The 87,098-nt window shown below is 40.9% G+C and carries 70 protein-coding genes (1 of these 70 cut by a window edge); 32 read left to right on the top strand and 38 right to left on the bottom strand.

The genetic code is table 11. The features are described from left to right. From HPE56_RS16410 to hemA, 6 genes are all read right to left on the bottom strand, one after another. Positions 1 to 966: transposase (locus tag HPE56_RS16410; RefSeq protein ID WP_188244828.1), on the bottom strand; the 966-nt coding region annotated here is incomplete at its 3' end. An 83-nt stretch (positions 967 to 1,049) separates the two neighbouring features. Then, the gene (locus HPE56_RS16405; protein ID WP_188244827.1) at positions 1,050 to 1,619 is read right to left on the bottom strand and encodes a GNAT family N-acetyltransferase; all 570 of its coding nucleotides are present in this window, start codon (positions 1,617 to 1,619) and stop codon (positions 1,050 to 1,052) included. An 18-nt stretch (positions 1,620 to 1,637) separates the two neighbouring features. Continuing rightward, positions 1,638 to 2,669, bottom strand: coding sequence for a uroporphyrinogen decarboxylase (gene hemE / locus HPE56_RS16400; RefSeq protein WP_188244826.1), 1,032 nt, complete (start codon positions 2,667 to 2,669; stop codon positions 1,638 to 1,640). Positions 2,670 to 2,699: 30 nt separating this feature from the next. Beyond that, positions 2,700 to 3,062 carry a four helix bundle protein gene (locus HPE56_RS16395; protein ID WP_188244825.1) on the bottom strand — a complete coding sequence of 121 codons (363 nt, stop codon included), beginning with the start codon at positions 3,060 to 3,062 and terminating at the stop codon, positions 2,700 to 2,702. A 41-nt stretch (positions 3,063 to 3,103) separates the two neighbouring features. Continuing rightward, positions 3,104 to 4,684 (bottom strand): hydroxymethylbilane synthase, encoded by a 1,581-nt coding sequence (hemC, locus tag HPE56_RS16390; protein ID WP_188244824.1) that lies wholly within the window; start codon positions 4,682 to 4,684, stop codon positions 3,104 to 3,106. Further along, positions 4,681 to 5,937 carry a glutamyl-tRNA reductase gene (gene hemA, locus HPE56_RS16385; RefSeq protein WP_188244823.1) on the bottom strand — a complete coding sequence of 419 codons (1,257 nt, stop codon included), beginning with the start codon at positions 5,935 to 5,937 and terminating at the stop codon, positions 4,681 to 4,683. The genes hemC and hemA overlap by 4 nt, the downstream gene beginning before the upstream one ends. A 199-nt stretch (positions 5,938 to 6,136) precedes the next feature. Between hemA and HPE56_RS16380 the strand changes: the two genes are divergently transcribed. Further along, entirely contained in the window at positions 6,137 to 7,027 is an 891-nt protein-coding gene (locus tag HPE56_RS16380) for an AraC family transcriptional regulator (RefSeq protein ID WP_188244822.1), read from the top strand. Positions 7,028 to 7,237: 210 nt separating this feature from the next. Here the strand turns inward: HPE56_RS16380 and HPE56_RS16375 are convergent, their stop codons facing one another. Together HPE56_RS16375 and HPE56_RS16370 are read right to left on the bottom strand one after the other, a co-directional pair. After that, positions 7,238 to 8,083 carry an N-acetylmuramoyl-L-alanine amidase-like domain-containing protein gene (locus HPE56_RS16375; protein WP_188244821.1) on the bottom strand — a complete coding sequence of 282 codons (846 nt, stop codon included), beginning with the start codon at positions 8,081 to 8,083 and terminating at the stop codon, positions 7,238 to 7,240. 41 nt (positions 8,084 to 8,124) lie between these two features. Next, the gene (locus HPE56_RS16370; protein ID WP_188244820.1) at positions 8,125 to 9,198 is read right to left on the bottom strand and encodes a mechanosensitive ion channel family protein; all 1,074 of its coding nucleotides are present in this window, start codon (positions 9,196 to 9,198) and stop codon (positions 8,125 to 8,127) included. Between the two features lie 276 nt (positions 9,199 to 9,474). On the opposite strand from HPE56_RS16370, the gene hemH reads away from it, so the two are divergent. The 11 genes from hemH (at position 9,475) to HPE56_RS16315 (ending at position 27,867) form a co-directional block, all read left to right on the top strand. Then, the gene (gene hemH / locus HPE56_RS16365; RefSeq protein ID WP_188244819.1) at positions 9,475 to 10,506 is read left to right on the top strand and encodes a ferrochelatase; all 1,032 of its coding nucleotides are present in this window, start codon (positions 9,475 to 9,477) and stop codon (positions 10,504 to 10,506) included. A 162-nt stretch (positions 10,507 to 10,668) separates the two neighbouring features. Continuing rightward, on the top strand, positions 10,669 to 12,048 hold the full coding sequence (locus HPE56_RS16360) for an MATE family efflux transporter (RefSeq protein ID WP_188244818.1): 1,380 nt from the start codon (positions 10,669 to 10,671) through the stop codon (positions 12,046 to 12,048). A 52-nt stretch (positions 12,049 to 12,100) separates the two neighbouring features. Continuing rightward, positions 12,101 to 13,204 (top strand): lactonase family protein, encoded by a 1,104-nt coding sequence (locus HPE56_RS16355; protein WP_188244817.1) that lies wholly within the window; start codon positions 12,101 to 12,103, stop codon positions 13,202 to 13,204. A 104-nt stretch (positions 13,205 to 13,308) separates the two neighbouring features. After that, positions 13,309 to 16,446, top strand: coding sequence for a VPS10 domain-containing protein (locus HPE56_RS16350; protein ID WP_188244816.1), 3,138 nt, complete (start codon positions 13,309 to 13,311; stop codon positions 16,444 to 16,446). Between the two features lie 102 nt (positions 16,447 to 16,548). Continuing rightward, on the top strand, positions 16,549 to 18,327 hold the full coding sequence (locus HPE56_RS16345) for an arylsulfatase (RefSeq protein ID WP_188244815.1): 1,779 nt from the start codon (positions 16,549 to 16,551) through the stop codon (positions 18,325 to 18,327). An 11-nt stretch (positions 18,328 to 18,338) separates the two neighbouring features. Then, positions 18,339 to 21,464: a WD40/YVTN/BNR-like repeat-containing protein gene (locus tag HPE56_RS16340; RefSeq protein WP_188244814.1), complete on the top strand. Its 3,126-nt coding sequence runs from the start codon at positions 18,339 to 18,341 to the stop codon at positions 21,462 to 21,464. Between the two features lie 3 nt (positions 21,465 to 21,467). Beyond that, complete coding sequence (locus tag HPE56_RS16335) at positions 21,468 to 22,016, top strand: CopD family protein (protein WP_188244813.1); 549 nt, start codon at positions 21,468 to 21,470, stop codon at positions 22,014 to 22,016. Positions 22,017 to 22,198: 182 nt separating this feature from the next. Further along, positions 22,199 to 23,623, top strand: coding sequence for a sensor histidine kinase (locus HPE56_RS16330; RefSeq protein ID WP_188244841.1), 1,425 nt, complete (start codon positions 22,199 to 22,201; stop codon positions 23,621 to 23,623). Between the two features lie 13 nt (positions 23,624 to 23,636). Then, complete coding sequence (locus tag HPE56_RS16325) at positions 23,637 to 24,419, top strand: enoyl-CoA hydratase/isomerase family protein (protein ID WP_188244812.1); 783 nt, start codon at positions 23,637 to 23,639, stop codon at positions 24,417 to 24,419. 20 nt (positions 24,420 to 24,439) lie between these two features. Next, entirely contained in the window at positions 24,440 to 25,996 is a 1,557-nt protein-coding gene (locus HPE56_RS16320) for a hypothetical protein (RefSeq protein ID WP_188244811.1), read from the top strand. A gap of 797 nt (positions 25,997 to 26,793) precedes the next feature. Beyond that, positions 26,794 to 27,867 carry a PA0069 family radical SAM protein gene (locus HPE56_RS16315; RefSeq protein ID WP_188244810.1) on the top strand — a complete coding sequence of 358 codons (1,074 nt, stop codon included), beginning with the start codon at positions 26,794 to 26,796 and terminating at the stop codon, positions 27,865 to 27,867. 43 nt (positions 27,868 to 27,910) lie between these two features. On the opposite strand, the gene HPE56_RS16310 is transcribed toward HPE56_RS16315, so the two are convergent. The 3 genes from HPE56_RS16310 to HPE56_RS16300 form a co-directional block, all read right to left on the bottom strand. Further along, positions 27,911 to 28,573, bottom strand: a complete 663-nt coding sequence (locus tag HPE56_RS16310; RefSeq protein WP_188244809.1) for an HD domain-containing protein — start codon at positions 28,571 to 28,573, stop codon at positions 27,911 to 27,913. Further along, positions 28,570 to 29,307, bottom strand: coding sequence for a lysophospholipid acyltransferase family protein (locus HPE56_RS16305; RefSeq protein WP_188244808.1), 738 nt, complete (start codon positions 29,305 to 29,307; stop codon positions 28,570 to 28,572). The genes HPE56_RS16310 and HPE56_RS16305 overlap by 4 nt, the downstream gene beginning before the upstream one ends. 105 nt (positions 29,308 to 29,412) lie before the next feature. Then, positions 29,413 to 29,823, bottom strand: coding sequence for a BrxA/BrxB family bacilliredoxin (locus HPE56_RS16300; RefSeq protein ID WP_109648305.1), 411 nt, complete (start codon positions 29,821 to 29,823; stop codon positions 29,413 to 29,415). Between the two features lie 133 nt (positions 29,824 to 29,956). Between HPE56_RS16300 and HPE56_RS16295 the strand changes: the two genes are divergently transcribed. From HPE56_RS16295 to HPE56_RS16280, 4 genes are all read left to right on the top strand, one after another. After that, positions 29,957 to 30,691: a TerB family tellurite resistance protein gene (locus HPE56_RS16295; RefSeq protein ID WP_188244807.1), complete on the top strand. Its 735-nt coding sequence runs from the start codon at positions 29,957 to 29,959 to the stop codon at positions 30,689 to 30,691. Positions 30,692 to 30,707: 16 nt separating this feature from the next. Then, positions 30,708 to 31,292, top strand: a complete 585-nt coding sequence (locus HPE56_RS16290; protein WP_188244806.1) for a HupE/UreJ family protein — start codon at positions 30,708 to 30,710, stop codon at positions 31,290 to 31,292. A gap of 90 nt (positions 31,293 to 31,382) precedes the next feature. Continuing rightward, positions 31,383 to 31,823: a deoxycytidylate deaminase gene (locus tag HPE56_RS16285; protein ID WP_188244805.1), complete on the top strand. Its 441-nt coding sequence runs from the start codon at positions 31,383 to 31,385 to the stop codon at positions 31,821 to 31,823. Between the two features lie 18 nt (positions 31,824 to 31,841). Continuing rightward, positions 31,842 to 33,467, top strand: a complete 1,626-nt coding sequence (locus tag HPE56_RS16280) for a S41 family peptidase (protein WP_188244804.1) — start codon at positions 31,842 to 31,844, stop codon at positions 33,465 to 33,467. On the opposite strand, the gene HPE56_RS16275 is transcribed toward HPE56_RS16280, so the two are convergent. Both HPE56_RS16275 and HPE56_RS16270 read right to left on the bottom strand, forming a co-directional pair. Continuing rightward, complete coding sequence (locus HPE56_RS16275) at positions 33,464 to 33,667, bottom strand: hypothetical protein (RefSeq protein WP_188244803.1); 204 nt, start codon at positions 33,665 to 33,667, stop codon at positions 33,464 to 33,466. The two genes, HPE56_RS16280 and HPE56_RS16275, sit on opposite strands and share 4 nt — an antisense overlap. A gap of 3 nt (positions 33,668 to 33,670) precedes the next feature. Then, a complete protein-coding gene (locus HPE56_RS16270; RefSeq protein ID WP_188244802.1) occupies positions 33,671 to 34,249 on the bottom strand; it encodes a MarC family protein in 579 nt (192 codons plus the stop codon). 123 nt (positions 34,250 to 34,372) lie between these two features. Between HPE56_RS16270 and HPE56_RS16265 the strand changes: the two genes are divergently transcribed. After that, on the top strand, positions 34,373 to 34,945 hold the full coding sequence (locus tag HPE56_RS16265; protein ID WP_188244801.1) for a DUF3109 family protein: 573 nt from the start codon (positions 34,373 to 34,375) through the stop codon (positions 34,943 to 34,945). Here HPE56_RS16265 and HPE56_RS16260 read toward each other — a convergent pair. Next, positions 34,935 to 36,860 (bottom strand): tetratricopeptide repeat-containing sensor histidine kinase, encoded by a 1,926-nt coding sequence (locus HPE56_RS16260; protein WP_188244800.1) that lies wholly within the window; start codon positions 36,858 to 36,860, stop codon positions 34,935 to 34,937. The genes HPE56_RS16265 and HPE56_RS16260 overlap by 11 nt on opposite strands. Positions 36,861 to 36,902: 42 nt before the next feature. Further along, complete coding sequence (locus HPE56_RS16255) at positions 36,903 to 37,637, bottom strand: LytR/AlgR family response regulator transcription factor (RefSeq protein ID WP_188244799.1); 735 nt, start codon at positions 37,635 to 37,637, stop codon at positions 36,903 to 36,905. 338 nt (positions 37,638 to 37,975) lie between these two features. On the opposite strand from HPE56_RS16255, the gene HPE56_RS16250 reads away from it, so the two are divergent. The 5 genes from HPE56_RS16250 (at position 37,976) to HPE56_RS16230 (ending at position 45,002) form a co-directional block, all read left to right on the top strand. After that, positions 37,976 to 38,116 (top strand): hypothetical protein, encoded by a 141-nt coding sequence (locus HPE56_RS16250; RefSeq protein WP_188244798.1) that lies wholly within the window; start codon positions 37,976 to 37,978, stop codon positions 38,114 to 38,116. A gap of 52 nt (positions 38,117 to 38,168) precedes the next feature. Further along, positions 38,169 to 38,726 (top strand): hypothetical protein, encoded by a 558-nt coding sequence (locus tag HPE56_RS16245; protein WP_188244797.1) that lies wholly within the window; start codon positions 38,169 to 38,171, stop codon positions 38,724 to 38,726. A 731-nt stretch (positions 38,727 to 39,457) separates the two neighbouring features. Continuing rightward, a complete protein-coding gene (locus HPE56_RS16240) occupies positions 39,458 to 40,444 on the top strand; it encodes a ribonucleotide-diphosphate reductase subunit beta (RefSeq protein ID WP_188244796.1) in 987 nt (328 codons plus the stop codon). Positions 40,445 to 40,579: 135 nt separating this feature from the next. Beyond that, positions 40,580 to 43,063: a ribonucleoside-diphosphate reductase subunit alpha gene (locus HPE56_RS16235; protein ID WP_188244795.1), complete on the top strand. Its 2,484-nt coding sequence runs from the start codon at positions 40,580 to 40,582 to the stop codon at positions 43,061 to 43,063. Between the two features lie 613 nt (positions 43,064 to 43,676). Beyond that, positions 43,677 to 45,002: an alpha-L-fucosidase gene (locus HPE56_RS16230; protein ID WP_188244794.1), complete on the top strand. Its 1,326-nt coding sequence runs from the start codon at positions 43,677 to 43,679 to the stop codon at positions 45,000 to 45,002. Positions 45,003 to 45,004: 2 nt separating this feature from the next. On the opposite strand, the gene HPE56_RS16225 is transcribed toward HPE56_RS16230, so the two are convergent. Then, a complete protein-coding gene (locus HPE56_RS16225) occupies positions 45,005 to 45,916 on the bottom strand; it encodes a hydroxypyruvate isomerase family protein (RefSeq protein WP_188244793.1) in 912 nt (303 codons plus the stop codon). A 238-nt stretch (positions 45,917 to 46,154) separates the two neighbouring features. Here HPE56_RS16225 and HPE56_RS16220 point away from each other — a divergent pair, with 238 nt between their 5' ends. After that, the gene (locus tag HPE56_RS16220) at positions 46,155 to 46,598 is read left to right on the top strand and encodes a DinB family protein (protein WP_188244792.1); all 444 of its coding nucleotides are present in this window, start codon (positions 46,155 to 46,157) and stop codon (positions 46,596 to 46,598) included. Positions 46,599 to 46,738: 140 nt separating this feature from the next. Then, positions 46,739 to 47,881, top strand: a complete 1,143-nt coding sequence (locus tag HPE56_RS16215) for a Gfo/Idh/MocA family protein (RefSeq protein ID WP_188244791.1) — start codon at positions 46,739 to 46,741, stop codon at positions 47,879 to 47,881. Between the two features lie 109 nt (positions 47,882 to 47,990). Here HPE56_RS16215 and HPE56_RS16210 read toward each other — a convergent pair whose 3' ends face one another. Further along, on the bottom strand, positions 47,991 to 48,458 hold the full coding sequence (locus tag HPE56_RS16210) for an ASCH domain-containing protein (RefSeq protein ID WP_188244790.1): 468 nt from the start codon (positions 48,456 to 48,458) through the stop codon (positions 47,991 to 47,993). A 361-nt stretch (positions 48,459 to 48,819) separates the two neighbouring features. On the opposite strand from HPE56_RS16210, the gene HPE56_RS16205 reads away from it, so the two are divergent. The 4 genes from HPE56_RS16205 to nadD all read left to right on the top strand — a co-directional run bounded on the left by HPE56_RS16205 (position 48,820) and on the right by nadD (position 52,045). Beyond that, positions 48,820 to 49,872 carry a sugar phosphate isomerase/epimerase family protein gene (locus HPE56_RS16205; protein WP_188244789.1) on the top strand — a complete coding sequence of 351 codons (1,053 nt, stop codon included), beginning with the start codon at positions 48,820 to 48,822 and terminating at the stop codon, positions 49,870 to 49,872. A 135-nt stretch (positions 49,873 to 50,007) separates the two neighbouring features. Further along, positions 50,008 to 50,865: a YicC/YloC family endoribonuclease gene (locus tag HPE56_RS16200; protein WP_188244788.1), complete on the top strand. Its 858-nt coding sequence runs from the start codon at positions 50,008 to 50,010 to the stop codon at positions 50,863 to 50,865. Next, entirely contained in the window at positions 50,865 to 51,458 is a 594-nt protein-coding gene (gmk, locus tag HPE56_RS16195; RefSeq protein WP_188244787.1) for a guanylate kinase, read from the top strand. The genes HPE56_RS16200 and gmk overlap by 1 nt, the downstream gene beginning before the upstream one ends. 2 nt (positions 51,459 to 51,460) lie before the next feature. Continuing rightward, positions 51,461 to 52,045 (top strand): nicotinate (nicotinamide) nucleotide adenylyltransferase, encoded by a 585-nt coding sequence (gene nadD / locus HPE56_RS16190; RefSeq protein ID WP_188244840.1) that lies wholly within the window; start codon positions 51,461 to 51,463, stop codon positions 52,043 to 52,045. A 152-nt stretch (positions 52,046 to 52,197) separates the two neighbouring features. Here nadD and HPE56_RS16185 read toward each other — a convergent pair whose 3' ends face one another. Both HPE56_RS16185 and HPE56_RS16180 read right to left on the bottom strand, forming a co-directional pair. Beyond that, entirely contained in the window at positions 52,198 to 52,923 is a 726-nt protein-coding gene (locus tag HPE56_RS16185; RefSeq protein ID WP_188244786.1) for a DUF6503 family protein, read from the bottom strand. A 195-nt stretch (positions 52,924 to 53,118) separates the two neighbouring features. Further along, positions 53,119 to 55,407, bottom strand: a complete 2,289-nt coding sequence (locus HPE56_RS16180) for an inorganic phosphate transporter (RefSeq protein WP_188244785.1) — start codon at positions 55,405 to 55,407, stop codon at positions 53,119 to 53,121. 382 nt (positions 55,408 to 55,789) lie between these two features. On the opposite strand from HPE56_RS16180, the gene HPE56_RS16175 reads away from it, so the two are divergent. Further along, a complete protein-coding gene (locus tag HPE56_RS16175; RefSeq protein ID WP_223170351.1) occupies positions 55,790 to 57,556 on the top strand; it encodes a Na/Pi cotransporter family protein in 1,767 nt (588 codons plus the stop codon). 32 nt (positions 57,557 to 57,588) lie between these two features. On the opposite strand, the gene HPE56_RS16170 is transcribed toward HPE56_RS16175, so the two are convergent. Together HPE56_RS16170 and HPE56_RS16165 are read right to left on the bottom strand one after the other, a co-directional pair. Beyond that, on the bottom strand, positions 57,589 to 59,856 hold the full coding sequence (locus HPE56_RS16170; protein ID WP_188244784.1) for an inorganic phosphate transporter: 2,268 nt from the start codon (positions 59,854 to 59,856) through the stop codon (positions 57,589 to 57,591). Positions 59,857 to 60,063: 207 nt separating this feature from the next. Beyond that, positions 60,064 to 61,269, bottom strand: a complete 1,206-nt coding sequence (locus HPE56_RS16165; RefSeq protein WP_188244783.1) for a porin — start codon at positions 61,267 to 61,269, stop codon at positions 60,064 to 60,066. A 269-nt stretch (positions 61,270 to 61,538) separates the two neighbouring features. Here HPE56_RS16165 and HPE56_RS16160 point away from each other — a divergent pair, with 269 nt between their 5' ends. Then, positions 61,539 to 61,892: a toxin-antitoxin system YwqK family antitoxin gene (locus HPE56_RS16160; protein ID WP_188244782.1), complete on the top strand. Its 354-nt coding sequence runs from the start codon at positions 61,539 to 61,541 to the stop codon at positions 61,890 to 61,892. 71 nt (positions 61,893 to 61,963) lie between these two features. On the opposite strand, the gene HPE56_RS16155 is transcribed toward HPE56_RS16160, so the two are convergent. The 3 genes from HPE56_RS16155 to HPE56_RS16145 all read right to left on the bottom strand — a co-directional run bounded on the left by HPE56_RS16155 (position 61,964) and on the right by HPE56_RS16145 (position 68,400). After that, entirely contained in the window at positions 61,964 to 62,347 is a 384-nt protein-coding gene (locus HPE56_RS16155) for a carboxypeptidase-like regulatory domain-containing protein (protein WP_188244781.1), read from the bottom strand. 182 nt (positions 62,348 to 62,529) lie between these two features. Further along, positions 62,530 to 65,481, bottom strand: coding sequence for a beta strand repeat-containing protein (locus HPE56_RS16150; RefSeq protein WP_188244780.1), 2,952 nt, complete (start codon positions 65,479 to 65,481; stop codon positions 62,530 to 62,532). A gap of 48 nt (positions 65,482 to 65,529) precedes the next feature. After that, positions 65,530 to 68,400: a TonB-dependent receptor gene (locus HPE56_RS16145; RefSeq protein ID WP_188244779.1), complete on the bottom strand. Its 2,871-nt coding sequence runs from the start codon at positions 68,398 to 68,400 to the stop codon at positions 65,530 to 65,532. Positions 68,401 to 68,600: 200 nt separating this feature from the next. Between HPE56_RS16145 and dgt the strand changes: the two genes are divergently transcribed. Next, entirely contained in the window at positions 68,601 to 69,944 is a 1,344-nt protein-coding gene (gene dgt, locus HPE56_RS16140; RefSeq protein WP_188244838.1) for a dGTP triphosphohydrolase, read from the top strand. Here dgt and HPE56_RS16135 read toward each other — a convergent pair. Together HPE56_RS16135 and HPE56_RS16130 are read right to left on the bottom strand one after the other, a co-directional pair. Next, on the bottom strand, positions 69,941 to 71,062 hold the full coding sequence (locus HPE56_RS16135; RefSeq protein WP_223170350.1) for a DUF3078 domain-containing protein: 1,122 nt from the start codon (positions 71,060 to 71,062) through the stop codon (positions 69,941 to 69,943). The two genes, dgt and HPE56_RS16135, sit on opposite strands and share 4 nt — an antisense overlap. Then, positions 71,040 to 72,812: a 1-deoxy-D-xylulose-5-phosphate synthase gene (locus HPE56_RS16130; RefSeq protein ID WP_188244836.1), complete on the bottom strand. Its 1,773-nt coding sequence runs from the start codon at positions 72,810 to 72,812 to the stop codon at positions 71,040 to 71,042. The genes HPE56_RS16135 and HPE56_RS16130 overlap by 23 nt, the downstream gene beginning before the upstream one ends. Positions 72,813 to 72,887: 75 nt before the next feature. Here HPE56_RS16130 and HPE56_RS16125 point away from each other — a divergent pair, with 75 nt between their 5' ends. Beyond that, positions 72,888 to 73,337: a nucleoside deaminase gene (locus tag HPE56_RS16125; protein WP_188244778.1), complete on the top strand. Its 450-nt coding sequence runs from the start codon at positions 72,888 to 72,890 to the stop codon at positions 73,335 to 73,337. A 72-nt stretch (positions 73,338 to 73,409) separates the two neighbouring features. Here HPE56_RS16125 and HPE56_RS16120 read toward each other — a convergent pair whose 3' ends face one another. The 12 genes from HPE56_RS16120 to HPE56_RS20355 all read right to left on the bottom strand — a co-directional run. Then, entirely contained in the window at positions 73,410 to 73,604 is a 195-nt protein-coding gene (locus HPE56_RS16120; protein WP_188244777.1) for a cold-shock protein, read from the bottom strand. Between the two features lie 89 nt (positions 73,605 to 73,693). After that, positions 73,694 to 73,945 (bottom strand): hypothetical protein, encoded by a 252-nt coding sequence (locus HPE56_RS16115; protein WP_188244776.1) that lies wholly within the window; start codon positions 73,943 to 73,945, stop codon positions 73,694 to 73,696. Then, positions 73,942 to 75,729 carry a chloride channel protein gene (locus HPE56_RS16110; protein ID WP_188244775.1) on the bottom strand — a complete coding sequence of 596 codons (1,788 nt, stop codon included), beginning with the start codon at positions 75,727 to 75,729 and terminating at the stop codon, positions 73,942 to 73,944. Before HPE56_RS16110 ends, HPE56_RS16115 begins: the two co-directional genes overlap by 4 nt. A gap of 5 nt (positions 75,730 to 75,734) precedes the next feature. Further along, entirely contained in the window at positions 75,735 to 77,507 is a 1,773-nt protein-coding gene (locus HPE56_RS16105; RefSeq protein ID WP_188244774.1) for an APC family permease, read from the bottom strand. Then, positions 77,491 to 79,248 (bottom strand): aspartate--tRNA ligase, encoded by a 1,758-nt coding sequence (aspS, locus tag HPE56_RS16100; RefSeq protein WP_188244773.1) that lies wholly within the window; start codon positions 79,246 to 79,248, stop codon positions 77,491 to 77,493. Before aspS ends, HPE56_RS16105 begins: the two co-directional genes overlap by 17 nt. A 353-nt stretch (positions 79,249 to 79,601) precedes the next feature. Next, positions 79,602 to 83,108: an efflux RND transporter permease subunit gene (locus tag HPE56_RS16095; RefSeq protein WP_188244772.1), complete on the bottom strand. Its 3,507-nt coding sequence runs from the start codon at positions 83,106 to 83,108 to the stop codon at positions 79,602 to 79,604. 13 nt (positions 83,109 to 83,121) lie between these two features. Next, the gene (locus HPE56_RS16090) at positions 83,122 to 84,291 is read right to left on the bottom strand and encodes an efflux RND transporter periplasmic adaptor subunit (RefSeq protein WP_188244771.1); all 1,170 of its coding nucleotides are present in this window, start codon (positions 84,289 to 84,291) and stop codon (positions 83,122 to 83,124) included. A gap of 19 nt (positions 84,292 to 84,310) precedes the next feature. Then, complete coding sequence (locus HPE56_RS16085; RefSeq protein ID WP_188244770.1) at positions 84,311 to 85,651, bottom strand: TolC family protein; 1,341 nt, start codon at positions 85,649 to 85,651, stop codon at positions 84,311 to 84,313. Beyond that, positions 85,652 to 86,257 carry a TetR/AcrR family transcriptional regulator gene (locus HPE56_RS16080; protein ID WP_188244769.1) on the bottom strand — a complete coding sequence of 202 codons (606 nt, stop codon included), beginning with the start codon at positions 86,255 to 86,257 and terminating at the stop codon, positions 85,652 to 85,654. A gap of 139 nt (positions 86,258 to 86,396) precedes the next feature. Beyond that, positions 86,397 to 86,735: a hypothetical protein gene (locus HPE56_RS16075; RefSeq protein ID WP_317173222.1), complete on the bottom strand. Its 339-nt coding sequence runs from the start codon at positions 86,733 to 86,735 to the stop codon at positions 86,397 to 86,399. Positions 86,736 to 86,808: 73 nt separating this feature from the next. Beyond that, positions 86,809 to 87,012 (bottom strand): RNA polymerase sigma factor, encoded by a 204-nt coding sequence (locus HPE56_RS20360; protein ID WP_223170348.1) that lies wholly within the window; start codon positions 87,010 to 87,012, stop codon positions 86,809 to 86,811. A 69-nt stretch (positions 87,013 to 87,081) separates the two neighbouring features. Beyond that, positions 87,082 to 87,098 carry the 3' portion of a sigma factor gene (locus HPE56_RS20355; RefSeq protein ID WP_223170347.1) on the bottom strand. It continues 250 nt past the right edge of the window, so the window shows 17 of its 267 coding nt (coding positions 251–267); its start codon lies off the right edge, out of view; it ends in the stop codon at positions 87,082 to 87,084.

Genomic DNA, 87,098 nt, shown 5'->3' with positions numbered 1-87,098 from the left:
ACCTTGTACTTCAAATTTCGTATGGTTTTCTTTTTCGTTACCGTTACCCCCTTGGGTACCAAGTTTTTTTTCTTCGTCGGTATTCAGACCTACAAGGAGGTCTCCTTCGTCGACAACACCTTGCAGGTCTTGTTTCTTCTCGTTTGCGATTACATGTCGGTTAGGGTTCTTATCCTTCGGGAGACCTGCAAGGTTTCCAGAACCTTGTAGATCCGATTTCGTATGGTTCTCTTTTTTTATACCGTTATCCCTTTGGGTGCCAGGTCTTTTTTCTTCGTCGGTATTCAGACCTACAAGGAGGTCTCCTTCGTCGACAACACCTTGCAGGTCTTGTTTTTTCCCGTTTGCGATTTCATGTCGGTTAGGGTTCTTATCCTCTGGGTGACCCGCAAGGTTTCCAGAACCTTGTAGGTCTGGTATTCCAACGGACTTGCCAAGTTTTTCGCGATGCACATATTCCATATTTTCTACATCTTCAAACAGCGCTAAGGTTTCTTCATGGTTTACCTTCAATATTTCTTTGCCTTCTTTCGTTATAAATAAATGATAGGAAGAAAATCCAAAAGTGCTAAAATCTTTAGAAACACCATGATTTTGGGGATTTAGATGGATATATACGATTAAGTTTCTTAGATAATTTTCATCATTGATTAAAATTCGTTTAAAATGTTTTTCAAACAGACTTCCTGTTCTTCCTTCCCGCTTATTAAAGGCTTTGGCATAGGCATTGAAAAGATTGGAAAATGCTTGTGTTACCGACTTTTCATCAGATAATGTCCGAATCGCCAAATGATAATGATTTCCCAAAAGACAATACGCCAATACCGCTACTTTTTCGGATAAATACTTATTGGCTAATTCTAGAAAATACCGTTTGTTTTCTTCATTATTAAAAATAGCTTCTCCATTTATACCTCTATTATAAATATGGTAATACCTATCTTTTTCAAGCTTTTCCAGATTCATCCTTGACTTTTTCTATTTGTGTGGAATATATAACCAAATATGATAGTACAACTTATCTAATTTATTTCAGACCTACAAGGTTTTCAAAACCTTGAAGTTCTAGGGAGGTGTTCAGGACTATTGTTCCTTAATTCATAAAGTTCCATATCCAAAGGGGCTTCACCAGGTGGGGTATGCTCTTGTAGTAGCGTTTTCTGCCAAGTAAAACCGTTGTTTCTTGCAACTTTTACGCTTCCCATATTGGTTTTATGGACAATAATCTGTAGGGTGGTTAAGCCTAAATGGTCAAAGGCATATGTCGATAACCCCTTTACGGATTTCGTAATATAACCCTTTCCTTCATGTTGATAACCAATGCAATAGGCTAATTCAGCCTGTTTTTTATTCCAATCGGTATTTTTGATATAAACGAGTCCGATAATTGTGCGATGCTCCTTTTCCGTGAGTTTAAAAAGGAACTCTTGGTTAGCGGAATACTGTTTTACTTTTTTGGATACGAAAATAGCAGCGATGTCTGGGGTTGAATTTTGCTCCAAGGTTTTTGGGAAATAGCGTTTAAGACGCTCAGCATTTGATATGACGAAATCACAGAGTTTCCAAGCGTCTTTTTCTTGAATGGGTTCTATATTATACGTACCGAAATTAAGAAGCATTAAACCTACTGGGATTTATTATTGGACTGGACTCTTATATTCCTTTACGGCATCAATAAATGCTTTTGCGTTTTCTAACGGAATATTAGGTAAGATACCATGCCCAAGGTTGGCAATGTATTTGTCCTTACCAAATTCATTGATCATTTGGGTAACCATCTTTTTGATTTCAGAAGGAGGGGATAATAATCTAGCCGGATCGAAATTACCTTGGAGGGTAATATTACCTCCCGTTAAATAACGGGCATTTTTTGGGGAGCAGGTCCAGTCAACACCTAATGCTGCAGCACCTGATTGAGCCATATCGTTAAGAGCGAACCAGCAGCCTTTACCAAAGACAATGACCGGAGCCTCATCTTTTAATGCATCGATAATCTGTTGGATGTATTTCCAAGAAAATTCTTGGTAGTCGGTAGGGGAAAGCATGCCTCCCCACGAATCGAAAACCTGCACCGCATTTACACCGGCTTTAACCTTTGCCTTTAAATAGGCGATGGTAGTATCGGTTATTTTTTGCAGAAGCTGATGGGCGGCAAGAGGTTGTGTAAAACAAAATTCCTTGGCCTTATCAAAAGTCTTACTGCCTTGTCCTTGTACACAATAGCAAAGTATGGTCCATGGGGAACCGGCAAAACCTATCAAGGGAACCTCGTTGTTCAACTTTTCCTTTGTCATGGTAATGGCCTCCATTACATAATTAAGCGTCTCATGAACGTCTGGGACAATTACGTTGTCCACCGCTTTTTGGGTTTGTACAGGATTTGGTAAATAAGGTCCAAAATTGGGTTTCATCTGCACTTCGATGTTCATCGCTTGTGGGATGACCAAAATATCGCTGAACAAGATCGCGGCATCCATACCGAACCTTCGAATAGGTTGTACGGTTATCTCAGATGCCAATTCGGGTGTTTGGCATCGGGTAAAGAAATCGTATTTTTTCCGAATTTCAATAAATTCAGGTAGGTAACGTCCTGCTTGGCGCATCATCCAAACGGGAGGTCTATCAACAGTTTCACCTTTTAAAGCTCTTAGGAATAAGTCGTTTTTCATAAGTATCTTTTTGCTTTAAGCTATAGGTTATTAGCTTTTGGGCGTTTTTATTTTCGTAATTAGACTATTGGTCATTTTTTCTTCCTTAGTAATTGAGACTAGGATAGGTTCTAAATTCTCAGGTGCTATTAAACACAGTTCTTTGAAAATTAGCAGGTGGGTTTCAATTTCAAAAAGGGAGCCTATTGCTATTTCTAGAAAGCGTTTAAATTCAATTTCACTATTTCTACTACAACCTTCAGCAATATTTGAAGGAACAGAAACCGCAGCTCTGGTAATTTGAGCCCTTAGACCGAATTTCTCTTCATTGGGCAAGTTTTCATATAGAATATAAATTTGTTTTACCAATTCAATTCCGTTTTTCCAGATGTCAAGTTTCCTAAAATCCCTCATATAGTATTTTGTACTATTGGCTTACAGCCAAAGGCTAAATTCTACTTATTATAACCCTCATTTACCAAATCAATAACACTTTCAACGCTGGGTATTTTGGCAACATAAACCTCAGAAAAATGTTCCCTGGCTTTTTTTGCAGTGCTTTCACCAATGCAATAGGCTTTTTTATCAGCCTTGTTCAGCTCTAAAAAGCTTTCAACGGTTGAGGGACTGAAAAAGAGTATGCCCTTTACGTTTTTGGGTACTTCAACAGGGGTGTGTTTGGTTTTGTAGGCTTCAATTTCATTGACGGTAATACCATTGTCGGCCAAAATTGTGGGAAGATCATCCAAGCGTAGGTTGCTACAGAAATAGGTAACTTCGATCCCCTCCAAATGGTCCACCAGGTAGTCTGCCAATTTCTTGGCATTTTTCTCAAAATGTTTCACTTTTCCTATGCGGCTCTCAATCAATCGTCTAGTACGGCGTCCAACACAATAAATGTTTTCGAATTGAAAATCGTTGGCACTCACATTGGTCAATAAGGCTTCAACGGCATTTTGACTTGTAATGATCACATTTTGCATTTTGGCCTTCAAAATTTTGGCCGGAATACGGTTCGGACTCGTTTTAATAAAATCTTCCGAATCTACCTCAAGGTCATTTTTAAATAAAAATCGCTGATCTTGCGTTAATTTTTTCGTGGAGAATATTTCAATACTATCTGTATCTCGCTGTATTTCGCCCATCAGGTTCTTGCCGCCCCGACTTAAGATACTATTGGCACAATCGCGTCCTAGGTTTTCATGTTTCCCAAGGGGAGCCGTGAATTCCCCCTCCAATTTTTTCGTACCATCTACAGATAACAATACGCCTTTAAAGGTAACCTCATCCTCATTGTTGATATAGGCCAAGGCTCCTATTGGGGCGCTACATCCACCTTCAAGGAGTCTAAGGAACTCACGTTCCAGTTGGGTACAAATGGCGGTAGGTTCATGATTCAGTTCGGCACAGGCTTCACGGACAAACTCGTCATTTTCTAATGCCACCACCATAATAGCACCTTGTGCGGGCGCAGGTAGCATCCAAGTGAGTCCAATAGTGTGTTCATGTTCCAATCCAATCCGATCTAAACCGGCTGCTGCGAAAATAGCTCCGTTCCAATCATTGTCCATTAATTTTTGCATACGGCTATTCACGTTACCGCGTATGTCCACGACTGTATGGGTCGGGTATCTGTTCAGCCATTGTGCTTTCCTTCTTAGACTCCCGGTAGCTATAACGGCATCCCTACTCCCAAGAAATTCCTCATTGTCTTTAAAGGCAAGAATATCCAGATAATTGGCTCTTTTCAATACCGCTGCCTGTACAATACCTTTTGGTAAGGCTGTGGGTACATCTTTCATGGAGTGTACCGCAATGTCGATATCACCATTAAGCATGGCTATATCCAGGGTCTTGGTAAAAATACCTGTGATCCCCATTTCATAAAGGGGCTTGTTCAGCACCAAATCCCCTGTGGATTTTACAGGGACAAGTTTGGTTTGGTGACCTAGAGCTTCTAGATTTTTTTTAACGGTATTCGCCTGCCATAGTGCCAATTCACTATCGCGGGTGCCTATTCTAATAATTTTACTCATTGGGAATTTATTTCTAACTGAAAGACTTTTTGGATCAGCTCAAGACTATCGTCGGCATCCCCATTGGCATCCTTTAAATGATTTGCAAACTGTTTTGTTATTTTTTGAATGATACGGTCAGAAATAACATCGGCCTGTTCGGTGTTGAAATTGGAAAGCTTTTTCGATTGGTAATCGAGCTCTTCCTCTTTCATGGTATTCAATCTATTTTTTAACGCCTTGATTACAGGAGCGAATTTTCGGGTTTCCAACCATTGTATGAACTCACGCTTAATTTCTTCAATGATGGTTTCCGCCTGCGGGATAAACTGTTTTCTACGTGCCAAGGTCTTATCCGTCATTTGGGATAAATGATCTAAATGGATCACCGTTACATGTTCCAATTCAGCGACATCATCTGAAACATTTTTGGGTATAGACAGATCAAGAATCAACAAGGGTTTCTTTGTATAGATCAAATCCTTTGAAATTGTGGGCGATTGCGCGCCTGTGGCGACTACCAAAACATCGGTATTTCGTATTTCGGTCTGTAAATCACCATGGTCTTTAACCACCAAATTGAATTTACCCGCAATTTTCTCGGCTTTGGTCTTTGTTCGGTTGATCAAGGTTATTTTCGAGTTCTGGGTATGTTTGATGAGGTTTTCACAAGTGTTCCTTCCAATTTTCCCAGTACCAAAAAGTAGTACACTCTTGTTGGAGATGTCCTCAACATTCTGAAGGATGTATTGTACTGACGCAAACGCTACAGAGGTGGCTCCCGAGGAGAGCTCAGTTTCATTTTTGATACGTTTACTTGCCTGGATCACGGAATTGGTAAGTCTTTCAATAAACGGATTGGCAATATCATGCCTCTTGGAACGGTTGAAACTTTGCCGTAATTGGCTTATGATTTCAAAATCACCCAAAATTTGACTGTCCAAACCAGTACCTACACGAAACAAATGGGAAATGGCATCGTTGTTCTTATACACATAGGCCACTTCTTGAAACTCTTCAATAGTACCCTGGGTATTGTCGCAAAGTAATTTGATCAACTGAAAAGGATGTTGGGCAAACCCATGTAATTCCGTACGGTTACAGGTAGAAGTAACCAATAACCCATCTAGTCCCTGTTCTTTGGCTTGTGTCAATAGGTTTTCCATAGCAGCTTCATCGAGGCTGAATTTACCACGAATATGCGCATCGGCCTTTTTATAGTTTAGGCCTATCGTATAGAATGAATTGTGTTTTGATATGTGGTACTCCTTCATAAATCTGTTCGAACGGGCACAAAATTAAAGGCATCATTCAAATAAATATAACGCTAGAGGAACAATTAGTATCGAAATTCGGGATTTTAATCCTAATTCGTTGTAAATTGCCGTTAAACCATGATTTTATAGGGAATACGGTGATTGACCCTATTATTATTTAGATTTATTCTAAATAAAAAAGAAAAATATTTATAGTATGGAAAAAGAAAATGTCGCTCAAGGATCCTACACCGAAGTGTTGATCGAAGATGGTTTTTATGTATTGAAGGTTCAGAATGATTCTCTTGTAAAACAGCGGGTTATTCGTGAGATCGATAGTACTTTTATCCAATTTCATTTTTGTTTGAAAGGACATGCAAAATTCATTTTTAATGAAGGCATGTATGCGCTTGAGGTGTCCGAGGAAAATTCCTTATTGTTGTACAACACCCAGGTCGACCTACCGATGAATATGGAAATGGCACCCAATTCCTGGATTGTATCCGTAGTAATGACCATTCGTAAGTTCCATTCCCTATTTTCAAATGAGGCGGATTATATCCCTTTTTTAAGTAATGAGAACAAAGAGAAAAAGTATTACGCCCAAGAGGAAGTTTCCCCGGCCATTGCCGTGGTGTTGAGTCAGATCATGAATTATAACCTGCATCCGTCGATAAAGGAATTGTATATCATGGGGAAGGTCTATGAATTGATTTCGCTCTATTTTAATAAAAGTACCGATGCCGATTTGGAACAATGTCCGTTTTTGGTCGATGAGGACAATGTGAAACGAATTCGTCAGGCCAAGGAAATCATGATCGCCCAAATGGCCGAACCGCCTTCTTTACCCGAACTGGCCCAACAAATAGGGTTAAGTCTAAAAAAATTGAAGGAAGGTTTTAAACAGATTTATGGGGATTCTGTATATAGTTTCCTGTTTGATTATAAAATGGAACACGCCCGTAGGTTATTGGAATTGGGTCAAAATAATGTCAATGAGGTCGGAATGAAGGTAGGCTATAGTACATCGAGTCATTTTATTGCGGCTTTCAAGAAAAAATATGGGACCACACCCAAGAAATATGTGATGTCATTATCGAAATCGTAATGAAAACCCCAAGAGGTTTCACGCTGCTGCAGATTTGAACGTTTTAGACCGGTCAGTCGGTTATAGGGTAAGGGACATAAGCATTGATGGGATATAGACAAGTGATATATGACCTATAATATCGGGGAAAAACACAACTTGTGACTTTAAGGCTTTATAAAAGTCCATGAAGAGACCAATGGGTATGTTTCCCTGGCCGTATATGTGTGGTCATTCGATCCTGGCCACCATAATCCCTGTATTCTTCCCTATTTTTTTGAGGTAATCGACCAAGGGCAGTTCGGAAATTTTCACCTCACCTGATGAGGAGGCATGCAAAAGGTGGATCCGACCATCCTTTTCCCTGGATGCAATTCCGGTATGGGTAATATCAAGGCCTTTGATCGATGTGGTCAAGGCAATTATATCACCCGATTGGATCATAAGTTCATTGGCCTCAATTTCTTCCTGGGGTAAAATACATAGGGCTTGGTTGTTCAAGAAGTTTTCGGATTCCTTGATTTTTTGAAAATTCACGTCATCTTTTAAAAAGGGATATAGATTCCTATGGGTACTCATGAAATTGATATCCTTAGTAATTTCCATTCCTCCGATTTCAGTGGTAATATCCCTGATCAGTCCTTTTTGCCCATTATTGGCGATCCATTCCGAAAAATAGTGAAGGCGTGATGCATACCCATCGAGCTTTCCATCCTTATACCGAATAGTTTCAAGGTTCTTGGTAAAGGATTCAAAATCGGTCTTTCCTTCTTTTAGCATCAAGGTAAAAGCCAATACATTTTCAACGAAGGTCGTACAATCGAGTCCATGAAAATTGACCACAAGGGTTTCCGTATCCCCAACCTCCAAGGTTTTGGCCACATATTCCGTGCCTAGGAAGGTTTTACCCACCGCGACCATAGTTTGTCCTAGATCTTTTTCAAGCAGGCCATCAATCTCGATGATCTTATCCTCAAAAGCCGCTTTGTCTTGAAGGGAACAGGTGATTTGTTGGGCAATCCCATTGGTAATCGTTACCAAGGTTAGGAGTAAAAAACAATATATGGCTTTTTGCATGTTCTTGAGGTTAGATAACAAAAATAGCAAAAAGGATGCCATTAACCTTCGTTTTCCAAGGCTTCCGTTTGGTTCAGGTAAACTCGGGTGTGCGCAAGGCTCTCCGGGTAATTTTGTTGAAGGAAACCAATCAGTTTTTCGCGGACGAGTACACGAAGATCCCAAGCCATTGAAGAATCCTTGGCACTCATCATGGCCCGCAACTCAACGTAATTGGCCTTTGAATCTGTAATCTGTACGTTGTTGGCCGCTCCGTCCCATAGCTCGGACGATTCCAGGATTCGTGTCAATTCCTTTCGAAGGGCATCAACGGGCACATTGTAATTAGTATAAAGAAAAACCGTTCCAAGGATGTCCGATGAGGTCTTTGTCCAGTTTTGAAAGGAATTTTCAATAAAAAAGGTCGAAGGTACCACCAATCTTCGTTTGTCCCATATTGCGATAACGACATAGGTCAGCGTAATCTCCTCGATTCGGCCCCATTCGCCATCGACGATAACCACATCATCGATTTTAATGGGTTGTGTAATGGCAATCTGTATGCCGGCTAAAATGGTACCGATCATTTTTTGGGCCGAAAAACCGATGATGATTCCCGCGACCCCGGCCGAAGCAAAAATACTCACCCCGATTTCACGGATACCTTCAAAGCTCATTAGAGCGATGCCTATGGCAAGAATGATAATGACAAAAACCACAATCCGTTCCAAGATGTTGAACTGTGTCCTTATTTTACGGGCCTTTAGGTTGTCCGATGTATGGATGTCATATTTTTCAACGACCCTATTCTTAATGATTTTGATAATATTCAAGATCAACCAAGTCGCACCGAAAATGAACATAAGGGTACTGGTTTTCCTAAATCCGTAGGCGTAATCATGAAGCCCTAGTACATCACGAAGGGATTCCATACGTACAAGGAATGAAAATAGAATAACGAATAAAGGAAAGGTTACTTTTTTAAAAGCGTGCCTTGGAATAATATAATCCGGGTTTTTACCAAACCTTCGCAGAAGTTGAACAAGAGTGAAATATACCGCGAGAATTAGGAAAAACGCAATAATCACATAAAGCAGTGATGGGTTGGCGGAATTTTTCAAAATAGAATCTAACATTATCCTGTATTTAAGGGTTGCTCATCAAAACTTAATGAAATTGACCCCAAAAGATGTTAAATCCATGTGAAAAATAGATTTTCCCCATAGTCACATAAGAAACTTATGGCAAGAGAATGGGTTTAGTTTTTTTACAAGGCCTATTTTTGTTCCGTTCTTATTGATTGTCTTCAATATTTTTCTTCCTAAGACGAGTTTAAACCGTTCGGTTTTTTGGAAGTTTGGGAAAGGGACATAGAAGCAAATCGGGGGTTTCTCCCGCTAAAAAAGCAATGTATGAAAGGAGTTTTATTGGTGAACCTAGGGTCTCCGGATAGCCCTACAGCAAAGGATGTGAAACCTTATTTGGATGAATTCTTGATGGACGAACGTGTGATTGACGTTCCCAATTGGTTACGCAACATCATCGTTCGCGGGATAATCTTGCAAACACGGCCTAAAAAATCAGCGGAAGCCTATAAAAAGATATGGTGGGAAGAAGGTTCCCCCTTAATCGTTATTTCTGAGCGCTTTTCGGAAAAAGTGAAGCAGCACGTTGAAATTCCTGTGGCCTTGGGTATGCGGTATGGTAGCATCACGATAAAAAATGCACTTCAGGAATTGAACGATAAGGGGGTCGATGAGGTATTGCTCGTGCCTTTGTACCCACAATATGCCATGTCTTCCTTTGAGACCGTTGTGGTAAAAACCATGGAGGAACAAGAAAAATATTTTCCGAAAATGCATTTGACAACGTTACCTGCATTTTATAAGAATGACGATTATATTAAGGTTTTGTCCGAAAGTATAGCTGAAGGGTTAAAGGATTTTGAATATGACCACGTGTTGTTTTCTTATCATGGTATTCCTGAACGGCATATTCGAAAATCGGACCCTACAAAATTCCACTGTAAGATCGATGGAAAATGCTGTACCACCAATTCCGTGGCCCATAACACCTGTTATCGGCATCAATGTTACGATACCACGAGAAGGGTTACCGAATATTTAGGGTTGCATCGGGATAAATTCAGTGTCTCATTCCAATCACGATTGCCCAATGATCCATGGTTAAAGCCTTTTACCGATTTTGAGTTTGAACGTTTGGCCAAAGAGGGTAAAAAACGATTGGTAGTCGTAACCCCGGCTTTTGTAGCGGATTGTCTCGAAACTTTGGAAGAAATCGCAATGGAAGGAAAACACCAGTTTGAAGAAGCGGGAGGAGAGGACTATAAGCACATAGGATGTTTGAATGATAGTGATGACTGGGTAAAGGTTATGGCCGGTTGGATTAATAATTGGCAGAACACGGGGGCTTTGCCTGTATAATAAATGACCTGTAGGAAGGGGTCGCATAACAGATGGACTTTATGTAATTCTGATGACGGCCCTGTTTCCAATCGTCAATAAATAATTGTATGGTGTAGACCTACAAGGAATGCCCAAGCCTCTCTAACACCTTATGGGTCTTAAAAAATATTTGAGTAAACGATGGCAAAAGTAACATCAGACCAACTTGGTACAGAATCCATAGGAAAACTGCTTGTAAGACAAGCGGTACCAGCTTCCATAGGTATTTTGGTCATGTCCCTGAACGTTTTGGTTGATTCCATCTTTGTGGGTAATTGGATCGGTTCCATCGCCATTGCCGCAATCAATGTGGTCTTACCCGTATCTTTCTTTATCGGTGCCTTGGGAATGGCCATCGGTATCGGGGGATCTAGTATTATTTCCCGGGCCTTGGGTGGCGATGATAAGGAAAAAGCCCTACAGACTTTCGGGAACCAGATTACCCTGACCCTTTTGGTCACTACCATTATGGTCACGCTTGGTTTGGTGTTTGTTGATGGACTAATTCCCGCGTTTGGCGGTAAGGGCGCCATTTTTGACCCTGCCAAAGTGTACTATATCATCGTGGTTTGCGGAGTGCCTTTTCTAGCCTTATGTATGATGGGCAATACGGTTATTCGGGCCGAAGGGAAACCTAAATTCGCCATGATCGCCATGATTATCCCATCAGTGGGTAATTTAATAATGGATTATTTTTTCATCAATGTTTTTGATTGGGGAATGGCAGGTGCCGCTTGGGCGACTTCCATAGGGTATGTGCTTTGTTTTGCCTATGTGTTGTACTTTTTTGTTTCCAAAAATTCGGAACTCAAGGTCAATTGGAGCCATTTAAGATTGAAATCCCATATCCTAAAGGAAATTGGTTCCTTGGGTTTTGTTACCCTATCGAGACAAGCCGTAGTGAGTGTTATCTACTTGTTGATGAACAATATTCTATTCGATTTGGGTGGTGAGGCCATGGTAGCGGTCTATGCCATCGTGGGTCGCATGCTCATGTTTGCCCTTTTTCCCGTATTTGGGGTTACCCAAGGCTTTTTACCCATTGCAGGCTATAATTATGGCGCCCATAGATATGAACGGGTCAAGGAATCGATATTTACGGCCATTAAATATGCGGCCCTTATGGCAACGCTGGTTTTTGTCGGACTCATGGTTTTCCCTGCCGAAATTGCTTCCTTGTTTTTGAGTAGTAAACCCGACATGTCCGCTTTTGAATTGGCTACCAATGCCTTTGTTTTGGAGCATGCCCCTTCCGCCATGCGATTGGTTTTTGCAGCGACCCCGATTATTGCCCTGCAATTGATCGGTGCGGCATATTTTCAGGCCATTGGCAAGGCGGTACCTGCCTTATTGCTGACATTGACCCGACAAGGGTTCTTTTTTATACCGTTAATATTGATATTACCTAATTATTTAGGTGAATTTGGGGTGTGGGTTGCCTTTCCGATATCCGATGTCCTTGCTACATTGGTCACAGGTTTTTATTTAAGGCGCGAAGTGAAAAGGGATCTGGATAGGTAACCAACATTCTCGATTTAAGTTGTTATTTTTAAAGTCTAAATTATTCCAACCCATGAAGAAGTACCACGTTCCACTTTTAAGCATTTTTCTATTCGTTATCGGATGTAAAGAAGAACAAACCCAGAAAACCCAAACCCTTTTTGTGGGCACTTATACCGAAAATGGTAGCGAAGGTATCTATAGTTATCATTTCGATGCCAATACAGGGGAACTTAGTCATAAGAAATTGGCTGCAGAGGTAGGAAACCCATCCTTTGTGAAGGTTTCACCAAATAAGAAGTATCTATATGCCGTTGAAGAAACCGATAGGTATGAAAATTCCAGTGGAGGGGTTGCCGCTTTTCGTATTGATGGGGATAGCTTGGTAAAAATCAATTCCAATGCCACGGTTGGGGCACATCCCTGTCATATCGGATTATCTAAAGATGGTCGTTTTTTAGCGGCCTCAAGTTATACGGGCGGTAGTCTTACGATTTTTGGATTGGATGATGATGGCGCACTACGTCCCAGTCCCCAATTCATCGACCATAAGGTGTTGGACACCCTTAAAACCTCGCATGTGCATTCAGCCCAATTTACTGAAGACGGACTCTTTGTTGCCGATTTAGGACTCGATGCCATTAAGCGCTACCAATGGGTAGGGAATGAATTTGTTCCTGCAGATCAGCCTTCATTGGATATGGTACCTAAGGCCGGGCCCAGACATTTTTCCTTTGGGCAAGACGGTCAATACCTTTACGTAATCAGTGAGTTGAATTCGACGATTACGGTCCTCCATAGAAATGAAAAAGGGAACTATGGAGAAGTTGAATCCCTTTCAACCTTGGCCAAGGATTTTTCAGGGGAAAGTTTTTGTGCGGATATCCATCTATCAAGTGATGGACAATTTCTTTATGGTTCCAATCGCGGGGAGAATACCATCGTGATTTTTAAAGTGGACCAAACCACCGGCAAACTTAGTTTGGTAGGCAGGGAAAGTGTAAAGGGCGATTGGCCCCGTAATTTTAGGTTGGATCCAAGTGGCAATTATCTTTTGGTCGCCAACCAACGCAGTAACAATATAACTGTTTTTAAGAGGGATATAACTGCTGGAACCTTAAGTTTTCTTCATGAATACGAATTGCCGAGTCCCGTTTGTTTGGAGTTTTTGGAGTAGAATAGGATTTAATGCGTTCAAAAGATTAATTTGATTGAGGAATCCTCAATGGAATTTTATTTATTCCTTACTTTTAGTCTTCACGAACCAGAACCTTCTAAAAAATGAAAAACCACTACACCTGGGCGAGCATTCTTATGCTGGCCTTTTTCCTATTTCCAACAGTAAATTCAGCCCAAAGAAAAAAGAAGTCAGCTACCACAACCCCTGAATATCCTGAAGAACTATACTCAAGTCTGGACTACCGTTTGATCGGGCCATTCCGTGGAGGGCGTTCTGCTGCGGTGACCGGCGTTCCTGGAGAGCCCAACCTTTTCTACTTTGGGGCCACTGGGGGTGGTGTTTGGAAAACCACGGATGGTGGCCGAAGCTGGGACAATATCTCCGATGGTTATTTTGGGGGTAGTATCGGTGCCGTGGAAGTGGCCAAAAGCGACCCCAATGTCATTTATGTAGGGGGTGGTGAAAAAACATTGCGAGGGAATGTGTCTTCCGGTTACGGTGTTTGGAAAACCGAGGATGCCGGCAAAACATGGACCTCGGCCGGATTGAAAAATAGTCGGCATGTGCCCAGAATACGCATACATCCTACAGATTACAATACAGTGTATGCTGCCGTTCTTGGGAATATTTACAAGCCTACCCAAGATAGGGGTATCTATAAAAGTACCGATGGGGGTAAAACCTGGGTAAAAAAATTATTTGTCAATGATCAAGCAGGTGCTGTTGACTTGACTTTCGACCCCAATAATCCGCGTATATTGTATGCATCCACTTGGCGGGCAAAAAGAACCCCATATAGTTTAAGCAGTGGTGGTGATGGTTCCGCCCTTTGGAAAAGTAACGATAGTGGCGAAACCTGGAAAGAAATCTCTAAAAATGAAGGTTTCCCAAAAGATACCTTGGGCATTATAGGAGTAACGGTCTCTCCCAAAAATTCCGATCGGGTTTGGGCCATCGTGGAGAATAAGGAAAAAGGTGGGTTATACCGCTCTGATGATGGAGGTGAAAAATGGACGCAGGTAAATAGTGAACGTAAATTAAGGCAAAGGGCTTGGTACTATACCCGTGTTTATGCCGATACTGAGGATGCGGATGTGGTGTATGTACTCAATGTAAATTACCATAAATCGACTGATGGGGGTAAAACCTTCAAAACTTTTAACGCTCCCCATGGCGATCACCATGATCTTTGGATAGCGCCCGAAAATGGCCAACGTATGATCATTGGCGATGATGGAGGGGCACAGATTTCCTATGATGGGGGCGAAACATGGAGTACGTATTACAACCAGCCCACTGCCCAATTTTATAGGGTTACGACGGATAATTCTTTTCCGTATCGCATTTATGCGGCCCAACAGGATAATTCTACCATACGGATCAAACATCGCAGTGATGGGCGAAGTATCACCGATGACGATTGGGAAGAAACTGCTGGAGGGGAGTCTGCCACGATAGCCGTAGACCCATTGAACAACGATATTGTGTATGGTGGAAGTTATGATGGTTTCCTAACCCGCGTAAACCATGCGAGGAAGACTGCACGGGGTATCAATGTTTGGCCAGATAACCCTATGGGTCATGGTGCAGAGGGAATGAAATACCGTTTTCAATGGAATTTCCCAATCATGTTCAGTAAACACAATCCTAAAAAGTTATATGCATTTTCGAACCATGTTCATGTCACTGAAAATGAAGGCCAAAGTTGGAAATTGTTAAGCGGTGACCTTACGAGAAATGATCCTACCAAATTGGTTTCCAGTGGAGGACCTATTACACAGGACAATACCAGTGTTGAATATTACTGTACCATCTTTGCGGCGAATGAAAGTCCGTTAAAAGAAGGTTTGTTATGGGTAGGTAGTGATGACGGACTGGTCCATATTTCCAAGGACGGTGGCGTCAGTTGGGAGAATGTAACCCCATCAAATATGCCTGAATGGAACATGATCAATAGTATTGAGCCATCTGCTTTTGATGAGGGTACGTGTTATGTGGCGGCAACGAGATACAAATTGGGCGATTTTCAACCCTACCTATACAAAACCACGGATTATGGTAAAACTTGGATAAAAATAACGAATGGTATAAATAATGAGCATTTTACACGTGTTGTTCGTGAAGACCCTAAACGCAAGGGGTTGTTATATGCAGGTACGGAAACCGGTATGTACATTTCCTTCGATGATGGGGCCAGATGGACACCCTTCCAAATGAATTTACCCATAGTACCGATTACCGATTTAACCATTAAGGATGATAATCTAATCGTAGCTACCCAAGGCCGTAGTTTGTGGATCATTGATGATCTTACGGTTTTACACCAACTGGATGCCGGTAAGAAAAGTTCGAACTCAATTTTATATAAACCCAAAGATTCCTATAGAACCAAGGGTAAAACATTAAAAACGCCATCAAAGACCGAGGGGGCCAATCACCCGAATGGGGTTATTACCCATTTTTATTTGAAGGATCTTACTGAGAAAGATAGCATCAGTCTAACATTTACTTCAATGGACGGGGATACCTTGGCAACCTATAGTAATTCGGCAAAGGAGAAAGACAAAAAACTGGAGGTTGAAAAGGGAGGTAATACCTTTGTTTGGGACACCCGGGGCAAAGGGGCCAAGAAACTGGAAGGAATGATTCTTTGGTGGGCCAGTTTAGAGGGGGCCAAGGCCGTGCCCGGTGAGTATAAAGTACATTTGAACGTGAATGGGGTATCCTCCTCGGAAACCTTTAAGATACTTCCTGATCCTAGGGCTGAGGTTTCGGTAGACGCTATGCAAAAGCAGTTCGATTTTATAACCGATATCAATACGACGATTGAAAAAGCACATCAATCCATTGAAAAAATAAGGAAGATCACCAAACAATTGGATGCGTTTACAAAGCAGTATAAAGACAATGAACAAACCAAGGATTTGGTGGTGAAAGCCAAAAAAATGAAAGAAAGTCTAGCAACCGTAGAAAAAGCTTTATATCAGACAAAAAACAGGAGTGGACAAGACCCCCTCAATTTCCCTATTCGCTTGAATAATAAATTGGGCCATTTGAACAGTCTGGTATCGATTGATGATTTTCCACCAACCGACCAGGATGTTGCTGTGAAGAATGAATTGACCGCCCAGATCAATAAAGAGCTTAAAACATATAATGCCGTTGTAGACAAAGAGCTTAAGGAATTCAATGCAGCATTCAATGCGTTAAAATTGAATTATCTTTTTGTTGAGGATTGATATGGTTGTTTTTTGATTTTCGGTCAATCAACAAATGTTGAATTAACATTAAAACTGTCAGGTCGAGCGTAGTCGAGACCTCTTTAAAATAAAGTAACTGAAATGAAGCGTGTCCATTTTATTTTCAACACCCTGTGCATTCTTACAAGTGTGTGCTTTGGTACAAGGGTAATGCATGCCCAAAAATCCGAGCGGCCAAATGTCATTATAATCGTAACCGATGATCAAGGGTATGGTGATTTGGGTTATACCGGAAATCCACATGTAAAATCACCCAATATCGATGCTTTCGCCGAGGAAAGTATCCGTTTCAATGATTTTTATGTTTCACCGGTCTGTGCCCCGACCAGGGCCAGTCTAATGACGGGGAGATATTCCTTGAGAACAGGGGTACGTGATACCTATAATGGCGGTGCGATTATGGCTTCCAATGAAGTGACCATTGCAGAACTATTGAAACAAGTAGATTACAAAACGGGAATCTTCGGTAAGTGGCATTTAGGGGATAATTATCCGTCCCGACCTATGGATCAAGGTTTTGATGAGTCGTTGATCCATCTTTCTGGAGGTATGGGCCAAGTGGGTGATTTCACGACGTTTTTTCAAGGAAACCGCAGTTATTTTGACCCTGTACTCTGGCATAATGGCAAACAAGAAGCTTATGAGGGTTATTGCAGTGATATTTTTGCTAGTGAGGCGATAGATTTTATTGAAAAGAACCATCAACAGCCCTTTTTCTGCTATTTAGCCTTTAATGCTCCCCATACACCTTTACAGGTCCCTGACAAGTATTATCAACAGTATCGGGATATTGACCCGTCCTCTGGATTTGAAGACGACCCAAGGCCCTTTGTTGAAATGAGCGAACGCGATAAGGAAGATGCCCGTAAGGTTTATGCTATGGTTTCCAATATTGACGATAATATTGGAAAGCTCCTACGAAAGCTTGAAGAGTTGAATATTGCGGATAATACCCTCGTAATTTTTATGACGGATAATGGCCCCCAACAAATTAGATATGTTGCAGGTATGCGGGGAAGAAAAGGAAGTGTGTATAGAGGGGGCGTACGGGTTCCTTTCTACCTGAGATATCCGGATAAATGGAAAGGAGATAAAAATATTGAGGCTACAACGGCCCATATCGATGTGCTTCCAACGATTTCAGAACTCTGTAAGGTAAAAATTCCTGAAGACCGAAAAATCGATGGAAAGAGCTTGATACCACTTATAGAACAAAAGAAAGTCCAAAGTAAAGATCGGTCCTTGTTTTTTTATTGGACGAGGCGATACCCTGTACTATATCAAAATATGGCGCTGCAACGAGGGCCATATAAATTGGTGGGACATACGGACTATAATGCCCAAATCGAGGATTTTGAACTCTTCAATATCAAGGATGACCCTTATGAACAGCATAATTTAATTCAGGATAAAAAGGAATTGGCAGAATCACTTAAAACCGATTTGGACGGTATGTTCAATGAATTGATGGCATCTGAAAATATCTTGAATCAACCCAAGATCCTTATCGGTAGTGAACATGAAAACCCTGTTTTTTTGAATAGAAATGATGCAGGCGGGGAAAGGGGTATTTGGGACCAAGAGGAAATTTATGGAAAATGGGATGTATCCATAGCGGAAGGAAGTTACAATATCAAATTTAGGTTTGTAAAACCAGTCCCTAAAGGAGGAACTATGTTCCTAGAAACGAAAGGTAGGATCGATCAGCTGAAAAATGAGATCGATAACACTGAATATATAGAAATGACCAATGTGCAATTGCCTAAGATGGATTGCGATTTAATTCCATTTTATGCGGTAGGAAATAAAAAAATATTCCCATTTTGGGTCGAAATTCAAAAGGTTGACCAAGACCAATAACACTTCAATACATGAAAAAGTTACTTTTAATAGTACTAACACTTAGCACGACACTTGGAATTGCCCAAAAGGCGGAAGAGTATTTTAAACCTTTGAAATATCGAAATATCGGGCCCTTTCGTGGCGGTAGGTCGGTTACGGCAACAGGTGTTGTAGGTGACCCCTTAACCTATTATATGGGTACGACTGGTGGTGGTCTATGGAAAACCACCGATGCAGGGCAACAATGGGACAATATTTCCGATGGATTTTTCGAAATGGGTTCCGTAGGTGCGGTAGCCGTGTCGGCTTCCAACCCCAATATTGTTTATTGTGGTATGGGGGAACATGCCCCAAGGGGGGTTATGACCTCCTATGGTGATGGGGTATTTAAATCGACCGATGCAGGGAAGACATGGACAGAATTGGGATTGCAGGCAACCCAACATATTGCCCGGATTGTAATTCACCCTACAAATCCAGACATTGTTTATGTGGCGGCCCAAGGAGCACTCTATGGTCCTAATAAGGAGCGAGGGATATATAAGTCCGTTGACGGGGGAAAGACTTGGAAAAACACCTTGTTCGTCAATGAATTAACAGGGTGTTCAGAACTGTCTATGGATGCCAACTATCCTGAAATTATGTACGCCACCATGTGGCACCATCAGCGTAAACCCAATATCGTGATCAGCGGAGGTGAAGGCAGTGGTGTGTATAAATCCATGAATGGTGGGGAAAGTTGGTCGAAAATCGAAAAAGGCTTACCCGAGGAAAAAGGTAAAATGGCAATTTCTGTTAGTCCAGCCAATTCTAATAAAGTGTATGCGCTTATCGAAAGTGATTCCAATGAGGATAAAGGCGGGTTGTTCGTTTCCAATAATGCCGGTGAAAGCTGGGGTAGGGTTAGTGGTGATAATCGATTGACCCAACGGGCTTGGTATTATACCGAAGTGTTTACGGATCCCAACGATGAGAATACCGTTTATGTTTTGAGTGCTCCGGCCTTGCGATCAATAGACGGTGGTAAGTCTTGGGAGACCTTATCGGGTACACATGGCGATTATCATGACCTATGGATCAATCCGAATAACTCAAAAAACATGGTCATTGCCAATGATGGTGGGGCTGCAATCAGTTTTAATTATGGCAAAACATGGTCCACACAAGATAATATGCCAACAGCCCAATTTTATAGAATAAGCGTTGATAATCTGTTCCCCTATAATATTTATGCCGGACAGCAAGACAACACCTCTGTGAAAATCGCTAGTCTTTCTTTGGGAAGAAGGGGCATTACAGAGCAGGATTGGACCTATGCTGCGGGTGGGGAGAGTGCATTTTTAGCCTTTGACCCCAATAATCCACGCTATGTTCTAGGCGGAAGTTATTTGGGAACCATTGAGGCATTGGATATGGAATCCAAAGCTTCTACCCAGATTATGGCAGCGCCTATCCAGTATTTGGGAAGGGAAGCAAGAAATATGAAATACCTGTATAATTGGAATGCACCGATTATAAGATCACAACATGAACCCAATACCTTTTACCATTGTGCCCAATTGGTACTTCGTACACGTGATATGGGTGTTACTTGGGAGGAAATGTCCCCAGATCTTACGCGCAATATAGATGACAAACAAGGCAATGGTGGAGGCCCTTATACCAATGAGGCCGTAGGTGCCGAGAATTATGGGACCATAGCTTATATGATAGAATCTCCCCATGAAAAAGGGGTGTTTTGGACCGGCAGTGATGATGGTTTTGTACAGGTAACAAGGAATAATGGGGTTTCTTGGCAGAATGTTACCCCAAAGGGCTTAAAAGAGTGCTTGGTGAATGCTATTGAAGTTTCGCCCCACGATCCAGCTACGGCCTATATTGCTACCACTCGGTATAAATTCAATGATTATAATCCAGCTATCTATAAAACAACGGATTACGGTAAAAGTTGGACGGATATCAGTACAGGGATACCTTATGGTGCCTTTACTAGGGTAGTAAGGGAAGATGCTGTTCGTAAAGGGTTGCTTTATGCAGGGACAGAGAAAGGAATGTACGTATCTTGGAATGATGGTAAATCATGGGAGGCCTTGCAATTGAATTTACCAAAAACGCCCATCACCGATTTAAAAGTGCATCAAGGGAATCTAATTGTGGCTACTTCTGGGCGGGCCTTTTGGATCTTGGATGATTTGAATGTCTTACAACAACATCAATCTTCAAAAAACGGATTGAAATTGCTTCAACCCAGTGATGCCTTGAACGGGTATTGGGGAAGTCCAATGAGTCGTAATACCACAAAATTTAAAGGTACCGATGCTTTTAATGGGGTAAATCCCGCCAATGGCATGGTCATCTATTATGAGCTTCCAAAATTGGCAGATAGCACCCATATTTCTATGGATATTTTTGATGCCCAGAATCGATTGGTACGTAGCTTTAGTTCCAAAAAGGACGAAAATGCAATTACCTATAATGGGGGCGGACCTTCTGCGGATCCTATAATGGATAAAAAGGAGGGATTGAACCGTTTTGTTTGGAATATGCAATACCCTTCCCTTCCAGGAATACCGGACGTATATATTGAGGCCGGATTTAGGGGGCATAAGGCATCACCAGGTAAGTACACTTTAAAATTGAATATGGGTGATGAGGTCGTCTCAACCGTGGGGAATATCATAGAAATGCCTACTTATGAAACAAAAGAGGGTCAGTATAAGGAGTATGATGAAATCATGACCGAAATGGAGCAGAAATTGACCGTCATGCACAATACATTGAATGGTCTTTATAAAACCCAACAACAATTGAAGTCCGTCTTAAAAAGCTTGAAGAATGAAACCTTAAAAAATGAAGGACAAGGACTACTTGATGCATTGGATGCTTGGGATAAAAAAATGATTCAAAGAAAGTCCAAAGCTTATGATGATGTTGAAAATTTTCCCAATAAATTTACAGCGGAGTACTTATTTTTGATCGATGCCACCAATAGTGGTATTCCAAGGGTGAATCAATCTTCAATAACGCGTAAAGCTGAACTTGATGCACAATGGAAGGTATTGGACAAAGAAGCGGAACAACTTATAAAAACGCGTATTCCGGAATTCAATAAAAAGCTTTGGGATTCTGGTATAGGAGCAATACAAATAGAATAACAAATGGAATATTACAATTATATAAAAGCGTTGCATCTGATATTTGTGGTAACCTGGTTTGCAGGGCTGTTCTATATTCCCCGTTTGTTCATATATCATATCGAAGCATCAAAAAAACCATCCCCGGATAAGGAGATCCTGACCGATCAGTTGAAATTGATGACCAAGCGTTTATGGAAAATCATTACATGGCCATCGGCAATATTGTGTACTGTTTTTGCTGTTTGGCTACTGGTTTTACAGCCGATTTGGTTGCAGCAACCTTGGATGCATGTGAAATTGCTTTTTGTGGTACTTTTGATACTCTATCATTTAAAATGCCACCAGATATATAAGCAATTACAGCGAGATGAAGTAAAATATACCTCTCGGTTTATGCGTATATGGAATGAGGGCGCTACCCTGATATTGTTTGCCGTGGTTTTCTTGGTCATCTTAAAAAGTGCCTTCAACTGGATTTTCGGAGTCATCGGTATTATGGTGCTGGGTATTTTGCTGATGTTGGGTATTCGTCTTTATCGACGCATTCAGCAGAAAAATCCAAGGGCGTAGTCCAAAGTCCATTGGAATATGCGTTAAAGACTGATGGTCGATTTCTATACGATGGTTTTGAAAAGTGGCCAAACCCTCCTGTTTCATTGGGACTGATAATGGCTTGATATTTGCTATCTTTATGGACAAATTACAGCGACTTGGTTAGAAATATCTCCCTACGTTCAAGAATATTCGCCACCATGATTTTATTGGTGCTGATTGCATCTATATTAATTTCTGGGGTAACCATCTATCAATATCGCCAAACCTTAAAGGATTATCATGCGCACCGCTTGGAACGGAAGGAAGAACAGGTAAAACAGAGTGTTCGGTACACGCTTCAAAAAACGACATATCCACTTACTACGGAAAATCTACATCTTATTTTTAAGGATGAAATCTATCAAATTGCCGATGTGCTGAATGCACCTTTCAATATCTATGATTTGGAAGGTCAATTGATAAAAAGCTCGAGGCCTCGTTTTGAAATTGACCCGCAATCCAATTGCTTGGATACCGAGGTGCTCAATAACCTGGCAATGAGTGTTACGCGGCGGTATTTGGAAAAGAATTCTGCCGCTGGGGATAAGTATCAAGCATCGTACACCTATATCAACGACAATAAATTTAAACCTATTGGTATATTAAACCTACCGTATTATGAGAACAATGCCCTAAACGACATGGAATTGCGTGATTCGTTGATTCGATTGGGATGGGTGTACTTTTTAATGCTATTGATTGCCATAGGGTTGGCCTACTTTATCACTAAATATATTACACGGTCCCTTCATACGGTCTCTGATATGATGTTCAAGACCGATCTGACCAAGCGTAATAAGAAAATCATTATTGATGACTCAGGTACCGAGATCGGGAAATTGGTGGCCGCTTACAATGCCATGATCGATGAACTGGAGCTCAGCGCGGTAAAATTGGCGAGAGGCGAGCGCGAGCAAGCTTGGCGGGAAATGGCCAAGCAAGTAGCCCATGAAATCAAGAATCCATTGACGCCTATGCGGTTGAGTGTTCAAAGTTTTGAACGTAAATTTGATCCTTCCGACCCCGATATTAAAAAGAAAGTCGCGGAGTATTCGAATACACTGATACAGCAAATTGATACCATGAGTAGTATTGCCTCGGCTTTTTCCAATTTTGCCAAAATGCCTGCCCAGCAGAATGAAACTTTGGAAGTTGTGAATATAGTTCGTTTGGCATTGGATATTTTCAACGAACCCTATATACACTTTATTTGTGATGAAAAGGAAATCATTGCCAAATTTGATAGGACCCAACTCATCAGGGTGGTCACTAATCTGGTAAAGAACGCTACCCAAGCACTGGTCAACCAACCATCACCCAAGATCTTGGTAACAGTGGCTTCTGAAGGGGAGAACGTAAAGATTTCTGTAGCGGACAACGGTATTGGGATCGCCGATGATATGACCGATAAGATTTTTGAACCAAAATTCACAACCAAGTCCAGCGGTATGGGACTCGGATTAGGCATGGTTAAGAATATAGTGGAAACTTATAGCGGTAACATAACCGTTACATCCCGGCCTGGGAAAGGAACCGTTTTTACCGTAATCTTCCCTAAAAACCAAATTCCAAAGAATCAATAGAAACAACATTCATATGGAGTATCAGAACATTTTGGTGAATATCGAAGGCAGTACGGCTACGATCACCATTAATCGTCCCAACAAATTAAATGCCCTCAATAAGAATACCATAAAAGACCTACATGGGGCTTTCAAAAAACTTGAAAAGAACAAGAAAGTGCGGGTTATCATTATCACGGGAAGCGGGGAAAAGGCTTTCGTCGCTGGTGCGGATATCGCCGAGTTTTCGGGTTTTTCAAAAAAGGAGGGAAAAAAATTGGCTACCAAGGGGCAGGAAATTCTTTTTGATTTTGTCGAGAACCTTTCCAAACCCGTTATTGCCGCCGTAAATGGTTTTGCATTGGGGGGTGGACTCGAATTGGCGATGGCCTGTCATTTTAGGGTGGCTAGTGAAAACGCTAAGATGGGCCTTCCAGAGGTGTCATTGGGAGTCATTCCCGGCTATGGGGGCACCCAGCGTTTGCCTCGTTTGGTGGGTAAGGGAAGGGCCATGGAAATGATCATGACCGCAGGCATGATCGACGCCCAGAGGGCTTTGGATTACGGGTTGGTCAACCATGTGGTGCCACAAGAAGGACTTATGGGGCTTTGCATGCAATTGGCTGACAGGATATCGAATAATTCCCCTGTTGCCATTGGTTACGCAATAAAAGCGATAAATGATTGTTTTAACAATAATGTAAATGGATATGCCACGGAAAAAGAGGCCTTTGGTGAATGCTTTGGTACAGCCGACTTTAAGGAAGGTACCAGTGCGTTTTTAGAAAAGCGAAAAGCTGATTTCCCCGGTAAATGAAAATCCTAAAAATCCTACTCATGAATTTTCGAAAATACACATCCCTATTCATTCTTTTTATAGCTTCCTGTACGGTTGTGGCCCAGGAAATCCCCCTCGATTTTTCAATCGGCGAGAAATATAACGACAGGTATAAATATTCAAACCTTTTGACCATCTCCAATGATGGTAAAGGAGGTACGTTCCTGGTAAGATCCTATTATACTGGGGTAATCCTAAAACCAAAAGGATATTTGATAGAACATTACGATGCCAATATGCAGTTGATCAATGAGTATAATTATAAACTCAAGAATGCAAATTTGGTAGACGGTTATGTGGCCAATGGACAGATTTATCTGATTTTCCTTGATTATGATTATAATACTTTGGCTTATGAATATTCGGTGCACCGCAGTCCGCTTTCGGAGATGAATTTTACGAAGGAAACGTTGTTGACCGTTCAATCTCAGGAAGTATCCAATCCCCTGGATAAAAATTATTATAACCGAAATTTCTCTTCCGGGTTTACCACCTCTGTTTTGTTCAATGACAAAAAGAATGCCTTTGTGATCAGTACCCATTTTAAAAAGGGAAAGACCAATAAACATTTTATTTACTTGTTCAATGCCAGCTTGCAAAAAGTGGTTGAACATGATTTCTCCGCTGAGGTAGAGGAAAAGAATTACGCTTTTGAGAATGTCGCTTTTTCAAAGGATTTGCAAGAAGCCTATATCATAGGCAAGGCTTATTTTAAGAAGAAAAGGTTTTTGGCCAAAGATCGCAGGTTTCAATATGAATTGATAAAGGTGTCCCACAGTGGTGCCCAGACGCAAACATTTGATGGACCTGGAAAATTTTCAGAAGCCTTGATTCCGGTGATGAAGGGCGATGAATTGCTTTGTGTTGGTTTTTATGCCAATAGGAAGGATAACAGATACAATGGTTTGGCTTATTTCAATATTAATCCAAATACATTGGAGGTAAACACGACGAAATATAGTCCGTTTTCCGAACAGTTTATGGTCGATAAGTTTGGGCGCGAAGAGGATAAGGAAATCAAGGATTTGGTATTTAAAAATGTAAATGTGTCCAATGATGGTACAATCTATTTCAATGCTGAGGAATATTTTATAACCACAAGTGTTCAGGCAAATTCCAGCGGGGGCAGACTTAAGGTGACCCGATACCACCATAACGATATTGTAAGTGCCAAACTGAGTGCGGATGGCGATATGTTATGGGCGCGGAACATCAACAAGGCGGAGGTGACCCAGGGTGATGGTGCCTATGCCTCTTATAGTTCTTATACGAAAGATGGCAACACCTACTTTTTCATTAGTACGGCAGCGGAAAATCCGCAATTATTGCCAGGTGATCGATTACTTTTTAAACAGGGATTGAGCAGAAACAGGAATGTATTTGTCATTAAATTGGATACAGAGGGGCATATTAGTTATAAAAAACTTATTGATGATAAGGAAGCCCGTTTGCCATTAATGGTATCCAAACCCTTGTTTAATACCCAGGACAACCAAATTATCTTCTATGCCAAGAGAGGTAATAAAAAACAATTGGTAAGGGTGCTCATCAAGTAATCCGTGATCAGTAGCCATTAGCCATTAGCCAGTTGCCAGTGGTCAGTAAACAGTGAACAGTATGCAGTGAACAGAAGGCCGTAATCAGTTGTCAGTGAACAATTAACAATGAATAATTGGTTAATTAAATGGGTCAACTCGAATCAAGAATATTCATAGCTATTAGCCAGTAGCCAGTAGCCAGTAGCCAGTAGCCATTAGCCAGTAGCCAGTGGTCAGTAAACAGTGAACAGTATGCATTGAACAGAAGGCCGTAATCAGTTGTCAGTGAACAATTAACAATTGGTTAATTAAACGGGTCAATTCGAATTAAGAATATTATAGCCAATAGCCAATAGCCAATAGCCAGTAGCCAGAAGCCAGTAGCCAGTAGCCAGTGGTCAGTGGTCAGTAAACAGTGAACAGAAGGCCGTAATCAGTTGTCAGTGAACAATTAACAATGAATAATTGGTTAATTAAATGGGTCAACTCGAATCAAGAATATTATAGCCAGTAGCCAGTAGCCAGTAGCCAGTAGCCAGAAGCCAGAAGCCAGTAGCCAGAAGCCAGTAGCCAGTAGCCAGTAGCCAGTGGTTCGCCAAGAATTGTGGTGGGGTGATATATGGTTATTACAGTCATTTCGACGGAAAGGAGAAATCACATCCTGATGACCACCTGTAGATTTTCTTGTTTTAGTATTACATCTTGAAATACGTCATGACACTCGCTTGGTGGATGGTCTGGAAAAAACCGCATATTTAACAATTATGATCATTTAAAAAAAGGAAATAATCCATAAATTTGGAATAAATCCTAATTTGAAAGATTCAAACTATCGTAAAGGAAGAGGCGCACAGGCCTATGTGCCCAACAAATTTTCACAGTTCAGTCATGAAACCCGGGATGATTTCCTGGAATTTTGTCGTGTTGAGGGGGAGGAGGCCCATCAACAAAGAACCAGCTATACGCCTATTTTCCCGAAAACCATTGTGAATAAAGTTACGAGTCCGGATGTGGGAATGGATTATTCGCTAAACCCGTACCAAGGCTGTGAACACGGTTGTATTTACTGTTATGCCCGAAATACCCATGAATTTTGGGGTTATGGGGCGGGCTTGGATTTTGAGCAGCAAATCTTGGTCAAGAAAGAGGCACCCACACTTTTAGAGGAAAAATTGAAAAGTAAGGGATGGAAGGCCGAAACCATCGTACTTTCCGGGAATACGGACTGCTACCAGCCAGCTGAGAAGAAATTTGGACTAACCAGAGAATGCCTTAAGGTGTTTTTGAAATACAAACATCCTGTAGGGATTATTACCAAGAATGCATTGGTTTTGCGAGACCTGGATATCCTAAGGGAGTTGGCCAAGGATGGATTGGTAGCGGTGAATATATCGGTAACCTCACTTTCAGAAGAAACCCGAAGCATATTGGAACCACGTACGACAACCATTAAGAAACGATTGGAGACGATTCGACTGCTTTCGAAAAATGGAATCCCCGTAAATGCCATGTTGGCTCCGATCATTCCAGGAATAAATAGTCATGAAATTATCAATTTGGCCAAGGCGGTTTCTGATAATGGAGCTTTGTCCTTTGGGTATACTATTGTACGTCTAAATGGGGCCATAGGCCAAGTTTTCACGGATTGGATCTATAAGGCATTACCCCATAAGGCCGATAAGGTACTGGCCCAAATCAAATCGTGTCATGGTGGAACCTTAAATGATAGTCGGTTTGGTATGCGCAGCAAGGGAGAAGGTAAAATAGCCTTTCATATTCACGATATGTTACGATTGGCAAGACGTACTTATTTTAAGGATAAGGAGTTGCCAAAATTGAACAAAGGACTTCATGAACAGTATAAAAAAGGACAATTGAAGTTGTTTTGAAGGGAAAGTTATCTTGGTTTACTGTAAGAATGTTAATGGGTGGTTACGATTCACCATTCCATTCCCGGTAAAACTGCTCTAGGTAGTTGAGCATAAAATCGTGTCTCTCCTCGGCCATTTTGATGCCCATTGGGGTGTTCATCTTATCTTTTAGCAATAATAATTTTTCGTAGAAATGGTTTATGGTCGGAGCATTTGATTTTTTGTATTCTTCCTTCGTCATATTCAAATTGGGGGCAATATCAGGATTGTATAATTCCCGATTCTTGAATCCGCCATAATTAAAGGCCCGTGCAATCCCGATGGCCCCTAGGGCATCGAGTCGGTCTGCATCTTGGATAATCTGTAGTTCTTTGGAATTGAACTTCGTATTCCCATCCTTTGACAGACTGTTTTTAAACGAAATATTATTGATGATGTTTACGACATGGGTTATGGTTTTATCGTCAACAGCGATTGATTCCAAAAACGCTTGGGCAATTTTCGGCCCTATGGATTCATCCCCATCATGGAATTTTGCGTCGGCAATATCGTGCAACAAGGCCCCTAGGGATACCACAAGCAAATCAACATCCTCATCCTTCGCAATTTGTTTGGCGTTTTTATACACCCGTTGTATGTGAAACCAGTCGTGCCCTCCTTCAGCTTCTTTCAAGGTCTCTTTTACAAAAGCAATGGTCTTTGTGATGGTTTCAGGTTCTTTCATTGTGGAGGATGTATGCCGGATTTAACCCTTTCTTCGACAAGGGTGAACAACGCATCAAAATCACTATGGTTTTCAATAGGTTCATGAACATCAAAAGTGAGATGGTTGCCTATGCCATATGGGAATTTGCCATAGCGGAGCATTTTCCAGGAATTGTTGATACTCAAAGGGACAATCAGTGCGGATGGTGCATTTTTCATTAAAATCTTCAGACCGGTCGGTTGGAATTTTTTAGGCTCGCCATTTCTGCTTCTGGTTCCTTCCGGGAAAATCACAGCGCTTCGATTGTGCTTTTCAATGTATTTGCCCAGTTTGGCAATTTGAACCAAGGCCTGTTTGCTATCCTTTCTATCAATCAAAACAGAGCCTCCATGCCTGAGGTTATAGGAAACACTGGGAATGCCTTTGCCCAGTTCGATCTTACTCACAAATTTGGGATGGAATTTCCTCATGAACCAAATAATCGGTGGTATATCGTTCATGCTTTGATGGTTCGATACGATAATCAAGGGCCGGTCTGTCGGAATTTGATAAGGATTGTTGAATTTATAGGTAGTCCCCAAGAAATGGGTGCAACGCAACAAGCATAAATTGAGGAGGCTAACACTTGCCTTATGGGCATTGTAACCAAACACGTTGAAACAAATCCATTGGATGGGATGGAACACCGCAAGTGCCAATCCAAAAAAGAGGAAATAAATAATGGTGAGCGGATATGCCAAAATCTTTTGCATGTCACAAAAATAAAGGAGACCTGCCGAGTTTTCAAAACCTGACAGGTCTTTTTGCAATTTTTTGTTGTGATTACCTGATTCAACTCCTTAAAAAGGGTTGGGCTTTTAACAAAATTCGTTATAGGCTTCTGTCAAATTCTCGGCTATGAGTTCTGCAGGCCTACCTTCAATATGATGGCGTTCCACCATATGAACCAATTCACCATCCTTGAAAAGGGCAATACTTGGTGATGATGGAGGAAATGGAATCATAAGATTCCGTGCGGCATTTACAGCTTCCGTATCAACACCGGCAAATACAGTTACGCAATGATCCGGTTTCTTATCGTTCATTAAACTTATCTTGGCAGCAGGTCGTGCATTGGCCGCAGCACAACCGCAAACCGAATTTACAACCACCAAAGTTGTACCTTCTTTCTTAATGGCGCTTTCAACCGCATCGGCTGTAAACAATTCTTCAAACCCGGCATTAGCCAAGTCGTCTCTCATAGGTTTTACCAATTCTGCTGGATACATATTTTGCTTTTTATTGATTTATAAAAGTGGTCAAAGATAACTAATTTGTCGTAGTACTCTGGATTACTTAACTTTTCGTTACCACTTGTTTTACTCGGTATTATCATATCTTTGGCAAAAATTAAGAATTGATATGATTAAATGGTTAGCAGCCGTAGTCGGTTTTGCCATTAGAGGTTTTTCCGGAGCGATTTTAGGATTTTTATTTGGCAGTTTTATCGATGGTCTAAGCGGAGGGGGTAAATCCAGTACCGTTTTCAGTGATATGACGCGTCAGCAGGTATCGCCTGCCGATTTTGAATTGAACTTACTTTCCCTTTGCTCTATTGTTATCAAAGCGGATGGTTCCGTAAACCAACGTGAGTTGGATTATGTGCGCCAATATTTTGTGGCCAACTACGGGAAGGAAAAGGCCAATGCTATTTTCAGGACTTTTAATGACATCAATAAGAAGCATGAAATCTCGGCACAACGCATATGTACCTATCTAAATCAAAGGACCCGTTATGAAGTACGGCTGCAATTGTTGCACTTCTTGTTCGGGATTGCCCAGGCAGATGGGGTGATCCGTAATCCTGAGGTGAACAAAATACGGGAGATTGCGGGTTATCTAAAGGTAGCCATGCGCGACTTTGAGAGTATTATGGCCATGTTCATCAAATCTGGTGACAACGCGTATAAAATTCTTGAAATCGATAAAACGGCGACCAATGACGAAATTAAAAAAGCATACCGGACCATGGCAAAAAAATACCATCCCGATAGGGTAAACACAGAGAATGAAGCCATTAAAAAAGGTGCCGAAGAGAAGTTCAAGGAGGTGCAGAAAGCCTATGAAATAATACAACAAGAAAGGGGTATAATCTAAAATCAATCGTATAAGAATGTCGAATTTTTGGTTTTACATAGCATTGGGACTTAATCATGTCCTCGATTTTTCAGCCTATGATCATATTTTGTTTTTAACGGCCTTAAGTTTACCCTTTACCTTTAAAAATTGGAAAAAAGTCTTGGTACTGGCAACTGTATTCACCATTGCCCATTGTACTTCATTGGGTTTATCCGTTTATGAGGTTGTGGTTATGGATAGTGGGTTGATCGAGTTTCTTATTCCGGTGACCATTTTATCGACCGCAATATTCAATTTGGTATACCTCAAATCCAAAGCCAAGGAAAAAAGTATTGTATTACATATTTTGGCAACTGCTTTTTTTGGATTGATACACGGTTTTGGCTTCAGTAATTATTTTAAGATGCTTATGGCTGGTGAGGAAGAAAAATTGTCGCCTTTATTGGGTTTTGCCGCTGGCATCGAGTTGTCCCAGGTACTTATCGTCATGGCCGTGCTCGCATTGGCATTTATCATTCAATCGTTTTTCAAGGTAAAACAGGCCATTTTTGTTACAGGTGCCTCAATATTGATCATCCTTATCACAATACCCATGTTGGTTGCAACGTTCCCATGGTAGGTTAATGTTAATTTTACCCCATAGTTTTGTCAGGCTTTTATAAAGCGGGTATCTTAGTCCCCCAACAATGAATGGGTAGATTTTGCCGCTATGAAAAAATCCAAACAAGAAAAATATGACAGGGCCTATTTAAGAATGGCAGCGGAATGGGGTAAATTGTCCTATTGTAAACGCAAACAGGTCGGGGCGATAGTGGTGAAGGATCGAATGATCATTTCTGATGGTTATAATGGTACGCCCACCGGTTTTGAAAATTTTTGTGAGGATGATGATGGGTATACCAAATGGTATGTGCTTCATGCAGAGGCAAATGCCATTTCCAAAGTGGCGTCATCAACCCAATCATGTGAGGGGGCGACACTTTATATCACACTTTCACCCTGTCGGGAATGCAGTAAATTGATACATCAATCTGGCATAAAACGTGTAGTATATAAAGTAGCCTATAAGGATGTTTCCGGATTGGAGTTTTTGGAAAAAGCCGGGGTTGAATTGGTGCATATGCCCATAATAGAGGAATCAGCAATCTAATTTCATCGTAAATCAAGTTTGAAAAAGAAGTACAACTACATATTACCCACGATTATTGCGGCAGCATTGGCTGTCGGTGTTTTTGTTGGTGGAAAGCTCGATTTCAATGATTCGCCCGAAAAATTGTTTACCACAAATTCCAAAAAAGACAAACTCAACAGGCTCATAGACTATATCGATTATGAGTATGTCGATGATATCGACACGGATAGTATCGTTGATGTGACGGTCAACAATATTCTTGAAAAATTAGATCCACATTCGGTATACATTCCCAAACGTGAAATGGATGAGGTTTCCGAAAACATGAAGGGTGATTTTGTGGGTATAGGTATTAATTTTTATCCGTATAAGGATACTATTGCGGTAATTCGCACTATAGACAATGGCCCAAGCTTTTTAAAAGGCATATTACCGGGTGACCGGATTCTAATGGCAGATAACGATACGTTGTTTGGCAAGGATTTGGTCAGTGAAAATATTGTCGAAAAATTAAAGGGGCAGAAAGGTTCTTATGTAGAGCTCACGGTATATCGTAAAAGTGAGGACAAAACCTTCACGGTTGATGTACGAAGGGATGTTGTCCCTATTAAAAGTGTGTCATCCTATTTTATGATGACCCCTACCATGGGGTATATCAAAGTGAATCGTTTTGCCGAATCAACATTCCGGGAATTCAAGGAGGCCCTAAGTGCTTTGCGAAGGCAGGGTGCCGAGAAGCTCACGTTGGATTTAAGGGATAATCCAGGGGGGTATCTCGGTATAGCCGAACAAATGGCCGATGAGTTTTTGCAAGATGGTAAATTGATCCTTTTTACTAAGAACAAAAAAGGTAAAATAGATAAAATATACGCCACTGATAAAGGTAGTTTTGAGGACAAGCCCATATATGTGCTGATCAATGAACGTTCCGCCTCTGCCAGTGAAATAATTGCCGGGGCATTACAGGACAATGATATAGGTACCATAGTTGGCCGTCGTTCTTTTGGTAAGGGCCTTGTACAGCGTGAGATGGATTTGGGTGATGGTTCTGCCATACGTTTAACGGTGTCTAGATATTATACCCCGACGGGACGTAGTATTCAGCGTACGTACAAAAATGGGAACAAGGATTATTACAAACGGTTTACCGACAGGTATCATAATGGCGAATTGGTCTCTGTAGATAGTATAAAAGTCGCTGACTCCTTAAAATTCACGACCCCTAAAGGTCGGGTAGTGTATGGGGGAGGGGGTATAATACCCGATGTTTTCGTTCCTATAGGGTCCAATGAGGAAGAGGCGATAAAGAGTATGGATAACCTAGGTTTTCTATCCTTCTTTGTTTTCGAATACCTGGATGGGGACCGTCATAGATTCGACGATTATTCCCAAGAGGAATTTGTCAATGATTACAAGGTAGACGATATCCTTTTTGAAAGGTTTGTCGATTATTCAATAGAACGAGGTCTTAAAATGGATTTTTATGACAGTGAGGATCAACTAAAGTTGTATATAAAAGCGGCTTTGGCAGACCAATTGTTCGGCGCGAACATCCATGCGAAAATAAAGGGTTCGTCAGACGCCATGCTTAAAAAGGTCCTAGAATTGGACAGTCCAGTAGTGAAGCAAGGGGAAGGCGATAAAATCGATGCAACCAACTAATCTTCCTCTATTTTCCTTTGTATCTTTTTTGAAGTCAAAAAAATCAACAATAAAACAATGGCACAAAGTGCGGCCAAGATACCTATAAGGGCTATAACACTATTGCCTTCGATGGGATTGTCAAAATCAACCAGGGTTACATTATAACCTATGAGTATGATGCCCAAAACAATTAATATGATGATAAAGGTTTTGCTCATTTTTTAAAACAATGCATTAATATTTGCGGTGAACAGTTTCACGGCAATGGCAAGTAATATTACCCCAAATACTTTTCTGATAATACTGATTCCATTTTTGCCTAGGAAATGTTCTATTCGTTTCGATAATTTTAAAACGAGATATACAAAGATAATATTTACAAGTATGGCAACAATGATATTTTCCACATGAAATTCCGCCCGAAGTGACAATAATGAGGTCATGGTACCGGCTCCTGCGATTAAAGGGAATGCGATAGGGACAATTGAGGCACTTTCCGGGGCGTCATCCTTATAAAGGGTTACACCCAGTATCATTTCTATGGCAAGGAAAAAGATAATGAACGATCCGGCAACGGCAAAGGAATATACATCAATACCAATTAAGGTCAGTATTTCCTTTCCTACGAAGAGAAATGCAATCATAATTAAAGCCGCTACGACCGAGGCTTTTTCCGATTGTATATGACCTACCTTATTTCGCAGTCCAATAATGATAGGAATACTTCCTATGATATCTATTACGGCAAAAAGAACCATGCTAGAAGTGGCGATTTCCTTGATGTCTAAGCTAAAATTCATTTGTAAAAATTAAAACAGTTGGCAAATCTACGTTAAGTCATCAGTATTTGGATGTTCTTTATTAAAATATAATCGATTTTATTCTAAGGGCAATATACTATCTTTGGACACAAATAAAGGTGTATGTTTCAATTGGGTAATACCATAGTTTCCGAAGAGATTATAGAGAATGATTTTGTTTGCAATCTTAATGCCTGTAAAGGTGCCTGCTGTATAGATGGCACGGCAGGAGCACCTGTCGAAGATCATGAAACTGAAATCCTCGTGGATATATATAAGGATGTTAAGCCTTTTCTTCGTCCAGAGGGTATTGCGGCCATTGAGGACCAAGGGGCGTTCATCAAGGGGGAAGATGGTGAATGGGAAACCACATTAGTGAACAATAGCGAATGTGCCTATGTCATTTATGATGATAAAAAAATAGCCAAGTGCGGTATTGAAGAAGCTTATAATCAAGGGGTCATTACTTGGAAAAAACCGGTGTCCTGCCATATGTATCCCGTGCGGATTCGGGAATATACCGAGTTTACGGCGGTGAATTACCACAAATGGGAGATTTGTGACGCGGCTTGTGAATTGGGGGCTTCCCTTAAAGTGCCTGTTTATAAATTCGTAAAGGAGGCTTTGATCCGTAAATTCGGGAAAGAGTGGTATGCGGAATTGGAAGAAATCGCTGCCGATTACACTAAATCGTAGGTAAGTGTAAAACGACTTTTGTCCCTGTTGCTTTTTTCTTCTCGTCGAAGAGGTCAATAATGGTTACATCAAAGGTGTTTTGGTAGTCCTTCGCGAAATTGGCCAGGCGTTCCTTGGTGATTTCAATCCCTACGGATTTTCGTTTAAGGACCTTGCTCTTTTTTATGGTTTCCGCAGCATCCCTACCAACACCATTGTCGGTGATACTGATATCAATAAAATTGTTGCTTCCCCTGCTCAAATGAAGGTCAATACTTTTTTCGCCGGTTTTGGACGATAAACCATGCCAAAGGGCATTTTCCAGAAAAGGTTGGAGTATCAATGATGGAATCTTGATTGTATGTATGTCAATATCCTTATCGATGGTAATCTTGAAGTTGATTTCATTCGAGAATCGGATGTTCTCAATATTCATATAGAGTTCAACGGTCTCTAATTCTTCGGCCAACGGAATTTCTTTCAACGAGGAGGCTTCAAGGATTTTACGTACTAATTTCGAAAATTTATTCAAGTAATGTACTGCATTCTTTTTGTCGTTGTTTATGATGTACAATTTAATGGAATTCAGTGAGTTGAATAGGAAGTGTGGGTTCATTTGACTACGCAACATCGACTGTTCCAAGGTCAAGAGCTTTTTGTCGTTTTTTAGTTGATATTGCCGATAGAGAATATAAAAGACTCCCGTTAAAAGGATGAGGGCAAAGCCTCCGATCAACAATCTTGTTTGGTTTTTACGGAGCTTTAATTTTACGATTTCATAATCCTTATTGATGATTTCTATTTCGTTGTTTTTCTTTTCAATGTGGTAGCGACTGATCATATCACCAACGTACCGTAAATTTCGTTCGTTTACGGTCTTTTCCTCAAATTCCTGGGCCAGTTTGTAATGGGTCATCGCTTTTTTGTAATTGCCCTGTTTTTCAGCCAGTTCCGATAGATATGAATTTGCCAGTGAAATATTGGAAGGAACATTGTGTCTTTCGGCAATGGCAAGGCCCTGATCTAGATTTATTTGCGCTTTTTTCAGGTTGTCTTTTAAAAGGTATGCCCGGCCGAGATTAATGTATACCCCTGAAGTAAGGTATTTGTCACCGATTTCCTTGGAAGATAATAAGGTAGGCTCCAGAATTTCCAGGGCTTCATCCAATTTGTGCTGTTCAAGATATACATGGGCAATACTATTTTTGCAGATAACCTTGCCCTTTTCACTGTTGATCTCTTCGTTGTATGCCAAGGAGGTCCTATAGCTCTTTAGGGCCTCATCCAAATTGCCGAGCATTTCTTGACACTCACCAATGTTTTGATGGTTTATGGCGAGTCCCAATTTATTACCCAATTCATTTTCGAGTTTCAACGATTTTCGAAATTGCTCAATGGCCAGGTCATATTGCTCAAGGGTTTGGTATAGGTTTCCAATACCATTTAAGGATACATTAATGCTTCTTTTTAGACCTTGGGAAGGGTTTTTGACCGTTTCGGCCAATTCAAGGGCTTCCTGACTATAATCCAAGGCTGATTTAATGGCGTCCCTTCTGCGGTGTATAACACTGAGCATATTTAAACTGTATACCTTGAATTCGAGATTGTCTTCCTTGGTGGCGGCCTCCAAAGCAGCTTGATGTAGGCGTATAGCTTGTGTAAATTGTGAAATATCCCTGTATCTACGGCCTAATTGGTTGAAGGCATAGGCCTGTCCGCTATAATATTCCTGGGCAATGGCTTCATTGGCAAAATAGCGCATTAATAAGGTGTCCTTTCTTGATGGCCTCACAACGGCATCTATTTCTGAATACGTCTTAGGACCTATTTTAATGAGGCTATCGATACTTTTTTTGAATGCTGCAGGAATGTTTTGGGTATTTCCTATTTGGCTAAAGAAAAATAAAGAGAGAAATATGTATTTCCATTTACCCATAAAATATGCTGTGTAATTTTTGTAAAGTGGTTTAGGAAGATGTCATATCATATCCAGAAAATCTGACTTTTTTTGTCTTGAGACCGGAATTTTATGGTTAGAACTTAGGATTACATATCCATCTGTTTTTAAGAACTCCTTTATTTTATGAAGGTTAATGATGTAAGAGTTGTGGATCCTGAAGAAGGAATCGTTTGGGAGTAGGTCATTGACCTCCTTTAATTTTTTGGTCAGTACTATTTTTTGGCCATCGGTAAGGTAAATGGTGCTGTAATTCCCATCAGATTCCGCATAAAGTATTTCATCACTTTCCAGAAAGAGTAGCTTTCCGTCAGTATTGAACGTAATCTTTCTGTGATGGGTATTGGAATTGAAGTTCAATAGAATTTTTTCCAAACGTTCAGAAGTGTAGTTCTTGGCATTGAATTTTTTGATCTTAATGATAGTGTCCTTTAAATCATCCGTATCAATGGGTTTTAAAAGATAATCAATGGCCTCGTTTTTAAGTGCTTTGATCGCATATTGATTGTACGCAGTGGTAATGACCACCGGAAAATTCTTATTGGTTAATTTCTGTATAAATTGAAAGCCATCCATCGTGGGCATTTCTATGTCTAGAAAAAGACAATCCGGTGTGTTTTTTGAGAGATACTCCAAAGCTTCAAAAGGGTCCGTGAATGAGGCACTGACCTTTATTTCATTGCTGAAATTAGTCAGTTCCCAGGTAAGACTCTGGAGCGCTTTTATCTCGTCGTCAACAATTATAGCTTCAAGCATAGTGTAAAGTCGTATGGTAAGATAATCAAATTTAAAATTAAGTTGGAAGTATTCAAGCGAATTTGTATCAATGGAACTGTTTTGAGTATGATTGGTTATTATTCTTGAAAATAGGGGTTTCTTGACTTAGGTTGGTTGTTTCGATGAAAATTCTTACAAATCCTTGTACTATAGGAGTTGTGCGGCTTTTTCGAATGCCGTTTATACATATTTTAACACCATTTATACAATAAGTCACTATCTATGAATTGGCATCCAATAAATTAGGGGTATGAAATATTGTTTTTGTCCCCACATAACAATGTTAAATACAACGAATAGGAATTAAAGACAGACTCATGAAAAAATGTTTAATTATGTTCGCCTTATTGTTGCTTGCGCTTGTTGTGGCCGTATTGGTTGAGAAAGATGACAACATGGGTACTGCCCATGATACGCTTATTAGCGAGAACCATTCTGATATACAGATACGGGATTGAGATGTTATACCCTTAAAATGGAAACGGGTTGTCTATTAACAAAAAGCTTGAAATGATGAATCACTATATGCTTAAATCCATGAAAATTGCGTTTTGGTTCCTGATGCCATTCTTGTTTATATCCAATTCGGATATAGATCCCAATATGGCCTCTAACGGAAAACTTGAAGGTTTTACACACTATGCCAATGAACCTTTTGAGCAACTGTTGAAGGGTAAGGCCACCTTTGATGCCAATATGGGAACTACCGATCAAGGAGCCGCTTATTCCTCAATATCGCTACGGTTTGGCAATGAAGGAAAAGACCATGAACATATCATGGGGTTTTTAATTAAAAAAATGAACAGTCAAAAGCAACTGGCGATTGGTGAGTACGGATTATCAGGACATATCAATGGGTTGCTGAACAACTTTGACGGGGTCTTTGGTTATGCAGATGCCAAATCTTTGGGTGGGGAGCCATTGTTTATGAAAAAAGGAAAATTAGTCATTACACAAATAAATGAATTCAATATATATGGGTATTTAGACGTGGTGTTCATGGATAACAGCAACGGAGAATTATTCGTTAAAGGCGATTTTCAAGCTCGGAACTTGAGTGGGGAATGATATAATATATTGACAAATAGAAGTGTGTGATAAAAATTATGTATTTTTAAAGGTTCTAAATCCTGTAAAGAACAAAGTAGGTAGGGGCTTTAAAAAAAAAGAATTTTAAAATATAAAAAACTGCCAATCAAAAAGGTACGGCTCAATGGGGTATATAAATATTGTATACAACTGTTTTAAGCAACAGCCTAACTGATGGGAACTACATTTGACACCTTAATCAAATTTTTAATTTGATGGTAGCTTGATTATAGGTTTCGGGGGAACTACCTAGATCAGCTTAAATTGTAGTCAAATTGATTTTGATTTATCAGAGGGCCGTACAATTTGGCAGTATTTTTATTTTTTAAGGAATTCCAGTAGGGTCGATTATAGCTCTTTTAAATCCATAACACTTATTTTAATCACGATAAACCTATAGGGGCAACATTTGGGCCTAATTGGCTGAGTGCGTGTACTTGTTTTGTATCTTATTGATATTAAACCGAATAGTATGGGTCAATATACTTTTTGGTTTATTTTATTTCTCCATTTTTTTATCAAAACATTCAATTTTCAAAAAGGCAATGAACATAGTGAGTTAGCCTACATTTCAACATTTTGTGTTAAAAACTTTGTGGTCAATTTAAGAATTGGTCCCTGAAAATTAGATCGCTATTTTCCATCTTTGTTATTCCCAGCAGCAGGGTAAGTATCACCTTGGTCAAATAACTTTTTAAATAAACAGTATTATGCCAGAAGCCTTAGAGCCCATTTTACAGGAGAACAAAGATCGTTTTGTGATTTTTCCAATACAACACCATGATTTATGGGATTGGTATAAAAAACAAGAGGCGTGTATCTGGACAGCCGAAGAAATCGATCTTCATCAAGACCTTGCCGATTGGAGCAATAAATTGAGTGATGATGAAAAGTATTTCATCAAACACATATTGGCGTTTTTTGCCGCATCCGATGGAATTGTAAATGAGAATCTGGCGGAGAATTTCGTCAATGAGGTGCAATATTCCGAGGCTAAATTTTTCTATGGTTTTCAAATAATGATGGAGAATATCCATTCCGAAACATATTCCCTGCTGATAGATACCTATGTAAAGGATGAAAAGGAAAAGGATATCCTTTTTAGGGCCATTGAAAACTTTCCTGCTATAAAAAAGAAGGCCGATTGGGCCTTGAAATGGATTGATTCCCCCAGTTTTGCAGAAAGGTTGATTGCCTTTGCGGCCGTAGAGGGTATTTTCTTTTCAGGTTCTTTCTGTTCCATTTTTTGGTTAAAGAAAAGAGGTTTAATGCCTGGGTTGACCTTTTCCAATGAACTTATATCCAGGGATGAGGGAATGCACTGTGATTATGCCGTACATCTTCATAAGCACCACATCATAAACAAAGTGCCTAAAAAACGTATTACTGAAATTATTGTCGATGCCTTGAATATTGAGCGCGAGTTTATAACCGAGTCCTTGCCGGTAAGCTTAATAGGCATGAATTCAAAATTGATGACGCAATATTTGGAGTTTGTTACCGATCGGTTATTGGTAGAGCTGGAGTGCGATAAGGTCTATAATTCAACCAATCCTTTCGATTTCATGGATATGATATCACTCCAAGGAAAAACCAATTTCTTTGAGAAAAGGGTTTCAGAATACCAAAAGGCCGGTGTTTTAAACAAGGATAAGGACGAAGATTCCCAAAAAATCAGTTTCGACGCTGATTTCTAGGCTCGGATTGTATATAGGATACTTATAGGGGTGATACCCATAAAGGATTTGCCTATTTGCACTGCGTTTAAGGCCTATGGTCTTATACATGAATGTATACACTAACAGATAATAACCATAAACAAGTTTAACTCAATGTATGTAATAAAAAGAGACGGAAGAAAAGAAGTGGTAATGTTCGATAAGATCACAGCCAGGGTTAGAAAATTATGCTATGGCCTTAACGACCTAGTAGATCCATTGAAGGTGGCTATGCGTGTTATTGAAGGACTTTATGACGGGGTTACCACCTCGGAATTGGACAATTTGGCTGCCGAAATAGCGGCGACAATGACCACCATGCATCCTGATTATGCAAAATTGGCTGCACGTATTTCCGTTTCCAACCTACATAAAAACACCAAAAAGTCTTTCTCGGAAACGATGAGGGACCTTTACACCTATGTGAATCCTAGAACAGGAAAGAAAGCACCCCTGCTTTCCGATGAGGTGTATAAGGTGATTTCCGAAAATGCGGAAACCTTGGATTCGACCATTATTTATAATCGTGATTTTGGATATGATTACTTTGGTTTTAAAACCTTGGAACGTTCCTATCTCCTAAAATTGAACGGACAGATTGCAGAACGGCCACAACATATGTTGATGCGTGTATCCGTCGGGATTCATTTGGATGATTTGGACGCGGTAAAGGAAACCTATGAGTTGATGTCCAAAAAGTATTTTACCCATGCAACCCCGACCCTTTTCAATTCCGGGACCCCGAAACCCCAGATGTCGTCCTGTTTTCTTTTGGCCATGAAAGACGATAGTATCGAAGGGATCTATGATACATTAAAACAAACGGCAAAAATATCTCAATCGGCTGGTGGAATAGGGTTGTCTATTCACAATGTTCGGGCTACTGGATCATATATTGCCGGTACCAACGGTACTTCCAACGGAATTGTACCCATGCTACAGGTTTTCAACGATACGGCAAGATATGTAGATCAAGGAGGCGGAAAACGTAAAGGAAGCTTCGCCATTTATATGGAACCTTGGCATGCCGATATTTTCGAATTCCTTGAATTGAAAAAGAACCATGGTAAGGAAGAGATGCGTGCGCGTGATCTTTTTTACGCCATGTGGATATCCGACTTGTTCATGAAACGGGTTGAGGGTAATGAAAAATGGACATTGATGTGCCCAAATGAATGCCCAGGTCTCTTCACTACTCACGGTGAGGAGTTTGAAGCCCTTTACTTGAAGTACGAGGCAGAGGGAAAAGGTCGTAAGACCGTAAAGGCCAGGGAACTTTGGGAGAAGATATTGGAGTCCCAAATCGAGACCGGTACCCCGTATATGCTATATAAGGATGCGGCGAACCGCAAGAGCAACCAAAAAAACCTGGGTACCATTCGTTCGTCAAATTTGTGCACCGAGATAATGGAGTATACCTCACCTGATGAGGTTGCGGTATGTAACCTGGCATCAATTGCTTTGCCCATGTTCATTAAGAACGGGGAATTTGACCATAAGGAGCTATTTAAGGTTACCAAAAGGGTCACCAAGAACTTGAACAAGGTTATCGATAGAAATTACTATCCGGTCAAAGAGGCTGAAAACTCCAACATGCGACATAGACCTGTTGGTTTGGGAGTACAAGGTTTGGCGGATGCTTTTATTCTATTGCGCATGCCATTTACCAGTGATGAAGCCAAGAAATTGAACCAGGAAATATTCGAAACCCTCTACTTTGCCGCGGTTACGGCCTCTATGGAAGCAGCCAAGGTTGAGGGGACATATTCTACTTATGAAGGTTCTCCAATATCACAAGGTGAATTCCAACACAATCTTTGGGGTATCGAAGATGAGGAACTTTCAGGTCGTTGGGATTGGGGCAAATTACGCAAGGAAGTTGCAAAACACGGTGTTCGCAATTCCTTATTGGTGGCACCGATGCCCACTGCATCCACATCGCAGATTTTAGGGAATAACGAATGTTTTGAACCCTACACATCCAATATTTATACGAGAAGGGTGCTTTCTGGTGAGTTTATTGTTGTAAACAAACATTTGTTGGAAGATTTGGTCAATCTGGGTATGTGGAACGAGAATATGAAGCAAGAGCTTATGAGGGCCAATGGTTCTATTCAGCATATTGAGACCATTCCGCAAGAAATCCGGGATTTGTATAAAACGGTCTGGGAGCTTAGTATGAAGGATATTATTGATATGAGTCGCCAAAGAGGATACTTTATCGATCAAAGTCAATCCTTGAATCTTTTTATGGAGAATGCGAATTATTCCAAATTGACCTCAATGCACTTTTACGCCTGGAAGAGTGGGTTGAAGACTGGAATGTATTACTTGAGGACCAAGTCGGCGGTAGATGCTATTAAATTCACTCTGGACAATAGTAAGAAGAAAGAGGTTCCTGTTGAGGAAACAGCTATAGTTTCTGTTGCCCCAGTTGCAGTTAAAACAGCAAAAACCATAGAGGTGACTCCAACCCCGATTGCTCCGCAAAATGACGGGATGGATGTTCAGCCAATGACTCCCGAGGAAATGAAAGAAATGATCGCGCGGGCCAAGGAAGGCCAGGCCGATGATGACTGCCTAATGTGTGGTTCATAATGGAATACCGATTCGATTTCGGTATGTGTGATAGTGTTTATTGAAAAGAAAAACCCTGACGGTACCCGTCAGGGTTTTTTATATTTTATACTTAAGTGACATTTTGATATCCGCACAAAACACAATCCGTCATCCCCAGTATAACGGAGTAAAAATCGGGGAACTTCCTTCCTTGTTTATTGTTTCTTGAAATAGTAAGGCTTCAAGGCTAAGGAAAGTGTGTACGCCGCAATATAAATTAGTAATATGATCGTGTATTTGTCCATAATTTGGAGAATATTTAAGTATATACGTTTCAAATTCGTAATTAGATGCTGTAAATATTGTTAAATAAATCGATATATTGTTAAAAAATAAAGTTAAACTAAAATGTGGATTTCAATTTTTAAGGATTCATTAACAGAGGTGTTTGATAGGCCACTATAGCATGGAACAAGTGAACCTGAAATAATAGGCCTGTATTTTGGAATTGTCTTTTCAAACCCAGGGTTGAACATTTATGGGTCTATGATAAAATTTCAACAGGATCCATCCAAAAACTAACAGGCTTTTAGTATATTTAATACCCTATAATATCCACATTCATGTTTAATCCAACTAAATCCATATACCAATGAAAATCAATAAATTCTGCCTCGTATTGTTCTCCGTTTTACTCTTGTCGAATAGTATAGGGGCACAGGAGGGTTATAAGCCTACACAGGAAAATTTAGAGAATAGGCAATGGTTCCAAGACGCAAAGTTTGGGATGTTCGTGCATTGGGGGGTTTATAGTGTTCTTGGTGGAGGAGGTGATGCAGGAATCGCCGAATGGATCATGCAAAATAAGAAAATACCGATAAAACAGTATGAAAAGCTGCCTTCTTTCTTTAATCCTGTGGATTTCGATGCGGCAGAATGGGTTCGAATGGTAAAGGATGCCGGTATGAAATACATTACCATAACCACGAAGCATCATGATGGTTTTGCCATGTATGACTCAAAGATCTCTGATTATAATATCGTTGATAAAACGCCATATGGCAAGGATATCATTAGGATGTTGGCTGAGGAATGTCGCAAGCAGGATATTAAGCTCTTTTTTTATTATTCACAATTGGATTGGCATCATCCTGATTATTATCCTCGAGGAAGAACGGGACAAGGATTTACCGGCAGGGATGAATCTGGGGACTGGGATGCCTATCTCGATTATATGAATAGCCAATTGACCGAATTACTTACCGATTATGGTCCCATAGGGGGAATTTGGTTTGATGGTATGTGGGATAAAAAAGATGCGGATTGGAAGTTGGGAACAACCTATCAACTCATACACAAGTTACAGCCCGGTGCTTTAGTAGGAAGTAACCACCATGTGAAACCATATCCTGGAGAAGATTTTCAAATGTTTGAGCAGGATTTGCCCGGGGAGAATACCACGGGGTGGCAGGGTGCACATATAAGCCAATTGCCTTTGGAAATGTGTTTGACCATTAATGGTTCCTGGGGTTTTAACCTTATGGATCAAAACCATAAATCGCCTAAGGAATTGGTGCATATGTTGGTGAAGTCTGCAGGTCGTAATGCCAATCTCTTACTGAATGTAGGCCCTATGCCCAATGGTGAGATACAACCCGAACACAAAGCATCCTTAAAAGCCATGGGTGATTGGATAGCGGAGAATGGGGAAACCATTTATGGCACCCGAGGGGGAATCGTAGCTGCCGAGGATTGGGGTGTTTCTACCCAAAAAGGCAAAAAATTATACCTTCATATCCTGGATTGGGACAAGGATGTTTTATTGGTTCAACCCTTTAAGGAAAAAGTACAATCCGTCGTTTTCTTCAAGGATAAGAGCAAGGTGAGCCACCGTTTGGATAAATATGGGTTGCTTCTTGAAATTCCAAAGAATAAAAAAGATGGGGTAGATACGATTATCGAAATCACCTTGAAATAAAACTACATAAAACCATCGACCTTACGATAAGCATCTATAACGGCCTGTTCACCCGTTTTGCCTTGTTGTGAGTTTCCGTGCTCCATGCCAAGGATTCCCTCAAATCCTTTTTCATGGATCCACTTGAAAATGTTTTTATAGTTGATTTCACCCGTGGTCGGTTCTTTTCTTCCCGGGTTGTCCCCGATTTGGATATAAGCGATCTCCTCCCAGGTTAGGTCCATATTGTGAATGAGGTTGCCTTCATTCTTCTGCATATGGTAAATGTCATATAGGATCTTGCATGATGGGCTATTGACACCTTTACAGATCAGATAGGTTTGTTCCGATGTTTGTAAGTAAAGATCGGGGGAATCGGAAAGGGGCTCCAGAACCATGACCAAGCCATGGGGTTCTAGTATTTCAGCACCCCTGCGTAAAGCTTCAATGACATTTGCATTTTGGATGCCTATTGGCAAATTTCTTTGATAGCCCCCAGGCACAACGGTCATCCATTTGGCGTTAACGCGTTTTGCCACTTCAACGGCCTTTTTGCATCCGTCCAAGAAAATATCAATGTGTTCCTTTTTACCTGCAGCAAGGGTATTCGCCATATTGCCGCCTTTTTCAACAACGAATACGCCCATGGCCATATTGCGTTTGGCAAGGGTCTCGCCCATTTTGGTTTGGAGGGCGACATCGCGATTCATCATTCCGTTATCCTCAAATGCGGTAAACCCCTGGTCGGCCATAAAGTTGATCTGGTCAATAGGGTCTTTGCCGGCATGTTCTTTGAACATACCTAAATGAGGGGCATATTTTAGATTGAAACCGGGTTTTGTAACTTCTTTGGAATTGGAAAATGCCAAGCTTCCGGTCATGGAAATTGCTCCTGTTGTAAGAGCGGTCTTTTGAATAAAACTTCTTCTTTTCATCGGTTGGTTTTAATTTGGTTTATCTTCTAAATGGTATGAGATCCTATGCGGTACGGGCGATATTTTGGTTCGATATGTCTTATTTCTTAAAGGTATTTCGTAAGTCTTGAAAGTAATGGCAGGTATTTCATCCTCAAGATATTAAATTGTTTGTCTTCTTGAAGCATAAATATTAAATAATTTTTCTACATTTAAAAAACCTAGATTGGGTTAAAAAGTTAAACTAACAAACAATTTTATGAAGGTCTTTTTTAATCATTTGTTTGATTACAATTTTTATTGCAATAAAAAATTGATTGAAGAATGTAAGAAATTCGATAAAGTACCGGATAGGAGTATTGAGCTTTTTAGCCATATTCTAAATGCCCATCATTTATGGAATTCAAGAATCCTTACCAAACCCATTAGTTATAAAATATGGCAAATCCAGCCGATATCGGATTGGGCCGATCTACATTACGACAACCAAAGAACCTCTTTTGACATTGTCACCCATACCAATGAGTTTGAAAAGCGTGTTGATTATGAGAATACCGAAGGCAGATTGTTCACCAATACCATTCAAGAGTTGCTTTTTCAGGTCATCAACCATTCGACGCACCATAGGGCACAGATAGCGATGGATTTGCGGGCCAATGGTTTGGAGCCTATCAATATGGATTATGCCTTTTACAAGCGGTAAATTACAAGGAATGGAAACGAAAACTTGGTTTTTTGGTTTTGACCATTCCCACTACGAGAAACGCGAACAGGTTTGGTCTTGTCTTAAAACAAATATTCAAAATTAAGTAGTTGATTATAAGATTTAAAAAATAATAATTCATGCCAAAAAAACTTAGACTTGGGGTTTTAGGAGGCAGTGGTGATTCCCTTATTGGGATTTTACATCGCGTAGCCTCACAGATCAATGATAATTATGAAATAGTGGCTGCTGTTTTCACCCCCGATTTTGAAAGGAACAAGGCGTTTGCCAGTGAAATTGATATGCCGTTGAATCGCGTTTATAGCAATTTCGACACTTTTGTTGTTGAGGAAATGGGATTGCCAGAAAATGAACGTGTTCAGGTATGTGCGATCTTGACTCCAAATTACCTGCATTACCCGATGGCCTTGAGATTGTTGGAAAATGGATTTCATGTTATTTGTGAAAAGCCGATGACAACCACATTGAATGAGGCGAAGGAATTACAAGCGGCCCATAAGAATGCAGGAACCGTATTTGCATTGACCCATACCTATACCGGTTATCCTATGGTACGCCAAATGCGGGAGATGATAAAGGCTGGGGCTTTGGGGAAAATCCACAAGGTAGATGCTGTTTATTATCAAGGCTGGATCAATACCATCATCCATGATAAGGATAAACGGGCCTCTGTGTGGCGGTTAGACCCGGAAAAGGCAGGTATCAGTTCCTGTATGGGCGATATTGGGGTACATGCCTTTAATATGTTGGAATACACTACCGGACTAAAGGTAAAATCAATTTTAAGCGATTTCAATTACTTATATAACGATAACCCTATGGATATTGACGGTACGGTGTTGGTAAGAATGGGAGACCATGTTAAAGGGGTTATACGGGCCAGTCAAGTGGCCACAGGCGAGGAAAATGGACTGGCTATTTCTATTTATGGTGAGAAAGGGGCGTTTAAGTGGCAACAAGAAGACCCTAATTTCCTTTATCTCTTAAGCGATACGGAACCTACCAAGATCTATAAACCAGGGCATGCCTATAATTCAGCGCTTTCCTTGGATGGTACAAAATTGCCAGCAGGGCATCCTGAGGGTATTTTTGATGCGATGGCCAATATTTATAAGGGGGCCGCAAAGGCTATTAGGAACCAGGAATATAATGATGGGGAATTCCCTACAATGCAGGATGGCGTTCGTGGCATGGACTTTATCGAAGCTACCGTAGCCTCACATAAAGGGGGTAATCTTTGGGTCGATTTGGAAAATGAATAAATATATTGGGAAAAGAGGGTAAGGTTGATGCCATTTGCGGTTTTGCCCCATGGTCATCTGGGGTATATACAAATCAGGCATTACCTATTGGGTGATTTGGAGGATTTGTTTATTTTCTTTCAAAAACCTTTTCAATCGCTTCACAAACGACAATCATACTTTCCCGGGGTACCCTTTGAAAGGGGGCAAGTTCCCGTGTAAAATAATCCCAATGTACTTTTTTCCAATGGGCCAGGCTTTTATCACCTTCCCCTTCCAATCGTGCGTATTCCTCATCGATACTGAAATAAGGTTTCAATTGTACGGAAGTGGTGCGCACAATGCACTGTGCCTTTCCATTCCAATCGGTAACCACGGTAAAGTCTCCGATTTTAGGTAGTGGTTCCTTTCTGTATTGTAGTCCTAAAAGGGAATGGGTGATGACCTTCTTAATTCCATTTTTAACCAATTGGGCACACTCGTTGGCATCTTTTTCATTGTCAAAAAAATGCATTGTTTTCGGAGCCTCGGCAAAGGCATCTTCCAGATGGTTGTCTAAGTAATCTCCCCACATATTGCGGGCTGATGCGTTATCCATGGTCGTATTGTAATTTAATTGCTTCCATTGTACAGGATACAATGTGGCTCAATCTATAAAACGTAAAAGCATATGGTTTAGTACGCTCGTATTTCCATATACTTCAAATTTAGTGAACGAAATAATATTAGATGGTGTTGCCGGCTTTATTTTACAAAAACCATATCCAAAATCCTGGTCAGGCACCAGAAACACATTCCAATCGTATCACTATTTGGATTATGATGTATTTGTTATCTTTATGAATCAAGTCCGAAGAAACAAAGGTCAACTTCCAAAGGATTAAATATAGCGTATATTCTTTGATTTACGACTGAACTCTTTTAGCTGTCCGTATAATAATCATATAAAAACATTCCAAATGAAAACAATTAAGGGACCTGCCGTTTTTTTGGCGCAATTCGTAGATAGTAAAGCACCTTTCAATTCCTTGGATGGAATGTGTAAATGGGCTTCGAATTTAGGCTATAAAGGCATACAAATACCTACGTGGGAAGGTTTCTTGATCGATTTGGACAAGGCGGCCGAAAGCCAAACCTATTGCGATGAGCTAAAGGGTAAGGTCAATTCTTACGGTTTGGAGATTACGGAGTTGTCTACCCATTTGCAAGGGCAATTGGTGGCCGTGCACCCTGCCTACGACCTTATGTTCGATAGTTTCGCCCCCGACAAGCTTAAGAACAATCCAAAGGCTAGGACTGAATGGGCGGTCGAAGTAGTGAAAAAAGCCGCCACCGCAAGTCGCAGATTGGGTATAAAGGCACATGCCACTTTTTCTGGGTCGCTATTATGGCACACCATGCACCCTTGGCCCCAAAGACCAAAAGGTTTGGTTGAGATGGGTTTTAAGGAATTGGCGAAGCGTTGGTTGCCCATATTGAACCATTTTGACGCGGAAGGGGTTGATGTGTGCTACGAAATACATCCTGGAGAGGATTTACATGACGGGGATACTTTTGAACGTTTTCTCAAGGCAACTGGTAACCATAAAAGAGTGAATATACTCTATGACCCGAGCCATTTTGTACTTCAACAATTGGATTATCTAGCCTACATCGATCATTATCACGAATTCATCAGATCATTTCACGTGAAGGATTCCGAATTTAACCCTACCGGTAAGAAAGGTGCATTCGGCGGTTATAATGATTGGGGAGATCGAGCCGGAAGATATCGATCTTTGGGTGACGGACAAATAGATTTTAAGAGTATTTTTTCCAAACTGACCCAATACGGCTGTGATGTTTGGGCGGTAATGGAGTGGGAGTGTTGTATTAAGAGTCCGGAACAAGGGGCAAGGGAAGGTGCCAAATTCATTCAAGACCATATTATAGAGGCTACCGAAAAGACCTTTGATGATTTTGCAGGTACCGATATAGATAAGGATGCTCTAAGAAAAATCCTGGGTATTTAAATATCCAATTTATGCCATTAGCTTACAATTGTAAATTTTGACAAGGCGAGGCTGTTTAAATTGGACTGAACAGGGCGTTATGGGGCATTTGGCAAACTACAATTGCTTATCTTTGCGGGAAATAAAAAATACTCCATGATTCAATCCATGACGGGATTTGGGAAGCACACCATACAACTCCCCACTAAAAAAGTAACGGTAGAATTAAAATCACTGAACAGTAAAAGTCTTGACTTAAATGCGAGGATGCCCTCTACCTATCGGGCCAAGGAATTGGAATTAAGAAAAGTCATCGCCAGTTCATTGGTGAGGGGTAAGGTAGATTTCGGATTGTATGTAGAGTATACAGGGGATGAAACTTCGGCCCAAGTGAACGAAGGGGTAGTGAGGCAATACATGAAGCAATTGAAATCGATAGCGGATGGTGAGGATCTGAGGTTGTTGGAAATGGCCTTGCGTTTACCCGATGCCATGAAGACCGAAAGGGAAGACATCGATGAAGAGGAATACAAGACCATACAGTTGGCACTGAAAGAAGCCTTATCCGAGATAAATAAATTTCGATCAGAAGAAGGTTCGGTGTTGGAGAGCGATTTTATTCAACGCATAAAGAACCTTGAGGCTTTGTTGGCACAAGTTATAGCAATGGACCCCCAAAGACAGGCAACTATTCGTGAACGATTGGAAAAAGCGGTTTCGGACCTCAAAGCCGAAGTGGATGAAAACCGGTTTGAACAAGAGCTGATCTATTATTTGGAAAAGTATGATATCACCGAGGAGAAGGTACGGTTGGCCAATCATCTTGATTATTTTTCCAAAACCCTGAAATCGTCAGACAGTAATGGTAAAAAATTAGGGTTCATTAGCCAGGAAATTGGCAGGGAGGTCAATACTATTGGTTCAAAGGCCAATTTTGCACCTATGCAACAACTCGTTGTGCAAATGAAGGATGAGTTGGAAAAAATAAAGGAACAAATGCTTAATGTTTTGTGATGGAAGGAGGTAAACTGATCATATTTTCAGCCCCATCGGGTAGTGGTAAGACCACGATTGTACGTTATTTATTGGAACAGCCCGAGTTGAACCTGGCTTTTTCGGTATCGGCCACCTCAAGGCCACGCAGGGGCAAGGAGAAAAACGGGGAACATTATTATTTTATGACTGTTTCAGAGTTTAAGAAACACATAAAGAATGATGATTTTCTTGAATGGGAGGAAGTGTATAGGGATAACTTCTATGGCACCCTGAAGACTGAAGTGGAACGACTTTGGGCTGAAGGCAAGAATGTGATTTTTGACATTGATGTGGTCGGCGGATTACGAATCAAAAAGAAGTATCCCAATGAGACACTTGCCGTATTTGTTAAACCACCCAGTGTTGACGAGCTTAAGATTCGTTTGAAAAAACGAAGTACGGAAAGTGATGATAAGATCAACATGCGCATTGCAAAAGCTTCTGTAGAGTTGGCTACGGCACCCCAATTCGATAAGGTAATCAAGAACTACGATTTGGATTCGGCCCTGTTAGAGGCCAAGAATCTAGTCGCTGAATATGTGGGGGCAAAGACTTCCAAAACGGAAGGGTGAAAATGAAAAAGGTCGGGCTATATTTCGGTACGTTCAACCCCATACATATTGGCCATTTGGTAATAGCCAATCATATGGTGGAATTCTCCGATTTAGATGAAATATGGTTTGTTATCACGCCAATGAGTCCATTTAAGACCAAGAAAACACTGTTGGACAACCATCATAGATACCAAATGGTATTTGAAGCTACGAAAGAGTATCCCAAACTAAAGCCAAGTAAGATAGAGTTTGATTTGCCGCAACCGAACTATACCATTAATACGTTGGTCTATTTAGGGGAGCAGTATGGGAATGATCATGACTTTTCCTTGATTATGGGAGAGGACAATCTAAAGGGTTTTCACAAGTGGAAAAATTATGACGTCATTCTCGAAAACTATTCCATTTATGTATACCCCAGGGTTTCGGAAGGCAAGGTAGACCATCAGTTTAAGGGACATCCAAGGATACATCGGGTAGATGCCCCCATTATGGAGATTTCATCGACTTTCATTCGAAAAAACCATAAGAAGGGCAAGAACATCAAACCTTTATTGCCCTATGAGGTTTGGCGCTATATGGATGAGATGAATTTTTATCGATAAAAAGTCCTGTTTTGCTAGTAGGGTTATTACACGGAAGCATACCATTAAGGTAATTCCATGGCACCTCGTTTCCTTATATTTTAATGGCTATACCCCTATTTTGGGTTTGATTTTATACTTCTTGGCGGTTATCCCGACAGTAGGGTCGTTGATTATTTTAAGGGTTCTGCCTTTGTTAGAATATCTATTCCCAAAAGTCTGTCATCACTATTGGTATACCAAGCCCTCGTCTTGGGTATTTTTATACTGGCCACATTCTCAACATCACTTAGAAGAATATACTCCCCATCATTTTTTGATTCATCGTGATAAAATTGATACACTTCCATGGCATAGGTAGTGGGGTCAAAGTAAAAATACCAAGTGTCTTTGCCTATACCTTCCTCGTAATTCACCTTTAAGACCAAGTATTCCTTGCCCCTGAAGGTTTTCGTCTCTACTTTGGGGTCTATGATTGTCCCAGGGTCCTTTAATTTCATAGGTAGGCCATAGAGATAGGTGTAATAATCCTTTGTCTTCAGCGCTTGTTCGCAGCTTAACCGATAGGTCTTTTTATCTTCATCGGAGATGGTGGTCTCCCCATTTAATTTTAGGGAGCAATCGTTTTTCTCCACCATAAGCTCTAGCACTATATCGTCTTCCCGAAAGGTGGTTATTTTAAAATATTCCTTGGGAAGGTTTATTTCGATTTCACTTTGACGTTCTTTACCATCGGCATATTGTAGTGTAATGAACAATTTGCCAGCAAACAGGTTCCAGAGTTGATTTGGGTCGTGATAGGCGATGGCTTTGTCCAGTAATTGGGTTGAAGTTAAATCTTGGCCCGTGACAGTTTGTAAACCAACCATTACGATCATTGTTAGGAGAAACCTTTTCATTTATTCGTTTTTTATAAAAATCCAAAATTGGCCAGGATAAAAATTTGATGTGCACAACGTATGCATGGCAAATGCAAATCCTTTTGGAAATCGTGACGAATAATCCGGTTGGTATATGATCAATTATGTCAACGTCGCCCTTGGCCTTATGGCAATAATGCCCAATATAGACATTTTGGAGGTCTCGGAAAGAACTTATTCATCAAGTCTGGCAGGTTTAACACTACTGTCATGTTCATTGTAATATGATTCCATTAGGCTTATCGTGCTTTTCAAGAGATCCTTGGTCTCCAATAACAAGGAAAAATATAGGGTAGTATTCTTAGGACTCGATTCCTCTGTCCTAGTCCGTGCTACTTGCTTTTGTATTTTTTCGGTGACCATGTCAAAGAGGTCTTGTTTGTTCTGAAGGAGAATGCCCATTCTCTCAAATGATCGATTATCAAAGGCTTCCTTCGTGTTATTGAACAATGTTTCCAATTTCTGGTCAATTTGTTTTAACTCTTTTATTTGGTTGTATTTTAATTTACTGTGATTATTATTGACATGCTTATGGCAAATTTTGGCAATATAATCAAGGGATTGGGCGATGTCAGTCAGGTTTCCTAGAATTGTAATGTAGAAGTTACTGGCACCTACGCTGGTTTCGTCAAGGTTTTTGATAAAGTAAAATATGTTGTCCCTTAGTTCATCAATCTCCTTAGACAGTTTATAGACCTGTTTTTTCCCTTTCTTTAATTGATCAAGATCTTGTCGGGCAAGTCCGTTGATAGAGTTCGTATAGATTTTGTTGGTACGCTTGATCACATTGGCGATATTGTGTACACTCTCTTCGATAACGCCTTGTATAGAGCTGCTCTCAGCTTTACGTAGGCTATCTTCCGCCTTTATTTCCTTTGATTTTTTGTTATAGGAAATATAGCTTCTAATGAGTAACAAAATGGCCGCGAACAATAGTACGGCAAGCGCAGCGCCTTTTCCAAAACTGATAATGGTCAATATAGCACCAGAGGCAACAAAGGCAATAATTGCGGTTCCAAACCATCCTCCGATGACATTCAAGACGCCTGCAACCCTATATACGGCACTCTCTGGCCCCCAGGCCCTATCGGCCAATGATGTTCCCATGGCAACCATAAAGGTGACATAGGTTGTGGATAAAGGAAGTTTGTAGGAGGTGGCTATTGAAATTAGGATACCAGCAACCATTAAATTCACTGCGGCCCGCACCATATCAAAGGCAGGTAACTCATAGCTTTTATCTTTGGAAAGGTGTATTACTGGTTTTTTAAAACGAACATCTACCTTTTTTCTTACTGATTTAGGAAAGAGCAAAGTTAGTTGTGACATAAGTATGGAAAGCCTCACAATGCCACGTGAAAGTACATTGGGTTCAAAACGTTCGTTTGAGGCACCTTCCCTGGATAGGTTTATTTCAGTATCGGATACGTGCCGTGCTTTTTTTGAAAACCACAATGTGGCTACCATGATCATACCGGAAATGAACAGCAGTAATGTTGGGGTAGGAACCTTGTTGGCAAGTATGGCCATACTGAATTCGGTAGCGGGAACCCCAGAGGCTGACCATGCTTCATAGGATTGGAAGGCTGCAATAGGTACCCCGATGAAATTCACCAGGTCATTGCCGGCAAAGGCCAAGGCCAAGGCAAAAGTGCCAACACCAATGATCAGTTTGTAAATATTGACTTTAGCAAGGGTCATTAAAAAGAAGGAGAGGATAGACCAGATCATGAAATTCACAATGATCAGAAACCAAACCTTTTGTTCCAAGAAATCACTTATGGTCATGCCACCGATCAAATCAAAGGACTGACTGGCATAAGTGGTGCCTTTGATACCTTTCATTAAAATGAAGTAAGTGATGGCGGAAAGGGCGATACCTCCGAATAAGGCGCCGACCCATTTGGCCTTTTTCTCAAAATTGTAAGACAATAGCAAACGGGAGACCCATTGCACCAGGGCACCTACGGTAAATGCCACAACGACTGAAAGCAAAATACCCAGTATTATTTCAAGGGCTTTTGAAGTGTTTATATAATCCAACACATTGGTGTAGTCCCCTCCGCTATCCCATATTTTGATCATAGACATGGCGACCGCTGCCCCTAAAAGTTCAAAAACAATTGAAACCGTGGTCGAGGTGGGCATGCCCAAGGTGTTGAAGAAATCCAACAAAAGAATATCGGTAATCATCACGGCCATGAAAATGAACATGATTTCATTGAACATGAATTCACTTGGATTAAAAATACCTTTTCTGGCCACCTCCATCATCCCACTGGAGAATACGGCACCTAGAGCGATACCAACACTGGCAACGATCATGATGGTTTTAAAGGAGATGGCCTTTGAGCCAATGGCGGAATTCAAAAAGTTCACAGCATCATTACTGACGCCCACAACCAAATCTGCAACGGCTAGGAAAGCCAGTGCAATAATCATCAGAAGGTAAATATTATCCATACATAACTATTCAAAGAAACATACAAACGTAGTGTAAATATTATGGGCAAATGTGATCTTAACGTTATGAATTTCAGTTCATATTGTATTTTGTTCTTTTTAGTGATTTCCTGTTTTTTTTGATTCTTGATCTATATTTTCGGGGATAATGAAAAAGATGATCAATAGAAACTGGTTTTATCCCCATTTGGATAAAGAATCCGGTCTTTTCGAATAACATAAAATTAACATTATATTTACTTAAGGGTAATATCGTCTCTTGCGATCCAAGGGTTTTATAGTGGTTTCCAGGGATTCATAGAAATTGATGGTCGTGGTATTTGCGATTTTTCAACCATTGATTATATTCCCTGATTTTTCAAAGTTGTTAATATACATGGGCATGGGGCTGTTTAAAAAATTGTTGTTCTATATTTTGCTGGGAATATTGGCAGTGCTTTTGTTGATTAATTCCAATCTAAAGACCATAGGGGCAGGTGTGGCCATCCTGTTATTTGGGATGATCATGTTGGAAGAAGGTTTTAGGGTCTTTACCAAAGGCCCCCTGCAAAATCTTTTAAAACGGGCTACCCATAAATTATATAAGAGTATTGGTGTTGGGGCCGTGGTTACGGCTTTAATCCAATCGAGTTCCTTGGTTTCGGTAATTACCATTTCGTTCATTAGTGCGGGTTTGATTACGTTAAACGGTGGTATTGGGTTGATTTTCGGGGCTAATATCGGTACTACGGCCACGGCTTGGTTGGTCGCTGCATTTGGATTGAAATTGCAGATTTCCGCTTTGGCGATGCCCATGCTCGTATTCGGGATTGTTTTTTCTTTTCAAAAGAAGGCTGAATTTAAGGGTTTGGGCAATGTCCTGGCGGGCTTAGGTTTTTTCTTTTTGGGCATACACTACATGAAAGAGGGTTTTGATGTTTTCAAAGCCTATATCGATTTGACCCAATATGCCATTCCCGGGTTTTGGGGAGTGGTGGTGTATACAGGTCTGGGAATATTGGTTACCACCATACTACAATCGAGTAGTGCCACCTTGGCCCTGATTTTGGCCGCATTGTCCGCAGGCCAGATCGAATATGAAAATGCCTTGGCATTGGCCATTGGGGCGAATGTGGGTACAACCATCACCGCGGTTTTGGGATCCTTGGGATCCAATGTGGCTGGAAGACGGTTGGCAGGAGCGCATTTGGTTTTCAATCTCGTGACGGGTTTGGTGGCACTGGTCTTTATTTATCCATTGGCGGATTTAGTTAATATATTGTCCGAAGTGGTAGGGATAGCCACTACCGATTATACCCTGAAACTAGCTCTTTTCCATACTATCTTCAATATTCTCGGGGTACTTATCATGATTCCTTTCATTAAAAAATTGGAACACTTTTTACTGGTATTCTTTAAGGAAAAGGTGGGTCAGGATATCGACGAACCCAAGTTTTTGAACGAGACCGTACTACAATTTCCCTCTGGCGTAATCGTAACATTGATGAATGAGGCAAAGTATTTGTACGAAAATGCAATTTTTGAAATCGTAGCCCATGGACTTAATATCCATAGGGAGGCGATTAAATCCAACATTGCTGTAAATAAGGTTGTAAAGGACTCTAAGGAGGATTTTAAAACCAATGTAAGGGAATTGTATTCGAGCAAGGTAAAAACCATCTATGGCGAAATCATAAGATATGCTACTACGGCACAGAGTGACTTAAAGATGACCAAGGTGCAGAATACGCGGTTATCCGAGATAAGGATCGCAAGTCGCAAGATGGTAGAGATTATAGAGGATGTTCGTGAACTGGGTAGGAATGTGTCGTATTATCTAAATTCTGACAATAAGTATATTCGTAAAGAGTATGATAAGTTCAGAAAGAAGATCGTAAAAGTTTTACGCGTTATCTATTTGTTCAGAAAGGAAGTGGACCGGGAAGCCCAGTATTCAAAATTATTGGTACTTAAGGAGGAAGCTAGAAAGGGCAAGCATCAAAGCACAAAATCGATAAACAAACTGATTCGGAACAATATGATAACCGTTGATATGGCTTCTTCATTGGTAAATGACAACGATCATGTTAACGACATTGTCAAAAAACTTATCGAAGTGGCGGAGTTGTTATATGGGGAAACCGATACCTTGTTGACGGTTCGAAAATAAAAAGCTATTGTTTTTGGGGTCTTTTCTTATTTTCAATCTATCGGTTCCTGACCTAATGTGCTATTTCTATGCTCTTCAAAATAAAGATTTAGAATATTCATGTTCGCTTTGATAAGGTCTTTGGTTTCCAATAAAATACTAAAATAGAGTGTCGTGTTCTTAGGACTCGATTCCTCAAACCTTGTGCGTTCTACCTGTTTTTGGATGGATTCTTTAACATAGGCCAACAAATCCTGTTTTTCTTGGATAATATTGGGTTTTATATCATAAAAGGAACGCGCATCGAATATTTTACCTATTTCAGAACATAAGTGCACCAATTTCTCGTTGATGTACAACAATTCCTCAGCTTGTTTTTTCTTTAAGGCCTTATGGTTGTTGTTAACATGTTTATGGCTGACTTTTGCTATCAGGCTAGATGATTGCGCAACGTCTTGAATGCTTCCGATAACATCGATATAGAATTTACTGGCCCCTAAATAGGAGTCGTCCAGGTCTTTGATGAAATAGAAAATATCATTCTGAAGTTCCTCTATTTCATTTTCAAGTTTTACTACGGTCTTTTTCGCCTTTTTTAACGCATCGAGATCTTGATTGATCAACCCATTTATGGTAATTTGGTTTATTTTACTTACCCGCCTTAGCGCTTTGGAAATGTTATCGGCACTTTCTTCTATAACACCATGGATAGATTGGCTCTCCGCCCTGCTCAGACTGTCCTCAGCTTTAACCTCCCTTGATTTCTTGGTGTGTTTTATGTAGTTCCGTGTCAATAGTAAAATGGCCAATAATAATAAGACCGCAATCATGGCGCTACCGCCCAAATGGATCAAATAGGCGACAGTCCCTGCAGCAATAAAAGCACACAGGGCGGTAAAGAACCATCCACCAATGACGTTAAGTACCCCGGCTACCCTGTAAACGGCACTTTCGCTACCCCATGCCCTGTCGGCCAAGGAAGAACCCATGGCCACCATGAAGGTCACATAAGTGGTTGATAAAGGTAGTTTCATTGATGTCGCAATCGAAATAAGTACACTGGCTACCATGAGGTTGACAGCGGCCCGCACCAAGTCGAACGCAGGAAGTTCATGTTCCTTGCCTTTTGGGAGTTTGATAACGGGTTTCGAAAATTGTTGGTCTATACGGGATTGAAGGGAATTCGGAATAACGGTTGCCGTATATTTTGCAGCCAATATCGTAGTTCTGACCAAGGTTCTGGACAAGAAATTTGGATTAAAACGTTCTTTTGTCTCTGCCTGACTAGAAAGGTCAATGGAGGTTTTCACTACTTTTTTAGCCTTGCTCGAAAACCATAACGTCAAGACCATTATCAAACCGGCACCAAGAAGAAAAGTGGTAGGGGTGGGTACTTTTGTGCCTAAAACGCCCATAGCGAATTCGTTGGCTGGTACTCCTGAGATGACCCAAGCCTCATAGGATTGATAGGCGGCAATAGGTACGCCAATAAAATTAACAAGGTCATTACCGGCAAAGGCCAATGCCAAGGCAAAAGTTCCTACCGCAATAATAAGTTTGTATATACTCTTTTTAAAAACGGCAATGACAACATAGGATAGAAGGGACCAAATTACAAAGCATAGGGCAATGATAATAGCAGTCTTGCCTTCGATCATGGGTTTGATTTCAGCATAATAATCCGTTCCTTTCAATCCTTTGATAAAGATAAAATAGGTGATCGCTGCCAAGGCGAATCCACCAAATACAGACCCTACCCAGTTCGCTTTTTTTTCAAAGTTGAAGGATAGCAAAAGACGGGATACATATTGGACCAAGGCCCCGACCGAGAAGGCGACAACCACAGACAATAAAATACCCAGTATAATTTCGGTAGCTTTGGTTGTATTGATATAGTTCACGACCTCTGAAAATGAACCGCCATCCATGCCTATTTTTATAAGGGCCATGGCAACTGCTGCACCTAGTAATTCAAAAACAATGGATACGGTCGTGGAGGTAGGCATGCCCAAGGTGTTGAAAAAGTCGAGTAAGAGAATATCGGTGATCATAACGGCCATGAATATGATCATGATTTCACTGAACATAAATTCCCCTGGCACAAAAATACCTTTTCTGGCAACCTCCATTAGCCCACTGGAGAATACAGCACCACATGCGATACCCAAACTGGCCACGATCATTATGGTTTTAAAGGAGATGGCTTTGGAACCAAGTGCGGAATTCAGGAAATTAACGGCGTCATTACTAACCCCCACAACGAGATCCGCTATGGCTAAAATGGCCAGTGCAATGATCATTAAAAAGTAAATGTTATCCATAAAAGAACTTTTGAAAGTAACGGCGTAAACATAGCCTTAACCCCATGGTCTAAAGTTACCAAAATGTTATGAATATGTTAAATCAATACTATATGTTGCGGATAAAAAATATTTCAATAAAACGATTTCCACATTTTGGATGTGAAATGGATTTCAGGAAAACATCTTCAATCACTTAAACTTTTATATTCGTATCCCTTTTTTAAATTAAAAATGAACGTCTAATTGCAAGCGATACATGATCTCGTCCGATCCACCATCTACAGACAAATAACTTAAGTCGGTCTGAACCTTCAGTTTATGACCAACAATATACTTAGAAAAACCAAGAGTATATTGGGTTTCAGGATTTCTTCCTGTAATGGCCTCGTCCAAGTTGATTTCGGTGTACCTGCCAGACACTTCCCAATTGCCACGGAAAAGATATCCTGTTTGTAGATTAAGTCCATGGCCCACTTGCACTTCATCACCCGTTAATGTGCCATCCGAATTTTTAGCGATGGGATCCTTGGCATCCCGATGTACATATTCACCCATTAATGAAAAGCCCTGATACTTGAACATGGCATCCAAAAAGAAAGTATTGATATTGGTTTCGTAAAAACCGGTATCATTGGTCATATAGGAGTCTTGGTTGCTTCTGGTCTTTACTGCATTTTGGTTACTGTCATAGGTGGCGGCAAGCATTAACTTCGGATTCGTTTCCCTTTGTAGGTCACTGCCACTGTATTCCCCATTCCCTTCAAACGTTCCGAAAGGCAATAATTCCAAACGCGTGGTATATTGGTGTCCACCCAAATTACCACTGGTGATATTTCTTCCTTCCCCCTGGGAGATGGCGAATTTTTCCCGAATCAAAAAGTTGTCCTTTACATAGAAATGATGCCGTAATTGAATTCCTTGGTCACGGTCAATATTAAATCTACTGTTGACCAAAGATCGATCTACCTGTTGCAGGTTTCCTGAAGAAATGACACGCTCAATGTTTCCGGGCAGTTTGGTCTGACCCACCCATAATTCGAAATTTTTATAAAAATTCCACATAATGACGGCATCGAGGATATATCTAGGGGCATTACTAGTATAGGTGGAGGCACCTGAAATATCACGGTTGGATAGTCCCAGTTCGATTTTGTACTTAAGTTTTGGCGTATAGGCAAATCCATTGAATTTTAGTCGTGCCCTACGAACCAGAAAATTTTGCTCTGGATCAACCCAATTATCGTCATCACCCTTATTCCACGTATTGGTTGAGAGAAACTGCATACGTGCAGCGATTTTCATGCTCCACGTACTGTCTTTTCCAACAAGGTTGAATAGGCCTTTGCCAAATTTAGGCGCATTTGTCTCTTGGGAATAGGAAATAACGGTCCCTAAGAAAACAAACAATACAATTAAATGTCTGAAGGTCATTGGGTTAATGGTTTTGCACGGTATGGATGCCATACCGTGTCAAGATAATGTTTTCTAAACGTTAAGCAATGGATTTGACGGAAAAAGGAGTCCATTATTGTGGTACTTGTAAAAGGGAATTGCAATGGGTTATTTGGTTCAATGGGCCCATTTTATGGGTGATTGGGGAATAAAGAAGTCATAGGGCAATCGTTTTTAATGTAAAGAAAACGTTAAGTGAAGGTAAAAAAAACGTATCTTCGTATTAGTCATTACAAGTAAGATCGATCATGAAAAACATTATATTACTCCTAACCGTACTATTGGCAACGACATTTGCATCTGCCCAACAAGAAAATAAGGTCGGTTTAAATGAAGAAACCGAATTGATTGAAGCTACTTATTTTCATGACAATGGAATCGTAAGTCAGGTAGGGACTTTTAACCTTGAAGGAAAGTTACATGGGGAATGGATAAGTTTTAACGAAGAAGGTAAAAAGATTTCTGAAGGCGCCTATTTAAATGGGCGTAAAGTGGGGAAATGGACATTTTGGGTCGGTGATCAAATGAAGGAAGTAAGATATAGCAATAACGAGATTGCTAGTGTCGACGGTGTTAAAAAAGAAGGACTAGCAAAAAACTGATGATAATTTAACCAATCAAAACGAAGACATCCCGCCAAAAGCGGGATGTTTTTTTATATGAAATATGCGTCTTACCTTAAACTTGGCCCTCTAGTAAATTCTTTTTGCGTGGTTTTAGTAATGGCCAGATCATTACCAAATAATGATTTCTGTGACAAACCGCCATTAACTTCTGCAATCCTATCTTTTTCGACCTGTACGGGTATCTCTAATTTTTCATAACCGGCATAGCTAACGATTAAAGTATGTTGCCCTACGGGGATGTCTTTCAATTCAAAATTCCCATGAAAATTGGTCTGTGTTGTTTTGGAACCCCCTTTAATTTGCACATTTGCCAATAGCATGGGTTCGTTTTCGATTTCCAAGTCCATTATTTTTCCGGAAATAGCGCCTTTTTCTTGGGCACAAACACCAAGGGTAATAAATAGTGCAAGTATAGAAGTCAGTTTCTTCATAGGTCAAAAATTCACTGCAAATAAAACGGACCAAGGTTAATTGAATGTTATGGGAAGGTTATATATAAGGGTTTAGGTGAATATCTTTCAGGTTGACTTGTATTTAAAACGCCCACGGATGTAGTGCAAAAAAGAAAACCCCGACGGTATCGTCAGGGCTTTCAGTGGTATTTAATTGTGGCTTAGTTTCCAGTAGCCCAATCAAACAGAGTAATGTCAACTTTTGTTCCTGAGTTATAAGGACCAGCGACGGTAGCATCGGCACCATCAATCTGTACATTGGCCAAAGGACCGGAGTCTTTCAAGTCAACCAAAGTAGCATAACCTTCAAGATAGAGATTGGTTATGGTTGCTCCAGAAGTCTTTTTAAACTGTAATGCAGTACCGTTTTGGGTAGAAATTGCAGTTAAGTTTACGAGTTTCGGATTGTTGTTACTACCGTCAGCTTCAACTGCAGTTGAGAAACCGGCATTTGTATGTAGAACATAGGCGTTGGTCAAAGTACCACTCCAGCCTTCTGTCCAATCAATCGCATCATCATCGTTGTTCTCGAAGTAGAAATTGGAAACTGAAACAGTTCCACCGAAGAATTCAACGCCATCATCCTTACCATCGATCATGGCGACATTTTCGATAGTTGTTCCTGAACCTACGGCATAAAGCGTAAGGCCATTGTATTGAGAGTCTGGGTTGATCTGCGCACCTGCATACTTGATGACCAAATAACTGATAGAACCGGAATCGTCGGTATCTACCGTGCCCCCATATTTAATCTGTCCCACCTCTGCAGTTGCATCAGTGCCTTCAGTGGTTGTCGCATTCCCGGCGATTACCAATCCACCCCAATCACCAGGGGCTTCATTGGATGAAGTCATCACTACTGGACTGGCTTCAGTGCCCTGTATGTCGATTTTAGCACCTTTTTGAACAACGATATACGTACTGGTTTCATCCCCACTTTCGACATCGGCGATTATCGAGGTTCCTGCTGGAATGGTTAATGTAGCTCCTGACTCAATGCTCAAAGTTTGGGCTAGGTAGTAGGTAATATCCGCATCTAAAGTCAAGTCTGAAGTAACGCTTCCAGATAATACACTTGTTTCGATTTTTGTTTCCGAATTCACCCAGGCAAAGCTTGCTATGTCAACAGTAGGTGTTGCGATATATGGCAAACTTGGATTTGCATCGGCACCTGCAATCTGTACATTGGCCAGAGGACCGGCATCTTTCATGTCGACGGAAGTGTCGTATCCGGCCAATGAAAGACCGGTGATAGTAGCACCGGAAGTCTTTTTAAACTGCAAGGCCGTACCACCAACAGTGGAAACCGCTGTAAAATTGGCCAAGGTCGGATTTCCGTTTTCGCCATCCGCTTCTACGGCAGTTGAGAATCCTTCAATCGTATGCAAAACATAGGTATTGGTCAAAGTACCATTCCAACCTTCTGTCCAGTCCACTGCGTCATCTTCGTTGTTTTCCAAGTAGAAGTTTGATGCGGAAACCGTTCCACCGAAGAATTCAACCCCATCGTCCTTACCATCGATCATGGCAACGTTGTCAATCGTTGTGCCTGAACCCACGGCATAAAGTGTAAGGCCGTTGTACTGTGAATCAGGATTGATCTGTGCGCCGGCATATTTGATGATCAAATATTTTATAGATCCAGAGCTGTCGCTGTCATCGGTGCCCCCGTATTTAATTTGACTAACTTCGGCAGTGGCATCGGTACCTTCCGTTGTTGTTGCATTTCCAGCGATTACCAATCCACCCCAATCACCAGGATTTTCGTTGGCTGAAGTCATTAAAACTGGATTTGACGCTGTACCTTGAATATCGATCTCACCACCTTTTTGAACAACAATGAAGGTGCTTGTTTCATCACCGCTTTCAACATCGGCAACAATTTCCGTACCGCCAGGAATGATCAATTTACCACCAGCCTCAACACTGAATGTTTTGTCTAGAAAGTATTTGGTGCCGGCATCCAAAGTAAGTTCATTTGCCAAAGAGCCGGTCAAAACTGAAGTTTCTACGTTTGTTGCGGAATTAACCCAAGCAAATCTTTCAATGTCAACTGAAGGGGTTGCTATGTAGCTTAATTCAGGGTTAGCGTCGGCCCCATCTATTTGTACGTTGGCCAAAGGACCGGCATCTTTCATGTCGACGGTAGTATCGTACCCGGCCAATGAAAGGCCAGTGATTGTTGCGCCGGAAGTCTTTTTAAACTGTAAGGCCGTACCACCAACAGTGGAAACCGCTGTAAAGTTGGCCAATGTTGGATTTCCATTTTCACCATCGGCTTCAACGGCGGTAGAGAAACCTTCTACGGTATGTACAACATAGGTATTGGTCAAAGTACCATTCCAACCTTCTGTCCAGTCTACAGCGTCATCCTCATTGTTTTCCAAGTAAAAGTTAGAAGCGGAAACCGTACCGCCGAAGAATTCAACACCATCGTCCTTACCGTCTATCAAGGCAACATTGTCTATAGTTGTCCCGGAACCTACGGCATAAAGTGTAAGTCCGTTGTACTGTGAATCGGGATTGATTTGGGCGCCGGCATATCGTATGATTAAATAGCTTATAGAACCCGAGTTATCAGTATCTGTACTACCCCCGTATTTTATTTGGCCAACCTCGGCAGTAGCATCGCTACCTTCGGTAGTGGTTGCATTACCAGCGATTACCAAACCACCCCAGTCACCGGCAGATTCATTCTCAGAGGTCATCTCGACCGGATTTGAGGAAGTACCTTGAATATCGATTTTGGCTCCTTTTTGAACTACGATATAAGTACTTGTTTCATCCCCACTTTCTACGTCTGCAATAATTTTAGTACCTGCAGGGATCGTAAGTGTAGCTCCGGACTCAATACTAAAGGTTGTGGTAAGGGTATAAGTTTTACTGGAATCCAAAGTCCTATCTTCAGTTAATGACCCCGTAAGGTTGGTGTCTTCACAAGCGGTGCAAGAACCACCACAATCGATGCCGGTCTCATCCCCGTTCATTTTGCCATCGGAACAGGTGGCTTCTGCTCCTGGATCGGTGCCTCCGTCGTCGCTACTACAACTTGTAAGAAACAAGGAGGTAATGGCCATTAGACCCATTGTTAATCTTAAAATTTTCGTTTTCATACTATTTGATTTAGAATTTGTTAGATATTTAGTGTTGTTTGTGATTCATTAAAAACGATAACTGAGACCTAAGCTTAGTCCAACACCGGTCGTGTAGGAACTTACGGTCTCATCAACTTCAATTCGCTCGGCAGTGGGGTCCGAGGCTATTTCAGCGACATTTTTCAAAATACGCTGTGTTTGTTCTATTTCCGGGTTTAGGAGGTTTTTACCCACTAGGGTTATTTTCCATTTTTTGGCAATCATTTTACTGATAACAGCATTGAGTACCACAAATCCTTTTTCTATAATGGCATCATCATAAAAGATATCTCGATTCGATTGGTCTGTAGGTACACCCAAGGCATAAATCTTGTCTGAGGCGTAGTTGGCATTTAAGGAAGCGGAGAAGGGGTTTTGGCCTATTGTATTATAATTGAGACTTGTGTTGAAAATCCAGTCAGCGGCACCCTGTAGGTCTGTTTTTTCAATACCCTTGTACCTAAAGGTTCTCAATAATGTCCCATCGTCCTTGTATATTTCTTTTAAATCCTGTGAATGCCACATACGTGTTGCATTGAATACCATGTTCAAGTTTTGACCACTAGGGGTACCATCTTCTTCATTGATGGTTGGTTTGATCAAGTCTACCTTGGTTTCGGCCTCAAGTCCGAATACTTCTGCTTTTTCTGCGGAGTTGAAGTATGAGAACACGCCGGCAGACCCTCTATCCCTTACTTTGTTGATAGGGTCTGAAATGTCTTTATAAAAGATGGAGGCGGAAATCAATTGGGTGGGTGAAGGGAAGTATTCCCACTTAATATCATAATTTAAGTTCTTGGAGGCCCTAAGATCTACATTACCACGGATTACCTGACTCGTTGGTGATACATATTCAAAAGGGGAGACCTCCTTGAATTCAGGAAGGGTCAAGGTTTTGCTAACGGCAAGCCTTAAGGCGTGTAATTCGTTGAGCGCATATTTAATGTTAAGACTTGGGTACAGATTGTTGTATTCTTGAAAGCTTTCCCCTTCCCTTGGGAACAGGTTTCCTATATCGTACTTGACTTTTATCCCATCTTTTTGAAACCGAAGACCGGCATTGAAATTCCATTTCTCCAGACCAACGTTAAAATCTGCGAATGCCGCTTTTGAGTCCAACTCCCCTGTATAGATGTCTTTGCGTTCATCGTTGGCGTTTGACCCCAATAAATTAAGTTCGAGCAGGCCGTTATCAAAATTGGATTGTTGAAAGATACTTCCAATGTTATCGATTGAAGACGGATTAACGGCATTGGTGGAGGTTTCTTCGACACCTACGAATTCCGAACTGAAATCACGTTTCTTGTTTCTGTAGGATACGCCCAATTCGACCTTGAACGTCTTTTCATTATCATCTTCTTTGATAATATCCAGAACATCCTTAATGTAGCCGTTGTATTCGATATCCTCAATAAATTGACTCGATTTTCTTTGCTGAAAACCACCATTTCTACCAAGTTGAACATCAAAGTCAGGTTCAACATTGTTGGGGTCCCAGTTCACTTCGTTTCTGATCCTGTTCGGTTCATCAGCATTTAGGATATTATATCCCCCTGCCCATTTCAAAGTATTGTTGTCGCCAATCCCATGAGACCCCATAAGCTGTGTGACCAACAAACGTGTCTGTTTGGTGTTCTGGTCCCTTACGAATTGAAAAAGACCTTCAGAGGGGGCAGTCTCTTCAAAAATCGTGGCTTCCCCATTTCGCCCGCCTTCAAATACAGATTCACTTATTTTATTTACAAAGAAAGTGCTCGATTTGATCTTGTTCTTGTCATTGGCTAGGAACGTCATATCCAATAAGGCCGTGTTGACGATTTTATTGCTATAGGTTGTGGCATCGGTAATGGTGTCATCAACGAAGTTGGACCTGTACTGGCGAAAGAGTCCTTGTTGATATTCATAAGACCTCGAGTGGGAACCTGTAAAAAAGATGGATAGCTTGTCTTTTATCCGTTTTCCTGCAATCATCGAAAATGAATAATCCATGGGGTTTTCCTGTGTTCTCGTATTCCAACCTTGTTGGGTAATTTGTTGTTGTATGGTTCTGTTCGAGTTGTAAAAACCAAAGGTCACATCACTTTGATTGGGTGAAATCTTAAAATTGTCATATACACCACTTTTGGCCACATTCGAATTGATTCCTGTAGAAAGATTTGCCCCTAATTCCGAGGAACCAACAAGTTCCCTGGAACTTATGTTTATGGTGCCAGAGGATTGATCCGCGGAGGATTGGGCAGCATAGGTTTTACTGATACTTACATTTCGTATTACGCGGGTGGGGAAAAGGGACAGGTCAATGTTTTTCTTTTCAACATCATCCGAAGGCACCGTAAGTCCATTGAGTGTTGTGGATAGGTAACGGTCACCAAGACCGCGAACAAATACATCGCCGGTAGCTTCACTACTCGACACGCCGGAAATTTTAGTGGTTGCCGATGCCACATCGGAAACCCCGATTTTACCGAGTTCCACGGCACCAATACTTTCCTTGATTGCAATAGCTTTTTTCTGATCGATCAAAAGCGCCGTTTCAGAATCCTTTCGGGCTATTGTGGTTACGGTTACCCCTTCCAAGGCTACCCCGGTAGTTGCCATCGGCACATTTATGGTGGAAACTTTCTTTGCTTCAACCTTTACATTCGGGATCTCTACGGTTTCATACCCAAGAAAACTGAAGATCACTGTATAGGTGCCCGGTTCAAGATTTCCAATTTCGTAAAGTCCGTCAAAATCCGAAGTAGTTCCTTTGGTGCTTCCTTTAATGACAACGTTCGCAAAAGGTAGCGGTTCGTTGTTCATTTCGGTGTCGGTAAGTGTACCGGCAATACTTCCTGTCTCTTGTGCGCTTAAAAAAACGCTAGTCAATAAAAGTAGACTAAAAATAATTTTTCTCATGTTTGATTTTCTCTATTATTAAATACCGCTGCAAATAAACTGTGGGCATGTAAAAGCCGGGTTAGCCCTATGTTAAATGTTAAATATGTTAGGGTTATTTAAAGGTTACTAGATTAACTAAGTGTTAAGTGAATAGATGTGCGACCTACTATAGGGGAGCTTTGAAAAAAACGTATCTTGCCGATAATTATCCGTATAAAATGAATTGGGAACAATTACTCTCTTTACGCCGTTATGGCGATGTCAATAAAAGATTACGAAAAGAACAGGATGAGACCCGTTTGGGCTTTGAGGTCGACTATGACCGTATCATTTTCTCATCAGCGTTTCGGAGTTTACAGGATAAAACCCAGGTTATACCCCTGTCAAAGACCGATTTTGTACATACACGGCTTACCCATAGTCTTGAAGTCTCTGTAGTAGGCAGAAGTTTGGGTAGGGTAGCAGGAAAAAAGATTTTGGAAAAGCATCCGCATTTGAAGGATGTTCATGGTTATCAGTTCAATGATTTTGGAGCCATTGTTGCGGCGGCGGCGTTGGCCCATGATATTGGAAACCCTCCTTTCGGACATAGTGGGGAAAAGGCTATTGGCGAATATTTTAAAACTGGTCAGGGGGCACGATACAAAGAAGCCCTATCCGAAAAAGAATATCAGGATATTATTGATTTTGAGGGTAACGCCAATGGTTTAAAACTTTTGACCGAATCCCGGGAAGGGGTTGAGGGTGGACTCAGATTAAGCTATGCTACCCTAGGTGCATTTATGAAATACCCCAAAGAATCGTTACCAAAAAAAACAACCAAACATATTGCGGACAAGAAGTTTGGTTTTTTTCAATCGGAAAAACAGGCTTTCGTGGCCATTGCTGACGAACTGGGACTTAACCAGACTCGAAAAGGCAAGGATATTTCCTTTTCGAGGCACCCTTTGACATTTCTGGTAGAGGCTGCCGATGATATCTGTTATACCATCATAGATTTTGAGGATGGAATTAACCTAGGGTTGATCTCTGAGGACTATGCCTTGGAGTATTTGATAAAATTGGTGAAAGACCGCATCAATACCAAAAAATATAATAAGTTGGCCTATAAAGAGGATCGCCTCAGTTATTTACGGGCATTGGCCATTAGTACGCTGATCAGTGATGCGATAGATGTATTCGTTGCAAACGAAGAGGCCATTTTAGCAGGTACTTTTGATGTAGCCCTTTTGGACAAAAGCAAGTATACCGCCCAAATTGATGATATCATTGCCTTGAGCGTAAATAAGATTTATAGATCGCAGGACGTGCTCGAAAAGGAAATTGCCGGGTATAGGATTATTTCCGATCTTTTGGATGTGTATACCACCGCCTTGATCAGGACGCATAACGGTAAGGCCTCCAACTATGATCAACTGGTGATAAAGATGTTGCCCGGGTTCTATCAACACAGTGATAAACCAATTTATGAAATTTTGTTGAATACCTGTTGTTATGTAGCCAGCTTGTCGGATAGTGCCGCCGTTCACATGCATAATAAGATTATGGGGAAACAACTTTAGAACTCATAAGTAATCCCAACGCCCAACGATTGTTTAAACTGTATTTTGGGTCTTCCGGCCGCGGTTTCATTACCATTGGCATCTACGATACGATCAAAAAGAATATCATCATCGTATATCATATGTGTACCAATATTGGTGGTCATGAATTTATTGACCTTAAGGGTCAGGTTTAATTCCCAGTCGACATCAATATTTCCAAAACTGGAGAGATAATCGGTATATAAACTTAAATCATGCCGCAGACCAACGTTTTTGACAATATCGGTCTCCCATTTGTTGGTGATAAGAAAACCTAATTCAATAAAGGAATTTTCCCCAGGGGTAATGACTTCGTTGTTAGCGTCTAAAACTGCTTTTTTTACACCGAAGGAACCGTTGTCGGCCAAGTCCTGGTCCAACACAAAGGTTGCCTTTTGGGTTAAAGGGGAAATATAAAGATTGAATTTTTGGTTTACAGTGATAAAGGAAGTACCGGCACCTAAAAAGAAATATCCAGGGGACATAAATCTTGAAATTGGACTGGAACGGTCCGGATATTTATAACCGTTGGAAAACTGGGAATTGAAATTGGCTTTTACCGAATAATACCAATTGGTAATGGTATCGCGGCGATACCCGAAAGTTGAACTTATCTTAATGGCATCATCGGTTTTTCTTAGTTTTCTATCTTCTTGGGCATTTAATCCATATCGAAGTTCAAGGTAATTGTCCCATTGGATATACCGGAATTTATAATTTCGTTCAAAACGCAGATTGCCCAATCCTGAGACCGAATTTTGCCCACCAGCGTTCCAATTCACAAAGGCGACTTCACTGAAATTGATACCGAAACGATTGATTTTGGTCCAAAATGAAGGAACCCTAAATTTATTGGGCTTATTTTTTAAAGGTTTCGTTTTATTGAAGCTGATTACGGGGTTGGTCAAATTTGCACTCCTTGGTATATTTTTGATTTTGACCAAAGTTCTTCTAATAACTACGGTGTCAATGGATGTTGAATCCAAGGGGTAGCTTTCAGGGATGGAATCCTGGCCATATGCCGAAATACAAGAGGTGATAAAAACAAGGGCGAAAAATAATTTTTGCAAAATCTTACAGTTCATTAAGGGTTTCATTAATATGTTTTTTGATTGAAGCACCGTCTAAACCCACTATTCCCTGAAGTTGGTCAATAGTGCCATGTTCGATAAAACGATCGTCGATGCCTAGGATATCGACTTTGGTCAAATAGTCGTTTTTGTTGGCGAAATCAGTAATTGAGCTGCCAAACCCACCTATTTTGCAGCCGTCTTCCACGGTTATTATCCGTGAATAATGGGTAAAAATATAGTGGAGCCGTTTTTCGTCCATAGGTTTGATAAAGCGCATATTATAGTGCCCTATTTTTTCTGTTTTCGGCATTTCGGCAATAATATTTTTTACCAAATTGCCTATATGACCGATGGAAAGCACTGCAATTTTCGTGCCTTTTTTTATTTCTTCGGAAACCCCGATTTCAATCTTTTGAAATGGGGAGCGCCAGTCGATGGTAACACCACGTCCTCTAGGATATCTTATGGCTATGGGTTGATCAAGTCCCAATTGTGCCGAATACATGATATTCCGTAGTTCGCGCTCATTCATGGGTGCAAAAATAATCAAATTCGGTATGCAGCTCAAATAGGCGATATCAAAAACCCCATGATGGGTGGCCCCGTCTTGTCCTACTAATCCAGCCCTGTCCAAACAAAAAATTACAGGTAATTTCTGTAGGGCGACATCATGTATGATCTGGTCATAGGCCCTTTGTAAAAAAGTGGAGTATACATTACAGAAAGGAATGAGACCTTGGGTGGCCATACCAGCGGCCAAGGTAACGGCATGTTGTTCGGCTATACCTACATCAAAGGCCCTGTCTGGGATTTCATCCATTAGGAATTTTAGGGAACTTCCCGTTGGCATGGCCGGTGTTATTCCTACGATGTTTTTATTTTTCTTGGCAAGTTCTACCAAGGTATGCCCAAAAACATCTTGGTATTTTGGTGGGAGTTCCGAATCGGTTTTTTTCTGAAGCTCCCCGGTGATTCTGTCAAACCTTCCAGGAGCATGGTAGGTAACCTGGTTTTCTTCCGCCTTTTGCAAACCTTTGCCTTTGGTCGTGATGATATGCAGCAGTTTAGGGCCGGTGACTGCTTTTAATCGTTCAAGCTCTTGTAGTAAGAGGGGAAGATCATGACCATCGATAGGACCTGAATAGGCGAAATTCAAGCATTCAAAGATGTTCTCATCCTTGGCGGTTCCTTTTTTAACATTGGTCAAATATTTCTTAAGCGCACCTACGCTGGGATCGATACCTATGGCATTGTCATTGAGTACCACCAATATATTGGCATCGGTGACCCCAGCATGGTTTAACCCTTCAAAAGCCATTCCACTGGCGATAGAGGCATCACCGACCACGGCAATATGGTTACGGTGTGGGTGGCCTTTGAGTTTAGAGGCGATAGCCATGCCCAAAACAGCGGAAATGGCCGTAGAGCTATGCCCTGTTCCAAAGTCATCGTATTCGCTTTCCTTTCTATTTGGAAAGCCACTAATACCCCCCAATTGTCGGTTTGTGGTGAAAATATCCTTTCGTCCCGTAAGTATTTTATGGCCATAGGCTTGGTGACCCACATCCCATACCAATTTATCTTCGGGGGTGTTGAATATATAGTGCAGGGCTATTGTCAGTTCAACCACACCTAGGCTAGCCCCTAAATGTCCTTCCTTGACAGAAACAATGTCGATGATGAATTCCCGTAATTCCTTGGCAAGTTGGGGTAACCCGTCTTTTTTTAATTGACGAAGGTCCTTGGGAAATTGTATTTTATCCAGTAGTTTCATGACAGATGGCAAATGTACGGGAAAATCATATGTGACAATTATTTTCTGTACTTCCAAAAGCGTATTTTTGATATTATGGATTTACTTTTTGATGATACCTATTATATGAAAAAAGCCCTGCAAGAAGCAGAGATGGCCTATGAGAAAGGGGAAGTGCCCATTGGAGCGATCGTAGTGATACATGATAGGATTATTGCCAGGGCCCATAATTTAACAGAACAACTGAATGATGTTACGGCCCATGCCGAAATGCAGGCGATTACCGCTGCAGCAAATTTCCTTGGCGGAAAATACCTTCAGGATTGCACCATGTATATTACCTTAGAGCCTTGTCAGATGTGCGCTGGGGCACTGTATTGGAGTCAAATATCAAAAATTGTGTATGCGGCTGGGGATTCCCAGCGGGGGTATAAGGCCATGGGGACTAAATTGCATCCAAAGACAAAAATATTGGGGGGTGTTTTGGAAAAGGAAGCCTCGGATTTGTTGAAAAGGTTTTTTGTTGAACGTAGAAACCTGAATTAAGCGGGATTATGAAAATAAAAAACCCCAACATTTTATGTGCTGGGGCTTCAATACAATCAGTATTGGAATGTTTTAACCGATTACCTGCACTTGGCCTGCAACCAATCCTTTTCTTCCTTCTTCCTCTACGTATTCTACCTTGTCACCTTCTTTTAATTCAACACCATTCAACGCTGTTGCGTGTACAAAGATGTCGCTTCCCGTCTCGTCGTTTGTTATGAATCCATATCCTTTGGATTCATTGAAAAATTTTACTGTACCTGTCATGCCAATTGGTATTAATAAGATAATTAGTACACTAATTTAAAATATTTATGGCAGACGCAAAGAAATATTTACGTGAATATGGGTGTTAATCATTGGTTTTCAGCCTTTTCGGACTCTTCTCCCCGCATTTTTTTGATATTTTCCTCGGTCAGCATATAATCTTTCATCTTTTTTCCTTGGCTTTCCTTGTAAAGAAATATTGGCATTGCCACCAAGAAAATACCAACGGTACCGAAACCGATATATTTTTTGCCCAAGGTAACCTGTTCTTCATGAATACTAAATCCATAGAGAATGGAACCCAATGAGGCGATTACGATAAGAATTACAACATATTTCATTTGGTAAAATTAATCAACTTTCTGCGATAGGCGGTCAGTAGCTTTGATTTGGTTATGAATCCCACATACTTGCCATCTCGGAGTACGGGTAGGTTCCAAGCGCCACTGTCTTGAAATTTATCCATAATATCGGTCATTTTATCTTTTTCCAATTTGATGGTTTCCGGGGGTGAATGCATCACGTCATGGGCAATGACCTTGTCATAAAGTGTTTGATTGAACATGACCGGGCGAATGTCATCCAAAAGGATAATCCCCAATAATTTCCCGTCTTTATTCAAGACGGGGAAAATATTACGGCTCGATTTTACCACAGCCTTATGTACAATATCACCCAAGGTCATTTCAGGATGTATAATCACAAAATTATTTTCTATGACCTTGTCAATATCCATAAGGGTAAGGACGGCGTGATCTTTGTCGTGTGTTATCAATTCCCCTTTTCGTCCTAACTGCATGTTGTAAACCGAATGGGGGTGGACATATTTTGCAATGGGGTACGATATGGCCGAAGCGATCATTAAAGGGATAAAAAGCTCATAGCCCCCGGTTACTTCGGCGATAAGGAAAATGGCTGTTAGCGGTGCGTGAAGTACACCGGCCATTAGTCCGGCCATGCCTACCAATGTAAAATTACTCTCGGAGACCTTGAAGTTGAAAAATTCTATATTATTTATGATTTTGGCGATACAATTGCCCATTATGCTGCCCATAAAGAGGGTAGGGGCGAAAATACCACCGACACCACCGGCCCCAAAGGTAATGGAAGTTGCAAAGATCTTAAAGATGACCAAGCCACCCAACAACATAATCAAGGTCCATACATTAGTGAGGTCCAGGTTAAATATATTGTCATTTAGAAAATTTCCAGGTTGGCCTTTTACCAAATTGTTTATAACTTCAAAACCCTCACCATATAACGGAGGTATAAAGTATACCAAGACCCCTATACTTATACCCCCAATCAGCAAACGTTTGCCCGGAGAGCCCAGTTTGTCGAAGAATTTCTGCACCCTGGTATACACTTCTGTAAAATAAATTGAGGTAATACCAGCGCCAAGCCCTAGGATAATGTAAAAGGGAACATCAGCAATCTCGAAACTGTCCTCAATCTTAAAGGGTAATAAAACATCATCACCTAGAAAGAAGTAGGAAGTGATTATTGCAGAGATCGATGCCGACAATAGGGGAATCATTGAGGCAATGGTCAAATCGAGGCTAAAGACTTCAATAGCAAAGATGATCGCTGCAATAGGAGCCTTGAAAATCGAGGACAATGCCCCGGCGGCGGCACAACCAATCAATAAGTTCCGAGACGATTGATTCATATGGAACAAACGTGCTATATTTGAACTGATAGCGGCCCCTGTGGCTACCGAAGGACCCTCGAGACCCACAGATCCACCAAAACCTACGGTTAACGGGGCAGTCAATATAGACCCGAACATTTGATATCTTTTCATGATGCCCTTTCGCTTTGATATGGCATACAGGGTAGAGGGAATGCCGTGGCTTACTTTGTTGCGAATTACATATTTTATAATGAGATACACTAAAACCAGGCCGATAAGTGGAAAAACAAAGTAAAAAGCATGGTGGTAATCGCGTACCAAGTTCCCTTCCAACAGATGTTGGTAGAAGTGGGTTAGGTTTTTAAGGATCACAGCCCCTATTCCCGAAGTAAAACCGACCAATATACTAAGGATGTATATGAATTGGCGTTCGCTTATATATTTAGCCCGCCATATAAGGAGTTTGGTAAATAGTTTCTTTTTTTGTTGCATTTGGGCTATATGATTAATCGTACTCCTCCGAGTTGTTCAACTTTGTAATTGAACTTATCACTCGGGGAACCAATAAACATAAAATTTACGGGAATATTCCATTTTTTGGAAAGGCTTTGAATTAATTTAGGACTGAATACACCCTTCTCGATTATAAAATCAACCTTTATTTCAGGATATTCCCGGTCTAGAATGTCAATTTCCAAAGCCAGGTTTTTAGGCAATGGTTCACCTTCTTTCTGTACGTGGACTATCTTTATTTTTTTGGTATGTTCATTTTTTTTAATATACAACATTACCTTATTCAATGTCGCTATGCTATCCCCTTTGGTAAAAAAGACAAACTCTTGATTGTTTATCTCATTGATGAAAGATAGGATCTTTTTATCCGCATTAAAAACCAATTTGCGCAATGGGTCAAAAATATAGTGTATAAAATTCAACAGTAACCGTAGTACAAGGGTTCTGTTCAACATAACCATAATAAAGATGATAAATGGGATAAAGTAATCCAAGAAGACGGCCAAATTACTGGCTTGCCCTTCTGCCGGTTCAATAATAATGTTGCCGATGAGCGCAATAGATACTGCGATTATCGCTACAAAAACCGAGAGCCATGAGGCTTTTTCCGGTCTTGGTAAAGCTGCTCTTTTGACTTTAAGCATAATATTCCCGATACCGAATAAGGCCATAACGGATAAAAAGGATATGGTATAGACCCCTGCCAGCAAGGTTACCTCACCATGTGTAATGAGAAGAACGGAAACCGCTAATATGAAGAACATGATAATAATACGATACGAACTTCCCTTTTTATTCTTCTTTAAAAAGAACTGTGGCATGATCCTGTCCAATGTCATTCTTTCCAATAATCCTGTAACCCCAACGAAACTCGTTAATACGGCACCACTTAATACCAAGAAGGCATCAATGGAAATCAGTGAGGCTACCCAGTCACCACCAACGTGCGAAGCCATTTCCACCAAAAGTGTATTTTGATACTCACTACTTTGTAATACAGGCATGGCAAATAAAGCCAAGGCAAATACGGCCATCAAGGGGTTTATGACACTGACGATAACCCACATGTTTTTCAATGTTTTTGGAAAAACACCTTTTTGCTGTTCTTCAATAAAATTTGCAGAACTCTCAAAACCCGAGACGCCCAGCATCGAAGCGGAAAAACCTAAAAAAATAGCTATTAAAATGCCGTTTTCATTCGTAGGGAAGTTCCAATTATCTATAAAAGTACCAATGCCGTTATGAAACAAAAACACAACGATGAAGGCCGTTAAAGCCGTTAATGAAACAAGGTGGAAAACGAAAATCCCAATGGCGACTTTGGCCGATTCCGTAATGCCGATGATAGACAAAATCGCAAACACGCTTAAAAGACATATGGTTGCAATGATTATGGGCATTGAAGGTAAGAGATGATGTAGGTAATGCATGGCCTCATTGGCAGAAATGACTGCTGTGGCCATATAGGATAATATGGTCAGGGTAGCGGCAAAAGAGGCCATGAATTTACTCGTGGTATTCAGTAATGCGTTGTATGTACCCCCGTTGAGCGGAAGGGCGCCTACAACTTCCCCATAAATCTTTCGAAATAAAAACAGGACTACGGATACTATGAGTAAGGTAATCCAGGCGTATTGGCCGGCAAATGCTATGGCCAGGGCCGAGACATATAAAACCGATGAACTGATGTCATTACCACAAATGGCCGTTGATTCCAGTTCATTAAGCTTCTTATGGATTTTAGTTTTTACGGTCATTAATCAATAAATTGAGCTCGTCCAATTGTGATTGGTCAATCACGGCAGGGGCATCGATCATAACATCCCTGCCACTATTGTTTTTAGGGAATGCGATAAAGTCACGAATGGTTTCCTGACCTCCTAATATAGCGACCAAACGATCTAAACCGAATGCTATTCCACCATGTGGTGGAGCGCCGTACTGGAAGGCATCCATCAAAAACCCGAATTGTGCCTTTGCCTCTTCGGGGGTAAAGCCCAAATGTTTGAACATGGTACTTTGAATTTCCTTATCGTGTATTCTAATAGAACCACCACCTATTTCATTTCCATTCAGTACTAAATCATAAGCGTTCGCCTTAACGCCACCTGGGTCGGTTTCCAACAGTTCCATCTGTCCAGGTTTTGGAGAGGTGAAAGGATGGTGCATCGCATGGTATCTCCCGGTTTCCTCATCAAGTTCCAACAATGGGAAGTCGATGACCCAAAGAGGAGCAAACTCATCGTTCTTGCGAAGGCCAAGACGTTCTGCAAGTTCCATACGCAAAGCACTTAATTGGGTCCTGGTTGGGTTTGCGTCCCCAGAGAGCACACATATCAGATCCCCGGCCTTTGCTCCAGTAGCCTCAGCCCATTTGGCTAAGTCTTCCTGATCATAAAACTTATCTACCGATGATTTGAACGAACCGTCTTCATTGCATTTTACATAAACCATGCCTTTGGCGCCCACCTGTGGTCGGCGCACCCAGTCTACCAATGCATCGATTTCCTTTCGGGTGTAAGATGCACCACCAGGAACCGCTATACCCACGACCAATTCCGCAGTATTGAACACATTGAAATCTTTATGTTGGGCAACGGTGTTCATCTCGCCAAATTCCATCCCAAAACGGATGTCCGGTTTGTCATTACCGTACTTGGCCATGGCCTCGTCGAAGGTCATTCGTGGAAATTTAGAGGTTTCCACTCCTTTTATTTCTTTTAATAAATGTCGTGTCAACCCTTCAAAGGCATCGAGGATGTCTTCTTGTTCCACAAAGGCCATTTCACAATCTATTTGTGTAAATTCAGGTTGTCTGTCCGCTCTAAGGTCTTCATCCCTAAAGCATTTCACGATCTGGAAATATTTATCCATGCCACCGACCATCAATAATTGTTTAAAAGTCTGGGGTGACTGTGGTAAGGCGTAAAACTGCCCTTGGTTCATACGACTGGGCACGACGAAATCACGGGCGCCTTCTGGAGTCGATTTTATAAGGTAAGGGGTTTCTACTTCAATAAAACCTTCTTTTGATAGGTAATTTCGCACCTCCATAGATACCTTACTCCTAAAAATGAGGTTTTCTTTGACCGGATTTCTACGAATATCCAAATAACGATATTTCATTCTTAGGTCCTCACCACCGTCCGTTTTGTCCTCAATAGTAAATGGTGGGGTTTTGGAAGTATTGAGTATGGTTAGTTCCTTGACCAGGACCTCTATGTTTCCTGTAGGGATATTGGCATTTTTTGAAGCCCTTTCGATGACAGTCCCTTTTACTTGGACCACAAATTCACGACCCAAATTCCTTCCTTGTTCCAAAAGTTCCTGGGAAGTTCTTTCCTCATCAAATATCAACTGGGTAATACCGAAACGATCTCGAAGGTCTACCCAAACAACAAAACCCTTGTCCCTGGTTTTTTGCACCCAACCGGCCAATGTTACTTCCTTGTCAATGTGTGATTCCCTTAATTCCCCGCAGTTATGACTTCTGTACATCTATCGAATTTATTTTAAAAATGCAAATTTACTAAGTATAAGCGACTATAGGCTATTTTAGTTCTTCGATTTTCTAAAATTGTTAATTGTGGATAAGGGGGGCAATACCAAAGGTATCACATAAAGACCAAACTTTTGGCCCTGCGGATTGTTTTGCCTTAAAACGCCGATTAATGCCCCTACTTTTATGCGTTTAGGGGCCAGTAAATCCCTACTTTGTAAAAGACCGTTGTGCTGAATATTGGTGTTACGCGTTGGGAGCGGGATGTTTGGTCAAGTCATTTTTTATAGGGCATAAAAAAGCAGTCTTTCTGCTTGGAGAAAGACTGCCTGTTTTAATTTACCGAATTATTTTAGACCGATGGTACTTTTGGCTTATTTCGCCAATTACTAACCCGAATCTTCATTCTATATTCTATACTGAACAGTACAGGTACTATAATGAGGGTTAGGAATGTGGCAACAATCAAACCATAGATCACGGTCAATGCCAATGGTCCCCAGAATACCACATTATCACCACCAATGTATATCTTGGGGTCGAATTCAGTGAATAGGGAAAAGAAATCTATATTGAGTCCGATAGCCAAAGGGATCAACCCTAGAACCGTGGTAATCGCGGTCAGCAATACAGGTCTTAATCTTGCTTTTCCTCCCTTAACTATGGAATCGGTGACCTCGACTTTCGATAATAGATCCGTATCCCCCAATCCCATTGTTAATTTTTTGCGGTCAATCAGGATCTGGGTGTAATCCAAAAGAACAACACCATTGTTCACCACGATTCCTGCCAAGGAGATGATTCCCATCATGGTCATCATGATCACGAAGGGCTTGCCCGTTATCATAAGTCCGCCAAAAACCCCAATAAAACTAAGGAATATGGCGATCATGATAATAATCGGTTTTGAGACCCCGCTGAATTGGAAGATCAAAATCAATAGAATCAATCCCAAACCAGAGAAAAAGGCACCCACCAAAAACTGCATTTGTTTGTTTTGCTCTTCGATTTGACCGGTATAGTCGATTTTAATGTCCAACGGAAGTTGTCTAAAATCCTCCATCTCTTTCTGTATTTCCGCTACTATCGCCCCTGCATCGGAAAATCCGGGTTTTAATTGGGAATAGACCGTTACCAACCGCTTGTTGTCTTTGTGTTTAATGGCGCTGAATGATGAGGTATTTCGCTCCGAAGCCACGGAAGAAACAGGAATTTCCTTGATTTGCCCGGTTGCTGGATCCCTAAAAATGATATTCTGGTTAAAGAGTGCACTGGTATTGTACCGAAGATCCTCATTGAAACGCACGTTTATATCATAGTCATCACCATCTTTTTTATAGACGCCTGCTTTTTCACCAAACAAAGAACGTCTCAATTGTAAGCCTACCTGACCTACCGAAACACCCAATTCACCCGCTTTTTCACGGTCAACGGCTACTTCCATGGCTGGTTTGCCCTTGTTCACATCGATTTTCAACTCTTCGATCCCGGCAATGTTCTTGCTATTGATGAAATTCCGCATATCCTCTGCGGTATTGATAAGTTCATCATAGTCCTTACCTTCCAATTCAATATTGATGGGATAACCGGCAGGTGGACCATTGGCATCTTTCTCCACCGAAATCGCGACACCAGGATATATACCGCTAAGGGCATCCTGTAGATGTTGTCTTAGTTCCTCGGTATCGAGACCTCCTCGATATTTAAATTCACGCATTGATAGCGTTATCTTTCCACGATGTGGCATTTCCGCTGTTGAACCACCGTCGGTGTAAGGGTTACCTGCGCCTTCCCCTACTTGGGATACGGCAGATTCCACCAAGAAATTGAAATCCCCTTTTTTGTATTTGTCTTGGTTGATTACCTCATAGACCCGTTTTTCTATATCCATGGTCAACTGATTGGTTTTTTCAATAGCTGTACCTTGTGGATATTCTATGTAAGCATAAATCTCATTGGGTTTGTTGTCAGGGAAGAATTCGATTTTGGTCCTACCACTGCCAATAGACATTCCGAAGAGCATGAATGTGATCAGTAAGAGTAAAAAGGTCAATCCAAAGTACCAATACACATTATTGCCCCGTAGTGCGGTCTTTAACTGCTTTTCATAAAGATCCTCAAGACGGGTCATAATTACCCTTTGAAAACTGAGGGCGGCACTTTTAATCACATATTTGTAGATCCAGAACAACATGGCCGTAAGGATCATTAACGAACCCAAACCGCGTACAGGACCCCCTACGACTAAAATAAAAATTCCGAATACGCCTAAAATGATACTGATTCTTATGAGTTGTTTTAGGGTTAATTCTTTTTCACCGATTTCCATAAAACGGGAAACCAACATCGAATTCATAAAAATGGCCACAAAGAGTGATGATCCCAATACCACCGACAGGGTAATGGGGAAGTAAATCATGAACTGGCCGAAAATCCCGGGCCAAAGGCCTAAAGGAACAAAAGCCGCAACTGTTGTTGCCGTTGATATGATGATAGGATAGGCGATTTCGCCAATACCTTTTTTGGTAGCTTCTATGCGCGACATACCTTCTTGGTCCATAAGACGGTATACGTTCTCTACGACCACGATTCCATTGTCCACCAACATTCCCAGACCCATGATCATTCCAAAGAGGATCATGGTGTTCAGGGTAAAGCTCATACCATCGATGAAGACATTCAAATAGTTTAAGATCATAAACGACATGAACATCGACATGGGAATTGCAAAACCAACGAATAGGGCATTCCGGAATCCCAAGAAGAACATCAAAACGGTAACCACTAGTAGAATACCAAAGATAATATTGTTCACAAGGTCATCTACCTGGTTTAAAGTACGGGTAGAGGAATCGTTGGCTATTGATATTTTTAAATCCGCGGGATAGTAGTTTTCCAACTGATCTTTTACCAGTGCCTTGATCTTGTCTGCGGCTGAAATCGCATTTTGGCCAGCCCGTTTTGTAACGTTGAGCATTACTACATTTTGTCCAAATTCACGGGCATAGGTGGTTTTGTCTTCCTCACTGAAGGTAACCGTGGCAATATCCTTCAAATACACGGCGCCATTTTCCGATTTAACCACGAAATCGTCCAATTCCTTGGGATCTTCAATCTCCCCAATGATACGGATGGTACGACGTTGGCCACCTGATTTCAAGTTGCCTGCCGACATGGTCGTGTTTCCATTGCCAATAGCACTGATAACATCCTGAAAGCTGATTTTAGCAGCCATCATTTTATGGATGTCAACCGCGACCTCAACCTCTTTGTCCTGGGCTCCACGTATTTGGGCTTCCTTTATTTCGGGGAGGTCTTCAATTTCATCCTGTAGGTGTTCCGCAAATTCCTTTAGCTTCCCAACGGGATAATCCCCCGTAAAATTCACATTCATGATCGGAATGGATTCCGAAATGTTCAGGTCAAAAACATTGGGATCAACCTTCGCATTGTTAAAAGTTGGCCAATCTTCAGTTGCCTTTTCAACATCGACCTCGTCCTTTACCTTTTGCTTGGCCTCCTCAACGGTAATATCCTCATCGAATTCAACCGTGATGATCGCATAATCCTCTTGGGAGGTTGAGGTAATCTCAACAACGTTGCTTATGCCCTTTAAACGATCTTCCAAGGGGTCTGTGATCAGTCGTTCAATATCCTCGGCCGTATTGCCCGGATATGGGGTACTGATATAGATTTTGGTTTCCACAATTTCGGGAAAATCCTCCCTTGGCATTGCGAAATAGGATTTGAGCCCAATATAAAAGAAGATGCCGATCATGACATAAATGACCGAAGGGTTGTCGATGGCCCATGATGAAAGGCCAAATTCCTTTTGGGCGTTTTTTAGCTGTTTGCTCATTGGTTCAACGTCTTTATTTAAGGATTTTTACTTTCTGACCATTTTTAACGGTCCTTGCACCTTCATTGATGATTTGATTACCACTTTCTATACCACTAAGCACCTCAATCATCCCATTCTGGGTTTTACCGGTTTTTATGATACTTCTGGTTACAACCGCCTCATTTTTATCATTTGGTTCAGAACTTACGTAGGCATATTGCTCTCCCGAAGCATTTTCTGATATTATACTTTGCGGAATAAGTATGGCATTGGCATTGGTATAATCATTAAGTTTTACCCTTGCCGTAAGGTTAGGCTTAATGAGGCCATTTTTATTGGGAACAGGAATTTCAATACTGAAGGAACGATTGCTTGGATTGATGAAATTACCGGTTTCCCGTATTTTAGTCATTACGCTATCACCTAACACTGGAAAATAAACAACGGCTTCCTTGCCCTTGGCGATTTGACCTAAATAAGTTTCAGGAACATCAACCTCAATATACATGTTGCTTAGGTTTACGATGCGGAAAACCTCGGAACCGGGACCTGGGGAAACCACGGTGCCCTGATCCTTGATCACATCATCCAATATACCGGTAAACGGTGCACGTATTGTTGATTTACCCAGTTGGCTTTCAAGCTGTTTTACCGCATTTTCAGAAGCCTCAAAGTTTGTTTTTGCTTGTAAGTACTGTATTTCGGAACCTATTTTTTGATCCCACAACCTTTTTTGGCGTTCAAAGGTGGTTTTGTTGAGTTCGGCCTGGGTTTTAAGCTGCTCGAGTTGACTGCTCAAACCACCATCATCAATCTTGGCCAAGAGCTGTCCTTTGGATACCCGTTGTCCTTTTTTGACATAGATTTTTTCCAATGTACCTGACATTTCTGGGTAGATCAGTACGTTTTGTTTGGTTTTCACCTCGCCTTGCAAATCAAGGTAGTGTACAAAATTTTGATTTTCAGCCGTTATCGTGGTTACCAATGGCAGTTTCTCTTCCCCACCCAACTTGGCAATTACGGAGTCAAGTTTTTTAGCCTCTTCCTCAAGATGTCTCTGTTGTTCTGTGATTTCGCTCTTTTTCGCCCTGATTGCCTTAAGGTCTCCTTGGGAGATAATATCTTCAACGGACTGTCCCGTATTGTCGCCACAGGCGATTACCAATAGAAGGATTGTAATAGTATATAGGATCTTTTTCATGGTTTGCTGCTTAGTTGTCTTATAGTTTGTTGTTCATTATAGTTTCCAAGGCGGTCTTGGCATTGATTACCGTTACCATTGATTGTAAATAATCTTGTTGGGCTGTATATAATTGGGTTTGTGCTTGTCGTAGTTCGAAACTACTGGCCAGGCCTTCAAAATATTTCACTTCGTTCTTGTTTTCAATACGTTCGGCAAGGCCCAAATTGTTTTTTGCAGTTTCATATTCTTCAATGGCCAATGTATAATCGCTTTTGGCGCGCTGCCATTCCAAACGAATCTGTTCTTGCGCTTCGGTAAGTTGGGTTTTGGCTTTTTCCAAAGCTATTTTAGCTCTCTGTGTACTTGCACTTCGTTTTAAAGAACTGAAGATGGGAATGTTCAAATCGAAGCCCAAAATGGAATAATCGTACCAATCGGGATCTCCGCTAAGGAAATTAAAGGAGTCGCTGTACGATGTGCTTCCGTAGTTTATATAGGCATTCAGTGTTGGAAGCGCTCTACTTTTCGCTAATTTCAATTCTAAGGAACGTTGTTCGCTAAGGTTGTTCGCCAACTTATAATCGATATTGTTTTCCATGTTCAAGGGGGAATCCAATAAATTCAAGTCTATTTGTTTAAGGGTTAGGTCATCAAGATTCTCGGTCAACTGGGTTGGGGAGTCTATGGATTTACCGATTAAAAGATTCAACATTTGAAGGGTTATTTCTTTTAAACGAATCGCATTTTTCAATTGGCTTTCAACAGAGGATAACGTTATCTGTAGTTGTTCAACGCTTTCCTCTTCCCCTAATCCGTTTTCGAAGATCTTATTCGTTTCGAATAGGTTTTTCGCTAAAGTGGCTTGGTTTTTTTCCAATATGGTAATACTCTCTTGTGCCAAAAGAACGTTGCCATAGGCCTCAACAACCGCTTTACGGACTTCCAAATCCGTTTTTTCCTTATTGTTGGCAGTATAATTTAAAAAGGTTTTGGTAGCCTGTACACCGACAATGTAGGTGCCGTCGAATATTTGTTGCGTTAAGGTCGCTGATGCCGAAACTTGTTGGGGCTGACTAAAAATAACGGGTTCAAAGGTTCCGGCCTCACCACCAAAGAATTCGGCAGGTATAAGGGAAATGGTTTGCTTTAATTGGTTTGAATAGCTTACCGCTCCGTTGACCTGTGGCAACCCATCGGCAATGGTTTCCCATTTTTGTTTTTGTGCGTCGATAATGTCCCTATTGGCATTTATTACGCTGTAATTGTGCTCCAGGGCATAGGATATGGCCTCTTCCAAAGAAAAACTTTCGGGCAGATCCTGGGCATAGCCCTTTGCTGAAAGTATAAATATAAGGATCAGTATAAAACGGATTTTCATCTATTCTTGATTAGAGTTGATTATTGTATTCAATATTTGTTGTCCTTTCAGTGTTGCGATACCCCTAATATGGTATTCGAGAAAGTCATCCATAAGACTAGTCATGGAGAACATTGTTACAGGAAATAGGGCATGATTTTTAAGGCTGGTCATCCCAGAGAAATAAATCCTGGAAAGAAAATCCATATTGAGGTTTTCACGATAGATTCCCAAATGGATTCCCTTTTTGATATTTTCAATAAAACAATCCTCCATCATTTCGAATTGTTTGGCTTTGATGTCCTCAAAGATTTTAGGATAGTATTTCTGTAATTGGTACTGGGGAGAGGCTTTTTCATCCTTTAAATGCAAGAGCACTATTTTTTTTATTTCGTACATTTCCTCAATAGGGTTCCTTTGTAGGGAGCATACGTGATCGATGTCTTGCGAGATGGTACAAAACAATTGTTTGGTACATTCTTCCACTAATTTGGTCTTATTCGCAAAATGGGCGTAAATTGTTTTTTTTGAAATACCTAGTTCATGCGCTAGGTCATCCATGGTAACACTCTTAAACCCCAGGTTTAGAAATAGGTCTGTAGCCTTATGTAATATTTTCTCTCTCATGTAACTTAAGCAATAAAGCGGGCAAATATACCACGGAAACTTGAGAAACAATAAAAGTTTCCAAAGTTTTACGATAATTTAATACGTGCTAGATCGTATCATCCAGGGCTAGGATTCCTTTTCTGCGTCGTTTTAGGGGTCAAGCGCCTTCTTTTTTATACTTTACGTAGTTTTCAAAAGCCTGATTGCCTTCCGCTTCCCAGAATTGGTCGTAGTATTTCCATTTGGAAAAATCCTTGTTACCCCCATTGGTGCATTTTGAAGAGAATTTTTTACTGATTTTTTTCTTCCTTGACTTAGCCTTGTTGTGGCTGCCGAATCCACCGAAAATGATCTTGGATAGGACAATGATGCCTATGGCTTGCCAATAGTCAATGGGAACAAGTCCAAAAATTTCGGGCATCAACCAGTTCCATAAACGCATCGTTACATAACCAAATAGCATAATAAGGGCTATGAGTTGAATACCTCCAATCACTATTTTCAATAGTGCCTTGAAGTACTTTTCGACTTTACTTTTCGCTCCATATATTCTGACATAGTAATTTGTTCTAGTTATTATATTCTTTTTTCGATTCCAATTCTTTGTATAATAAGGCAATGGCACGATGTCGTCTAGACATTAAGGTACCTTCGGGTATTCCTGTTTCCAGTGAAATTTCTTTATAAGTATACCCTTCAAAATCTATAACGAAGATTATTTTACGATATAAGGGTTTCAATTTTAAAATAGCCTGTTTGAGTTCGTTTTTCATACAGTCAGAATATGAATTGTCCGATTTACCGTAAAGAAGCTCAGAGAATTGGACAAGCCGTATCTCCAATTAGTCTTCAACGGATA

It is taken from the genome of Maribacter aquimaris (assembly GCF_014596745.1).
In the GTDB taxonomy this organism is placed as follows: domain Bacteria; phylum Bacteroidota; class Bacteroidia; order Flavobacteriales; family Flavobacteriaceae; genus Maribacter_A; species Maribacter_A aquimaris.
Note: the sequence above shows the minus strand (reverse complement) of the source record. Positions and strands in the feature narration are given on the sequence as shown.

Coding starts and splice junctions, on each gene's coding strand:
- HPE56_RS16405 (WP_188244827.1), bottom strand. CDS start 1,619: ATGCTTCTTAATTTCGGTACGTATAATATAGAACCCATTCAAGAAAAA.
- hemE (WP_188244826.1), bottom strand. CDS start 2,669: ATGAAAAACGACTTATTCCTAAGAGCTTTAAAAGGTGAAACTGTTGAT.
- HPE56_RS16395 (WP_188244825.1), bottom strand. CDS start 3,062: ATGAGGGATTTTAGGAAACTTGACATCTGGAAAAACGGAATTGAATTG.
- hemC (WP_188244824.1), bottom strand. CDS start 4,684: ATGAGTAAAATTATTAGAATAGGCACCCGCGATAGTGAATTGGCACTA.
- hemA (WP_188244823.1), bottom strand. CDS start 5,937: ATGAAGGAGTACCACATATCAAAACACAATTCATTCTATACGATAGGC.
- HPE56_RS16380 (WP_188244822.1), top strand. CDS start 6,137: ATGGAAAAAGAAAATGTCGCTCAAGGATCCTACACCGAAGTGTTGATC.
- HPE56_RS16375 (WP_188244821.1), bottom strand. CDS start 8,083: ATGCAAAAAGCCATATATTGTTTTTTACTCCTAACCTTGGTAACGATT.
- HPE56_RS16370 (WP_188244820.1), bottom strand. CDS start 9,198: ATGTTAGATTCTATTTTGAAAAATTCCGCCAACCCATCACTGCTTTAT.
- hemH (WP_188244819.1), top strand. CDS start 9,475: ATGAAAGGAGTTTTATTGGTGAACCTAGGGTCTCCGGATAGCCCTACA.
- HPE56_RS16360 (WP_188244818.1), top strand. CDS start 10,669: ATGGCAAAAGTAACATCAGACCAACTTGGTACAGAATCCATAGGAAAA.
- HPE56_RS16355 (WP_188244817.1), top strand. CDS start 12,101: ATGAAGAAGTACCACGTTCCACTTTTAAGCATTTTTCTATTCGTTATC.
- HPE56_RS16350 (WP_188244816.1), top strand. CDS start 13,309: ATGAAAAACCACTACACCTGGGCGAGCATTCTTATGCTGGCCTTTTTC.
- HPE56_RS16345 (WP_188244815.1), top strand. CDS start 16,549: ATGAAGCGTGTCCATTTTATTTTCAACACCCTGTGCATTCTTACAAGT.
- HPE56_RS16340 (WP_188244814.1), top strand. CDS start 18,339: ATGAAAAAGTTACTTTTAATAGTACTAACACTTAGCACGACACTTGGA.
- HPE56_RS16335 (WP_188244813.1), top strand. CDS start 21,468: ATGGAATATTACAATTATATAAAAGCGTTGCATCTGATATTTGTGGTA.
- HPE56_RS16330 (WP_188244841.1), top strand. CDS start 22,199: ATGATTTTATTGGTGCTGATTGCATCTATATTAATTTCTGGGGTAACC.
- HPE56_RS16325 (WP_188244812.1), top strand. CDS start 23,637: ATGGAGTATCAGAACATTTTGGTGAATATCGAAGGCAGTACGGCTACG.
- HPE56_RS16320 (WP_188244811.1), top strand. CDS start 24,440: ATGAATTTTCGAAAATACACATCCCTATTCATTCTTTTTATAGCTTCC.
- HPE56_RS16310 (WP_188244809.1), bottom strand. CDS start 28,573: ATGAAAGAACCTGAAACCATCACAAAGACCATTGCTTTTGTAAAAGAG.
- HPE56_RS16305 (WP_188244808.1), bottom strand. CDS start 29,307: ATGCAAAAGATTTTGGCATATCCGCTCACCATTATTTATTTCCTCTTT.
- HPE56_RS16300 (WP_109648305.1), bottom strand. CDS start 29,823: ATGTATCCAGCAGAATTGGTAAAACCTATGAGAGACGACTTGGCTAAT.
- HPE56_RS16295 (WP_188244807.1), top strand. CDS start 29,957: ATGATTAAATGGTTAGCAGCCGTAGTCGGTTTTGCCATTAGAGGTTTT.
- HPE56_RS16290 (WP_188244806.1), top strand. CDS start 30,708: ATGTCGAATTTTTGGTTTTACATAGCATTGGGACTTAATCATGTCCTC.
- HPE56_RS16285 (WP_188244805.1), top strand. CDS start 31,383: ATGAAAAAATCCAAACAAGAAAAATATGACAGGGCCTATTTAAGAATG.
- HPE56_RS16275 (WP_188244803.1), bottom strand. CDS start 33,667: ATGAGCAAAACCTTTATCATCATATTAATTGTTTTGGGCATCATACTC.
- HPE56_RS16270 (WP_188244802.1), bottom strand. CDS start 34,249: ATGAATTTTAGCTTAGACATCAAGGAAATCGCCACTTCTAGCATGGTT.
- HPE56_RS16265 (WP_188244801.1), top strand. CDS start 34,373: ATGTTTCAATTGGGTAATACCATAGTTTCCGAAGAGATTATAGAGAAT.
- HPE56_RS16260 (WP_188244800.1), bottom strand. CDS start 36,860: ATGGGTAAATGGAAATACATATTTCTCTCTTTATTTTTCTTTAGCCAA.
- HPE56_RS16255 (WP_188244799.1), bottom strand. CDS start 37,637: ATGCTTGAAGCTATAATTGTTGACGACGAGATAAAAGCGCTCCAGAGT.
- HPE56_RS16250 (WP_188244798.1), top strand. CDS start 37,976: ATGAAAAAATGTTTAATTATGTTCGCCTTATTGTTGCTTGCGCTTGTT.
- HPE56_RS16245 (WP_188244797.1), top strand. CDS start 38,169: ATGATGAATCACTATATGCTTAAATCCATGAAAATTGCGTTTTGGTTC.
- HPE56_RS16240 (WP_188244796.1), top strand. CDS start 39,458: ATGCCAGAAGCCTTAGAGCCCATTTTACAGGAGAACAAAGATCGTTTT.
- HPE56_RS16235 (WP_188244795.1), top strand. CDS start 40,580: ATGTATGTAATAAAAAGAGACGGAAGAAAAGAAGTGGTAATGTTCGAT.
- HPE56_RS16230 (WP_188244794.1), top strand. CDS start 43,677: ATGAAAATCAATAAATTCTGCCTCGTATTGTTCTCCGTTTTACTCTTG.
- HPE56_RS16225 (WP_188244793.1), bottom strand. CDS start 45,916: ATGAAAAGAAGAAGTTTTATTCAAAAGACCGCTCTTACAACAGGAGCA.
- HPE56_RS16220 (WP_188244792.1), top strand. CDS start 46,155: ATGAAGGTCTTTTTTAATCATTTGTTTGATTACAATTTTTATTGCAAT.
- HPE56_RS16215 (WP_188244791.1), top strand. CDS start 46,739: ATGCCAAAAAAACTTAGACTTGGGGTTTTAGGAGGCAGTGGTGATTCC.
- HPE56_RS16210 (WP_188244790.1), bottom strand. CDS start 48,458: ATGGATAACGCATCAGCCCGCAATATGTGGGGAGATTACTTAGACAAC.
- HPE56_RS16205 (WP_188244789.1), top strand. CDS start 48,820: ATGAAAACAATTAAGGGACCTGCCGTTTTTTTGGCGCAATTCGTAGAT.
- HPE56_RS16200 (WP_188244788.1), top strand. CDS start 50,008: ATGATTCAATCCATGACGGGATTTGGGAAGCACACCATACAACTCCCC.
- gmk (WP_188244787.1), top strand. CDS start 50,865: ATGGAAGGAGGTAAACTGATCATATTTTCAGCCCCATCGGGTAGTGGT.
- nadD (WP_188244840.1), top strand. CDS start 51,461: ATGAAAAAGGTCGGGCTATATTTCGGTACGTTCAACCCCATACATATT.
- HPE56_RS16185 (WP_188244786.1), bottom strand. CDS start 52,923: ATGAAAAGGTTTCTCCTAACAATGATCGTAATGGTTGGTTTACAAACT.
- HPE56_RS16180 (WP_188244785.1), bottom strand. CDS start 55,407: ATGGATAATATTTACCTTCTGATGATTATTGCACTGGCTTTCCTAGCC.
- HPE56_RS16175 (WP_223170351.1), top strand. CDS start 55,790: ATGGGGCTGTTTAAAAAATTGTTGTTCTATATTTTGCTGGGAATATTG.
- HPE56_RS16170 (WP_188244784.1), bottom strand. CDS start 59,856: ATGGATAACATTTACTTTTTAATGATCATTGCACTGGCCATTTTAGCC.
- HPE56_RS16165 (WP_188244783.1), bottom strand. CDS start 61,269: ATGACCTTCAGACATTTAATTGTATTGTTTGTTTTCTTAGGGACCGTT.
- HPE56_RS16160 (WP_188244782.1), top strand. CDS start 61,539: ATGAAAAACATTATATTACTCCTAACCGTACTATTGGCAACGACATTT.
- HPE56_RS16155 (WP_188244781.1), bottom strand. CDS start 62,347: ATGAAGAAACTGACTTCTATACTTGCACTATTTATTACCCTTGGTGTT.
- HPE56_RS16150 (WP_188244780.1), bottom strand. CDS start 65,481: ATGAAAACGAAAATTTTAAGATTAACAATGGGTCTAATGGCCATTACC.
- HPE56_RS16145 (WP_188244779.1), bottom strand. CDS start 68,400: ATGAGAAAAATTATTTTTAGTCTACTTTTATTGACTAGCGTTTTTTTA.
- dgt (WP_188244838.1), top strand. CDS start 68,601: ATGAATTGGGAACAATTACTCTCTTTACGCCGTTATGGCGATGTCAAT.
- HPE56_RS16135 (WP_223170350.1), bottom strand. CDS start 71,062: ATGAAACCCTTAATGAACTGTAAGATTTTGCAAAAATTATTTTTCGCC.
- HPE56_RS16130 (WP_188244836.1), bottom strand. CDS start 72,812: ATGAAACTACTGGATAAAATACAATTTCCCAAGGACCTTCGTCAATTA.
- HPE56_RS16125 (WP_188244778.1), top strand. CDS start 72,888: ATGGATTTACTTTTTGATGATACCTATTATATGAAAAAAGCCCTGCAA.
- HPE56_RS16120 (WP_188244777.1), bottom strand. CDS start 73,604: ATGACAGGTACAGTAAAATTTTTCAATGAATCCAAAGGATATGGATTC.
- HPE56_RS16115 (WP_188244776.1), bottom strand. CDS start 73,945: ATGAAATATGTTGTAATTCTTATCGTAATCGCCTCATTGGGTTCCATT.
- HPE56_RS16110 (WP_188244775.1), bottom strand. CDS start 75,729: ATGCAACAAAAAAAGAAACTATTTACCAAACTCCTTATATGGCGGGCT.
- HPE56_RS16105 (WP_188244774.1), bottom strand. CDS start 77,507: ATGACCGTAAAAACTAAAATCCATAAGAAGCTTAATGAACTGGAATCA.
- aspS (WP_188244773.1), bottom strand. CDS start 79,248: ATGTACAGAAGTCATAACTGCGGGGAATTAAGGGAATCACACATTGAC.
- HPE56_RS16095 (WP_188244772.1), bottom strand. CDS start 83,108: ATGAGCAAACAGCTAAAAAACGCCCAAAAGGAATTTGGCCTTTCATCA.
- HPE56_RS16090 (WP_188244771.1), bottom strand. CDS start 84,291: ATGAAAAAGATCCTATATACTATTACAATCCTTCTATTGGTAATCGCC.
- HPE56_RS16085 (WP_188244770.1), bottom strand. CDS start 85,651: ATGAAAATCCGTTTTATACTGATCCTTATATTTATACTTTCAGCAAAG.
- HPE56_RS16080 (WP_188244769.1), bottom strand. CDS start 86,257: ATGAGAGAGAAAATATTACATAAGGCTACAGACCTATTTCTAAACCTG.
- HPE56_RS20360 (WP_223170348.1), bottom strand. CDS start 87,012: ATGAAAAACGAACTCAAACAGGCTATTTTAAAATTGAAACCCTTATAT.